Genomic DNA, 101,687 nt, shown 5'->3' with positions numbered 1-101,687 from the left:
CGGCTGTTTCCATGGTCTTTCCTGTGACTTTGCAGGGTATTAGCAATTCTGCACGTTTAGAAGTGCTTATGCCCGAAACTGGAACTGGAAAGACCATGGAAACAGCCGGAGCCGGCACAGGCATCGGAAGGCCAAACTGTTATGCATAACTTGCTTTGTAAGGGCATTTTGTCCAATTGTCTGTAACACACTTTCAGGACCAGCATATTCTATATTAAACAAGCAATTTAGGAGTATTAATCTATGGCCGATTCAGACAAGGCACAAGCCTCTGTTAATAATAAAAATCCATTCGCCGGCGCATTGGCATCCCAGCCGCCAGACACGCCCTATACAAAACCGTTCGACATTTACGACGGTACCGATATCACAGGAACCGCTACCGGAAATGAAAATGTAGAAAGCTACTGCAGTTTGGATTCCACCTCCGCATCCCGTTATGTGTTAAACCGGGCTGATCATAATCAGATCTTTCAATTTACTTTGACGGCCCTTGGCATCACAAAACAAGCATACTGTCTCGACAAATTTAAAGACGGCCCTTATGGCGATGTTCCTTATCAAAGCAATTCCTTTGAATCCTTATTTCCCGCCGCTGATAGCCGTCAGAAAAATATGCTGGCCTGGCTTTTAGCCAACGCCTATCCCAATCTCACCGCAGTACAGACGTTTGCGCTGGTTGGTGTAGACGCTTCTTCCGCTCCTGTTTTGGATGATAATGATGCATATGCTGCCGTTCAGGTAGCAATATGGGTTTTGCTGGGACAGATCGCTCCGGATGAAGTATACTTTAATGACTGTGCTACCGGAGATCCACATCCGAAATCCGCCAAAATGCGGGCAGCAGTCATGAACCTGCTGGCTATGGCCGGTAACTACGCGGACACAGTGTCAAATGCCGCTTCATTGCCCCCAGCCTCTGCCGCCTGTCCAAACCGCTGCGGATTAGAGTCCATCAGCTGCTGCAATAAAGGCGTTATTCCCTCCGATCCCAGCAAAACTTATCTGATTTTTAAAGGATGTCCGGATGAAGTCCGCACCATATGCGGCCGCCTTCTGATCGGCCCCTTCCGCCTTCAGTCCAATTTGACAGAACGGCCCGTCATTACGCTGACGTCTCTCTGCAGTTGTGAAGAAGAGTCCACGGTCAGCTTCATGGATTTCTGCGGTAATCCTATTGCTGCTCCCGGAATCGGACAGGAATTCTATATCGCAGTTAAGAAATCCAAAACCTGCATGTGCTTCCAGCTAAACGCCTCTGTATCCGGTAAAATCACCAGAGTCATCACTATGGGCGCCACGAGCACAGCGCTTGATTATCAGCCAATCGGCTCATCATTTGTGGACGTTGACGTTACCGAAAAAGCCGAAATCTGTATTTGCGTTGCAAATCAGACTTCTTCCTATGAAAAGCATAAAAAAGAGAATGGAATCAGCATTCACACAACCAACAATAATAACAATAATAATAACAACAATAATAATAACGATAATAACAACAATAACCTAGGATTTGGTTCCAATATGATCGGCTTCCCTCCATTCTTTTGTATGTATCCTCCAAGCTGGCCATATCCGCCTATGCCTCCTTATCCACCAGAGCATCCGTGGCCGCCATATCCGCCGTATCCACCATATCCTCCGGAACCGCCGTACCCACCATACCCTCCGGAACCGCCTTGCCCGCCACAGCCGCCATACCCTCCGGAACCGCCTTGCCCGCCACAGCCACCGTACCCTCCGGAACCACCTTGTAACACATGCCCTTGCCCGTTATGCCATATAAAACCATGCTGCCCTTGTAAATGCCACAAACAACTAAAACCTCCATGTAACTGCCGCTAACTAATCACCAATAGATTGTAAATCTTTATTTAACTAACTAGGGTACGCTGGAAAGAAGGGTAACCTGAGCAGGCGTAAAAACTGATGATGACCGGGGGATTGGAGTTTCAGACCTAAGAGGTACTAAGGACGTCAGAAACGGAAAAAGACAGACAAATACTGTTTCAAAATTAAGTATTTGTCTGCCTTCTTCCGTTCCAACTACCAGATCCTGATCGTCAAACTGTACATCCAAATCATCCCATTTCAAACAATTGGTACCTTTTCCATCTGTATAATACCGATTACAAAAGTCCTTTATCTCCATAATTTCTGCCCTTCTGTCGTCGAAATATTGTTTAACTATTAAACCATTCGATAGATGTACCCTACCTTTCATTGGCATTTCTACCAATTATGGTTTAATCGCTAAACAATATCCAACATTATGTACAAACTATATTATGCACAATGTACACTGATATCTCTTATCGTGTCCTGCCATTTTTCGATCGATTGCACTCTCTCCTCATTATTGCTGTTGGCTCCTATCATTGATCTTTATTTTAATTTATGCCATAATAGGGGCTGTAGGAGGATGCAATATGAGAAAAGAATCTGAGGACTCAAAACGGCTGGATGAAACCTTCCGCATACTCAATGACCGGATCAATTACGTTTACCAGTTCGTTATGCTTTATAACAGCTATATCATGTCTGAACACGATTATGGCACCGGACATATGGTGACCATGATTGAGGCCCATACCCTGACCTATATTGAAGAAAATCCGGGAACCACCGTGACCGAGCTCGCAAAATACTGGAACAAGACAAAAGGGGCGCTTTCCCAGACCGTAACACGCCTTGTTAATAAAGGCCTGGTATCCCGTCATAAAACAGAACAGAATGCCAAAACCGTACTGCTCTATCCCACGGAAGACGGCCGCAGGCTGAGTCAGGCACACAGACTTTATAATACGATCGACATTTCAAAAACGCTGAACGATCTTCTAAAGGACTGCACCATGGAGGAAATTGATTCCTTCTATAAGGTGCTCGGCTCCTATATCAAGCTTCTTAAAAACGACTTCGAATAAAACCCGGGCAGGCGTATCCATTCATACCCTGCCCAGGCTTCGTCATCTGAATTTTTATCAAGAAATCTTTGGACTCTATCATGAATTTTTGTCTTCTGATAAAACATTTCCACTAAAGTCATTATAATAATTGAAAACCAAGACTTAATATGACATGCTGATGTCATCTTTCCATGCTATAATAAAAAGCAAAAAGAGGAAAACACATGCAGATTAACCGGCTTTTTGAAATTGTGTATATACTTCTGAATCAGAAAATGACAACGGCCAAAGAACTGGCTGATTATTTCGAGGTCTCCAGACGAACGATTCTGAGGGATATTGAAACCCTGTCCCAATCAGGAATACCGGTTTATACGACTCCGGGAAAAGGCGGAGGTATTTCCATTTTGGATAACTTTATCTTAAACAAGGCCGCCATTTCAGATGAAGAACAAAATCATATCTTATTTGCCCTGCAAAGCTTGGGTTCCACGGAACATATAGAAGTGACGGATATCATCTCCAAGCTGCAGGTCTTATTTGATAAAATGGATACCAACTGGATTGAAGTGGATTTTTCCCGATGGGGTAATACGAAACCGGACAAAGAAAAATTTGAAACGCTTAAAAGCGCGATTATAAAAAAGCTGGCAGTCTCATTCACCTATCCCAATTCCTGTGGTGAAATAACTGCCAGAACCGCATATCCGCTCAAACTGGTATTTAAATCAAAAGCCTGGTATCTGCAGGCTTACTGCTGTCTGAGAGAAGATTACAGAACGTTTAAGATCAACCGGATTCTGTCATTGAACGTTTTAACGGATTCATTTGCCGGACAGGATCTGGTTCCGCCTCCGGTCGTTTTATACAGCCTGCCATCCGGGCTGGTTCATCTGACCCTGAATTTTTCCAGCAGTGCGGCTTACCGTGTTTATGACGAATTTGATATGCAGAATGTGACGCAAAACAGCGATGGTTCCTATACAGTCACCGTTGATCTGCCGGATGACAGCTGGCTTTACAGCTTTCTTCTCTCCTTCGGTTCCTCCGTTAAAATCATCGAACCGCAGTTCGTAAAAGAAAACCTGATAAAAGAAGTGGAAAAGCTAAAAACTGTCCTTATGGAATCATAATATGACACACTCTTGTCACCTTATAAATGATATAATCTCAGTATTATACCAAATTAAATAATATCCGGAAATGGAGATTAACATGGAAATTATAACAATCACAGAGGAAAATTTAGAAGAAGAACATATTTGCTGTGCAATCGCATCCAAGAAAGACTGTCAGGTATCTTCAAAAAAGGCCTGGATGTCCCAACAGCTGAAAGAAGGTCTTGTATTTAAGAAAGGCAATGTCCGGGGAAAATGCTTCATCGAATATATCCCGGCTGAAAACGCCTGGGCTCCCATCCGGGCCGACGGATACATGTATATCAACTGCCTGTGGGTATCCGGTCAGTTTAAAGGTCATGGCTATTCCAGCCGGCTTTTAGAGGCCTGCATTCAGGACAGCAAAGAAAAAGGCAGAAAGGGGCTTGCCGTTCTCTCCTCGAAGAAGAAACTCCCCTTTCTTTCCGATCCCAAATACCTGCGCTATAAAGGATTTCAGACTGCGGATACAGCCGATCCCTGTTACGAGCTTATGTATCTCCCCTTCACCGAAAACAGCTCGATTCCCCAGTTCCGCCCTCACATAAAAACGCCGGAAACTGATAGGAATGGCTCCGACGGCTTTGTCCTCTACTACACAAGCCAATGCCCGTTCACAGCCAAATACGTTCCCCTGATCGAATCAGCAGCTCATTCCAGGCAAATTCCCTTTCGTACCGTTCACCTGGAATCCGCCGCCCAAGCGCAAACGGCGCCTTGTCCGTTCACAACCTACAGTCTTTTTTATCAGGGAAAATTCCTGACCCATGAAATACTATCCGAAAAAAAGTTTCAAAGCTTATTTGACGAATTCTATGGTCTTACCTGCCCCTGACCATAGATAATATATTTTGTAGTCGTAAGCTCCTTCAGCCCCATTGGCCCTCTCGCATGGAGCTTCTGAGTGCTGATTCCGATTTCGGCTCCGAACCCGAATTCAAAGCCGTCTGTAAACCGGGTGGATGCGTTGACGTAAACTGCGGCCGCATCCACCTCATTTAAAAACTTCTGAGAATGATTGTAGTCCGATGTGATAATGGATTCTGAATGCTTTGTGTTATACTTGTTGATATGGTCAATGGCTTCCTGCACGTTATCCACAAGTTTCAGAGAAAGAATATAATCCAGATATTCCGTTCCCCAATCCTCTTCTGCTGCCAATTTAAACTCCGGCACAATCCTGCAGGCATCCTCGTCCGCCCGCACTTCCACATTCTTTTCATCCAGTCTCGCTTTCAAAAGCGGCAGAAAACGCTCTGCGATCTTTCTATGTACCAGCAGAGATTCACAGGCATTGCACACGCCGATTCTCTGAGTCTTGGCATTATAAATAATGTTCAGAGCCATATCAAAATCAGCCGATTCGTCCACAAATATATGGCAGTTTCCCGTTCCTGTTTCGATTACCGGAATTGTGCTGTTTTCCACCACGGTCCGGATCAGCCCTGCGCCTCCACGCGGAATCAGAACATCCACATACTGATTCAGCCGCATAAATGCCTTGGTTGTCTCCCGGTTGGTATCTTCAATCAGCTGAACCGCATCGGCCGGAAGTCCAGCCCGTTCCAGCCCGTTTCTGATCCATTTCACAATGGCTTTATTCGATTCAATGGCATCACTTCCGCCCTTTAAGATCACCGCATTGCCGGTTTTAAAGCAGAGCCCGAAGGCATCCGCCGTCACATTCGGACGCGCTTCATAGATAATTCCGATAACGCCCAAAGGAACCCGCTTCTGACCGATGATAAGCCCATTGGGGCGCTGTTTCATGGAAATAACCTCTCCTACCGGATCTTCCAGGGAAACCACCTCTAAAAGGCCGTCCGCCATCCCTTTAATCCTGGACTCACTGAGGGCAAGGCGGTCTAAAAGCCCCTGGCTCATGCCGTTTTTCACAGCTCGTTCCATATCCTTCTGATTGGCCGCCAAAATCTCTTCCTGCCCATCCATCAGTGCGGCCGCCACCTGGCAAAGCCCGTTATTCTTTTCCGTCTGTCCCAGCACATTCAGACATCTGGAGACATTCTTTGCATTTTTTCCTATCTCGATTAATTCCATACATCCGCTCCTCTCTTAACTTATTGTGGATTTTTGCTCGTAATTGTGAGGGTAATGAACAATTACGGAATTATAATCTCATCCATTTTCCTGTCAAATGGTTCCGTCGGCAAGGCGGAGACCATCTGGAAATCAAAGCCGATTCCGATCTTATAATGATCCGGTTCCAGTTCGAAAAAACGGTCATAATAACCGCCGCCGTATCCCAGCCTGTTCATCGCCCTGTCAAACGCCACCCCCGGCACAATAACCGGAGCGTGCAGTTCCCTGGCCGGTTCACACCCGGGTCCCGGTTCCATGATTCCCATACATCCTTTTATCAGATCTTCCGGCGAATGAACATAATAAAATAAGATTCTGTCCCCTTCCACTCTGGGAACAGCAGTCCTGATGCCCTTTTCACGGAGAAACTCCATAATCTTTCCGGTTCCGGCCTCATGCCTGAAATCCATATAGCAGTAGACGCAGGAAGCGTCTGAAAGCACCCGGTTCTCCGATAACCGCTTAAAGATAATATCGTTCTGCCTGGCTTCTTCCTCAGGACTGATATTTTTGCGCTTTTCACGGATAAAGCTGCGGATTTCAGCCTTAGACTTCTTTGATATTTCCATATTTTTTCCCTAAATCCGTCACGGTTCCATCCTTTTCCTTAATGGAAATATTGTTTAAATTCGCCCGCATATTGTGACGGATGGCTTCGATGTATTCTTTTCTTAAAGCCGCCTGCTCCGCCTTTTCCTCTTCGCTGAGGCCGGTAGCCTTGGCTTTATGATACAGTGTATTGATTCGGTCGATCTTTTCCTGGTTCATAGATACCTCCTAGTATTCGTTGTTAATATAGTGCATCAAATCAAAATCCAGATTATTATGGGCCATGAATAAAGTTCCCTTATCCTGCCCTTCCATAATCTGACAGATAACCTCCACATCATCTCCATTAGCGATGACCATATCGGAGCCTCCGTCTGTTGCAATCCGGGCGGCCACCAGTTTAGCTGCCATTCCGCCGGTTCCCACATCGCTTCCCGACGTGGATTTTCCCATGGACATCAGCTGGGGTGTGATCTCGGAGACGATATCGATAAACTTGGCGTCCGGGTTGGCGTGAGGGTCGTCGGAATAAAGGCCGTCTATATCAGAGAGCAGGATGAGAAGATCCGCCCCGATCAGCGCCGCAACGATGGCTGAAAGCCGGTCATTATCTCCGAAGTTGTCCACCAGAGGGATTTCCGACGTGGAAACCGTATCGTTTTCATTTACAATCGGTATCGCTCCCATCTTTAACAGCTCTTCAAAGGTATTCTGGGCATTGTATCTGGAAGCGTCATTTACCATGGTATCTTTGGTCATCAGGACCTGGGCGGCCGTCTGATTGTATTCGGCAAACAGCTTCTGATATACCATCATCAGCCTGGCCTGGCCGACTGCGGCAAATGCCTGTTTCTGGGAAATGCTGGTGGGCTTCTGATGATGGCCTAACGCCTGTCGTCCGGCGGCAATTGCTCCGGAAGATACCAGAACAACTTCCTTTCCCTGTCCCTTCATGTCGGAAATAACACGAATCAGCTTTTCTATCTTCATAAGGTTCAAATCCCCTGTTTCCACATGGGTGAGGGAAGAAGAACCGATCTTAATTACTACTCTCTTTTTGTCCCTTAGTTTCACTCTTTCTTCTGTCAACATACTCTCCTCGATTTCCGCTGTTTCCTTTCCCACAGCTGTATCATTGATAAACGTATTTTGTAAATGCGCAGACCTACTGTACAGTTACTGCATTTTGTCATATCTTACACCATATTTTACCATCCGTCAATTTACTTTAACGGCTTGTAGCGTCTTGTGATTTCCTCGGCAATCTTGATGCCGTCCATGGCAGCCGATGTGATTCCGCCTGCATATCCGGCTCCCTCTCCGCACGGGAAGATTCCCTTTATCTCACTTTCAAATTCCGAGTTCCGCTCAATACGCACCGGAGAAGAAGTCCTGCTTTCAATTCCCGCAAATATCGCGTCATGTCTGGCAAATCCTTTGATCATGGATTCAAAGCCGTCCACCCCTTCGATCAGAGCCTCTGAAAGATAGGAAGGAAGCATTTCCCTTAAATTGGCAAACTGGTAGCGCCCCTTTAATTCCGGAGCCACATCTCCAAAGCTTATCGATTCCCTGCCCGCTTTAAAATCCCCATACAGCTGAACCGGGATTTTACCGCCGCCGTATTGGTAGGCCAGGGATTCTAAATTTCTCTGATATTCCACTCCTGCCAGCGCCGCCTGATTGGGAAAATCCTCCGGTGTGACCGTCACGATCAGCGCGCTGTTGGCATTTAAGCCGTCCCGGGCGTGATCGCTCATTCCGTTGACAGCCAGCCGCCCCGGTTCGGAAGAGGCGTCCACCACGTAGCCGCCCGGACACATGCAGAAGGAATAAACGCCTCTGCCGCCTGAGGTCTGCTTTGTCAGCTTATAGCTGGCCGCCCCCAGAATCTCATTATACCGTTCCGTGCCATATTGGGACAGGTTGATCATTTTTTGAGGATGCTGGATTCTGAGACCTACGGCAAAGGATTTCTGCTGCATGGGCACATTTTTCCCATACAGGATCTCAAATGTGTCCCTTGCGCTGTGGCCGATGGCCAGAACCAGCGCATCCACCTTTCTGCATTCCTTTCCATTAACCGTAATCTCTCTCAAACGTCCGTTTTCCAGCTTAAAATCAGTCACACAGCTTAAAAAATGAACGCTTCCACCCAATCGGATGATCTCTGTCCTGATATTCTTCACAATCCCGCTTAACACATCGGTTCCGATATGCGGTTTATTCTGATAGAGAATCGCCGGATCAGCTCCAAACTCCGCCAGTATCTCCAGAACCTTCTGATTTCTCTTAACCGGATCTTTCACCAGCGTATTCAGCTTGCCGTCTGAAAATGTTCCGGCTCCGCCCTCTCCAAACTGCACGTTGGATTCCGTGTCCAATATGCCATTCAGCCAAAAATCAGAAACCTTCCGTTTTCTGGAATCCACATCCTCTCCCCGTTCCAAAAGCACAGGGCAATAGCCGGCTCTTGCCAGCATCAATCCGCAGAAAAGCCCCGCAGGGCCGCATCCCACGATCACAGGAGGCGTTTTAAGCTCTTGTTCCCCCGGCTGCGGAAATTCATATGCCTTTTCCTTTACCAGCATGACGTTGGCATTTTTCACCTTATGTACAACTTCGCTTTCCTTTGCAGTCTCCACATCCACAACGTAGCTGAAACAGATATCCGGTTTCTTTCTGGCATCTACGGACTGTTTCACAATATGGATGCTCTTTATCTGATCGGCCGGAATCTTTAACGCCTTGGCAGCCTTGCTAAGCAGCTGGTCCTTTCCGTGATCCACCGGTAACTTTAACTGATTGATACGAATCATTTTCTACCTCTCATTCTGGTTCTTACACTTTATTCATCCCTTTTGCCGCATGGATACCCGCTAAGGCTCCGCTTGACCAGGCAAACTGCAGATTATAGCCGCCGCAGATTCCATCCACATCCAGCAGCTCTCCTGCGATATAAAGCCCCTTCACAAGCTTTGACTCCATGGTCTTTACATCTATTTCTTTGGTATCCACGCCTCCGCAGCAAATCTGGGCGTTTTCAAACGGGTTGGTGGAAGTCACCTTCACCGTAAATTTCTTAATCTGATCCGTAAGGTTTTTCACTTGTTCCTCTGAAACGGAAGAAACTTTACTCTCCCCGCTGATCCCTGACTGCTTCATCAGCGCAGACGCCAGTTTCTTATTCAGAACCCCGGTCAAAAGCTCCTCACATTTCTTATAATTCATCTGTTTCACCCGTTTTCTCAAATAATCCATTGTCTCTTCATAAGACATGGACGGAAGAAAATCGATGACCACAGAAACCTTCTTTTTTCTGTCTAAGGAAACCGCCGCAAAACGGCTTATCTGAAAAGTGGGAATTCCTGAAATTCCATAGTCAGTCAGCTGCAGTTCCCCTTTATCCCGGGCGACCGGTTTTCCGTCCGCCAACAGACAGAGTTCAACATCCGCCCTGACTCCGGCCAGTTGTTTGAACAATTTGCCTTCACAGCGAAGCTGCACCAATGCGGGCAGAGGTTTGATAATGCGGTGCCCTAATCCGGCCGCCAATTCATATCCGCTTCCATCTGAGCCGGTAACGGGTGCCGCCTTTGAACCTGTGGCCAGAATAAGGGCATCCGCCCGGTATATTCCTTCGGATGTGACCAGCTCAAATCCGTCTTTTTTCTTTTTGATCTGTTGAATCCGGCATCCGCAGACAACGTTAACATTCCTGTGAGCCGTTTCTGAACGCAGTACGTCCAGCACAGAGGCCGCCTGATCCGAATTGGGATATACATACCCCTGCCGGTCTTTCGGCAGGATTCCAAGCCCTTTAAAAAAGCTCAGAGTCGCATCCACATCAAAGCCTTCTATAACCTTCATGGGAAATTCCGGCTGTCCGCACCGGAAACACTCGTTTGTCATATATAAATTTGTCAGATTACATCTTCCGTTTCCTGTGGATAAAATCTTTTTTCCCACACGGTCCATATGTTCCAACACGGTCACCGCAGCCCCGCTTCTGGCCGCCCAAACCGCCGCTGTCAGCCCGGAAGCCCCGCCTCCGACCACAACCACCGAACGCTTCATTAAACCCTCATTTCCACCGCCGTATGAGGCAGTTCTCTTTCTCTGTTGTAATACAGTCAGCTATTATTGTATACAGTTTGCGTGTTCTTTTCAAGTGATATTTTCCGATCATTTAACTGGTATAGGATTCCAGGTAATTGAATACTTCGATCATCGTTTCAAACCAGATTCCCTCTCTCAGCTTATCCTGTTCCGTCTGCGGAAAATCGCTGATCGGCATATGGGTGTAAAGGCAGACCGTGGCCTTGTCCTCGCAAAATACCAGAAGGAATCCGTCTTCACACACCAGATAATAACGTTTTGCCGGAGAAGTTTCTTCTGTGCTGACTACCGGCTCCACCTTTTTCTGGTTCACAACGACGCGGTCTTCTGTCACCGTTTCCGTCTCAATGGTGACGTTGGGAATCGCCTCTTCCTGGCGCACTTTATTTCTCGTAACAAAAAAACCGGTAAACAAACATACCATGCTGGTCAATAAAAGCAAAAATAAACAGATACCATACTTTTTCATAAAGGTATTCCTCCTTTAAGTATAGTATCTGCCTTTTTTGTCATTTTAAACCGATTAAAGCAAATGCAGTTTATGAGCCACTCTCACGAGCTTTCTGCCGCCCGGCATGCCGTAGAGTTCCACCTCGTCCACACAGCCGATTTTAATTAATAATACGCCGTATACGATAACCGCTATCATAATCGCCGCCATCAGGCCGGTTAAATTGTTGGAGCAGAGCCGGTATACCAAACGGTATGTGCCGTAAGCCGCAGCTCCCATCAGGGCCGCCGATATGGTGGGAAGCACAAAGGTTTTCCGTATCTCCTGCCTGTACCTTAAATATCTCCGTATGGATCTGGCGTTTAACATGCACATCAGGAAAGCGAATACAATATTGGTAATTACCACGCTGTAGATTCCCATCTTAAATCCGTACATCATGCCGCTGAGCATGATCACATGAACGATCAGGGAGATCAGCGCATTGCGGATCGGCACATTCATCCGGTTAATCCCCTGAAGCACTCCGTTGCTCACCGTCGATAAGGAAAAGAACACGACTGCAAGAGAGCCGGTCATGGTCATCTTAATCAGCTCCGCATTATTTCCCCTGAACAACAGGTTGCAGATCGGCGCCGCCAGAATTGTCAGGCCTACCGTAGATGGAATTGCCACAATCATGGAGAAACGGATAACGATTGCGACGCGGTCCTTAATAAGAGCCCGGTCCTTTGCCGCATATGCTCTGGAAAGAGATGGAATCAAAGAAGAGGACAGAGAGTTCGCAATCGCCACCGGAATGTTAAAGAGCAGATGATATTTGCCCATATAGACGCCCCAGGCGGTAGCGATTTCGTCGCCTTTTCCCATAAAAGACATGGCATTGCCGAATATATAGTTGTCCACAACCGCGCCAACATTATAGATCGCGCTGCTGATGACAATGGGAAGAACCGTAAGGCCCAGCACATAGGAGATTTCCCCATACGTTTCCAGCCTGGTGGTCTTGTCCTTCCTGGCCTGCCGCCTCATAACAGGACGGTAAGTGAAGATTAAAAACAAAATGAATAAAAGGGCAATAAATGCGCCCGCTCCCGTACCAATGGTCCCTCCCGCAGCGCCAAACGCATAGGAAAACTGGGTTTCATCAAAAACAGCGTTGGATTTTAATCCCTGTGCAAACAGATAGCTTGCAGCCATAATGCTGACCACCGCATTGACAATCTGTTCAAAGATCTGGGATATAGCCGTGGGAACCATGGTGCCGTGTCCCTGGAAATATCCTCTCAGGACACCCAGATAGGCCATAATCCATATGGTCGGCGCAAGGGTTCTTATGGCATAGGAGCTGAAAGGCATTTTGATCGCATTGGCAAAAAAGTCCGCCCCAAACCAAAGAGCCGCGGCGGCAAGACTGCCTACAACCGTTGCATAAAAAAGGGATGCCTTTAAAATCCTTATGGAATTCTTGTACTGCTTCATCTCAAGTCTGGCCGCAACCATCTTGGAAACAGCCACCGGAAGGCTGTAAGAGGATACGATCAGCATGATGGAATATATGCTGTAAGCCGATGTATAATATCCATTCCCCTTGTCCCCGATTATGTTGGTTAACGGTATGCGGTAAAACATGCCGATCAGCCTGACGATAATCCCTGCCGCCGCAAGAATTGCCCCCTGGACAACAAAGTTTGTTCCTTTTTTTCGTGTACGTTTCTGATTATTCTTTTCCATGAATCTCCGTCTTAGAAAATGCGCTGGTTTGTATGATGCAGATCCAGGTCTTGCCCTGGTTCAGCACAATTTCATTTCCTTCTGTATCGTAATAGTGGGTTACGCCGAATTCCCCATCCTTTTTCCAGGTAACCGGTATGGCTTTCCCATTGGTTATATAATATCCATACTCGTTGGCATGTACATTGATATTGAGATATTCCGTAGTGGCATATCTGCCGGTAGGACAATATTGAAAAATGATATTCTTCACCGCAATCTGGCCTTCGCTTCCGTTGTGGGCCGCCCCATACTGGAACCGGTAATACAGCCCGTCTTCCTCATTGTAGGAAAACCAGGGCTTGTTCATCGGATAGCCCGGATACACTTTATACGCATCCAAAGAATTCTCCAATTGGATTTGGTCTCCATTGCTGGCAAATTTATAATGTCCTTTATAGCTTTCATCATACTGCTGGCTGTATCCCAGCTTTTCAATGGCAGACTGCAGCCTTGTGGCGCTGGCATAGGCGTTATGAGGCATAGACTTATCCTTGGACCGGTAAAATGCGGTATCGCCGATGCCGTCTATTCCATTGATGTTATCCACATTTTTTAAATATGGCTTTGCAAAGGTACTTTGCCCGAAATGCGCATAAATGGCATCAAATTCCCTGGCAAAATATGTATAGTAAGTTCTGCAGCTTCTCACAGAGCCGATCCGGTCCAGATCATCATAATTCTCAATAATGGCCATATACCGGTTCATCTCACCCTCTACCGGAGCTTCATAGACCACACCGGCCCGGTTGATTCCGTATTGAGGGAGGGCGGCCTTATCATTGCTCATCATGATCGCTATGGGCCTTCGGTTGGCCTGGGCCACATCCACCATCTCCCCGGTCAGATAGCTCTTAATCTTCCCGTCAACTTCAATTCTCTCCTCCGGCTCGGTTTCCAATTCCTCCTCGGTCTCCGCCACTGTCTCTAAGTCCAGAACGATCTCTTCCGAGGTCTCCGTGGCCGTCTCTATGGAAGGCTCTGTCATGGATACCTCGGAATACTTTTTCTGGCATCCGCTGACAGACAAAAGCGCAGCTATACATAAATATACAGGCAATGCCCTTTTTAACAGCACATTTCCCTTTCTCATCTGCTATACCCCCTGCGTTCCAGAATCTCGCTCTGCTTTGCCTCCATCTCTAAGCGCTCGTCATCATCCATATGGTCATAACCGCATAAATGAAGCATGCTGTGAGCGATTAAAAAGGCCAGCTCTCTTGTGGTTGAATGGCCGTATTTTTCAGCCTGTTCTTCCACCTTATCCACAGAGACAACGATATCGCCTAACAGCAGTTCTCCTGTATCGGGGTCAAAATAGTCTTCCACATAATCTTCCACATGGTCAAAATCGGCAGGGGTTTCATAATCCACCAACGGAAATGACAGCACATCCGTAGGCGCGTCAATCTGTCTGTGTTCTTTGTTGATCGCCCGGATCTCCTGATTATCCGTTATGATAACATTAACCTCCGCCTCATAAGGACATTCCACGTAGTCCAAGGATTCCAGCACCACGTTTTCAATAATCTCCTTATAAGGAATTCCCAATTCTTTTTCTGCTTCGTACTCTATATTAATTGTCATATGCCCACCCTTTATTTATCGCGGTTTCTCCTGATCCGTTCACCGCTTTTACTCTTTTTCTCGTAATCATCATATGCCTGCACAATCTTCTGTACCAGCGGATGACGTACCACGTCGCTGCTGGTCAGGTTGCAGATGCCGATATCGTCGATCCTGCTCAGGATCTTAACCGCGGTATCCAATCCGGAAGCGGCTCCCGACGGCAGATCCTTCTGCGTCTGGTCTCCGGTGATGATGACCTTGGAACCGAAACCGATTCTGGTTAAAAACATCTTCATCTGGGCCGGAGTCGTATTCTGGGCTTCATCCAGGATGATATAGGCATTATCCAAAGTACGCCCTCTCATATAGGCCAACGGCGCCACTTCAATCAATCCCTTTTCCGAGTTATGAAGAAAGCTCTCCGCTCCCATGATCTGATACAGGGCGTCATATAACGGCCTGAGATAAGGGTCGATCTTGCTCTGCAGGTCGCCCGGCAGAAATCCCAGCTTTTCCCCGGCTTCGATCGCGGGTCTTGTCAGGATGATCCGGTTCACCTGGCCGTCTTTAAAGGCTTGTATCGCCATTGCCATAGCCAGATAGGTCTTGCCCGTACCAGCCGGGCCGATGCCGAACACGATCATCTTCTTGCGGATCAGATCCACATAATGCTTTTGCCCCATGGTTTTCGGCTTAACAGGTTTTCCATTTATCGTTCGGCAGATAATATCTTTATCGATTTCCAGAATCTGATGATCGCTTTCTGAAAAAGAAAGGGACAGGGCATAATCCACATTCTGCTCTGTTATCACGTTTCCACGTTTGGAAAGCTCGATCAGATTATTGAAAACGCTTTTTGCTTTTTGAATTGTCTGATCCGGGCCGATGATCTTTAACGCACCGTCTCTGGCAATCATAGTAACATGAAGAGTTCTCTCAATTTTCTTTAGGTAGGCATCAAACTGTCCGCAGACATTCCTTTCATGCTCCACCGGAATATCAATGATTGTCTCAATTACGCTCATCTGGTTCTATAATCTCCTCTGTTTTCATTTGCTCTTCCTGAATCGTCTGCTGCTCGCCGATCGCTTCCACCGCGAGCACATAGCTGTTTACTGCACAATTTGATCCATCATCTTGTATTTTAACATTATTTTCAATAATTTGTACCCCTTTTTCCAATAAATTTTTTACAAATTCCTGGTGAATCCGCGTTCCTTTGTCATTTTCCTCCTCTTTTGTATATAAACATTCATATGTAATATACTCTTTCGCCTTTATTTTTCCTAAGTAGATGGGCAGGTAAAAATTCTGAAACAGTTTCAGCTGTTCCTCTTCCATCACCATTTTCCACGGATTTTCCCCGTTGGACGGAAGAATAAACAGTGCGGAATATTGAAATGCTTTCAGATAACGCCCCTGTCTGACCTTACCGGTTTCCGTCACTACCGTATGCATTCTGGGAAATGTGTTTGTCACCTGATATTCCGTTTTTGCCATGATATCCGCATCCGCATGGACATAGTGGACATTTACAACTTCCTCGCTGTCATTTTTGATCTCCACCTCGCCTTTGACAAGAACCTGGCCTTTCTCCACCTGATCCCCGATGGCCGCCACAGGAGTTCCCTGGCGCACAATCATGCTGGTGATCACTCCATCCTTGGCTGCCACAATGTCGCAGGGCGAAGTATCCTTTTGTGGAATGGAGGAAAGCACTTCATTTTCTTTTATCTTAACCAAAAGACGGGTTCCTGATACACGGGCCGAAACCCAGGTGATTTCAGGAAATGCCAGACGAATCTCTTCTTCCAGCGCATCGCAGTCAATCAGGGATTTTCGCATGCCGAATGTGATGTCTTCCGATTCCAGAAAATCCGTCAGCGTCTCATAGGTATACATCCGGTTTCCTTCAAACTGAATGTCCCAGACAAACAATGACATCAGATAGAGGATCAGAAAAAAGCTGGCAATCCCTGTAAAATATAATTTTCGTTTCCGGTTGCGGTATAAAAAAAAAGGAAGTCCAAACTTCTCCACGATTCTGAGTCTGACCTTCGATTTCTTCACCAGCGGCTTCACTGCGCGATACCCTTTTACGGTTATGTAGAACTGATATCCGCCGTCCCGGTACTCCAGATCCCAGATTTCAATGCGGTTGGCGCTGCACAGATTCAGAAAACGCTCAGGCGAAAATCCCCGAAGCTGCACCAGAAGGTACCCATACCACAGATGTAAAAACCATGCAGGCATATTCCATCACCCAACCTCTCGTCATAATCCTTCAAACTCCACCGACTGCAGCAGCCCGGTAATCTTCATCTCATCATCCGTATAGTATTCGATCATCAGCCGTTTCCCATTGATGATCACCTTGCAGTTTTTAGCCTGGAGTTTCACCAGAGTATCCGTATAGATCAGAATCTTCCGGTAATTTTCAATTACAACGCAGTGACGGCCCACAAATGACACCAGTACCTCGCCTAAGACCACATCTTTGGGCAGATTCAGCGCAGTGGCCACAGCTATTTTTGAATTTTCAAACATAACGATCCTCATATGGTATTTATTATATCTTATGCATTCTTTTGTCTTTATATCATAATTTTTTAACCGCAGTTTGAGAATCTGTTCCGGTGCGGCAGCGCTTTCCTGCTTATATCAGAATCGAAAAAATCCTCAGTCATCTGACCGAGGATTTTTTTACTAAATAAATTAATTAAATTTACGTTTTCTAGCAGCTTCAGACTTCTTTTTACGTCTTACGCTTGGTTTTTCGTAATGCTCTCTTTTACGAATTTCCTGCTGAATACCAGCCTTAGCACAGTTTCTTTTGAATCTGCGTAAAGCGCTGTCTAATGTTTCGTTATCTTTAACAATTACGTTTGACATAGCTCACACCTAACCTCCCTCCAGTTGTGTACTTGTGCGTAAATACAACTGTTTGGGTATTTTTTATAGCACTGTAATGATTATAGCATAAATTCTTTATTCGTCAACTATTATTTTGAAATTTGTTCAGAAACTACCTCAAAAACTTTCGTTAACGCGTCATCAACGCCCGCCGGGTTCTTTCCGCCGGCCTGAGCCATGTTCGGACGTCCGCCGCCGCCGCCGCCAACAAGGCCGGCGATCGCTTTAATCAGGTTTCCTGCATGGGCGCCTTTCTTCTGGGCTTCATCTGTGGCAGTTGCCATAAGGTTCACTTTGCCGTCCTGAACGGATGCGATGACGATCACACCTTCACCCAGCTTGTTCTTTAACTGGTCGCCAAGATTTCTGAGGCCGTTCATATCCACATCCGCAACCTTGGTTGCAAGGACTTTAACGCCGTTCACCTCTTTCACCTGGTCGGACACGTCTCCTAAAGAGTCGTTTGCCAGTTTGCTCTTCAGCTTCTCGTTTTCGGAATGAAGGGCTTTAATTTCCTCCAGCATGGCTTCAATCTTGTTCTTTAAATCTGCCGGAGTTGTCTTAGCTGCCTTAGCGGCTTCATGAAGCTCGGCTTCTGTCTGCTGGTAATAATGCATCAGTCCGTCTCCGGTCAGCGCTTCAATACGGCGCACACCTGCCGCAATACCCGCTTCCGATATGATCTTAAAGGCTGAGATCACGTTTGTATTGGCGATATGGGTACCGCCGCAAAGCTCTGTGGAGAAATCTCCCATCTTAACTACGCGGACTTTGTCACCGTATTTCTCGCCGAACAGCGCCATAGCGCCTGACTTTTTCGCTTCATCCAGGCTCATCTCCTGGGTAATGACAGGAAGCGCTGCTTGAATCTCTTTATTAACCAGATCTTCCACCTGTTTGATCTCCTCAGGAGTCATAGCGGAAAAATGGGTGAAGTCAAAACGAAGCCTGTCCGCATCCACATAAGAACCGGCCTGCTCCACATGCTCTCCTAAAACAGTTCTCAAAGCCTTTTGAAGCAGATGGGTTGCGCTGTGGTTTTTGCCTGTGGATAAACGGTTCTCTTCACAGACTTTCAGGGTTACTTCATCCCCAACCTGGAACATGCCCTTTGTCATCTTTCCAACATGTCCAACTTTACCGCCCTGAAGATGAATGGTATCCTCCACTTTAAACTCTCCCTTAGGGCTTACAATCACGCCGATATCGGCCTGCTGGCCGCCCATGGTGCCGTAGAACGGAGTCTCTTCCACGATGATCGTACCGACTTCTCCGTCTGTCAAAGCTTCCACAAGATCCGTCTCACTGGTCAATACCGTGATTTTGGAATCGTGAACGAGGCGGTCATATCCGACGAATTTGGTCGTAACCGCAGCATCGATGGACTGGTATACAGTAACATCCGCGCCCATATAGTTGGTTGTTTTTCTCGCCGCACGGGCTTTTTCTCTCTGGGCCTTCATAGCGGTCTGGAATCCTTCTTCATCAACGGATAAAGATTTCTCCTCCAGAATCTCAATGGTCAGATCCAGCGGGAATCCGTAGGTATCATATAATTTAAATGCATCAGCTCCGGAAAGAACCGTTTCTTTCTTAGCGATCATCTCTTCTTCCATATCGCCGAGAATTGCAAGGCCCTGGTCAATGGTCTTGTTAAACTTCTCTTCTTCTTCTGCAAGCACCTTTAAGATCATCGCCTTCTTCTCTTCCAGTTCCGGATATCCGTCTTTGGAGAGTTCGATTACCACCTTGCTTAAATCCGGCATAAATCTGCCTTCGATTCCCAAAAGCCTTCCGTGGCGGGCCGCACGTCTGATCAGACGGCGGAGAACATAGCCTCTGCCTTCATTGGATGGCATAATTCCGTCGGAAATCATAAATGTACAGGATTTCACGTGATCCGCAACGATACGGAGGGAAATATCCTTCTTGTCATCCGACTGGTAAGTGGTATGTGCCAATTCACAAACAGCGTCTAAAAGAGCCTTATTGGTATCAACCGTAAATAAAGAGTCCACGTCCTGCACAACAACGGCCAGACGTTCCAGACCCATTCCGGTATCGATATTCTTCTGCTGTAATTCCGTATAATTGCCGTGTCCGTCGTTCTCAAACTGAGTAAATACGTTGTTCCACACTTCGATATAGCGGTCGCATTCACAGCCTACCGTACAGTCAGGTTTTCCACAGCCATATTTTTCTCCGCGGTCGTAGTAAATCTCGGAACAAGGGCCGCATGGACCTGCGCCGTGCTCCCAGAAGTTATCTTCCTTGCCGAAGCGGAAGATGCGCTCAGCCGGAATTCCGATCTCCTTATTCCAGATATCAAACGCTTCGTCGTCATCCAGATAAACGGACGGATATAAACGGTCCGCTTCCAGACCCACTACTTCTGTTAAAAATTCCCATGACCACGCAATCGCTTCATGTTTAAAATAATCTCCAAAAGAGAAATTTCCCAACATCTCAAAGAACGTGCCATGACGCGCAGTCTTACCGATGTTTTCAATATCTCCGGTACGAATACACTTCTGACACGTAGTAACTCTCTTTCTTGGCGGAATCTCCTGCCCTGTAAAATATGGCTTTAACGGAGCCATACCTGAATTGATTAATAACAAGCTGTTATCATTATGCGGAACCAAGGAAAAGCTTTTTAAAGCCAGATGTCCCTTACTTTCAAAAAACTCCAGGAACATCTTCCTCAGTTCGTTAACACCGTACTTCTTCACTTTTACACCTCTCTGCTATTTACATTCTGTAATCTAATGTTTATTTTTGAATATTGGCATCTTTATGGTCTCTGTATTTTTTGCCGCAAATAATTCCTCCATAAGCAATGGCAATAAAGAAAATAAACTTAATTGAATATCCGATAAAACTTGCCGCAAATGCACCCATGGTGTCTCCTCCTATCAATTCTGTTTTTTTATTTGACCTATCCTTATTATCCTATCATAGGAGTTTTTAATTATCAAGAACATCTTTATAAGATGCCGCCAATTCATAAACTCTTTTTCTGGTAGAATCCGCAAGTGAGGCCGTATATTCCAATCCTTCCATGGTTCCGCCGCCGGATTTTTTGGCCGCGGCCACAGCTAAGGCGTCCCGGTCTTTCATCCATTCCCGCTCTTCCTTAATCAGTTCCGTTTTTTCGTTCTCATCCAGATCTTCGATAATGGTATTATAGATCAGATTCAATTCCCCGTCCCACAGCTTTAATTCCGTCTCCGCAGTGGCCCTGATGGAATTGGTGTTGGAGTCGGTTTCTTCATCGCACAAACGTTTGATCTGCGCATCCAGCTCTGCCAGTTTTGCCTCATACGTCTTTGTTCCGGTTCCCGTCGTTTCTGCAGAATTTGACGCTTCCGTCTCTTCCACCAAAGCATAAATCCTGGCTTCCGCTTTCGTTTCATCTTCCCTTTTGGGTGCCGTATCCGGTCTTGTCTCAGCTCTGGTTTCTGCCGGCGATATGATGGTCTCCGGTTCCGTCTGTACATTGGCAGCCGCAGGCACCGGAGCAGCCGCCTCTGCAATTCTCGCTGCGGCCGTTTCTTCTGCCGCCGTTTCTTTTTCATCCGTCTCGTTCATCTGGCCAGACAAAGTGACTGCTTCCTGATTGGAAGCAGTCGTGGCAGTCACTTGAGCCTGCTGGCTTTTTACAAATCTATTGGTATAATTGGTTGTAGTTACACCGATCACAAGGATGGCTGCAATCACATACCAGATTCCGTAATTCCTTTTCATGGGAATTCTCCCTTCTTACCTATTACAGAAAACCTGTGGTTTCTGCAGTGAGTTCCTGCCCGCTTTATGATCTGCAGTTTTCATGAACTCCATTATTTTCATTTTAAAAATAACACAAAACAGGATGAAAAGGAATAGAAAACCACAATTAGTAATATTTTGTAAGATTAATTTAATGATTAAACGGACAGCCCGGTATCTGTCATGAGATTGTCTCCGTCGGCAGCGCTTGTGGCCAGTAAATCGCACCGTTCATTCTGCGGATGGCCTGCATGTCCTTTGACCCATAAAAATTTCACATCATGAGGTTCTTTTGCTTTTAAAAGCCGCTCCCACAGATCGATGTTCTTCACCGGACCGCTCTTTCCACGCTTCCAGTTATTCTTGATCCAGTTATCAATCCACCCTTGGTTAAATGCATCCGTCAGATATTTGGAATCCGAATACAGTTCTACCTGACAGGGCCGGTTTAACGCCTCCAAGCCTACAATCGCGGCCATCAGTTCCATCCGGTTGTTGGTCGTCTTTTTATATCCGCCCGCCATGACCTTTTCGTGGGTCTGGCCTTTGCTGTCCATAAATTGAAGCACGGCTCCATAGCCGCCCGGCCCGTCTGGGTTTCCTCTGGCTGATCCGTCTGTATATAACTGTACTTTTGTCATTGCTTCTGTCTCCTTATCTGTCCCATTTATCACATAATGCATTAATTTGATCCGCAAATTTTGCCAGATCCTTATTGGCTCCGCCTTCATTGCGCAGAATCACCTGGCGCAGGCGGTCCCCGGCTGCAACCAGCCGTGCAAAGACTCCGGCTGCCTTTCTCACAACTGCCAGCTCCTTGTTCACCGGAATGCCCTTGGTAACGGTGATCCATCTGCCTTCCAGAAGGTTATAGCTGGAGCCGCTGAACGGAGCCGCGGCATTAAATCCATACTCTTCTTTCAAGGTTCTCACAAAGATGTCGCAGACTGCGTCGTCACCATGTACGGCAAATACCTGCTGAGGCTTTTTTTCATAGGCATTGATCCATGCCAGCAGCCCATCCCTGTCCGCATGGCCGCTGATGCCCTCTAACGATTCTATATGGGCCTCCACCTCAATGGTCTCGCCGAACAGCTTCACTTCCCGGCTTCCGTCCATCAGGCTGCGTCCCAGCGTGCCCACCGCCTGATATCCTGCGAATACGATGGTACATTCTTTCCTCCATAAGTTGTGTTTTAAATGATGGCGGATACGGCCTGCGTCGCACATGCCGGATGCGGAAATAATCACCTTTGGCTTCGTATCAAAGTTGATATTCTTAGATTCGTCGCTGGTAATCGACAGTTTCAGTCCTGGGAAGGAAATCGGGTTGATCCCCATCTCCACCAGCTGTTTCGTCTCTTCATCATAGCAGCGCATCAGATTCTCTTTAAATACATGAGTTGCCTCCACAGCCAGAGGGCTATCCACATACACTTCAAAATTATCATGGCCGTGAATCATATGGTTCAGCTTGATCTTTCTCAGGAAATACAAAAGTTCCTGAGTACGGCCTACCGCAAAAGCAGGAATCACCACATTGCCTCCACGGTCCAGGGTTTCCTGAATGATCCGAGTCAGTTCCGTGACGTGATCCTTGGTATGGACATGATTTCGGTCGCCGTATGTGCATTCCATGATCACATAATCCGCCTCTTTTATATATTGAGGATCGCGGATCAGCGGCTTATTAAAATTGCCGATATCTCCGGAAAATACGATCTTTTTGGTAACATCGCCTTCCGTAACCCATACCTCAATCGATGCGGAACCAAACAGATGGCCTGCGTCCGTAAAACGGATTCTGACGCCTTCCACCAGGTCCACCAGGTCATCATACTCATAAGTTTCAAAATGCTGCAGCACTCCCAATGCATCATTCATCTCATAAAGAGGAGGAACCTCCGGACTTCCGGCTCTTCGAGCCTTCCGGTTTTTCCATTCAGCCTCCATCTCCTGAATATGGGCGCTGTCTTTTAACATAATCGTACACAAATCTCCGGTTGCAACCGTTGTTATCACCTTACCGCGGAACCCTCTCGCATAAAGCAGCGGCAGCAGTCCGGCATGATCGATATGCGCATGTGTGAGAAGCACATAATCGATCTCCGAATATCCCACCGGCAGTTCCGCATTCTCATAAACGTTTACACCCTGTTCCATACCATAGTCTACCAGAATATTGGCATGTTCTGTTTCCAAACAATGACAGCTCCCGGTTACCTCATGATCTGCCCCTATAAATGTAAGCTTCATAGAATCCCCTCCTATGTCTTTTGTTGTATGAATTCATTATAACACTGAATTATATGATTATGCAAATCATACCGCCATTGCTGTCGTTAATTATTTTCTGCAGCGTATCCTGCAGCTTCATCTGGCAGTCTTCCGTCATCTGAGAAACTTTCGCCTGGATTCCGTCCTCCACAATCTGTTCAATGGATTTTCCAAAAATGTTGGTGCTCCAGATTCCCTCGTCGCTTTCCTTGGCGTTCTGTTTGATATAGGCGATCAGATCTTCCGCCTGCTGTTCGCTTCCCACGATCGGCGCGATTTCCGTCTCAATATGGGCTTTAATCATATTGATGGACGGCGCTTCCGCCTTCATCTTCACTCCGTATTTATTGCCGTGTTTAATCACCTGAGGTTCATCCAGCATGATTTCCGAGCGGTCCGGAGTCACCACTCCATATCCTTTTAACCGTACCTGGTTCATGGCATTCTGCACTTTTTCATATTCGGACTGCATTCTGGCTAAATTGGAAAGAGTCTGCATCAGCTGGTATTCCCCTTCAATCGGAATGCCCACATAATCGCTGAGAATCTGATAATAGTAGCTGTCATCCACATCCACGCCCACGGAAACGCTTCCGTCCGCCATCTCCATATTCTGAAGCTTCAGCCCTTTGACCGCTTCGGAAGACGGCACCAGCACCTCGCGGCTGACATCCTTCATGTGGGAAACCTTTTTCATAACGTCCCTGACCGTTTGGATCACCTGACTCTTCAGCCAGTGGGATGCAGGCAGAATCTCCAGCCATTTCGGAATGTAAAAATCCAGTTCCGTCACAGGGAATTCTTTTAATACCCGGTCTAAAATATGGTAGATATCATCCTTTTTCAGCTGTTCACAGTTTACCGGCAGCACAGCAACCTGATACTTTTCCGTCAATTCCTTTGCCAGCGCAGCAGTTTCATCTGAATAAGGTTTCAAAGAATTCAGCAGAAGAATAAACGGCTTTCCAAGAGATTTTAATTCCTGAACCGTTTTTTCTTCTGCGGATATGTAATTGGGACGTTTTAACTCCCCGATGGAACCATCGGTTGTGACCACAATTCCGATAGTGGAATGGTCGTTGATCACCTTCCTGGTTCCGATCTCCGCCGCTTTTGTAAACGGAATTTCATAATCAAACCACGGCGTTTTTACAAGGCGCTCCGTATCATTTTCAATATGTCCGGCTGCTCCTTCCACCATGAATCCCACGCAGTCAATCAGCCTGACCTTGGCCTGAATTCCATCATCCAGCTTAATAAGCGCCGCTTCCTTTGGTATGAACTTGGGTTCCGTGGTCATGATGGTCTTTCCGGCGGCGCTTTGCGGCAGTTCATCCCTGGTACGGGCCATCTGATGCTCATCCTCAATATCCGGCAGCACCATGAGCTCCATAAACCGCTTGATAAACGTGGATTTTCCCGTCCTTACCGGGCCGACTACTCCTATGTAGATTTCACCTTTTGTTCTGGCTTCAATGTCTTTGTATACATTATAATTATCCATAAAAATACCCCCTGCTATACTTTATTAGCCGCTGTTACAAGCATGCTGTGCTGATACAGTATATGCATGGGGGTATTTCTTTATGTAATCAGGTTTTTACTCTCCCCGCAGAATTTTCAAAGAACGTCTTGCCCGTTCATCAATTGAATAGGTTTGGAAAGACATCTTCTTCACCCGGGCAATGTCTTTATTGTCCTCAATTTCTGCGATTTTCACCTTTGACGCCAGTTCCGTACCGCTGATATCATCAATATAATCGTAATATGTGACATCTCTGCGTTTTGTCAGCTGTTCAATAGAGTCCAGCACACGCCGGCTAAAACCTTCCTCTGCAAGTTCTCCTAATGTAAGTTCGGTGTCTTCGATCACGTCATGAAGCACTGCTACAATCTTTTCATCTTCTGTATCCATCTTCTCCATTACACGCAGCGCATGATCCAGATAAGAATTTCCATCAGGATCTTTCATACCCTCAAGCGCTGTACTGGCAATTTCTATGGCTCTGTCAAGCAAAAAAATCACTCCCCTCTGAACATTGATCTATACCAATATTTTATCATGGGGGAGTGGAAAAATCCATCACTTATTCACTTAAATACGCTTTCTTCACAGAATCGTTATTCATCAGCTCCTTGGCGTCGCCGTTTAACACGATGTTACCTGTTTCCAAAACGTATGCTTTATGGGCAATAGAAAGGGCTTTTTTAGCGTTCTGTTCTACCAAAAGAACCGTTGTTCCGCCATCGTTAATCTCTTTGATAATATCAAAAATCTCATTGACATAGATCGGCGAGAGCCCCATGGACGGCTCGTCCATGACGATCAGTTTCGGGTGGGACATCAGGGCGCGGCCCATGGCCAGCATCTGCTGTTCCCCTCCTGATAAGGTTCCCGACAGCTGGTTCTTTCTCTCTTCCAAACGGGGGAACCGTTTATAGATTCGTTCCAGAGTCTCTTCCATCTCTTTTTTATCATTTCTGGTATAAGCGCCTAACTTTAAGTTTTCCAGTACAGACAGCTGCGCAAACACACGGCGTCCCTCCGGAACATGGGCCATTCCCATGGATACGATCTTATATCCAGGCGTTTTCGTAATGTTCTGTCCTTCAAAATGAATGGTTCCTGCGGCAGAAGGAATCAGCCCTGTAATCGTGTGAAGAATCGTGGTTTTTCCGGCTCCGTTGGCGCCGATCAATGCGACGATCTCCCCTTCATCAACCTGAAAAGAGATTCCTTTTATGGCCTGAATCACGCCATAATACACTTCCAGATCTTTTATTTCAAGCATAGCCATAACTTCTTCCTCCTATTCACCCAGATATGCTGTGATAACCTGAGGATCATTCAGTACTTTGCTGGTCTCTCCCTGAGCGAGAACCTGGCCGAAATTCAGCACGGTCAGCTCTTCACAGATGCCGGAAACCAGTTTCATATCATGCTCAATCAGCAGAATAGTCATATCAAATTTATCGCGGACAAAACGAATGGTGTCCATAAGTTCCTTTGTCTCATTGGGGTTCATGCCCGCAGCCGGTTCATCCAAAAGAAGCAGTTTCGGATCGGTAGCCAGCGCTCTGGCAATCTCTAATTTTCTCTGTTTGCCGTAAGGGAGGTTAGCCGCCTGATAATCGGCTTCTCCATCCAGGCTGAACACCTTCAAAAGTTCCATCGCTTTCTCATCCATGGCCTTTTCCACAGCAAAATATCTGGGAAGGCGGAAAATTCCTTCTATGGTAGAGTAAACATTATGGTTATGAAGTCCGGCTTTTACGTTATCCAGTACGGTTAATTCTTTAAACAGACGGATATTCTGGAATGTTCTCGCAATTCCGGCTTTGTTGATATCGATCGTTTTACGCCCTGTAATATTCTTTCCATCCAGGACGATGGTGCCCATATTCGGTTTATAAACGCCCGTAAGAAGGTTAAAAACCGTAGTTTTACCGGCGCCGTTAGGGCCGATCAAGCCATACATCTGGCCTTTTTTAATCTCTATATTGAATCCGTCGACCGCCTTTAAGCCGCCGAATGAAATTCCTAAATTACTCACTTCCAAAAGAGCCATAATTATTTGCCCTCCTTTGCCGGCGCTTTATTCCCAAACATCTGTTTCAGGGAATGGCGTTTTCTAAAGTCAATAATTGCCGGACTCCAGTTGAAAATCATCATAACAATCAGAACAATCGCATAGATCAGCATGCGGTAGCTGTTGAGCCCTCTTAAAAGCTCAGGGAGCAAGGTAAGCGCAATCGCAGCGATAATCGATCCTCTGATGTTGCCGATGCCTCCCAAAACGACGAATACCAGAATCATAATGGACTGGTTATAGCCAAAGTTCTTCTGAGTGGCCGACAGGGTGGACAGGTTATGGGAATATAAAACGCCCGCCGCACCTGCAAGGGCTGCTGAAATGGTAAATGCCATCAGCTTGTATTTCGTAATATTGATTCCGATGGATTCCGCCGCAATCCGGTTGTCACGAATGGCCATAATGGCCCGTCCGGAACGGGAATGGATCAGATTCAATACGATAAACAATGTAATCAGGATCAGCACAAAACCGATGGTAAAATTGGCGTCCTTAGGCGTGCCGGTAATTCCCTGCGCACCGTTGATCAGCACCTTGCCATCCGCCTGCATCTTCAGTTCGATGGCGCTCTTCATGGAAAAATGAAGTCCGCTGCTGTCCTTTCCAAGATAAATTACATTGACAATATTCTTAATAATCTCGCCGAAAGCCAGGGTAACAATCGCCAGATAGTCCCCTTTAAGCCTTAAAACGGGGATGCCGACGATAATTCCCGCCACCGCCGCACTGGCCGCACCGATTAACAGAGCCAGAGTAAAACGGACTGCCGTAACAGGAATCACTTCCACCATACAGATGGAAAATAAAGAGCTGGCAAATGCGCCGACGCACATAAACCCTGCATGTCCCAAGCTCAATTCTCCCAGAATGCCTACGGTCAGGTTCAGGGAAACCGCTAAAATTACATAGTAACAGATCGGTACAAGCTGGCCTTTTAACAGGCTTGATATATTGCCCGACTTTACCATAAGTTCCATAATTAGATAAGCCGCGATTACAATTGCATATGTAATCATATTGGCTTTTGTTATTTTACTGATTGATTTTTTCTTATTCTTTTCCATACCAGCCACCTTAAACCTTTTCATTCATTTTCTTACCCAGAAGACCGGTTGGACGCACTAACAGCACTACAATCAGCACTGCAAAAACAATCGCATCCGCCATCTGTGATGAAATGTATGCTTTGCTTAAGTTCTCAATAATACCGAGCAGAAGCCCCCCGATAAATGCACCCGGAATTGAACCGATTCCTCCGAATACAGCTGCCACGAAAGCCTTAATACCAGGCATAGCCCCGGTATATGGAGATAAAGACGGGTATGCGGAACATAAAAGCACGCCCGCGATTGCGGCAAGGGCCGAACCGATTGCAAACGTGAGCGCAATGGTTCCGTTTACATTGATCCCCATCAGCTGCGCTGCTCCCTTATCTTCGGAAACGGCAAGCATGGCCTGCCCCGCTTTCGTCTTTTTAATAAAGGTGGTCAATACCACCATAATGATCACGCATGTAATGATTGTGACTATGGTTTCTCCGGAAATGCTGAGCTGACCTCCTGCAAGTTTCAGCGGAGCAATCTTTACAACAGAAGTAAAGGACTTGGTTCCCGCCCCAAAAATCAAAAGAGCAATATTCTGAAGCAGATAACTGACACCGATTGCGGTGATCAAAACGGCTAATGGAGACGCCATACGAAGAGGCTTGTAAGCCACCCTTTCAATGGTCATTCCCAACGCCGTACATATAACAACAGCCAATAGAATTCCAACCACAGGAGGAAGTCCCATTGTGCTGACCGTAATAAAAGTAACATAACCGCCTATCATAATTACATCGCCATGGGCGAAATTCAGCATCTTGGCAATACCATATACCATGGTATATCCCAATGCAATCAAGGCGTATACACTTCCAAGACTGACACCGTTGATAAAATAGGAAATAAAGCTCATAAGAAAACACCTCTTTAGTTTATTTGTAAATACTTACGGAAAAACCATATGTGAGGAATTATATCATAGGAAACTAGCCAATACAATCTTTTTTTGTAAAAAGAAGCCCGTTAAACAAAAACGGGTATTGAAAGCGCAATTGCCACAATACCCGTTAAAAAACAGATAAAAGACTGATGTCGATTACTCGGCTTGTCTCTCACAATATTAAATTACTGTGCAGTGTAAGCACCGTCTACGATCTTAACAGCCTTAGGAGCCTTGGAAGGTTCTCCGTCTGCAGACCATGTAATTCCTTCACCGGTCAGACCGTCAACAGTAATCTCTGTCATAGCAGCCTTTATCGCTTCACAGATATCGGATACGCTCATATCAGCAGTTACTCCGCCTTTTTCTGCTGCTGCTTTAATTGTGTAGATAGCATCATAGGAATCGGCTGCGAACTGGTTCGGAATCTCGCCGTAAGCTTCTTTATAAGCATTTACAAAATTCTGAGTTGCTTCATCCTGAGCATCGGCTGCGAATGGTGTTAACAGCATAACGCCTTCTGCCAAAGCGGTGTCAAAGTTATCAACAGTTAAGATACCGTCTAAACCGTCACATCCAAAGAAAATAGGAGCATAGCCCATGGTGTTTGCCTGTGTTAAGATAAGAGCTGCTTCTGAATAATAGATTGGAAGGAATACAAGTTCAGCGCCTGCATCTTTTGCCTTTTGAAGCTGTACGGTGAAGTCTGTCTTGCTGTCAGCGGTAAATGCTTCCGCGGATACAACTTCGATTCCCTGATTAGCTGCTTCTTCATTGAATTTTGCATAAATTCCTGATGAATATACGCTGGAGCTGTCATAAATAACAGCTACTTTTGTAGCCAGTTTGTTTTCGCCGATATACTGAGCGGATGCAATACCCTGGTTAGGATCTGAGAAACAGATACGGAATGCGTTGTCATTCTGAATACATTCTACAGCAGATCCGGATGGAGTCAGCTGGAACATATTATCGTTTTTCGTCTCTGCTGCAACTGCGATACATGGGTTCGTGGTAACAGTTCCCATAAGTACCTGCATGCCGTCGTCTTTTAATTTATTATAAGCGTTTACGGATTTCTCTGTATCACTTTCGTCATCCTGGAAATCGAAACTTACGGTCATTCCATTGATTCCGCCGTTTTCATTGATCTCTTTTACAGCCAGTTCAGCCGCATTCTTTACTGCTAAACCGTAGATAGCCGCATCACCTGTGATAGGTCCGATTCCGCCGATCTTGAAAACTCCGCCTTCGCCTGTAGCCGCCGCTGTCTCGCCTTCAGCCTTTGCTGCTTCTGTTGTGTCAGCTTCTTTTTTCTCTGCCTCTGTTTTTGCTTCTTTTGCTGCGCTTGTCTCTGTCTTTGCTTCAGTCGCCGGGGTCTCTGTCTTAGATCCGCCGCACGCTGTCAGGGAAGCCGCCATTACAGCTGCTAAACCCACACTAACAAATCTTCTCATAATGTTTCCTCCTCTTAGATGCTTGTATGTACTTACATACGCATAATCAAAGTGGCTTCTATCCTGGTCGTTTAGAAGCCACGCTTAAAATTAAGCTTTTTCAATTATATAATTATACTTTTACGTTGTCAAGTGCTGAATCGCTTTCTTCTCATTCTTCCCAAGGTAAATCGGAGCTTTCCAGCTTTTTATCGCGAAGCATCAGCTGTCCTACCGCATCGGCCGCAGATTTGCCGTCAAACAGCACTGCGTTTACCTGTTCGATAATGGGCATGGGAACCTGGTATTTTATGGAAAGCTTTAGCGCCGCCTTGGCGGAATACACGCCTTCCACCACCATCTTCACTTCTTTCATGGCCTCTTCCATGGAATACCCCTGGCCGATCAGGATACCGGCCCTGCGGTTACGGCTGTGCATGCTGGCGCAGGTAACGATCAGATCGCCAATTCCGGTCAGACCGCAGAAGGTCTGGAATTTGCCGCCCATCTCCATTCCCAGTCTGGCGATCTCGGTTATGCCTCTGGTAATCAATGCCGCTTTTGTATTATCCCCATATCCCAGTCCGTCCGCAATACCGGCAGCCAGGGCAATCACGTTCTTTAATGATGCTCCGATCTCAATTCCCAGCATATCGGGACTTGTATATACGCGGAATACAGGGCTCATGAACAGATTCTGTATCCGTTCCGCAGTCTCTTTATTATGAGCGCCGACCACGCAGGTGGTGGGAAGCCCTCTGCTCACTTCTTCCGCATGGCTTGGTCCTGATAAAACCGCCACATTTGCAGATGGAATTTCTTCTTCTATAATATCAGATAAGGTCATCAGGGTAGCTTCTTCAATTCCCTTTGCCACATTGACAATGATTTGTCCATCTTTGCAGAACTGATTCATCTGTCTGGCCGTCTGTCTTGTATAAACGGATGGAACGGCCAATACCAAAAGATCTTTATCCTTCATTGCAGTTTCCAGATCCACGGTAAAGTTCATCTGTTCCGGCAGTTTAACACCCGGAAGGCTGTGATGTTCATGTTTTTCGTTAAGTTCTGCGATTTCCTGTTCCAAAGCAGACCAGACAGTCACTTTATGCCCGTTGTTATGTAACAGTAAGGAGAGCGCGATTCCCCAGCTTCCAGCGCCAATAATACCAATATTTGCCATCTTAACCTCAATTCTGCCGATAAAACGGCATTCCATTCATTTCATTATTTCTTTCCTGAACCGATCTTGTTCTCCGTGCCGTGAAGCAGCCTGACGATATTCGCCCTGTGCTTCCAGAACGCGAGCGCCGTCACACAGGCAGATACCAGATAAAATTCAGTAAGGTACTCCACTGCGAGCCCATAGGTTCCCCGGCTTCCTTCAAAGATCATAAGCGCCAGGAATATGCTCACCACAACAAGAGATCCCAATGAAACGAATCTGGTAACCGCAACAATCAGCACAAATGCGATCAGACAGATTAATGTAACCGTCCAGTCCAGGGATACTAAAATCCCTGCTGTGGCGGCAATTCCTTTTCCACCTTTGAAATTCATATAAAAAGGATAATTATGCCCCAGAATCACACCGAGTCCGGTATACAATATCATCAGATACTGTATGGAAGTCTGGTCTTTATAGAAAATCCGCACAATGAAACATGGAATCACTGTTTTCAAAAAATCGCCCATGAAAACAGTGGCTCCGGCCTTCACTCCCATTACGCGGAGTACATTTGTACTTCCTGAGTTTCCGCTTCCGTGCTGGCGGATATCAATCTTGTGTAATTTTCCATAGAGGTAACCGGTTTGAAACAGCCCAAAAAGGTAACCGAATACCAGGCAAATGATTCTTTCCATTAATTATTCGTCCTTCCCTTTCCGTTCCCGATAGATAAATTTAAGCGAAGTTCCCCGGAATCCAAATGCTTCACGAATCCGGTTTTCCAGATAACGGGTATAGGAAAAATGTGTTAATTCCTTATCATTTACAAAAATAACAAAGGTAGGCGGCTTAACCGCAACCTGGGTGATATAGTAAAGTCTCAGTCTCTTGCCCTTATCGGAAGGCGGCTGCTGAAGTGCAACTGCTTCTGACATAATCTCATTCAGAACGCCGGTTGCCACGCGAAGCGTCTGGTTTTCACGCACCATATCGATCATCTCATACAGTTTGCCCAACCGCTGTCCTGTGGCGGCTGAGATAAAGATGATCTCCGCATAAGGCATAAAGGATAAGGTATCCTTCACCTTTCTCGTAAACTCATAGATGGTCTTGTCATTCTTTTCAATGGCATCCCACTTATTAACGGCCACAATGATGCCCTTGCCCCGTTCATGGGCAATTCCGGCGATCTTGGCATCCTGTTCCGTCACGCCCTCGGTTGCATCGATTACCACGACGACTACATCGGCCCGCTCCACGGCTGTAACGGTACGGATGATGCTGTAGCGTTCCAGTTCTTCTTTAATCTTATTCTTTCTTCTCAATCCGGCGGTATCGATAAATACATATTCCGTACCGTTGTGCATTACATTGGTATCCACCGCATCTCTGGTAGTTCCCGCAATGTTGGATACGATCACACGGTTTTCACCGATCAGCTTATTTATAATAGAAGATTTACCTACGTTTGGCTTGCCCACAATGGCAATTCTCGGGCGGTCATCCTCTTCGTCCTCGTCCACTGCCGGAGGAAAATATTTGATCACTTCGTCCAGCATATCGCCGATGCCAAGTCTGGAAGCTGCAGAAACAGGTACCGGATCACCAATTCCCAAATTATAAAATTCATAGACATCATTGCCGAACTTCTGAAAGCTGTCCACCTTGTTGACAACCAGAACCACCGGCTTTTTAGATTTTCTCAGCATGTCGGTAACCTTGGAATCGGAATCCACCAGCCCCTGACGCACGTCTACAATAAAGATGATGACATCCGCAGTGGCGATTGCGATCTCCGCCTGTTCCCTCATCTGGGATAAGATGATATCGCTGCTGTCCGGCTCAATGCCGCCGGTATCAATTAATGTAAAATTTCTGTCAAGCCACGTACAATCCGCGTAAATGCGGTCACGGGTCACGCCCGGGGTATCCTTTACGATGGAGATGGTCTCCCCTGCAATGGAATTAAATAACGTAGACTTTCCCACATTGGGGCGGCCTACAATCGCAACGACTGGTTTACTCATATATTATATCTCCTTTAACTCATATCCTTCATATCCGCTTTTATGGCTGTACTCCGGACATAAAATTGCTTCTACAAAATCTTGTCCGCTTGATTTTACAATATTAACCGGGACTTGTAAAGCATTTTGTACCTCGTCTCTGGTAATATCATCCAGGAATACTTCTTCTCCGCTTCGGAACATGCACTCCGGAAGAAGCAGTCTGCTTCCCAATTTCTTTCCCTTTAACTGGGCGATCAGATCCTGTCCGGTGATCAGTCCGGCGACGGTAATAGACTCTCCGAAAAAGTAGTTGGTGATCGGATAAACATGAACCTTTATGCCCGGAAACTTGGCGGATATCTGTTCAATGTATTCCGTTAGATATTTGCCTGCCAGCTGCCCTGTAGCGATGGAAAGCTCGTCCCGGCGGTCATCTCCGTCCATCTGTTCCAACGCCTGTCTCACTTCTTCCGTCATCAGGCGGATCATTCCGACTCCATTTTCCAGCTGGATATATCCGTCGTACCGTTCTTCTTCCGGCACTTCCCGTCCTGCCAAAATATAAAACTCATCGCTTGCATGGATAAAATGAATTCCATGCTCTGCAAACAGTTTTTTCTGCCAGCGCTCAATCAGATCAATGGTCCGCTCGGCATCCTCTTTTTCTATTGGCTTCATAGGAAAAAGCCCGTCCCTGTATTTAGATATGCCCACCGGCACCACGGAAACGCTTTCCATACAGGGAATATAACTGCTCAAATCACGGATCGTCCGTTCCAATTCAGCCCCATCATTCACATCCTTGCAAAGTACGACTTGTCCGTTCATCGGCGTCCCGGCTTCATAGAGGCGGTCAATCTTCTTTAACGCATCCCCCGCAAACCGGTTGTTCAGCATCTTACAGCGCAGCTGCGGATTCGTAGTCTGAACCGAGATGTTGATTGGGGACAGCTTGAATCGGATGATGCGGTCAATATCCTTATCATTCATATTGGTAAGCGTAATATAATTGCCCTGTAAAAAGGAAAGCCTGGAATCATCATCTTTAAAATACAGGGTTTCTCTCATTCCGGGAGGCATCTGGTCGATAAAGCAGAAAATACACTTGTTCCGGCAGGAACGGTAATCGCTCATCAGGCCATTTTCAAAAGTAATTCCCAAATCCTCGTAATCATTTTCAATTTCTAATTCCCATTCTTCTCCGTCCGGCTTGCGGATCAGCATCACCAGGGACTCGCTGTTAACATAGTATTCATAATCAAAAATATCTTCAATCTCATGTCCGTCGATGGAAATCAGGCAGTCTCCCGGCTCCAGTTCCAGTTCTTCTGCGATTGATCCCTTATCCACGGACTTGATAATATGCTCTGTTTTCTTCATAAAATCTCTGACCTTTCTTTCATATGGATCTATCATATCAATATTAATTATCTTTGTAAAGGAATCGTCATTTGTTTTTTTTCGCAAAATCTCCCCAATCTATTGACGGGCCTTGTCGAAAAATGATATAAATGAATGTAAATGTTTTTACAGATCACCCGCAGCCAGCAGGGACATGCCCATGTATGTCCCCGTTATCTGCGGGTATATGCTTACAAATATGAAGGAGTGCTATTCATGGCAAATAATTATGTTTTCAACGACGTTCTTCCAGTGGCGCCGCTAAAAATCGCCGCATTGGAAAGCTGCAGGGATCTGGCTCAAAAGGTTAATGATCACGTTGTTAAATTCCGGAGAAATGACACGGAAGAATTGATCCGCCGCAAAGAAGACCTGCATTACCGCGGTTATGATGTGGATTCTTATCTGCTGAACTGTTCCTGCCCCAGATTCGGAACAGGTGAAGCGAAGGCTCAGATCCATGAATCGGTTCGGGGCGCGGATATCTTTGCTATGGTGGATGTGACTAATTACAGCATCCCCTATACGGTGAGCGGTTATACCAACCACAAGTCCCCGGATGACCACTATCAGGATTTAAAACGCATTATCGGTGCCTGCACAGCCACTGCCCACCGCGTCAATGTTATCATGCCTTTCCTGTATGAAGGCCGCCAGCATAAGAGGACAAAACGGGAATCCCTGGACTGCGCAATGGCGTTAAAAGAGCTGGTGTCCATGGGTGTCAGCAACATCATCACCTTTGATGCTCATGACCCAAGGGTGCAAAACTCCATTCCGCTCAGCGGTTTTGACAACTTCATGCCTACGTATCAGTTCATAAAAGCACTGTTTTCCCATGACAAAAATCTTCAGATTGACAAAGATCATCTGATGGTTATCAGCCCGGATGAAGGCGCCATGGACCGCGCCGTATATCTTGCCAACAACCTGAGCGTGGACATGGGTATGTTCTACAAGAGACGTGATTATTCAAGGGTCATCAATGGACGCAATCCCATCGTCGCCCATGAATTTTTAGGCTCCTCTGTGGAGGATAAGACGGTGCTGATTATCGATGATATGATCTCTTCCGGCGAAAGCATGCTGGACACTGCAAAAGAATTAAAAGAGCGCAAGGCGAAAAAAGTGATCATCTGCTGTACCTTCGGTCTTTTCACCAGCGGTTTGGAAAAATTTGATGAATTTTACGCCAAAGGCTATATCGACTATGTTATCACAACCAACTTAAATTACCGTCCGGACGAGCTCTTAACCCGGGAATGGTATCTGGAAGCCGATATGAGCAAATACATGGCCGCAATCGTCAATTCCTTAAACCACGACGTTTCCATCGGCGCGGCCCTGTCTCCGACCGCCAAAATTCAGAAACTGGTTCGCAAATATCATGCGGACGGATTTGAATATTATCAGACAATCCAATAAGAGAGCTCTCTTTGCACAATAAAAAAGGAACCATCTCCGGTTCCTTTTTTATATATTCTTTCCGCTAACTTTCGTTAATGGTTATTTCTCTCATCCTTCTGTTTCTTCAGGGAAATGATTAACTCTCTTGGAATGGTAACATTCTCACCGTATGGATTGATTACGAATCCGGCCATGTTGCTGCCTTTTCTCAAAACGATGGCTGCAAAATCGTCGAATTCCATATGAACGACCTGCTGTCCTTCTTCTTTCTTCCATTTGTTCAGGGAAGCCCAATCGGTGAATGCCATGAAGTACTTGTCCCCTTTGTCATTCTGAATCATAGTGAATTTGAATCTGGCGTTGCCCTGTTTCATCGCTTCTTCCGTAACCGCAATCTGACGGACTACAGGTGAAAGCATGGTTGAACCCATCAAAGCGGAAATCATCTTGGAGCGCGTTTTTTCGTTATTATCTTTCAGCATTTCCTGCATCGCATTGACAAGTCTTGTATTCAGTACTGGTCCATTGGAATCTATCATATTATAAACCTCTTTCATTTGTTTTTCTTTCTAACTATAGCACATTTCATCTTCCTTGGATATGAAATTAATATAAATTTTTTCTGTCTAAATCCTATAAATTCAGCTTTTCATAGCTTTTTTCCAGAAAACGGTCCATCTTAATCTTCAATTCCCTGTGTTCGTCCCGCTCTAAATTCTCATCCTGCTCGAACAATCGCTTCACTTCATCCGCCACTGTTTTCAAAATGTTGGCGTCGGTAAAAATATCGGCCAGCTTAAATTCCAGGTCTCCGCTCTGCCGGATTCCAAAGATATCCCCGGGTCCTCTGAGCTTTAAATCCTCCGATGCGATATAAAATCCGTCATTTGACTGGTTTAATATATCCAGACGCTCCTGTGTTCCGTCCTGGTCGGAACAGTTCACCATTATACAGTAGGACTGGTGCTTACCCCTTCCAACCCTTCCACGGAGCTGGTGAAGCTGTGCAAGGCCGAAACGTTCCGCATTCTCTATCATCATAACGGTGGCATTCGGCACGTTCACCCCCACTTCCACAACCGTGGTGGATACAAGCACCTGAATTTCATTGGCTGCGAACCGCTCCATAATGGCATTTTTTTCCTTTGCTTTCATCTTGCCGTGGAGATATTCAACCGTTATGGTTCCGGGAAGCTCTTTTTTTAGCGTTTTCGTATAATCGATTACATTTTCTGCCTCGATCATCTCGCTTTCCTCCACCATAGGGCAGATCACATATGCCTGTCTGCCTGCCGCAGTTTCCTTGGTGATAAATTCATATGCCTTTTTCCGGTATGCGGTATTGACCACACAGTTTTTTATCGGAAGGCGGTTTGCAGGAAGCTCGTCTATGACCGAGATGTCCAGGTCCCCATAGATAATAATCGCTAAAGTTCTTGGAATCGGAGTCGCACTCATTACCATAACATGAGGTTCCTGTCCCTTATTTCCCAAGGCCTCTCTCTGCCCCACTCCAAACCGGTGCTGTTCGTCAGTGATCACGAGGGCCAGTTTATCATAAATCACCTTTTCCTGAATCAAGGCATGGGTACCGATGATAATATCCGCTTCGTGCGAAGCAACCTTCTCATAAGCCAGCCTTTTTTCCTTGGCCGTCATGGAGCCGGTAATCAAAACCAGCTTTTTATCGATTCCATGAGCTTCAAACAGCTCTGTAATGGATTCGTAATGCTGTTTGGCCAATACTTCCGTCGGAGCCATAAGCGCCCCCTGTAAGCCGCTGCAGGCCACTTGGAGCAGCGCTAAAACCGCTATGATGGTCTTTCCCGATCCAACATCTCCCTGAACTAAGCGGTTCATCACCAAACCGCCGGATAAATCATGTTTTACTTCTTCCAACACCTTTTTCTGCGCCTGCGTAAGATCATAGGGCAGGTCTGCAGTCAGTTTTTCCACTTCCTTTGACGGAGGGATTATGTAGCAGCTTTTCTGATCTTCCCTTTTATCCTTTAAATAGCGCACAGCCAGCAAAAACATAAAAAATTCGTCGAAAACCAGCCTCTTTCTGGCGAATAAAAGCTCTTTTCTGTCCGCAGGAAAATGGATATGTTCGATGGCGTAATTATATTCCGCCAATTCATGCCTGCGCCTGATATCAGCCGGCATATAATCGCGCTCCATCTCCCTCATCCCCAAAGCTTCCAGGCAGGCTTTTGTAATTGTCTTATTGCTCAGTCCCTTGGTCTGTCCATAGATGGGCTGCATGGAATGCATCACCGGTTCATACGTTTCAGGCGTGAAAATCTCAGGCTGTTCCATTACAAGGCGCCCGCTTTTCTTAACCACCCTTCCACGAAAGATGAAGCGGCTTCCCGCCTTTAACGTCACTGCCAGAAACGGCATATTAAACCACGTGAGCTGCAGGCTGCCGGTAGCATCTTTCAGCGTAACCGTAATAACCTGAATATGGCTGAACCGCTTGACCACCGGAGATTTAGGCAGGATTCCGGCCACGGCCGCAGTGGAATCCGGCTTCAGTCCCCCGATTGCCGCAGGCGGTTCAAACGTATCATAAGCTCTGGGATAATAGTGGAGAAGGTCATCCAATGTGACAATGCTGAGCTTTTGAAATAATTTGGCTGTCTTGTCCCCAATACCTTTTATGGCTGTAATTGGCTGCTGGTTCTTATCCATACTCATTCTCACATTCTTCTAAATTAGAACCGTTCTTCCGGTTCCACAAAGAAGAAGAACCGGTTTCCCGATTCTCTTCTTGTTATTCTACAGAAATCAAATAATAATAAATTGGCTGTCCGCCGCTGTGAAGTTCGATCTCACATTCAGGACATGCTTCCTGTGCCTGTTCCAAAACCGCCTGCGCATCTTCCTCAGTCACATCGCAGCCATAATAAATGCTGATCAGTTCAGAGTCTTCATCTACCATCTTCTTTAACGCGCTGACTGCAGTCTCTTCAACCTTCCGGCCCACTGCCAGCATTCCCTGGTCTCCCAATCCCATGATATCGCCTTCATGAATCTCCATTCCGTCAATCATAGTCGTGCGGACCGCATAGGTGATCTGTCCGGTCTTTACCTTCCCCATCTCCGTCACCATAACGCGGGTATTCTCTTCCGGTGATAAATCCGGCGCGAAATTGATTAACGCGGTAATTCCCTGGGGAACTGTTTTAGACGGAACCACGACGATCTCTTTATCCGCCGTTAAACTCTTCGCCTGCTCTGCAGCCAGTATAATATTCTTGTTATTAGGCAGAATATATATGGTGTCCGCATTTACACAGTCGATGGCATTCAGGACATCTTCCGTGCTGGGATTCATGGTCTGGCCGCCTTCAATCAGGTAATCTGCTCCAATCCCCTTAAAGATCTCACCCAATCCGTCTCCAATGGAAACGGCGATAAATCCATAAGGCTTTCTCGGCTCATCCGCCTTTTTTTCGGATTCCTTAATCAGCCTTTCCTGATGTTCCTTACGCATGTTATCGATCTTCATCCTGGACAGCGATCCATAGGTAAGGGCTTTCTGGATTGCAAGGCCCGGATCATTGGTATGAACATGCACCTTCACCACATCGTCATCGGAAACCACCACGATGGAGTCACCGATGGATTCCAGATATCCCTTAAATTCCTGCTCTGTATCCATGTCATACTGTTTTTCCACATTGATGATAAATTCCGTACAATAACCGTACCTGATATCAAAATCTTCTGTAGACGCTGCTCCGGCTGTTTTGGCCGCCGGTTTGCTGTCCTCCACAGTCAGATCGATCTCTTTGCCGCAAAGGCCGTCCAACGCGCCTTTTACCACCTGCATCAGGCCCTGTCCGCCGGAATCCACAACGCCCGCCTGTTTTAAAACAGGAAGCATCTCCGGGGTCTGGCTCAAAACATAATCACCATGTTCAATTACCTTTTCACAAAACAGGATAATATCTTCTGTCTGTGAAACCAGTTCCACGGCCTTATCCGCCATCCCCTTTGCAACGGTAAGAATCGTGCCTTCCTTTGGCTTCATAACCGCCTTGTAAGCGGTTTCCGTCCCCCTCACAAATGCATTGGCCAGCGTGGTGGTGGTTACCACATCGACTGTTTTAATCTCTTTTGTAAAACCTCGAAACAGCTGGGACAGGATAACGCCTGAGTTTCCCCTTGCCCCCCTTAATGATCCTGAGGATATTGCCTTCGCCAAGGTCTCCATAGTGGGATTTTCAATGGCCGCAACCTCTTTTGCCGCCGCCATGATCGTGAGCGTCATGTTCGTTCCTGTATCCCCATCCGGTACGGGAAATACATTCAGCTCATTAATCCACTCCTTCTTAGCTTCCAGACCTTTTGCTCCCGCCAAAAACGCCTTCTGCAGCGTTTTGGCATCTATAACCTTCATATCCACGGGTTGCTCCTCCTTAATCTATCACTCTTACACCTTCTACATAGATGTTGATCTTATCCACATCCATCCCGGTGAATTCTTCTACTTTGTATTTAACATTTGCGATTAAATTATCAGCAACCGCAGAAATGCTCACACCATATGCGACGATTACATGAAAGTCTATGGTGATATGGTTGTCCTTAATATCCACATTAATTCCATGAGTCAGGCTTTCTCTCTTGAGAAGCTTAACGAGGCCGTCTTTCATGCTGACAGCTGCCATACCTACAATCCCAAAGCACTCAACTGCAGTTGTTCCTGCATACAGTGCGATGACATCCGGATTGATCTGGATTTCTCCCAGTTTATTGCTGATTCGACCCTTCATATATATCAATACCTCCGTTCTTTAAAATTCACTTAAAACTGACAGCTCCGCCGGCCCTACATTCGGACAGATTCCGAAACGCCCGGCCCCAGCTCTGTAGGAATATTATATCACACCCCACATATTGTGTCCATCATACATTATTTTCCTAAAAAAAGATACAATTTTTCATTTTTCTCTTGCAAATTTCTTCCTTATCTGTTAAGATACATTTGTTGTGGATTTTATAGTATCTGAATCCAAGTAGCTTTAAGGAGGTGCAATCATGGCTAAATGTGCAATTTGCGAAAAGGCTGCTCACTTTGGTAACGCAGTGAGCCATTCACATAGACGTTCTAACAAGATGTGGAAAGCAAACGTAAAATCTGTTAAAGTTAAAGTTAACGGTGGAGCTAAGAAGATGTATGTATGTACTTCTTGCTTACGTTCTGGCTTAGTTGAAAGAGCTTAATTGGATTTATTAAAGCTCCGGGCGATAATCATTGCCCGGAGCTTGTTTTTTTACATAAGACCGGTCTGCAAGGCATGCCGGCCATTATGATTAACAGCAAAATAAATTATATCCAAGTATCAAACAGGCCAGCACAAAAACCAGCGTGGTCAGCGTGGTGGGAACAAACAAAAGAATTGCCATTCCTACTCCCATTGAAAATATAATCAGGCCGCATAAACGTTTCATCCAAATCCCTCAAATCTTCACATCTGCTTTCACAAGCCTTTATTAAAGTATATGCAGATGTCCGTCCAATATTCAAGGTCTTACCGATTCTTCTCAATTTCTGCCATTTCCTGAGCTGTTTTTACCGCCTCTTCCGATACTTCACCGCCTACATTCACTTTTCCGCCGGTAAATTTATTGACAATATCGGGAACCATATCCAGCACCTTATTGACCGTATTCTGATTTTTAATGTTAACCAGCCTGGTGCTTCCATTCTGAATTACAAGGATCGCACTGGGGCTCATCTTCGCGCTCATTCCGCCTCCGCCGTTATTCTTGGAGTTTTCAGCAAATGAACCGGCGGCCATTCCGCACGTAACGTCCACTAATGGCAGGATGATTGCGTCATCGACTTTTACCGCTTCTCCAACCACTGTTTTTGTTGTAACAAAATTGTCCATCCCCTTGAATAAAGCTTCTACGGCTGATGTAAAATTATTATCTGCCATCTTAACCTCGTTTCCTCCGCCGCCGGCGGATTTTTCAATCATAACTATATTTTCAGCGCCGCATCATTTAACCGCGCCATCGCTTTAATAAAACCCTGAAATTCTTGTTACAGTAAACCTGAAGCAGAATAAATAACACGGTACCTATGCGGATTCTTCCCTTCAGACTTACTTCCGCCTCTAATACGGACTGGTCAAACATAGGGCATATCTTAAATTGTCTGGCATAGAGCGGATAAAAGACGCTGGCAGCCGACAATATCTGGCCTGTTATATACGGATCGTCAAATCCGAAGATAACCTCCCCCTTCACTTTGCGCGGCAGCAGATGCTTCAGCAGTTTTTTGCCGTTTTTCCATAAAAGGCGTATGGTTTTTTTATTTTCTTCATCCTGGAGAAACTCTTTTCCCTTTTCAAACTTCTCCTGAATGCTCAGGAACTGATCTTTTATCCGGTAATAGAATCCGGACAGGAAAGCCTTCAGTTTCTTCCACCATTTGACAGGCAGTGGGCTGTCACTTTCCGCATCCGGTTCGGAGGCTTCTGCTTTTCTTTCTTTTTTTACCGTTTTCTGTCTTTCGGCCTTTTTTTCTTCCGGATGAGGCAAAGGTTCTGCTTTTGCTTCTTCTGTAATCTCCTCTTCTAACTGGTTCATCAGCTCCTGAGACTGGAGGATCAGTTCTTCTTCCACTTCCTCTTCTTTCCTGCTTCCCGGTTTTAACAGCCGGAAACCAAAAATCCGGAAACTCAGATCCAGTTCTTCATCATATACTGCCTTCAGAGACAGAATATGTAACAGCCATGTCACCTTTGCAGTAACCACAGGGCGGCCATGATAAGAACCGTCTGCCCTGTAGCGCAGCGGTACCAGCAGAACCGCTGCCAATACGGCCACAAGAAGCCCGAGAAGCACCAGCAGAATTATTCCTATTATTTTCAAAACCAACCATATTATATGCAGCACTCCATCACGCTCCGCTGTCCATAAATTCTTTCAGACAAAATCCGCCTGTCTTTTGGTACATGTCATTCACAAGCTTTCCTGCCACTTCCAAAGCCTCCCAATACCCGTCTGCGATTCCCAGAATCAACAGATCCTGTTCCTGATAATAAGGCTGCATCAGAGCAAAAGAAGGATAAATATCAAGTATATTATTCCCATTTGACGCAGGCGTAATCACATAGACTCCGGCCTGCAGCTTGGAATACCTGAGATTACAGATAATACGGAACCTGTTTTTTTCCGCTTTTTCACCCACGTACAGATGATCAGATATACGCATTCTCGCTCTCCACCAATTCCAACAATAATTCCATGCATGTTTCTTTTTCACAAATATCCGTGCAGCTGTCCAGGCTGCTGCGGATGTAGGACTCAATTTCGTGAGCAGAATTAAAGCATACAGGAAGTTTTGACAGGGCCTGTGACATCACAGCCCGCACCACCGGCTTTTTCATACCCTGAAACAGCTGGTTCAGTTCTTCAAAATAATTCTCCGCCGTCTTCTCCACATACCTACGGTCCGCCTTTTCATCAGCATCTTCCGTCTCCTCTAAGGACGCAAAAGAGCTTCCCGACAGCAGAACAGCTATTTTTCTTAAAATATCCTTATATGGTTCTTCCACAAACTCGTCCGCAGACTCATATTTTAAATATTTTTCATAAAGCTTTTCCTGCCTGCCTTCCAAAAATACCAGTTTACCGGTGATATCATCGTCAATTTCTGTCCAATCCTCTTTTTTAAACTTTTCCAATACGCCGGATATGATGTATTTCAGAACGTTCTCTTCCTCCACATCAACAAAAGCATCTTTCCGGGTCAGTTCTATCATATACAGATCATTGACCAGTTCCATCAATGATATGCAGTCTCCGATCAGATCTGTAACCATCTGTACTGCCTCTTCGATTATCCGGCTCAGCTTTTTGTACTCTTCCTCTGTAAGCGCTGTATAATCCGCTTCTTTCAGTGTAAGGAGCATCTGGCAGAGCTCCTCCATTCCTTTTTCCATATCATCCGGAACCTGAACAAGTGAGGAAGTGCGAAGAAGGTACATCATATTATCCAAGGCTGAACGGTCGCCGTCTATATAGATGGATAAGGAGTCACTGACCATATTGTAGAATTTATTTCTGGTAAGGCGGATCGGCAGCTGTCCGATCACTTCCATGATTCTGCCATTGATCACCACAGTATCTTTTGAATTCCAGATGTACTGCATCACCTTTGAAACCACTTCTTCTTCCGATTCCTGAATCTTAACGCCAGTGACAAACCGGCGTTCCAAACGGTTTAAAACATATTCATAAACGTTAATTCCATCCACATATGCGTTCAGCACTTCTATGACGCCGCTCAGTTGGTTCCGCATCAGATCAAGATCTTCTATGGAACCCTTGTTCTCCAGAACTTCTCCCAGCAACTGATTAAAACGTGATGTATAAGAGGACAACTTGTCCTGGGCCGATGTCTTTTCCGCCACTGTTTCAAAATAAGTATAGTAATTGAGCGCCAGATTCGTATAGGCAAAACGGTATACGGACGTCAATTGTTTTTTTATCATATGGATATCCAAAATGTAATCTCCTGCCTCTCCCTTAACGGTAATTATCTAAAACGGACCGGCGTAAAAGATCCAAAGCCTTTACTACCGACTGTTCCCGAATTTTATTTCTATTTCCTTTAAAATGATATTCTTCCACAGAAACCTTATCTTTCAGATAGCTTGCAATATATACAAGGCCTACCGGCTTTTCATCCGTAGCTCCGTCAGGACCGGCCAGGCCGGTAATCGCGATACAGATATCGGCATCCGTAGCAAACGCTCCGCCCATAGCCATCTCTTTTGCTGTCTGTTCACTGACTGCGCCGTATTTTTTCAAAGTGCTTTTGCTCACATCCAGAATCTTTCTCTTGGCTTTGTTGGAATAGGTGATAAAACCTTCCCGGAACACTTCTGAAACGCCGGGCACATTGACCAGGCGTCCTGCCAAAAGACCTCCCGTACAGGATTCGGCTGTCGTTACCGTAAGGTCATATTTTTCCAGAAGCCGGACCACTGCCATCTCCAGTGTTTCTTCTTCCCTGGTGGTATAAACCGCATCTCCAAACCTGTTTTTAATCTCTTTAACCACCGGCTTAATCAATTTGCGGGCAGTTTCTTCGTCCGCTGCTTTAGCGGTTACACGAAGATGGACTTCACCTGTCTTAGCATAAGTTGCGATAGTTGGGTTAGTCTGTTTATCGATCATATCCAACAGCCTGTCTTCTACTTGGCTTTCACCGATTCCACAGATCTTCACCATCTGTGAAATGATGATTTCCGGCTGAAGTTTCTGAAGATATGGATATACCTGATCCATGAACATCGGATAGAGTTCATTGGGCGGTCCCGGAAGCAAAATCGCAGATTTTCCGAATTTTTCCAAAATAAGTCCCGGAGCCGTGCCGTTGCTGTTGTCCAAAACGATTGCGCCGGACGGAATGACCGCCTGTTTCCAGTTATTATCCGCAATATTTTTATAAATGCTGTTTCTGAAAAATTCTACAAGGCGCTCTTTTGTGTGAGCGTCCTCTTCCAGTGGGAATCCCATCACCTCTGCGCAGACTTCTTTTGTCAGATCGTCCTCCGTAGGCCCCAAACCGCCGTTTAATATGACGATATCCGACCGTTTCAGGGCTCTGCGTATCGCATCAGCAAGGCGCTCCCTATTATCTCCCACTACCACCTGATTGTACATGGAAAGTCCAAGAAGCGCACATTTTTCAGCGATAAACTGAGCATTTGTATTCACAATATTACCGAGTAATAATTCCGTACCTACACAGATCAGCTCAACTACCATAATTACATATCTCCTTCTGTAAGAATTTTATGATTTTTTGCAATGTAATCGATCAGAGAAACAACCGTGAGAATCAAGGCGATCCACACGCATGCCGAAGTCAGTATCTGAATCGCTTCAATATCCAGAATTAAAAGCACCACGGCGATCATCTGAAAAGTGGTTTTAAATTTCCCCCAATAGCTTGCCGCAATGACAATACCATTGTCCGAAGCCACCAGACGGAATCCGCTGATAATAAATTCCCGGCTGATAATGATCACAACCATCCAGGCCGGAAGCTGTCCTAATTCTACAAGGCAGATGAGCGCGGAACAAACCAGCAGCTTATCCGCTAACGGGTCCATAAACTTGCCGAAATTCGTTACCAGATTATATTTCCTGGCAATTTTTCCATCCAGCATATCAGTCAGGCTGGCAATAATGAAAATCGCCACAGCCGCATACCGCAGAGTCTTGTTCTCACCGCCTTCGATCATCAAACACGCAACGAAAAAAGGTATCAAGATCACTCGTAAAACCGTTAACTTATTCGGTAAATTCATCGTACACCTCTCCAATCAGATCATAATCCATAGCTCCGGTCACTTTCACCCGTACAAAGTCGCCGGACATCAGTTCTTCCCCAGTATTGACAAAGATAAATCCATCCACATTGGGGGCATCCATATATGTGCGTCCTACGTAAGCCGCTTCATCGGCCACTTTTCCTTCGATCATGACTTCCACAACTTTTCCAACCATAGCTTCCGACTTTTCAAATGCAATTTCCTGCTGAAGCTCCATCAGTTCATCACGCCGCTCTTCTTTCACTTCTTCAGGCACTTGGTTCTCAAATCCGGCAGCAGGCGTATCCTCTTCTGCTGAATAAGCAAAAACGCCGAGACGCTCAAATTCCATCTCATCCACAAACTGCATCAGCGTCTCATGGTCTTCCTGGGTTTCTCCCGGGAATCCTGAGATTAAAGTGGTGCGGAGAGCCATATCCGGAATCTCGCGTCGCAGTTTTGCAACCATTTCCCTCAGATGTTCCTGATTGGTACGCCTTCCCATGCGCTTTAAGATCTTGTCGCTGGCATGCTGGATTGGAATATCCAGGTAGTTGCAGACTTTTTCTTCTGTTTTAATCGTTTCAATCAATTCATCCGTAATTTCTTCCGGATAACAGTACTGTACCCGGATCCACTGAATCCCGGAAATGCGGCACAGTTTATGCAAAAGCTCAGGAAGCATCTTTTTTCCATACAGGTCCACGCCGTATAACGTGGTTTCCTGGGCTACTAAGATCAGCTCTTTCACGCCTTTTTCAGCCAGCTCCTCTGCTTCGCTCACCAGTTTTTCCATCGGCACGCTGCGGTAGCTGCCTCTGAGGCTTGGAATAATGCAGTAAGTACACCGTTTGTCGCAGCCCTCTGCGATCTTTAAAAACGCATAATATCCTCCGGTTGTAATCACACGTTCCGCCTTCACATCCGGCAGCAGATCCAAATCATGAAAACAGCTGGTATGCTGTCCCTGAAGCGCCTGTTTTAAAACGTTCGAGATCTCGTCATAGGTAGAAGTTCCGAGGATTCCGTCTACTTCCGGTATCTCGTCAATAATCTCCTGTTTATACCGCTGCGCCAGACAGCCGGTTACGATCAGCGCCTTACAGTTTCCTGTCTTTTTTAATTCCGCCATCTCGAGAATCGTGTTCACGCTTTCCTCCTTGGCATCATTGATAAAACAGCAGGTGTTGATCACAATTACATCCGCCTCCTGTTCGTCATCTGTAAATTCATATCCGTCTTTATTTAACAGCCCGAGCATCATTTCCGTATCCACTAAATTTTTGTCGCAGCCCAGGGAAATACATAATAATTTCATAAAAAAATCCTTTCTTCCGTTTGTCATCTATGCGATTAAGAAAAAGCCATCTCTGTCAGTGTGGAGACGGCTTTGCAAGTCAGCTGTTGATTTCATCTTCCGAAAGATCTTCTTCGCTAACAATTTTAACTTTTGATTTATATAATTCTTCAATTGCCATAGAAAGAGGTTTTTTGCCATAAGAAGGCACCATAGCGTCCTCACCGGCAATTAACTGCCGCGCTCTCTTGGATGTTGCGATTACGATTGAATAACGGCTCTGAACAACCGGCTGCTCGCCAGGTTCCACCTCACTGTTTACTACGTCGATTAAATCACTGTATGATGGATGTAACATATTCCATTCTCCTTTCAAATTTAGATATTTTTCAATTCCGCCTTCATGTCGGCAATCAGTTCCTTATTTTCCGAAACCCGGCTGTGCTGTGACTGGATCAGCTGGTGCATCTCCTCCACACAGACATCAATGTTATCATTGATCAGCACATAATCATAGGATTCAATTCCGGTCGCTTCCTCCACCGCACGGTGAAGTCTGGCATCAATCACTTCCATCGTCTCCGTACCGCGTCCAACCAGGCGGCGCTTTAATTCTTCCGCGCTGGGAGGCATTACAAAGAGAAGCAAGGTCTCAGGAAACCGTTCTTTTACTTTCAACGCACCCTGAATCTCTATCTCCAGAATTACGTCCTTCCCCTCTGCCATCTTGTCAAACACATAGTCTTTGGGGGTTCCATAGTAATTATCCACATATTTTGCATATTCAATCAGATCACCATGATCAATCATATGCTCAAACTGCTCTTTTTCAATAAAAAAATATTCCCGGCCGTTTTCTTCGCCCTCCCTCGGCTTTCTGGTAGTCGCAGAAATGGAAAGCGCATAATTGTCATAGCGGTTCAGCAGGGCCTTCATCAAAGTCCCCTTGCCGGCGCCGGAAAATCCGGAAACGACAACTAAAATACCCTTTTTACTCATATTTTCCAACCTCTATTCAATATTCTGGATCTGTTCTCTCACCTTTTCAATCTCAGTTTTGAGCGCAATCGCCTTGTCGGAAACTTCCAGATCATTGGCTTTTGACAGGATGGTATTGGCCTCCCGGTTCATCTCCTGGGCAATAAAATCCAGCTTTCTTCCGATGCTGCCGCCCTCTAAAAGCTCTGCCCTGGTATTCTCAATATGGCTTCTCAAACGGACCGTTTCTTCATCTGTACAGATCTTATCGGCAAAAATCGTCGCCTCTGTAACGATTCTGGACTCATCGATGGTGCTGTTTTCAAGCATCTCTTTCACCTTATCCGACAGCTTCGTGCGGTATTCTTCTATGATCCTTGGGGAACGCTCTTCTATGTATTCCACAAGTTCCAGCATATAATCCAATTTTCCAAGCAGATCCTGCTTTAAGTTTTCACCTTCTACAATACGGGTGTCCACAAACCGCTTAGCGGCTTCCTCAATCACTTCAGAGAGGATCTTCCACAAATGCTCTTCATCTTCCGGCACCTGCTCCATCGTGAGGACTTCCGGCATTCTGCTGAGTGCCGACACTTTAATATCATTCGATATATGAAACTGCTCTTCCATCATCGCAAAATACTTCATGTATTCCGCTGCAAGAGAACTGTTATAGCTCAGACACATATTGCCTTCCGTATAGTCTTCATAGTTAATAAATAAATCCACCTTACCGCGCTGGATATATTTTTTAAGAAGCGTGCGGATTGCAGACTCAAAATAATTGAACTTTTTAGGCATCTTAATACTTAAATCAAGATATCTATGATTCACGGCCTTCATTTCGACAGAAATTTTATATTCATCAGTCACTGTCTCATATCTGCCGAAACCAGTCATGCTCTTTAACATTTCTTATGCCTCTCTTTCACCATAGTCACAGTTTATTATAATTCAAATAAGAAAGCAAGTCAACCAAACATTACCACCCGAACAGAAATATCACTGCTTTGGATATTTAATTGTTATTTAACGGGGGGGCTGACGGAAGGTACGCACGGAATGGGGAGGCGGAACCGGAGGACGAAGGCCGGGGAAGGAGGATGCAGCCAGATGGGATTCGGGATTCGCCCCTAAGAACTACTAAGGCCCGTAAGAACGGAACGAGGCAGGCCAGCGCCATTCGCAGTGAACTCTTGATGACTTCGCTGCTCAGCGGCGCTTTAAAAACTGAGACGGAAATCAGTTTTTACCTGCCTCGTTCCGTTCTTACGGGCCTAAGTAGTTCTAAAGGGGTTCCATACGATCCCATCTGGCTGCATCCTCCTTCCCCGGCCTTCGTCCTCCGGTTCCGCCTCCCCATTCCGTGCTGGTTTTCGCTAGCCTGGTTAAAAACAACATTGATGCATAGGTATTTATGTAGCATCATATTCAGTAAGTGATATAAAACAGACGTTTCAATCATGCGGCCCAAACGGCTTCTGAACCAGCTTTTGTGGAACTTCACGGCCTTTCACATCTAGGCCCTGCAGTACAGCTAAAACCGGAAAAAATATCTGAATACCTTTATGGAAGATGGAAGGCTGCCGTTAACAAACAACGAATTTGAGGCGAGTACCCGTCCATTGACAGGCTGGATAAGTGGAAGGATTTTATTGTTTTAAATAGGTGAATATGGTATTATCAAAACGAAACAATAAATCGGAATTTTATGGGGGGCACGTGTATGTATTTGAAATTGGTTAGACCTACTTATGAGTATGCACAGCAGGTCATGCAATACAAGGAAGATATGCTTGCCAATCATGACAGCTTTGATGGTTGTGCAGGTCTTGAAGAAGTGAGTTCATTTTCAGAATGGATTGATTTTGAAAACCGATTGAAGAAGAAGGGCTATGTTCCATCTGAGGTATTTTTGTGTGTTCGTGTAAAAGATGAAAAGGTCGTAGGGATTATTGACTATCGCCACCCACTGACCCCCTTTTTACTGCAATACGGTGGAAATATTGGATACAGCATTTTACCTTCTGAACGTCGAAAGGGATATGCGAGTGATATGCTCAGATTGCTACTGCCAATTTGCAAAGAATTTGGAGAAGACAAAGTTCTGCTTACCTGTGATAAAACAAATATTGCTTCTCAAAAGACCATCGTCAAAAATGGAGGTATTCTTGAAAACGAAGTGAATGATGAAGTTGGTTTAGGTGAATGCGGAACGATTCAACGATACTGGATTAATTTGTAACTTCTGGTTTGTGGGGCTTCTGTTGCCGCTGTTCCTGCCGCAAGATAGTAAACGCTCTTACGGATTTACTCAGCTTCTTTCAGCCAGTCCTGCAACTGCCCGATGAATCCAGGGGAATACTCTCTATATAGTACCGACTCAGATGCGACCAGCATAGTGCACGGATATCAGGAATTCGTTTTATACACTACGGTCTGTTTTATATCGTTTACAAATGACCTCACCCTTTACATTAAATGGTGAAGGCATTTCTAAAAAATCATTCACCCTTGATGTGAAAATTTACTCTCATATCCTCCAAATCTTTTTTCTCAGCTAGCCAAGTAACAGCCGGAAAGAAGGGGAAACCCGGGCGGGCGGCGGAAATGGAAACAGACAGGGGATCGTGTGCAGACCCTTAGTGATACTTGGTCGGCAAGAGCGGAAAAAGGCAGACAAATACTGAATTCCGAATCAGTATTTGAGGCGCCCTTGAACGATGAAGTCATAAAGAGTTCATCGTGAATGGCGCCGCGCTGCCTTTTTCGCACTTGGCGGCCTAGTATCACTTAGGGTCGTAACCCGAATCCCCTGTCTGTTTCCATTTCCGCCGCCCGCCCGGGTTTCCCCTTCTTTCCGGCGTATCTTATCCAATTAAATAAAGATTATTTTTTCTGCACGTACTTCAGGCAGTCGAGAGTAACGGCTGTGATGATGATGATGCCTTCGAATACGAACTGAAGGTTTGTATCAATACCAAGGATTGTAAGGGAGTATATGAGTACGGTGAAAATTAATACGCCGACTACAACGCCCGAAATCTTACCGATACCACCGGTAAAGGATACGCCGCCTACTACGCAGGCTGCAATCGCATCCATCTCCCAACCCTGTCCATAAGCTGCTGATCCGGAACCAAACATTCTTGCGCATTCAAGCCATGAACCGAATCCATAGAGAATACCAGCCATGATGAAAGCTCCCATGGTTACTCCGAATACGGAGATGCCGGAAACCGCTGCTGCTTCCGGGTTGCCGCCTACGGCATAGAGGTTTTTGCCAAAGGTTGTTTTATTCCAGATGAACCATACGATTGCAATTGCTGCTACAGCCCAAAGGATAATTGTCGGGAAACCGTTAATCTTAGGGATAATCATCTTAGGAATGGACGGTTCAATCGCTCCGAATGATACACCTTTTGTCGCATATGTAACGAGTCCGAAGATTACAAGCATGTTTGCCATTGTTGAAATAAAAGGATGCATTTTGAATTTAGCTGTAAAGAAACCGCCAATGGCTGTAAAAAATGTACATAAAAGGATACATACTACCAAAGCCAAAACTACTCTGGCTCCAACTGACATGCCGGTGAAATCAAATACATGGCCAAAAACCGCGCCGGTATTAATTCCCTGATGCATAATTATCGTCGCCGTTGTCATACCCATACCAACCATACGTCCGATTGAAAGGTCCGTACCGGTAAGGAGGATCAATCCGGCAACGCCAAGAGCAAGAAACATTCTCGGAGAAGCCTGCTGAAGGATGTTTAAAATGTTATTATAAGTGAGCAAAGGAACGTGTTTGATAATCGGTGTGGCGATACACAGTCCGATAAAGATCAGAATGATGGCAATATACAAACCGTTCTGCAGAAGAAATGCCCTGCGGTTGAATGTATATTTATAAGTTTCCCATTTCTGCGCTCTCGTCTCCATAAACGTGAATTTGGACATGCGCAGCATATCAATGAGATGATATTTCCATGCAAAAGCAGCGTGTCTTCTGTCTTTAATCTGCTGAAGTTCTTTTTCCAGCTCCATCTTAGCATCGAACAGCCTGTTCTTATGGACATATTTTTCATCTTTTATTTCCTGATGGTCGGTAAGCTTTGAAAGATTTTCCTGATGCGCTTTTTCCAGTTCAGCGACCTTCTGTTTATTTTTTTCTTTTGCAAGTATTTTTTCCTGATCGCAGCTTTCTTTAAGCGGCTGATAATAATCTTTGTTAAAATGCGCCGCGAGATAACCTTCCGCATCAGAAATTAACTTTGAAATCTCGTCTTTATTTTTGGCTTCAACTGCTTTTGCTTTTTCCAATTCAGCCTTGTTTTTAGCAATTCTGTCTTCTCTCTCTTCTTTTGTAAGGCTGCGGTCTCTTTTTGCCGCATCAATATTATTCTGAAGAGCAACCACCTTGTTTGAGCCATCCACTCTGAGAACGTCGATCTTTTTTTGTATTTTACTGACATAGTCCTCAATTGGTTGACGCAGCTGCATTTCCTGTTCAGCCGTCAGAGTCTTACTGTTTCCATTAGCCATATCCGTCAAACCCCCATTATAGATATTTTGCACTGAGTCGTAAAAGCTCTTCCTGATTTGTTTCTTTCGTATTCACAATTCCAGAAAGGCGTCCATTCGACATTACACCAATACGGTTCGTAATTCCAAGAATCTCCGGCATCTCAGATGAAACAACGATAATTGTTTTGCCCTGTTTTGCCATGTCGATGATCAGCTCATATATTTCGTATTTTGCACCGACGTCGATTCCTCTTGTAGGTTCATCCATCATAAATATCTGCGGACCGCGTTCCAGCCATTTTCCAAAAATAACTTTTTGCTGGTTACCTCCGGAAAGGCTTGAAATCATATCGTCCGGTCCCATACACTTGGTATGCATGATCTTAATTTCTTTCGCAGTCGCCCTTATCATCTTTGGATCAGACAGAATCATTCCGGACTTATACTGTTCCAGGTTTGCAATCGTTGTATTAAATGTAAGATCACCCTTCAAAAACAATCCGTTTGCCTTTCGTTCCTCAGTAATCATGGCAAACCCATGTTCCATCGCTTCCTTCGCGCTGCTGAAATTCATAAGACGGTTATTCAGATAAACACGTCCTGCCGCCCTGGTCCGGACACCGAAGATCGTTTCCAAAAGTTCTGTACGTCCAGCGCCTACAAGGCCGTAAAGTCCGAATATTTCCCCTTCTCTTACGTCAAATGAGACATCCTGTAAATGAGGCTCAAATTTTGTAGATATATGCTGAATGGACAAAATCACATCCTTAGGGGTGTTGTCAACCGGCGGGAACCGGTTATCAAGAGAACGGCCAACCATAGCCGAAATCAGTTCATTCATATTCGCATCTTTGGTGCTCTTTGTCATAACCAAGTTGCCGTCGCGCAGCACTGAAATCTCATCACAGATCTCAAAAATCTCATCCATTTTATGAGAAATATAGATCAAAGCGATTCCCTGTTCCTTTAACATTCTCATCATCTCGAAGAGCTTGGAAACTTCCTGTACGGTCAGAGAGGATGTCGGTTCATCCAGAACAATCACTTTGGCATTATAGGAAATCGCTTTGGCGATTTCACACATCTGCCGCTGAGATACAGACATATTCCGCATCGGCTGAGTAAGGTTAACGGTCATGCCCAGCTTTCTGAAAAGCTCGGCAGCTTCTTTTTTCATTCTGCCTTCATCAACTACGCCTATGGAATTGACCGGATAACGTCCGAGGAATAAATTATCGATTACATTTCTTTCCAGGCACTGATTGAGTTCCTGATGAACCATTGCAATGCCGTTTTCAAGAGCATCTTTGGGTCCGGAAAAACTCACTTCTTTGCCGTTCAGAAAGATATTTCCCTCGTCTTTCTGATAGGTGCCAAAAAGGCACTTCATCATTGTGGACTTACCGGCTCCATTTTCACCCATAAGTCCCATGACAGTTCCACGTTTCACATCCAGATTAATATGATCTAGGACTCTGTTTCGGCCAAACGACTTGCTCATACCGCGTATTGATAAGACGATATCATCTTTCTTATCTGCCATTATTTTTACTCCTGTATTATAGTGTTTTCCCACAGGCGAAGTTTATAACGCCTGATGATTAAAAGAAATTATTAGGGAGAATTTCTTCTCCCTAATACCTGCCCACCTTTATTTCAATGGAAATTACTGATTAAGTAAATTTGTATAAGAAGCCGCATTGTCTGTCTTAACCATGTTGATAGCGAATGCATCATACTGGCTTGGATTTCCAAGACGGTTTGTGATATTGGACTCTGTCTGTCCGTCACCGCCGATGTAATCTACATCCAGGTTAAGAATCTTGTCATACTTCTGAAGAAGCGGCTGATAGGTTGATCCAAGGAAGTTATCAGATGAATTGTAGATATTCAGCCATACTTTCTTTGTGGCATGTGTGCCTTCATCAAGCTGGTTTGATACAGGTGCATAAACCATTGTGGAATCCATGAAATCCTGATAGTTTTCAGCAGTAACAGCAACGTTTAATGCATAGTAAGAACGTTCGTCTGCTTTGTATACATATACGTCTTCACTTAAAACGTTTCCTGCATCGTCTGCTGTGCTGATACCGGTATTGATATCAACGCCGTCAAGAGCATTACGAAGAACACGAAGTGTTAAATAAGCCTGTACATCTGCATGCTGGCTGATGGTTCCGCCGTAGCCTTCTGCGATAGCAGCTACTGCATCACTGTTTGCATCATAACCGAATGTAGGAACCTTATTGTCTTTAGACCATGCGTTGAACATTGACATGCCCATACCGTCGTTATTAGAAACGACAACATCGATCTGATCGCCAAAAGATGATGACCATGTGCCGATTCCGTTACCTGCTGTAGCGGCATCCCATGTAGCACCTGCGGAGTTCTTCATCTCCTGAGAAGCAAGTTCTCTTACGATATATGACTTTCCGTTAACTTCGATTGTTCCATCCTGTACTGCAGTTGCTGTGCCGTCTGCGTTTGTACCGATCGGCTCGCTGTTGATGTTGCCGTCTTTTTCAACGCCTGTTCCAAGCGCTCTGCGGACACCTCTTGTACGAGCGATGGAGTCGTTATGGCCGATATCGCCGATTGCAAGAACATAACCGATGACTCCGTCACCGTTGCGGTCAATTGTATCAATATTTTTCTCAATATAATCTTTAACCATTGTACCCTGAAGTTCAGCACCCTGATTTGCATCAAATCCTACATAATATGTATCCTTGTTGAAATTCAGAGCTGTCATATCAAGAGCTCCTGTAGAACTGTTGGACGGCTGGCGGTTAAACCATACTAAAGGTTTGTCCTTATTCTCCAGCTTTTCCGCAGTAGTTTCTGCAGGTGCTGCAGGTGCTGCCGTTGTTTCTGCCTGAGCTGCTGTTGTGTCGGAATTAGCTGCCGTTGTAGGAGCTTCTGTAGGCTTGGTGCCACCGCCGCAGGCTGCAAGAGTAACTGCCATGGAGCACGCAAGAGCAACGCTTAACATTTTTTTCATTTTAAATTCCTCCTTAGATAATTAATTCATGTGGTTACAAGTAACAGTATATATAAATACCCTATCTTTTGGAATAGAAATTCTTATGCAAAATGTTAGAAATCTTATTTATTTCACCCCGGTAATTATCGAAAATCACCGAAATATGAAAAAATAAGACTTCTGGCGTTTGTGACTTATGCATTTTTAGACAAAACAGGCATTTTTCCGCGGTTCTGTTTTCCGCTTATTTTTCTTCTGCTTTTCCCGCTCCCTCTCTCAGTTTATTGGGGGATTTTCCGTAATATTTTTTGAAACAGTAACTGAAATAATGCTGATCGCTGTAGCCGCAGCGGGCGGCGATTTCCTGTATCTTCATAGGAGTACAGATAAGATACTCCCGGGCTTTTTCCATCCTCTTTTTGGTCAGAAGGCTGATAAATGTCTCCCCTGTGGTCTTTTTAATGGTAGTGCTCAGATAGTTGGAACTGATATGGAGTTGTTCGCTCAGGGAAACCAGGGTCAAAGTCTCGTCGGAATAGCCTGTTTCAATCAGTTTAAGAGCCTGATCCGATAAAAGTTCCGAACTGACCTTTCTGTGATTGGAGATAATGTCCTGAGCCTGGCGGCAGAGACTGGCCACCTTGCCATGAACCTCATCCAAAGACTCTTTGGTGAAGCCTTTCTCCAAAAAGGAAAACTTGGAAAGGACTTCTACAGGCACATTGTTGTCCAGAGATATGCTCACCGTCCGGTACACCGTAGCCAGAATCTGTATCACCAGAAGATCCCGGCGGCTTTTCATTGCATGCTCCTCACTCACCCTTGAGAACAGGCTGGCAAGGAATTTATCCAGTTCTCCCCTGCTGCCGGTCTTGATGATCTGATCCAGTTCCGCCACAATTTCCTCAATGTATTCAAATTTCTGAAATTCTCCTGATTCCATATCGGATATAAACTGCACGCCCACGGCATCTGCGGGAACATAATGCATGGCAGCCACCGCTTCCGAATAAGCGATACCGCTCATGAACATTGCAGGAAAGTCCCGGCTTACGCCGATTCTGCACTGGAGCCCCAGGATTCGCTCCGCGCTCTGCATGATTTCCGTCACCAGAATATGTATATATTTTCCCAAATCCCGCCCTACTGCGGAAATAACGGTAATGATCTTCCCTTTGGAAATCACGCTGCCGAACTGCACGTATTTTTTCAAAATTGAGTTTACAAAATTTACATGCTCCACAGCGGTCAGATTCTCTCCCCTGCTGCCGAAAAATCCGGTGACGAGAACCATATAGCAGACATTATCAGCAGGAAGCTTACGAAGCCCCAATTCTGCCGCTCTCTGTTCCATCAGAAGCTTCTTCTCCTGACTCAATTCCTGCATCGGTTCATCCTGATCCATCAATATGGGAAGCAGAAACTCAGATAGCTCCATGCGGCGCTCCCTCTCGCTGAAATCACCGTCCTGAACGCCCCGTTTTAAAGCAGCAAACCGTTCATCCAGCTTTTCCTTGATCCGCTTCATCTCTTCCGTCAGTTCTTCTGCGGAGATGGGCTTTAAAAGGTAGCTGATAATATTATACTGAATCGCCTGCTGGGCATAGGCAAAGCTCTCATAGCCGCTTAAAAATGCGATCTGCATATATGGCCTGATCTCTCTCGCCTGCCTGGCTAAATCAATTCCCGAGACAAAGGGCATTCTGATATCCGTCAACAGCAGATCCGGCCCCAGCTTTTCCACCAGCTCCAATGCCTCTGCCCCGTTCTCCGCCTCTCCAATCACTTCAAATCCCACGGCGTTCCAGTCAACTCTTTTGATAATCGCCTTTCTTAATGCTTCTTCATCGTCTGCTACAATCACTGTATACATCAGCTTACCTGCCTTTTTTCGTTTTAATTATGCTTTTCCTCTTCATCAGCTGTCCGCGCAGCCTGACTGCAGTTATAATATTTCCCGTCTTTTAACTCCACGATCTCCTGAACATTCTGTCCAAGTCCGGCGGCTGCGGCAATCTGAAATACAACTCTGGCGTATTCCTCGCTGTCGCACTGAACGGTACCGAACAGCTTCCCTGCCCGAAGGCCTTCCATCCCCTGAGGGGTTCCGTCGATGCCCACAATCTTGACGGGTCTGTTGATTTTCTTTCGTTCCAGCGCATCGGCAGCTCCTAAAGCCATATCGTCATTGTTGCTGATGACCAGTTCAATCTCGTTGGGATATTCGTCCAGCCATTGTTCCATCCATGCAGAACCCTGACTCCTTTCCCAGTTTCCGATCCCTCCGGTAATCTTTTCAAGCGGAACGCCGCCGTCCTTCAATGTCTTGATGGACCACTCGGTCCGGATCAGGGAATCCTGGTGGCCTGTCTCTCCTTCCAGCAGGACATAGCTTACCTTTCCGTCCCCGTCTAAATCGAGGATGGAGGTATCTTTCTTATACGCGTCAACCAGAATCCCTCCCTGCAGGACAGCCGCTTCTCTGGCATCTTCTCCTACATAGTAAAGCTTTTCCCACCGTCTCATATCCTCTTCCACAGGTTCCCGGTTGAAAAATACTACGGGGATATCCGCATCCATCGCTCTGTCAATAATATAAGAGGCAACTGAACGGTCCACAATATTGACGCAGAGCACATCAACTCCCAGGGAAATGAACCGGTCCACCTGGCTGTTTTGCTGATTTTGGTCTCCTCTTCCATCCACTTCATCGAGAATCACTTTAATACCCGTATCCTTCTCGTATGCCTTGGCTGCCTCCACTATCTTTCCGCTGATATCATTGATAAAAGAATCATCCCCCTTATAGAGCGTCACGCCGACCCGAAGCGTCTTTTTCTCTTCCTTTTCCTCATGTCTCCAGCTCTGAAAAAGCACACAGCCGGTTCCTAAGATAAAAATTCCCGCCAGTACCGCAATAAATAAGTGTTTTCTTTTCATTTTTCCTCCCGCTGCTGCCGTTATTCGATTGGATACAGGATCTTTTCAAACCTGCTCTCCCGCAGATCATCTTTTTCAATATAATACGATTCAAGCACGATCTGCTCCCGCTTTCCGCGTTTCTCGATGGCTTCCACCGCTTTCACAATGCTCAAATATCCGGCGTCAAACTGATTTGAAACAACAAGCCCCTTTATGGTGCCCTGGTCCATCCGGTTCAGCAGCTTGGTTGTGCTCCCGATCCCATACAATCCCGATATATATTCACCATAGAGAGGAGCTCCTGAAATAATGCCGGCCACTGAATCCAGGCTTTGAACATCCAGCGCTGCAATAACCGTTTCTTTGCTGTCGGAATACGCCATTTCTTTTATGGCCCTGAGAAATAAATCCTCGCTTTCCGGTAAAAAGGCGCTCACAAAACCCTCTTTATATTTTTCATAGAGACGTGTCTGAAATCCGGCCTCAGTGAGCACATTCAGCAGGCTGTCATAGATTTCCCGGTTGTAACCGTAATCCAGTCCTTCGGTAAATACCATCACCGGCTTATCCGCCTCATGTTCTCTCATGATGGCTTCTCCCAAAAGCTTACCGGATTCCCGGTAATCTACGGCGATTCCTCCCCTCACTCTGTCATTGTGAAACAGATTCCCCATAATGATCAAAGGGCTGTTAATCTCCATTCCGCTTATTGCGGCTGCACATTCGTCAGGTTTTATGGGAACTAGAACCACTGCCTTTGCCCCATCGTCGATCTCTCTTTTGAGTAACTCGGTCTGTTCTTTCAGCTCGCCTTTTTCATATAACGTGATGAAATTAACATCCACGTTATACTCATCCGCAGCCCTGTCCACGCCCCTTCTAAAGTTGGCGTAGTAATCATCCGTTGTTTCTTCAATAATCACAGACACCGGATAGATCGCTGTTTTTTTCTCCTTTATAATTAAATCCGTGGAGGAAAGCAGAAACAGAATGACCAGGATTCCTGCGAACAAGCCCCATATGATCTTTTCTTGTTTTGTCATCGTTCTTCCTCCGATCTTTCCGCCTTCCTTTTATGGGCAATCGTTCCCTCATCCTGAACCTGGCTGTAGGGCACTGCAGGAAGATGGATTGTGATCGTAGTTCCCTCATCCAGCTCTGAATCGATGGTAAGCCCGTATTCCTCGCCGAAATACAGTTTAATCCGCTCATTCACATTTTTAACGCCGATTCCCGAGCCCTTGGTGGAGGTTATATGGATGGAATCGGAAAACAGGCTCTTTACATGTTCTTCCGTCATCCCCAGACCATTATCACGGACGGTGAAATATAAGTCGTCCTCTTCCTTCCATACCCGCAGGTTAATCTCTCCGTCCCCATCCATAAACTCCATACCGTGATAGATTGCATTTTCCACCAGCGGCTGAAGCATCAGCTTTAAACTGGCCAGCTCCGTGCAGTCCTCTTCCACATCGATATAATACGAAAACTTATTCTTAAAGCGCATGTGCTGGATCATCAGATAGTTGCGCACATGCTCCAATTCATCCTTTACGGTTATGATGCTCTTTCCCTTGCTCAAGCTGATGCGGAAGAACCGGGCCAGCGCAGTAACCACCCTGACCGCTTCCGTTTTCTGCTCATTTTCAATCATCCAGACAATGATATCCAACGTATTGTAAAGGAAATGAGGGTTAATCTGCGACTGCAGGGTGTCAAACTCCTGTTTCCGCTTGGCTTCGTGCTCTCTCACGATATCGTCCATAAGCACGCGGATCTGACGGGCCATGTTATTGATGGAAGTGCCGAGATGCTGGATCTCATAGGAGCCTCCGATATACACAGGGGTATCTAAATCTCCCTCCTCCAAAACACCTACGGATTTTTCCAGTTCCTTGATGGGATTAGTGATTCTGGACGAGATATAGGAGTTAATCAACATCAGAATAAAGAGGATCAGCATTATGATAAAAACGATAAACAATCTGGTTTTGATGGTATTTAAGGAAATTACATTCTTAGGAGTAACGCCAACGACCTTCCATCCGGTATATCCGATGGATTTGACCGTAACAATCCGCTCTTTTCCCTCAAACTTCTCCAAATGGTTCCCGTCCTTATAACCGGCCACAGCCAGGTTATTCTCCTGAATCCGTCCCGAATCGATCAGCTGGATCTTCGGGTGATACAGAATTTCTCCGTCGCTGCTGATTAGATAGACGTAGCCGTCCGTGCCGGTAGTCACCCCGTTGAACAGATGTTCCAGACTGGAATAGCTTAAATCTACCAGAAGAACACCCTGGGCGGTGGATGTGCCTTCCGTCAGCTCCACAGCTCTCGATAACGAGATTACCCACCGGTACTGATTCTCATTGCCATCAAAGATGTACTGAACATGAGGATTGGAAAAATGCTGGTTTTCCGTCTTCTCAAATGCATTGGTAAACCATTCGTCCCCCGTCACGTCCAAATTCGTCTTAATCCTTGACGCCGGGACGGCTTCCACCATAGTTCCGTCCTGGGTAAATAAGGCGATATTATCCACGCTGTCTTTGTTATTATCATACAGGAGTGTGAACTCGCTGTTGATCGATTCCGAAGACAGGTCTGCATTCTTTATCGCTCCATAGTAAAGGGAATCCGACAGCCTCATGACCGTGCGCAGATAATTTTCCACAGAACGGGCCACCTGGTTAATCAGGCTTTGATTTTCCTCTTTCACGGTCTCCGACACCTGGGTCGACAGACGCTGGTAGAGGGAAAATGTGATGAGAAGGCTGGCCGCTAAAGCGGTCACCGTAAAATAGGTAAAAATAGTATATCGTATGCTGTTGTTATGTAAAAATCTGCTGTTTTTCTTTTTCTTCATCGATCTGGCTCCATGCCGTCTGCCGGTCTTATCCTGTTTAAATTCACTATTTATTTTCCTTTAAAGCACTGTTATATTTTATATATCGATTTTTATTATACCTGATATAGACGTTCATTGCAAATCACACTATTTAAAAGCAATCGGATTTATGGTATACTGATCACTCGTACTACTTAATTTATGCCGCATTTTGCGGCGGAATGGGGAATTTATGGCATTTGATGGGATTATAATTGCAAATTTAACAAAAGAAATAAAAGACCGCATTGAAGGCGGTAAAATATCAAAAATCGCACAGCCGGAAAAAGATGAACTTTTATTTACGGTAAAAAATAACAGGGAAACCTGCCGTCTGCTCTTATCGGCAAGCGCCAGCCTGCCTTTGGCTTATTTTACGGAAAACAATAAACCAAGTCCTATGACAGCTCCCAATTTCTGCATGCTGTTAAGAAAACACATTGGAAACGGAAAAATCATTGATGTGAGCCAGCCGGGTCTGGAACGGATTATACAGTTTGAAATTGAACACCTGGATGAATTGGGCGATGTCAGAAGAAAGAAACTGATCGTGGAGCTGATGGGAAAACACAGCAATATCATCTTCTGCCGGGAAGACGGCGTCATTATTGACAGCATTAAACATATCTCCGCCCAAGTAAGCTCCGTAAGAGAAGTTCTTCCAGGACGGGAGTATTTTATTCCTCATACGACGGAAAAATACGATCCTCTGTCCATTGACGAAGAAACATTTAAACAGGCGATGCTGTCCACGCCTGCTCCGCTTCAGAAGGCCCTTTATATGAGGCTTACGGGAATCAGCCCGATTATCGGGGAAGAACTTTGCCATCTGGCTTCCTTAAACCCGGATATGTCGGCCAACGAACTGTCCGAAGCGGAACTGATTCATCTTTACCGCACTTTTTCTTTTATGATGGAAGATGTAAAAGCAGGCCGTTTTTCGCCGAATATCGTTTACCGTCAGGAGGAACCGGTTGAGTTTTCCGCATTGCCGCTGACCTGTTATGAAGGCGGGGATTATACGGCCCGCCCGTTTGCCACGGTAAGCCAGCTATTAGAAGCGTACTATTCAGAAAAAAATACCATTACAAGAATCCGCCAGAAATCGGTGGATCTCCGTAAGATTGTACAGACTGCATTAGAACGCAATTATAAAAAATATGATCTCCAGCTGAAACAGCTGAAGGATACGGACAAGCGTGAAAAATATAAGGTGTACGGAGAACTGCTGAACACCTATGGCTATGAACTGACCGGCGGGGAGAAGGAACTGAAATGCTTAAATTACTACACGAATGAGGAGATCAGAATTCCCCTGGACCCTCAGCTGACAGCAAGGGAAAACTCCCAAAAGTTTTTCGATAAATACAATAAGATGAAGCGTACTTATGAAGCTCTTTCCGATCTGACCCTGGAAACGAAAAAAGAAATCGAACATTTGGAATCCATCAGCACTGCCCTGGATATTGCTCTGTTAGAGGAAGACCTTGTGCAGATTAAAGAGGAACTTACCGAATACGGCTATATCCGCCGCCGCTATACCGGAACCAAAAAGCAGAAAATTACCAGCAAACCGTTCCACTATATCTCTTCCGACGGATTCCACATCTATGTTGGAAAAAACAACTACCAAAACGAGGAGCTGACCTTTAAGCTGGCAACCGGCAATGACTGGTGGTTTCACGCCAAAGGAATTCCCGGCTCCCATGTCATTGTAAAAGCCGAGGGGAAGGAGCTTCCTGACAGAGTGTTTGAAGAAGCCGGAGCTTTGGCCGCTTATTACTCCAAAGGCAGGAACAATGATAAAGTGGAGATCGATTACATTCAGAGGAAAAGCGTAAAAAAGGCGGCAGGAGGCGCGCCCGGGTTTGTGATTTACCACACTAATTATTCTCTGCTGGCAATTCCAAGTGCGAACTTTACCATTGTTGAATAAAAGGTATTTTATATTTGAACATTGCTATGTTAAGAAAAGGCGTGGAATGATATTGGAATTTGAAATAGCTCCATCTTTGGCTGCGAATTCAAATTCCAACATCATTTCGTGCCTTTTCTTAATTGTTTTTCTCTTGCTGTAGAAAAACATGCTGACTGGCTGTGTTTTTTATGAGAACTGCTTGTACTCATTCAGTAAATAAGTTAATCATTTCAATGTTTTGGAAATTTTCGCCGTTGAAGGTGAATTTTACGATCCACGGCATAAGGAATTGGATTTTTTTGAAGTCTGAATATCCGAAAGAATTATCAAAATAGTTAATTATCGTGCTCAACGCAGTCCCATGACTGCCAATGACAATGTTTTTATCTTGATATTTCTTCAATACAAGCCTTAAAGCATGGATATTTCTCGTTTGAACCTCTCCTAACGTTTCTCCATCCGATAATTTATAGGAAAAGTCCTGCCACTGATGCCGGCAGTAATCACTAAAATTTTCAATCCAAACACTGTCCACTTTTCTTTCTCTAAAGTCATAAATAATTTCAATGGGAAGCCGGTATTCATCTGAAAAATCTTTTATCGTATCAATTGTCCGCTTGTATGGACTTGATAAAACGATGTCTATGTGTTTATCACTGAGATAATTAGTTACCAGTTTTCTGTCGATCATCCCTTTTTCCGTGAGTTCTCTGGCTTCGTCATTATGATTTGTATAATTTGGTTCAGCGTGTCTTATAAAATAGACTGTTGTCATGAGTTATACCTCACAAATGTATTATGCGTTTTTCTTTCGTTTTTTCCTGCTGGGACTTAATAATATAAGGCAGGAAATCAGTCGTCACTAGTTCTTGAACCAATAACATCGGCATAACATAAGAGAACTTGCAGCAAATGTTCTCCTACGTGATGCTGGCCTGTATTTTCCTGCCTTATTTCATTTTACAATAATTTTTATCTATCAGAAATCAATACTTTACCCAATTCTCTGATGCTCTATTGGCGATATCTGAATGGCATCATTACCTCTCCGGCACGATCTCTATCCAATAGCCGTCCGGATCTGCGATAAAGTAAATTCCCATGGATGGGTTTTCGAAACAGATTACTCCCATTTCTTTATGCTTTTCATAAAGAGCCTCATACTCGTCGGTATGGAATGCCAGATGGAATTCACATTCACCCAGATTATAAGGTTCCTTCCGATCCCGCAGCCATGTCAGTTCCAGTGAAAACTCTGTGATCCCATCGCCCAGGTATACGAGTTTGAAGGAATCGTCGGAAGCTGTTTTCTCTCTTACCGGTTCTAAGCCAAGAGCCTCTTTGTAGAAAGCTAAACTTTTGTCTAAATCCAATACATTGAAGTTAAAATGGTTAAATTTAATCATCTTATTTCCCCTTTCCCATGCATTCTTTTATTTTTTTCTGATTGCAGTCATTCCGCCCATATAAGGCTGAAGAGCTTTAGGAATGCTTACGCTTCCGTCTGCCTGCAGATTGTTCTCCAAAAATGCGATCAGCATTCTCGGCGGAGCCACAACCGTGTTGTTGAGCGTATGGGCAAAATATTTTCCTTTTTCACCGTTAACGCGGATCTTTAAGCGGCGGGCCTGAGCATCTCCTAAATTGGAGCAGCTGCCCACTTCGAAATACTTTTTCTGTCTTGGAGACCATGCTTCCACATCCACGGATTTCACTTTTAAGTCGGCAAGATCACCGGAACAGCATTCCAGGGTCCGAACCGGAATATCCAGAGAGCGGAACAGGTCTACGGTGTTCTGCCATAATTTATCATACCACATCATGCTGTCTTCCGGCTTGCAGACAACGATCATCTCCTGCTTTTCAAACTGATGAATGCGGTAAACGCCGCGCTCTTCCAGGCCGTGAGCGCCTTTTTCCTTACGGAAGCAAGGGGAATAGCTTGTCAATGTTTTCGGCAGTGTTTCTTCCGGAAGAATGGTATCGATGAATTTACCGATCATGGAATGTTCGCTGGTTCCGATCAGGTACAGGTCTTCTCCTTCGATCTTATACATCATGGCATCCATCTCAGCAAAGCTCATAACGCCGGTTACCACTTCACTTCTGATCATAAAAGGCGGTACGCAGTATGTGAAACCGCGGTCAATCATAAAATCTCTCGCATAAGAGATAACAGCGGAATGAAGTCTGGCAATATCCCCCATCAGATAATAAAAGCCGTTTCCAGCTACTTTTCTTGCGCTGTCCAAATCGATGCCGTCAAAGCTTTCCATGATCTCCGTATGGTAAGGAATCTCGAATTCCGGCACAACCGGCTCTCCATAGCGTTCAACTTCCACATTTTCACTGTCGTCTTTTCCGATCGGAACGCTTGGATCGATGATGTTCGGAATGGTCATCATAATTTTCTTGATCTTCGCTTCCAGTTCCGTCTCTTTTTCTTCCAGCTCTGCCAAACGTGAGGAATCAGCATTTACCTTTGCTTTTAACTCTTCTGCTTCTTCCTTTTTGCCCTGTCCCATCAAAGCTCCGATCTGCTTTGAGATTTTATTGCGTTCCGCTCTTAAACTATCCGCTTCAGACTTTGCAGCTCTATTTTCAGCGTCTAATGCGATCACTTCATCAACCAATTCTAATTTACTATCTTGAAACTTGTTTTTGATATTCTGCTTTACTATCTCAGGGTTCTCTCTGACAAACTTTAAATCTAACATAATTTTCCTCCTAATTCTATACCGCGGCCCCATAGCGGCATATAAAATGTAGTATAATCATACGTGAGTATACTACATTTTAAGCACAAATGAAAGACCTTTTTCCCTTGAGTAATCTTATTTCGTAACAATTCAGCCTTCCGATGCCTGTGCCGGTTCCGCCAGTTTCCATGGACTTTCCTGTTCCGGTTTCGGGCATAAGCACTTCTAAACGTACAGGATTTTTCTAAAAGCCAAGGGAAATGTCCAAACTCGCTCACGCTCAAACAGGTGGACATTTCCCTTGAACGAAAAATTCTGTGCGTTAAGAATTGCTAATACCCTGCAAAGTCACAGGAAAGTCCATGAAAACTGGCGGAACCGGCACAGGCATCGGAAGGCTGAATTGTTATCTTATTTCATCAGCAAAAAGAGCATTTCTTCCAGGCAGACTCCATTGTTTACCGGAATATTCAATTCTTCCGATTTCAGGATACAGGCTTTTACAAAACCGGCCGATTTCCTGACGGCGGTTAAAAGATCTTCTCCCCTGAGCAGGCTGGCCGCCGTAATTGCGGAAAAGATGTCCCCTGTTCCAGGGCGTTCGCGGCCTACCCGTTTCATCTTCTGAAACCTGATTTCTTCTCTTTGGGCGATCACATTTACTAAAAATCCGCCTTCATTTACTCCGGTGATCACAGCCTGTTTTGGTCCTATCTCCAAAAGTTTTAAAGCCATATCCCTAAGCTCTTCCCTTTTCCATCCGTCCTTTTTGTACTCGGTTCCCGTTAAGATGCAGGCTTCCGTAAGGTTCGGTGTGGCCATATCTCCGTAAGATACCAGTTCTCTCATCCGGCTGCACATCTGTGCATTAAACGTTTTATAGGGCTTTCCGTGATCCCCCATGATGGGATCGATAATCACCTTGGTAGTCTCCCCCTTAAAATCCCGTATCATACCGGTAACGATCTCAATCTGGCTCTCAGAACCTAAAAATCCTGTCAAAATCCCGTCAAATGAAAGCTCCAGCTGTTTCCATACATTAAGATACGGCACCATATGCTCCGTATAATCCTGAAAATAGCAGGCGGGAAAAGCCAGGTGATTGGACAAGATTGCAGTCGGCACAGGACATGCCTGAACTTTCAGAGCCGATACAACAGGAATAGCCGCTGTTAATGAACAACGGCCATACCCTGATAAATCATTGATTATTGCTAATTTTTTCTGGTGATAAGTATTCATATGAACTCCACATCCGGCGGATTCATCAGTCGATATGGAAGAATAATCCGGCCTTTTTAAGCACCGGCCTTACCGCCATATATACGAACACAACGACAAAGGTTCCTGCAACTGCATTGATAAACGTAACGCCTGCCGCCCAGGTCGACATGATTTTCGCCGCTGACGCCTCCACTCCTAACACATAATTTTTGTAAAAATAACCCACAATCGGGTCCATGATAACATTAAAGCCCAGCGCCAGAATGGAAGCGATCAGCGTCCATTTAAGCACGTATTTAGGATTGTGATTATCCGTAATATGGGCGATCTTATGTGCCACAAAACCGGCGATCAGTCCGATACACAATTTAAGGATAAATGTTTTCGGCGCGCTGGTAATATAAACCGGGTCCAGAATATCCGCGATGGTCATTCCCAAAGCTCCTGCCACGCCGCCGTAAACTCCGCCTAATAAAAGCGCCGCTAATACACAGAATGCATTTCCGATATGAAGCGCAACCATATCCCCGCCAAAGGTGGGAATCGGAATCTTTAAAAAGGTAAATGCCACATAGCATAAAGCCGCCATCAATGCTGTAATCACAATCTTATAAACTTTTTCATTCTCTTTGTTAATCATCGTCTGCTCTCCCTTGCAACTTAATTTTCCCTATCATAGCATGCAAGTGGATTGCTATAAATATCCAGTTGGTTATTTTTTAACCATGCCAGTTAATCTTTCGATTCCACACAGACCAGGATACCGCTGTCAAATTCGATACTTCCTACTTCCCCGGTCAGCTCATTGCTGACGCACAAGCCGGATTCCCGGCCGATTGTGATATTTTTTTTGTTAAGGGGATATTTAAAACCCTTTAATGTGATGCCGGTCACCCGCTCTGTAAATGGAATAAAAGAGATGTATTTTCCCCAAGTCGAGGATTTGATAAATGTCTTACCCTGTAAAAGCAGGTACAGGCAGTTCTGGGGATCGACGATCCGACCGGCCATCCCCAGCTCATGACAGTAATAAAGAAGATGGATATTGGCCAGCAGATGATCCAGCCTGCCTCCGGTTGCTCCTAAAAGAAGCACTTGTGTACATCCCAGTCTGGCCGCCGTAGCCAGCGCCAGTTCCGTGTCCGTCTCGTCCTTTTCCGGTTTGTGGATATCCCAGGCCGCACCGCAGGCCCTCTTCCTGTATTCATCCACAATTTCAGGGGCGGCCGTATCAAAATCGCCTACAATGGCATCCGGCTTCAGCCCCAGCTCTTTTACAGCGCTCAGGCCCCCGTCCACTGCGATCATCTTATCAAATTGATAGTTCTCCAATAAAGAAGCAGCGAAAGCCTGGTCAAGGCTTCCGCCGGTAAGAATCAAACCGTTCATTTATCCTCACATTCTGCCGCAAAACGGCCTTCTATGCTTCTTCCCATTCCTTGAAAATATCTAAAAACGCCTTCGTATTTGCAGCCGCATCGCCGTTAAATACAGCGGAACCGGCAACGAATATATTAGCGCCCGCCTCCATCAGGGTTTTCACATTCCCGGTTGTAACGCCTCCGTCCACCTGAATATCCGTAGACAGCCCCATTTCCCGGCATTTAGCCCTTAAAGAGCGGATCTTGTCCAGCGTATAGGGAATGAATTTCTGGCCGCCAAATCCCGGATTTACGGTCATCAAAAGCACCATGTCCAATTCCGGAAGAACGTAATCCAATACACTGAGCGAAGTAGCCGGATTTAATGCCACTCCAACCTTTAAGCCGGCTTCCTTAATCTGGTTCACTGTGCGGTCTAAATGGACGCAAGCCTCCGCATGGACACAGATCAGATCCGCTCCGGCCTTTTTCATATCATCCACATAGCGGCCCGGCTCTTCCACCATCATGTGAACGTCAAACACCTTTTTTGTACAGCTTCTAAGGCTGGCGATCACAGGCATTCCAAAGGAAATGCTGGGCACATAGGCGCCGTCCATCACGTCGATATGAATGTACTGGGCTCCTGCCGCATCCACAGCCTGTACCTGTTTCCCTAATTCCTTAAAATCCGCCGCCAAAATAGATGGTGCTAAACAAAACATATTAATATCTCCTTCTGTCCTTTAATTCCTGATACATCAAGCGGTAATTTTCATAGCGGCTGGGGCTGATTCTTCCCTCTTCCACCGCCTGCTTGACCCCACAGATCTTTTCTCCGATATGGACGCAGCCTAAAAATTTGCATTCGTCTTCATAATCCTGGAATTCAGGAAAATAATCCTTCAATTCTTCTGCTTCCATATTTTCCACAAACATGGAACTGAATCCGGGCGTATCCATGGTATAAGTATTTTTTTCAATATAAAACAGCTGGGAATGCCTTGTGGTATGCTTTCCTCTTTGAATCTTCTCGCTGATTTCACCGGTCTCCATGCCTGCTTCCGGCTGAATCATATTGATGAGAGACGATTTTCCAACGCCTGACGGGCCGGCCAAAACCGTAGTTTTTCCCCGGAGAAGTCCCCGGATCATATCGATCCCCGTTTCCTCATACGCGCTGGAAAAGAGAACCTCGTACCCGGCAGGTTCATAGATCTTTCTGTATTTTTCTATAATCGCTTCATCTGAAAGATCCACTTTATTGAATAGAATTGAAACCGGAACCTCTGCATATTTCATCATAACCAAAAAACGGTCCAGAAGATTTAAGTTGGGCTCCGGGTGAAGAATGGAAAACACCACGAGGGCCTGATCCACATTGGCCACAGCCGGGCGGATCAGACTGTTTTTCCGGGGCAGAATCTGATCGATGTTTCCCTCACATTCCGCCTCGTCGAGAATGGTGATCTCCACATTATCCCCTACCAGAGGTTTTATCTTTTTATTTCTGAAAATTCCTTTTGCCTTACATTCGTATACGGTTTTATTCCCATCGTGTACATAATAGAATCCGGCGATTCCCTTTATAATTTTTCCTGTCATTCACATTCCATCCTGAACTAATCCATCACTATAAATGTTACCGGGTAAGATTTCAGCACCGCGTCCGTATTGGTTTCCACAATTTCCACCACACCGTCGGTCACGCCCTTGGCGCCTTCAATAACCGGTAAATTCACAGGAAGCGTAATGTTGCCGCTCAGCGTCTGAGGCTGCATCAGCGTTTTGTACTCAGTTTCCCCATTTACCACCTGTTTTAAACGGATCATGATGGTAACGCTGGTAGTTCCCGAGCCTGGCCCGATCAGATTGCTCAAATCATAGGTTTCATTCAAGGAGGCGATATAACGCCTGTTATCCTCTTCCGGTCCGGTGCTCACCACATAGGAAACAGAAGCGCCTTCCGGCATCTGGCTGTTGGCAGTCTCCACCTGACGGATTACCACGCCGGCTTCAACCGTATCGCTGGATTCTGTGGTCGCCTGGCCCGGAACAAAACCGGAATCCACAAGCATGCCGATGGCAATTTCTTCCATCTGCCCGGTAATATTGGGAACCGTCTTTAACGTCACGGCAGGGCCTGAACTGATATAGAGAGTGACATTCTCCCCTTCTTTCACATTTTGAGGATCATAACGGATCACTTTTCCTTTTTCTACGGTTTCGTTATTCTCTTCTACGGTGGATACCACCAGCTTTTTCGTCTCCAAAAGACGTTTTGCCGCTTCTCCTGTCAGTTCGGTCAGCTTCAGCTCCTCAAGATCAATTTTATTGGAACCGTTGCTTACGGTTACATTTACGGTTGAATACTTGGGAACCGGAGTTCCTGCCTTATTCTCCTGGGAAATCACATGTCCCTTTGCTACGGTATCCGAATCCTCATAACCCGCAATCTTCATGATAAGAGAGCTTTCTTTTAATTTTGTTTCAGCTAAATCCTCCGGCAGATCATACACATCCGGCATTGCAATTTCCGTATCTCCAAGAGTGGTTTCCGAGGTTACGCCGGTCTGGCTTTCCTGTGTCGGCTTTTTTCCCGAACCGAGATTAAAAATACCGCCCAGCTTCATCACCACAAAGATCAAAATAACCACGATGATAACAGCCACAGCCACTCCGGCCAATGTCATCAGTTTTTCAATCTTGGGATTGATATCGTCATCTCCCCCATTTTTCGGCTTATGTGAAGGGGGCTTTTGATGGTTTCTTATCACAGGTTCCGGCTCATAAGGCACCTGCTTCCGGCTTCCCTCTTTAATCTGTTCCATCTCTTCAGATGTAATTGGCCTGGTCTGCCCCTGGACTTCCGTCTGCCCGCTCTGTTTAACAAAATCCCGTTCCGGGGATACCAAGGCTTTTCTCAGATCGGCAATCAGCTCCATGGCCGAGGAATACCGGCGTTCCGGCCTTTTCTCCGTGCATTTTAAAATTATGTTTTCCAGACACTGAGGAATATCCGGATTGTATACACTCGGTCTCGTAATCGGCTCTTCCAGATGCGCCAGCGCCACAGTTACCGTATTGTCGCCTTCAAACGGCACACGGCCTGTAACCATCTCATACATGGTAATGCCCAGCGAATAGATATCGCTTCTGGCATCGCTGAGGCGGCCTCTGGCCTGCTCCGGCGATATATAATGAACGGAACCGATGGCCGTCGCTCCCTGGGTCTGAGCGCTTACAGCTCTTGCGATTCCAAAATCAGCTACTTTTACCTTGCCGTCCCGGTTGATAATAATGTTCTGAGGTTTTATATCCCGGTGAACTAATTTCTGTTCGTGGGCGGCGGCAAGTCCCTGAGCCACCTGGATCGAGATACCGATGGTCTCTTTGACCTCCAGATGACCTTTTTTTACTATGTACTTTTTAAGGGTGATCCCCTCTATCAATTCCATCACAATGTAGTGAAGATAATCCTCATCCACAACGTCATATACATTCACAATGTTGGGATGGGACAGTCCGGCGGCCGCCTGGGCCTCCATCTTGAATTTACTCACAAAATTAGCGTCTGTGCTGAACTCTTCTTTTAATACCTTAATTGCCACCAAACGGTTCAGTTTATGACATTTGGCCTTATAAACATCGGACATTCCGCCCGATCCGATTACATCTAAAATCTCATAGCGGTTCTGTAAAAATATACCGGTTTTTAACATGACCTCACCTCACTTAGCTGGGGGTCTATAAGAATAACTGCAATATTGTCCTTCCCTCCATGATGATTTGCCTCGCTGACCAGTTCCTCTGCTTTTTGCTTTAAGGTCTGGTCCGATGTTACGATGTGATGAATTTCTTCATCCGTTACCATATTGGAAAGCCCGTCGGAACACAGGAGAATATAATCTCCCGGACTCAGCGTCACTTCGAAAAAATCGATATTCAGAGCATCTTTTGTTCCAACTGCCCGTGTAATAATGTTCTTTTTCGCCTGATAATCCTCACTGCCGCGCTCCATCTTCCCTAAGGATACCATCTCTTCCACATAGGAATGGTCTTTAGTCACCTGGCGGATTCCATCGCTGATAAGATATAAACGGCTGTCGCCGATATTTGCCACATACAAAGTATCCTGATCCACAGTTGCAGCAACCAGGGTGGTTCCCATTCCGAATAACCGTTCATCCTTCATGGATTCCTCGTAAATTTCCCGGTTGATCTTCTGAATTCCCGATTCCAATGCGGGTACGATCCCGGGCTGTTCCTGATGTTCCATATATTCCACCAGCTGTTCCACCATATATCTGGATGCATAATCCCCCGCTTTATGGCCTCCCATGCCGTCTGCAACAATAAAAAGATTTGCCAATGAGCCGATTCCGGCCGATGAGGAAAAAATGTAATCCTGGTTCATGTTTCGGACTCTTCCCACATCTGTCAACGCATATGCCTGCATCTATCCTCATCCCTCCTTATCCATAAAACTTTTTCTAAGCTGTCCACAGGCTCCGTTAATATCCCGGCCCATTTCCCTTCTTATAGTAACATTAATTCCGTTTTTTTCAAGATAATTTTTAAATGCCTGTATGGCTTTCTGGTCCGACTGGACATAATCCCGTTCCTTTATGGGATTTACCGGGATCAGATTCACATGACCGTGCTGGTCTTTAATCAGACTGACAAGGGCCTTCGCTTCCTCCAGATTATCATTCACTCCGCTCACCAGGCTGTATTCAAAGGTGAGCCTCCGACCGGTTTTTAAGTAGTATTCCCGGCAGGCGCCCAATACCTCAGAAAGCTTATAGCTTTTTGCAATCGGCATCAGGCTTTTGCGCACCTCATCATTTGGCGCATGCAAAGACAAGGCCAGTGTGATCTGAAACTGTTCGTTAGCCAGCTTCTTAATTCCCGGCACAATGCCGCAGGTGGATACCGTTATATTTCTCTGGCTGATATTCAGCCCGTTTTCATCGGAAAGCAGGCGGATGAACTGAACCAGATTGTCATAGTTATCCATAGGCTCTCCGGAGCCCATCACAACCACATTTGATACGCGTTCCCCTGTGGAGGCCTGTATCCGGTATACCTGGTCAAGCATCTCTGAAGGCGTCAGATTGCGTTCCAAACCGTCCAGCGTGGAGGCGCAGAAACGGCAGCCCATCCGGCAGCCGACCTGGGAGGAGATGCATACGGAATTTCCGTGTTTATATTTCATCAGAACGCTTTCAATCACATTGCCGTCGCTGAGACGGAACAGATATTTTCTGGTTCCGTCTATTGCAGATACCTTCATATCCGCAGTTTCCAGGGATATCAGATCATAGTTTTCCCCCAATCGATCCCTCAGCGGTTTAGGCAGATTGGTCATCTCATCAAAACCGGATACCAGCTTTACATGCATCCACTGATAGATCTGTTTTGCGCGAAATGACTTTTCTCCAAGGTCTGCGATTTCCTTTGTTAAATTTTCCAGGTTTAATGACTTAATATCTTTCTTTTCCATATCTATCTTCTGCGGAATACCGACAAAAAGAAGCCATCGCAGGGATGGATGCCAGGAAGAAGCTGGATAAAGCCTTCTTTCATGGATTCTTCTTTCAGGTTATCCCCTAACCGTCCTTCTATATTGACTGGTTCAAATGGGTAATGTTCCCTGAACCATCTCACATTTTCTTCATTTTCCTTGGAATTGATCGTGCAGGTGCTGTAGATCAGATATCCGCCCGGTTTGACATACTGCCAGACCACCGATAAAATCTCTCTCTGAAGCCCGGCCAGATCTTCCGCCTTTTCTTTTGTCATATTGATCTTAATATCCGGCTTTTTCCCCATAATTCCCAGGCCGGAACACGGCAGATCCGCAAAAAGGACATCCGCTTTTTCCACAGAATCCTGATCCGGCTCCAAAGCGTCCTGAACCTTTGCCTGAATATTGGTAAAACCGGTACGGCTGATATTCTCTCTGATCATACCCACCTTTTGTTCGCTCAGATCCCTGACATCCACCATTCCGGTTCCCTTTAACCGGTCTGCCACATGAAGGCTTTTTCCTCCCGGAGCGCCGCATACGTCAATCACATAATCTCCCGGCTTTAACGGAGCCGCCTGGGCTACGAAACTGGAGCTCATATCCTGTACCTGAATCCAGCCGCTTGTATAAGCGTTCAGCCCTTCCAGATAATCATATTCCGAAAGGAATAAAATAATATCAGAATAAGCAGAAGTTTCAATCTGAACCTTCTGCTCTTTTAAACTTTCCGTAATCTGTTCTTTGGAAGCTTTGTCCAAATTGCAGCGCACTGCCAGCTTGGACGGCTTCAAAAAGGACTGAGCCATGGCTGTGATCGTTTCCTGATCGTATCGTTCCTTCCACATCTCCAAGATCCATTCAGGAATTGAATACCGCACGGAATCGGAGGGCCATACAAAGCTCTCTTTCTGGCGGGAAATATTTCTCAAAACTCCGTTTACAAATCCCTTCAGGCCCTGAAACTTTCTTTTCACAGCCAGTTTCACGGCTTCGTCGCAGGCTGCGGAATCCGGCACACGGTCCATGTACATGATCTGGTACACAGACATGCGCAGGATCGTCCGTATCACCGGCTTCATCTTCTTCACTTTTACTTTTGAAAGCTGATTGATCATATAATCGATCTGAATCAGGTATTCTAAAGTTCCATCCACAATTCTTGTGATGAAGGAACGCTCCTGTTTATCCAGATACTGATATTTGTTCAAAGCCTGTCTTAGCACAATATGGCTGTATTCTTTATTTTCCAGTATTTCATAAAGCACATCGAGTGCAATTTCTCTGCTGTTTACCGATTTAGTCACGGTCTCTTCTTCCTCCAAACAGGATTAATAAACGAAGCAGCTGTAATACAGAGGCTGCTACGGCCGCCACATAAGTGAGCGCTGCGGCTCCAAGCACTTTCTTGGTGTGTTCCAGCTCTGAATCCTGCAAAATTCCGGTCTCTCCCAACAGCTTAACCGCTCTGGAAGAAGCGTTGAATTCCACCGGAAGGGTGATGACCTGAAACAGAACCACCAGCACAAACATCCAGATTCCGACCTCAATAAAGGAGGTGAATCCGATTAAAAGACCGATTACGATCAACGGCAGGGAAATCTTGCCGCCGAAATTGGCGATCGGAACAAATGCTCCTCTGATCTTCAACGGAGCATAGCCCACATTATCCTGAATCGCATGGCCGCATTCATGGGCCGCAACTCCGATGGAAGCCACAGACATGGAGCCGTAAACGGCCTCTGACAAATTAAGGGTTTTGTTTCTTGGATCATAGTGGTCTGTAAGCTGTCCCGGTACGGAACGCACCGTTACATCATAGATTCCCTGGGAATTGAGAAGGCGTTTTGCAGCCTCCGCTCCGGTCATCCCGGTCATGCTGCGCACTTTAGAATACTTGCTAAAGGTGGACTGTACCCTGGACGACGCCCACATGGACAGCATAGCTCCGATAAGCACTAAAATCATCGTTGGATCATAATAATAAAACATGTTACTCTCTCCTTTCCAATACGGTGCCGCATTCCACGGCATAGCCTCTTAAAAAAGAGGAAATATCCATCCGTTTCTTTCCTTCCAGCTGTAATTCTTTAATGGACAGAGCCTTGTCCCCTGTCTTCACTAAAAGGGAATTGGAATCACAGGCCACAACCTGTCCCGGTTTTGCCTCCTGGTTCCACTCTGCCACTTCTGCCGACCAGATCTTCAGCGTCTTTCCATTCCACATGGTATAGGCGCTGGGCCACGGATTCAATCCCCGCACCAAGCGTTCGATGGCCTCCGCTGAGGCGTTCCAGTCGATATCTCCCAAAGTCTTGGTGAGCTTGCCGACATAACAGGTTCCTTCCTCTGGCTGCGGAATCGGCACAATGGTTTTCTTTTCAAGCCCTTCCAGTGTGGACAAAATCAATTTTGCCCCCGCCTGGCTCAGTTTATCATGAAGGCTTCCGCCCGTTTCATCTTTATCAATGGGGACAATCGTTTTTTCCAGCATATCGCCCGTGTCAATCCCTTCGTCCATCATCATGGTAGTTATGCCGGTTTCTTTTTCCCCGTTGATAACCGCCCATTGGATCGGTGCCGATCCCCTGTACTTTGGAAGCAGGGATGCATGGATATTCACACAGCCAAGCTTTGGAATATCCAAAATAGCTTTTGAAATAATCTGGCCAAATGCGACCACAACAATAGCGTCCGGCGCTAACTCTTCAATGATTTTTATAAACTGGGGATCCCTGACCTTTACCGGCTGGTAAACCGGTATCTGGTACTCCAATGCTTTTTCCTTAACAGGAGTCATTGATACCTCTTTTCCTCTCCCCTTGGGTTTATCCGGCTGTGTTACCACAGCTGCTACTTCATGGCCTGCATTCACCAGTGAAACTAAAACATTCACAGAAAAATCAGGTGTTCCCATAAAAACTATACGCATTGCGATCTACTCCTCTTCTACTTCCTCTTCTTCAGCCTCTACATCCATAAGTTCGCCTTCGACCAGTTCCACATAAAGCTGTCCGTTCAGATGAGCGCATTCGTGGCAGATTGCCCGGGCTAACAGCCCTTCACCCTCTAAAACGTATTCTTCCAAATTCTCGTTCAGCGCTTTTACCTTAACATGATCCGGCCTTGTGACGGTTCCCACCTTACCCGGCACGCTTAAACATCCTTCCGGCCCGGTCTGGCTTCCCTCTTCTTCTATAATTTCAGGATTGATCAGCACATACTGATTGCCGTCTTCCACATCGATCACTACAATCTGTTTTAAAACGCCTACCTGAGGAGCGGCAAGTCCCACACCACAGGCCTCATACATGGTTTCAAACATATCTTCAATCAGTTCAGCGGTCCTTGGAGTCATCGCCTTCACTGTTTTGCATTTTTTTGTTAAAATTTCATCTCCAATGGTTCTAATCTTTCTTACTGCCATAATTCCCCTCATTCTGCCGCAAAGGCGGATTCTATTTATGAAAAATCGTATTGGATCATGACCTGGGCAAAAAAAGCATCTTCTTTCATCTTTAGTTCCAGTCTGTCCCTAATTTTAATTAGTATATCATAATTTCCGTGTTTCAAATATAAAATTTTTCTGTATATATCATTAACTTTGTATACAGATGCCTCTACAGGTCCGGTTATCTGTATATTCTCCGGCTTTTCCTCCGCTTCCGCCCACTCAGCCAGCCTTTTTGCAGCATGGTTCAATTCTTCTTCCGACTTGGAAGACAGCTGGATTGTCAAAAGCCTGCAGGACGGAGGATATTTCATCAGGCTGCGAAACGCCATCTCTTCCTGATAGAAGGACTCATAATCCTGTTTTGCAGCCGCCTGAATGCTGTAATGTTCCGGATTGTAGGTCTGGATAATCACATTTCCCCCTTTATTCCCTCTTCCGGCGCGCCCGGCCGCCTGGGTCAGAAGCTGAAAGGTCCGTTCCCCGGCCCGGTAATCGGACGTGTACAAAGAAAGGTCGGCAGCGATTGCGCCCACCAGTGTTACATTGGGAAAATCATGGCCTTTTACAATCATCTGGGTTCCGATGAGTATATCAGCTCCCCCTTCTGCAAATTTTGCCAGAATTTCTTCATGGCCTCCCTTTTTCGAAGTGGTATCCAGATCCATTCTAAGGATTCTGGCATCCGGAAACATCTTGGCTGCCATCATCTCCAGTTTCTGCGTTCCCACTCCAAAATTAGCAATATAAGGGGAACCGCAGGATGGGCATTTCTTGGGCAGCGGAATCTGATATCCGCAGTAATGGCAGACCAGCTGATCGTTCTTATGAAGGGTCAGCGTCACGTCGCAATGGGGACATTTGATGGCCTCGCCACAGGAGCGGCAAGATACGAAATTCGCATACCCGCGCCGGTTGATGAATAAAATCACCTGTTCCTTTTTTTCCAGTCTGTCCTGAATCAGGCGCTGAAGCTCCCTGCTGAATACAGATTTATTGCCTTCCTTCAGTTCCTGTCTTAAATCTACAACAGAAACCTGGGCCATACTGCTGTTTTCCACCGCCCGGCGGGTTAACTGATACAGCCGGTACTCTCCCTGAACCGCTCTCACATATGCATCCAAAGAAGGGGTTGCAGAGCCTAACACGACGCTGGCTTTACACATTCCGGCGATCTCAACCGCCACTTCCCTGGCGTGATAGCGGGGAGACACCTCGCTTTTATAGGCGCCTTCGTGCTCTTCGTCTATGATAATCAGCCCCGGATCTGAAAATGGGGTGAAAAGAGCCGACCTGGGGCCGATCATAATGTCAATCTCCCCCCGTTTTGCCCGTTCAAACTGGTCATACCGCTCCCCTGCCGACAGTCTGGAATTGATAATGGAAACCCTGTCGCCAAACTGCCGGTAAAAGCGCATTACGGTCTGATAGGTCAGGGCGATTTCAGGAATCAGTACGATCACCTGTCTTCCCCTGCTTATGACGTGGCGGATCAGCTCCATATAGACTTCCGTTTTTCCGCTTCCCGTAACGCCTTTTATCAGACTCGTTCCGTGGATACCCATATTATAATCACGAATAAAGGCATCCACAATCTGCTGCTGTTCCTCATTGAGCACCTTTCGTACCAAATCCTGCTCTCCGGCGTGAATTGGGTTGCGGTAGCTGGTCTCTGATACGATGGTAAGCATCTGCTTTTCTTCCATGGCCTTTATGGTCGGCGGTGAAAATTTCATCTTCATTACCGCTGTTTCATAAGGAATTTCCTGCCTTTGCCGGAATAATCCCAAAAGACGCGCCCTGGCCTTATAGTTTTTACGTTCCGCTTCGGCAATCGCCTGCTCTAGCTGTTCGTCGTCCAGAATGCAGCGCAGAATTCTCTTTTCTTTTGCCTTCACCTGCTGTTTTACCGGAAGAACGGTCTTTAAAGCCTGATTCATGGTGGAACCGTAATGTTCCTTCATCCACCAGGCCAGCCTTATAAGGCGGGATTCGGCTGTCACACCGCCGTCTACCAGGCCGCAAATCTCCTTCATCTTGAGAGGATCATATTCCGCCTGATCCGTAACCTCCACCACATATCCCTTTCTGACATGGTTGCCCATGCCAAAGGGAATGCGGACCTGAACTCCGGCTCCGATCCGGTCTTCCAAGGCTTTTGGAATCCTATACTGGAATGTCTTATCTACTTTTTCATGTGAAATATCAATTATTACATTGGCATATGCCTTTGCCATTCTTTCACCTGTCTATTCTGATTTTTTCTTTAAATAGCAGCCGGAAATCTCTCCCAGGTTCATGCTGTTTGATCCCTTAAAAAGGACTGCGTCTCCTGCCTTCAGTTCTCCGTCCAAATATTCCTTTAACGCATTTTTTTCTTCGAACCGGAGTACTTTAATCTCAGTGTTATTCTGTGTGATTCCGTCGGCAATATACTTTGCCAGTTCGCCTAATACGGCCACTGTGTCGACCGGCTTTTGGCTTATGTAGGCTCCCACCTCATAATGGAACTCAGAAGCATTTTCTCCCAGCTCTTTCATATCCGCTAAAACAGCAATTTTTCTGCCCGGATTTTGAATGGAGAGAAGAACGTCAATCCCTGCCTTCATGGAAACCGGGCTGGCATTGTACGTATCGTCAATTACAGTAATTCCGTTTACGGTATCAATCTGCTGCCGGTTTTTAAAACCGGTAAACCGGCCTAACGTTTCACCGGCTTTTTCCATCGGAACACCGTACTCACAGGCGGCTGCAAGGGCGGCCATAGCATTGAGCACATTGTGCATTCCCATGATGCTCAGCTGAATTTCGGCCTTCTGGTCTCCGTGAACCGCCATGAAATGCGGATATCCGTTCTCCAAGCGGATGTCCACGGCACGGTAATCGCAATTTTCTCCCGTTCCGTAGTATAAAGTTCTGAACCCTTCTCTTCCCTTTGTATTCATGAGCATGTCGTCATCGCCGTTGAGAAGCAGAATTCCTCCCGGTTTTAATCCGTCCTGGATGGTCATCTTTTCCCGGTAGATATTTTCCCGGCTTCCCAGCTGCTCGATATGGGTCACTCCGATATTGGTCACCACCGCCATATCAATCCGGGCGATTTGGGCGATTATGGTAAGCTCACCCGGCTCGCTCATTCCAAGCTCAATCACGCCGATCTCGTCTTCTTTTGTAATTTCCGATATGGTGATCGGAACTCCAACCTGGCTGTTGTGGTTTCCCGGGGTTTTATATACTTGGTATCCCGCGGACAGGGCGGCGGCAATCATCTCTCTTGTAGTCGTTTTACCTACGCTTCCGGTCACGCCGATCAAAGGGAGACTGAGCCGTTTTCTATAATAGCGCCCAATATCCTGAAGCGCCTTTTTTGTGTCCTTCACACGGATATATGGATGAAGTGACTCTGCGCTGTCATGTTCGCTAGTGAGCACAGCCGCCGCTCCATTCTCAAGCGCCTGGCCGATGAAGCGGTGGGCATCCACCTTTTCGCCGATCAGCGGAACAAACAGGGCGCTTCCCTTCATTGACCTGGAATCAATGCTGATATGGTCCAGGGAAAGTTCCGGTTCTCCGCAAAGCAGAGTTCCATTGGTTGCTTCCACTATATCTTTTACTGTTATCCCTTCCATAGCTCTCCTCATTTCTGCACGGCTTCCGGCTTTTTATAATTTGCTCACCACTTCTTCGATCACCGCACGGTCTAAAAACGGGTATCTTACACCGTTAATCTCCTGGTAATCCTCGTGGCCTTTTCCGATAACGGCTATCATATCGCCGGGCTCCGCATGGGTGATGCTGTACTCGATGGCCTCTCTCCGGTCCGGAATCTCAATAAAATTCCCGCCTGTCTTTTCAATGCTGCCGCGGATGTCCGCTATGATATCTTCCACCTTTTCGAATCTGGAATTGTCAGCGGTAATAATACATAAATCCGCCAGACGGCCGCCGATTTCACCCATGGAATACCTTCTGTCCTTGGAACGGTTTCCGCCGCATCCAAACACGCAGACAAGGCGCTTTGGATTATAGTCTCTGAGAGTGTTTAAAAGACTTTCCATGCTCACCGCATTATGGGCATAATCCACAATTACGGTGCACCTTTGCGAAGCATAGACGATTTCCATTCTTCCGTTGACGCTCAGATGTTCCAGCGCATGACAGATCTTATCCTTTGGAAGGTCTAAAAAGCTGCATACACTGACTGCCGCAAGGGCGTTGTAAACATTAAACCGTCCCGGGATATTTACCTTCAGTTCAATCTCATACTCTCCTGTCACTTTAAAATCCAGTCCCACAAAATCAGTTTCTGCCACATAGCGGATATCCTTTGCCATGAACGAAGCGTCCTGATCCAGGCTGAACGTATGACAGATACAGGAGGCGCTGCGGATAATCTCTTCATAATGCGCATCGTCCCGGTTTACAATCCCTATCCTGCAGCGGTTCAGCAGCTGGGACTTGTAATACAGATATTCCTCAAAATCCGCATGTTCATCCGGACCGATGTGATCCGGTGAAATGTTGGTAAACAGTCCATAGTCAAAGAAAATCCCGTCCACCCGGTGCATTTTAAGCCCCTGTGAAGAGACTTCCATAATCATATATTCACATCCGGCTTCCACCATCTTAGAAAAATATTCCTGCAGTTCATAGGATTCCGGGGTGGTATTTCTGGTCGGATAAGTCTCTCCTCCGATCACCGCTCCGTTGGTTCCGATCATCCCCACTTTTTTGCCTGCCGTCTCTAAAATCGCCTTAATCATATGGGTGGTGGTGGTTTTTCCCTTTGTTCCGGTCACTCCGATTGTGGTCATCTTTTCAGCCGGGTAGCCGAACCGGGCCGCCGACAAAAGAGCCAGCGCCTTTCTGGAATTATCCACACGGATCACCGTAATCCCGTCCGGAAGGTTTTCCAAATCCTTTTCTATTACTATAGCTTTTACGCCCTTTTGAACCACATCATCTATAAAATCATGGGAATCGATTCTGGATCCCATCATACAGACAAATACCGTCTCATCCTTTGCTTTTCTGGAATCATAAATTACGTCTCCCACTTCCAGATCCAGAGTTCCCTGAAGCAGTTTATATTCCATCTTATCTAACCATTGGATTAGTTTCATATCTACCTCGCAGTCTTTTCTTCTACCTAAATTCACGTTTTGGCCTGATCAGGGACGGAAGATCACATCCTCCGTCCCTGTCTATTAGAATAACCCTACAATTACTCCGTCGTCATTGACATCAATATTATCTGCTGCCGGTTTTTTCGGCAGTCCCGGCATGGTCATGATGGCTCCTGTCAGCACGACTACGAAACCGGCGCCCGCCGAAACGTAGACATCTCTGACATTGATCTCAAAACCGGTCGGACGGCCAAGCTTTGTCTGGTCATCCGACAGAGAATACTGAGTTTTTGCCATACAGACCGGAAAACTTCCAAATCCCATCTCTTCGATCTGTTTTAATGCTTTATTGGCAGCCGGGGCATAAGTCACGCCGTCCGCTCCGTAAATCTCCGTTGCTACCGTATGGATCTTATCTTTCAGGCTCATGTCATCCGGATAAATCGGATGATAGCAGCTTTCCTTATTCTCCAGAGTATAAAGCACTTTCTTTGCCAGCGCTTCTCCTCCTTCCCCGCCTTTTGCCCAAACTTCCGAAAGGGCGAACTCGCATCCTCTTTCTTCGCAGAAATTCTTAATGAATTCATATTCCGCTTCTGTGTCGGAAGTGAAGGAATTCAGGGTAACGACAACAGGAACTCCGTATTTCTGTATATTTTCAATATGTTTTTCCAGATTGACGATGCCTTTTGACAGGGCTTCCAGATTCTCTGTATTCAGCTCGGTCTTAGGTACGCCTCCATTGTACTTGAGGGCACGCACAGTTGCCACTAAAACTACGGCATCCGGCTTTAATCCGGCCTTGCGGCATTTGATATCCAGGAATTTTTCTGCGCCCAGATCGGCTCCGAACCCTGCTTCCGTAACTACGATATCGGCCAGTTTCAGAGCTGTCTTTGTTGCTCTCACGCTGTTGCAGCCATGGGCGATGTTGGCAAATGGGCCGCCGTGAACCACAGCCCCCGTATGCTCCAGGGTCTGAATCAGATTTGGCTTAATGGCATCTTTTAAAAGCGCCGCCATGGCGCCAACCGCATTCAGTTCTCCGGCGGTAACCGGCTCTCCGGAATAATTATATGCAACAATAATCTTACTTAGGCGTTCTTTTAAATCATTCATGTCATTGGCCAAGCAGAGAATGGCCATAATCTCGGATGCGACTGTGATTACGAAGTGATCTTCACGCACCACGCCGTCCGCTTTGCTTCCAAGGCCTACCACTACATTACGAAGAGCGCGGTCATTCATATCCAGACAGCGTTTCCATAAGATCTGGCGGGTATCGATTCCAAGGGCATTGCCCTGCTGGATATGGTTGTCCAAGAGTGCTGCCAGCAGATTGTTGGCCGAAGTAATCGCATGGAAATCTCCGGTAAAATGAAGATTTAAGTCCTCCATCGGAACAACCTGAGCATATCCGCCGCCGGCCGCTCCTCCTTTAATGCCGAAACAGGGTCCTAAAGACGGCTCTCTCAAAGCAATCATAGTCTTTTGTCCCAATCTTGACAGTGCATCTCCAAGTCCTACGCTGGTGGTTGTCTTGCCTTCTCCTGCAGGAGTTGGGTTGATGGCAGTTACCAAAACAAGCTTTCCGTCCGGACGGTCTTTCACTTCTCCCCACAGTTCGTCTGTAAGTTTGGCTTTATATTTGCCGTATAATTCCAGATCATCTTCTGAAATCCCGTATGCTGCTGCCACTTCTTTAATCGGCAGCATTGTAGCTTCCTGTGCAATCTGAATATCTGTTTTCATCTTCCTGTGCCTCCTCTTTCCTTATGATTCATTGGCGATCAAACGGTCATCCATTTCCTGTCAAATCGTCAAATTCCTCCATGGTCATCAAAACTTTTCTCGGTTTTGTTCCCTCTTCCTCGCCGACCACTCCGGCTTCCGCCAGCTGGTCCATGATGCGGGCCGCCCGGTTAAATCCGATCTTAAACATTCTCTGCAGCATTCCGATAGATGCCTTTTCTTTTTCTATGATGAACTTTCCTGCCTGAACGAAATACTCGTCCCTGTCATTTCCTCCGGATTGGCCCGGAGCCGAAGACGGGGCGGCAATCTGGCTTTCAATATCCGGATTATACTCCGCAGTCAACTCCTGCTGAGTTAAAAATTCAACAACCTGAGACACTTCCTGATCCGATACGAATGCGCCCTGAACACGAAGCGGTTTCTGGTATCCGGCAGGATAAAACAGCATATCGCCTTTTCCCAGCAGTTTTTCAGCTCCGTTCATATCTATGATCGTTCTGGAATCCACACCGGAGGAAACAGAAAATGCGATTCTGGACGGCACATTTGCCTTAATTAATCCGGTGATGACATTGACGGACGGACGCTGTGTCGCAATTACCAGATGGATTCCCGCAGCACGGGCCAACTGGGCCAGACGGCAGATGGAATCTTCCACCTCTCCCGGAGCTACCATCATAAGATCCGCCAGCTCGTCCACAATGATAACGATCTGCGGCAGTTTTTTCGGCTTGTTCTCATCCTCTATGTCTTTGATATTCTCAACCTTTGCATTATACCCTTTTAAATCCCTGACGTTATAATCCGCAAACTTCTTGTAACGGTCCGTCATCTCGGCAACCGCCCAGTTCAGTGCGCCGGACGCCTTTTTCGGATCGGTGACAACCGGAATCAAAAGATGGGGAATTCCATTATAAACGCTTAATTCAACCACCTTAGGGTCAATCATGATCATCTTCACATCTTCCGGACTGGTTTTATAGATAATACTCATGATCAGCGTATTGATGCAGACGGATTTACCAGATCCGGTAGCGCCCGCAATCAAAAGATGGGGCATCTTGGCAATATCGGTGACAACGACCTGTCCGCCGATATCCTTACCGACCGCAAAGGACAATTTGGACGCACTGTCTTTAAATTCCTTAGCTTCCAAAAGATCCCGGAGAAATACCATGTTATTCTCCTTATTGGGAACTTCAATTCCAACCGCTGATTTTCCCGGTATGGGCGCTTCAATACGGATATCCGCAGCCGCTAAGCTCAGTTTAATATCATCGGAAAGACCTACGATCTTGCTAACCTTAACCCCCTGTTCCGGATGCAGTTCATAGCGGGTTACGGATGGACCGCAGCTGATATTGGTCACGGTAACTCCCACCCCGAAATTCTGAAGTGTCTGCTGTAATTTAATTGCAGTTTCCTTATATTCTTTTTCAGAAAAAGAACCGTTGTTCTTCGTGCCTTTTTTGAGAAGATCAAAGGGAGGGAACTTGTATTCCTTTTTCACCTTCGCTTCAGCCTGTTTAATCTCATCCTGAACGCTGGTTTCTCCTGCTTCTCTCGCTTCCTTAACTTCTTCTCTTTTCTTCACTAACTTTTTCTGAAGCGCTTCCGTATCCGTCTCTATGATCTTGCCGGAAGCTGTCACAACCCGTTTTGTCTCTTCCGGTATGGAAAAGCCGGTCATATCCATCTCTTCCAGAGTTTTATTTTCTTTTCTTACAAAGATCTCCTCGGGTTCATCAAATCCGCATAATCCGCCGATAAATTCATCTTCCCCATCCACATCAAACGGCACCGTATCCTCGTCTATGTACTCCGGCGGTACAGCAATACTTCCGGTAAATAAATCCGCCTGGCGCTGCTTAACAGGTTCCGGTTCCAAAACCGGCTCCGGCATTCCGGTGATAACAGGTTCTGAAAATGCTTCCGGCATATCATCCGCCTCTTCCTCCGGTTCCGGCATAAGAGCGGCCGCAGGTTCCATCAGCTTTGTGGAATCCAAGTTAACGCCACGCACCCTCTGCTCTTCCCGCAGGCGTTTTTTCTCCTCCTGGCGCTCTGCATGGATCTCCCTGCGCCTTCCAATATCTTCTTTTGCATGCTGGTATGCCTTATCCCCGCCTTTTTTTACAACGGAAACAAAGGAGCGCTCCGTAATGATCACTCCGCATATAATGAAAAGCACGATGAGAATCAGATAAGTTCCAACCGTTCCAACGGCCGATTTTAACGCATAGGTGAGCATACCGCCGATCCATCCGCCTCCCATGCCGCTGGAAGCCGACGCTTTATAAAATTGCGCCATTCCCTGACCTTCCTGATAAGAGCCGAACAGAAGCTGTGACAGCCCGCACAACGTGAGAACAGCAGCGATTACCGCTGCCAGTTTTAAAACCGCAATTGGATTGCCCTTGTTGGACATATAAAAGCATGTCCCCACAAACAGCAGCAAAGGGAATACAAAGCCCACCATGCCAAAAATCCCCAACTGCACACTTCGTAAGAAGTCTCCTGCCATTCCGCACAGCTTAAAATTGCTCAAAAATAAAAGCACAGAAATTGCAAATGAAACAATTAAGATTACTTCTGCGCGTATAAAGCTATCATTCTGCTGTGTTTTTTTCACACTCGTCTGTTTCTTTGGTCTTCCTGCCGGACGTTTTGCGCCCGTTGATGCTTTTGTCTGTTTCTTTCCTGTTGATGCCACGAAAACCAAACCTCCTTAATTTAAACCATTGAACATAGTATACAAAAAAAAATTAAGAAATGCAAGAAAATCCAATTTGAGTTTCCGCGGCATGCCAAGCTGCTTATTTATCGGCTTTTTTCTGTTCGTCAATCATATGATGAAGTTTTTCGAGGGCTTCTTTAATTCCTCCCACTTCGTCAATTAAACCTTCTTTCACGGTTTCTTCTCCCACAAGGACCGTTCCTAAATCCCTAGTCAGCATCTCTGTATTTAACATCAGGCGTTTTAACTGGTCATAGGCGATGGTCGCATGGTTTGATACAAAGCTTAAAATCCTGTCCTGAATCATTTCAAAATATTCATAAGTCTGGGAGGCTCCGATCACCATACCGGTCATTCTCACCGGATGAACCATCATGGTTCCCGTGGGCACGATAAAGGAATAATCGGTGCTGACCGCCAGCGGCACACCGATGGAATGGCTTCCGCCAAGCACCAGGGAAACGGTGGGTTTTGATAAGGAAGCGATCATCTCCGCAATCGCCAGTCCGGCATCCACATCTCCGCCGGATGTATTTAAAATAACCAGCATTCCGTCGGTTTCCTTATCATCTTCCAAAGCTGCCAGCTGAGGCAGAATGTGTTCATATTTCGTAGCCTTACTGTTTCCGGAAAGATTTTCGTGGCCTTCGATCTCTCCGATTATGGAAAGCAGATGAATCTTCTGCTTCTTCTCATTTTCCTCTAAAGTCATCTGGCCATATTCTTCCAGTTTTTCGTCTTCTTTTTCTTCTATATCCTTTTCCTTTTTCTTTTCATCTAAATTTTTATTATCTTCCATGATCTTCTCCATTCTGATTATAATCTAAAGTTAATATCTCCCATAATCAATTCTGTATTCGCTATTTCATCCAAAATGCGCTATACTGATCACAATTTATAATGATTTTCAGGGGGAATTTTATGTCAGAATACACAATCAGCCGGATTGATTATAAAAACAAACGGGAAATGAAGCAGCTGGATGCTCTTTTAAAAAAAGAAGGAATTGAACGGGACAAAAATCTGGAATATACGGCGGGTCTATTTGACGAGGATTACAATTTAGCCGCAACAGGCTCCTGCTTTTTTAATACCCTCCGCTGTTTGGCTGTGGATTCTTCCCATCAGGGAGAAGGGCTGTTAAACCAGATAATCAGCCATTTGATTGAATATCAATACAGCCGTCAGATTACCGATCTCTTCCTATATACAAAATGCTCCACCGCCAAATTTTTTAAGGATCTTGGATTTTATGAAATTGCCCGCGTGGACGGAAAGGTTGTGTTTATGGAAAACCGACGGGACGGTTTTTCCAAGTATTTAGACGTTCTAAAAGCGGAATCACCAAAACCGGAACCGGTAACAGGCGCAGTTGTAATGAATGCCAATCCATTTACCTTGGGACATCAATATCTGCTGGAAACAGCTGCCGCTGCCTGTGACGTACTCCATGTATTTGTAGTGTCTGAGGACGTGTCTCTTATTCCATTTTCCGTCCGCTATCAGCTGGTTAAAGAGGGAACCGCTCATCTTAACAATGTGGTTTTACACGAAACCGGCAGCTACATGATCTCAAACGCCACATTTCCTTCTTACTTTTTAAAGGATTCGGACACAGTCATCCGTTCCCATGCAAAGCTGGACATTCAGATCTTTTTAAAGATCGCCCAGTCTCTCGGAATTACCAAACGATTTGTAGGCGAAGAACCATTCAGCCAGGTAACGGGTATCTATAATGAAGTGATGAAAGAGGAATTAGCTCATCACGGCATGGAATGCCTGATTATTCCCAGAAAAGAAAATTCAGATGGCGCTATCAGCGCATCAAAAGTCCGGTTGATGATAAAGGAAAACCGGTTGGACGAGTTGAAACAATCGGTGCCGGAAAGCACATACCGGTATTTTACGTCTCCACAGGCTATAGAAGTTGTTAAAAAGATTCGGGACGCGGAGGATGTTGTTCATTACTAAACTACTTATTTTCACCTCCCCATAGAAAAGTGTTATGCAAATCTTTATTTAGTTAACTAAGAAACGCTGGAAAGAAGGGGAAACCCAGGCGGGCGGCGGAAGTAATCGGCGAAATGGGATTCGGGATTCGCCCCTAAGATGTACTAAGACCCGCAAGAATAAAAAGAGACAGGGCGCGCCCATTCGCAGTGAACTCTTGATGACTTCACTGCTCAAGGGGCGCTTAGAAACTGATTCGGAATTCAGTTTCTACCTGTCTCTTTTTATCCTTGCGGATCTAAGTACTTCTAAGGGGTTCCATACGATCCCATTTCGCCGATTACTTCCGCCGCCCGCCTGGGTTTCCCCTTCTTTCCGGCTGTTGCTTGGCTGGCTAAGGATAAAAAAGATTTGGTGGATGGAGTAGTTTTTTACATCAACCGTGAAGGAATTTTCAGAAATGCCTTGACGCTTAAAGTAAAACATGAAAGCATTTCTGAAAATCCCTTAACGATCTGTGTAAATGTGATTCTACATAAATACCTACGCACCAGTATTGTTTTTAACCAGGCCAGCGAAAACCAGCCCGGAATCGGAAGGTGGAACCGGAAGCCAAAGGTCGGAGGGGCCGTCCGGGCCGGGGAAGGAATATGCAGACAGATCGGATCGTATGGAACCCCTTTAGAACAACTTAGGCCCGGAAGGGCAGAACGAGGCAGGTAGAAACTGATTTCCGTGTCAGTTTCTAAAGCGCCGCTGAGCAGCGAAGTCATAAAGAGTTCACTGCGAATGGCGCTGGCCTGCCTCGTTCTGTTCTTACGGTTCTTAGTAGTTCTTAGGGGCGAATCCCGAATCCGATCTGGCTGCATCTTCCTTCCCCGGCCCGGACGGCCTCTCTGATCTTCATCTCCCGGTTCCGCCTCCCGATTCCGGGCGTCCCCCTTTCGCCAACTAAGTTAAATAACAAATCAACAATCTATTTTGCATAATCAACGATATCCATTCCATCTTTTACGTGCTGGATTTTTCCAGTTTTTGCATATCCCATTTTTTCGTATAAATGGCAGAGTTTTGTCTCTTGGCAGATGGTATCCAGTTCCCAGCGTTTCGCATCAGGATAAAGGGATTCCGCAAGCGTAATCGCCTGCTGGGCATATCCCTTTCCCTGAAATTCCGGCAGAATGAATATCTGCTTTAATTTACACAATGAGTCAAATCTGCAGATACGGATTGCCCCGATATGCATATCGCCTAAGCAGATAAAATAGTAGTCCGTAAAGGATTCTTCCAGCCGCTGTCTTGTCTTTTCAATTTTTTCCGCACCAGGACTGAATTCATAATCCTGGTATTTTTCCAGAAGCGGTTTAAATGATGCGGTCTGCATATTGTAAATCTCTTCATCGTCTGAGCTTGATGCTTTATTTAAATTAATCTCCATAACCATCTCCTGTGATGTTAGAATTAAAAAATACGAACAAACCTATTCCATCACATAATAGTCCAAAAGCACCTGATCCGGCAGCCTTGTTGCCTTGCACATGAATATCTTTTGGCACATCCATCTCAACTGCTCTCCAAACACTTCAAAATGAGGGGTGGTACAGAAATAATAGAGGGACGGCTCAATAAATTCTCCCCTTTTCACCTGTTCCACATATTCAGCCGGTACCGTGCGGATTCCGTTATTTTCCACATAAAATGAACTTCCATCGTCTAACTTCACCCCGTATCTGGCCGACAGTTCACAGATTCCGTCCGGACGTATTACCTGGCTGTCAACACCTCCCGGAAGCACTTCGCCATGCATCTGTTCTCCCTCCAACGTGCCGGAGAGAATGGGAATCAGCTGTCTTCTGCCGCTGATCTCATCCTGGCCGACTACAACCGGGGTGTCCACCTTTACTGCGATCGTAAATACTTTCTTTCCTGTAATATCCATAGTCATACCTCAGCTTTCTTCTATATGTATTGATTTCCTTATAACATTGCAAAGCCGTAAACCTTTGATACCTAAATCCTCATAAAGCTAAAATCCCATCCGTGCCAGTTCCTCTGTCAATTGGATGTAAAACTCCAGGACATGAAATTCCCGGTAATCTTCTCTCGTAAGATCGATCATATCCCCATGGGAAATTCCGCGCATATAGGTATTCTTAATCACACCTCTAAAATTTGTCCATTCAGCCGACTTAACGGTCACCAGTCCGTCGCTGGGAGCATCCAGTTTTTTTAATATCCAGTAAGGGATGCACAGCAGCTTGCTGCTGAACCCACACCGCATCAGGCTGGCATAGCTCTGGTAATAAACGCCTTCTGCATCCGGATATTTTTCATTAAATTCCTTTGCATAGCGTTCTGACAACTGGTAACTGGCCACATAGGCGTTGGGCTTTACATCTCCAAGGCGGCCGAAATATTTATCAATCATTCCGCATATCGTCCGGTATACCTTATCCGGCAGCTTCTTTAAGAAATCCACCAGCTTAGAACCGCGGTGAGGCGTATTGATGGTTGTTAAGGAAGCGATATAAGGCGCCATTTTAAGGCCGCTGATCACGTATCTGGAATCCAGGCCGCCTTTGGAATGAGCGATAATATTCACTTTTTCACAGCCGGTTTCTTCTAGGATCTCCAGTATTTTTTCTTTCAGTATCTCCCCATTGCTTTCCACGGTACCCCAGGCTTCCTGATGCCCGTAATATACTTTCGCACCGTTGCGCACCAATTCCCTTGGAATCCTTCCCCAATAATTGAAATAGTGGAAATCTCTGAATCCCACTCCGTGCACCAAAAGCAAAGGATACTTTGTTTGGCAGATCCGGCGTTCCACACGCACATCGTCCAAACGGATCTTATGCAGGTCATGGTCCACCTCCTGCCTGGCAAGACCGCGCACATACAGCGCCAATCCGTAATTGAGCACCGGAATCCAGATCATGCTCCAAACGATAATTCTCTTCGCAATCCTGAGACGTTTGCAGACAATACACATCCAGAAAAGAACGCAGAACATTCCGATATAAAGAAGCAGAAATACAATGGCCAGCCATAAATTTGTCCAATTTTGCAGTCCGGACGTTAAAATGTGACAGATCAGAAAAATTGCATTGACCGGAAGCAGCCATAAATAGACCGTTAAAATAACAGTTAAAATCTGAAGCAGCCTTGTATGCATTTTCGTTGCCGTAACCTGAAGTTTATCGTAATTCATTACCAAAAGCCCTTTTTCGTTGTGATTCTTCACATGCTGACAGTCAGTGTGAAGTCTTTGGAGTTATTTTACCACGGTTTTTGGTGAAGAGAAAGACTTTTATACTAACACGGCTTCCGTTTTATGTTTGTCTCATTTTTACAGCCGATAAACCATCAGCTTGGGAATAAGCTAAAGTGCATATTATGATACAGTAAAAAGAAGGCCATTCAAAACATTTTGCTTTGAGCAGCCTTCTTACTATATTGGGTATCTACGGCAGCATTAAGCAGTTTTTATCTTGCCAATGTATATGCCGCTGTTGTCATAAAACCGCAGAACATACTTCCAACCATCAGACCAACCCACAGGTTATGAGTCTTTCTGTAAAGATAAGTACAGATACCATTGGTTCCGCCCATCATGAAACAGTAACCAAATGCATAATCCAAAGCTCCAACCGTTTTAAATACCAACGATGTTCCCGAATGATTCATGCTTGTTGTAGCGGAAAGGGGCGCATAACCTGTGCCTATAATAAAGCTTCCTATATATTGATAACACAAAAGAATTACCAAAGGAGCAGCGGAAACCACAACGTTAATAATAATGGAAACTGCCATATCCTTTTTAGGATTACCGCTGTCCGCCAGCCTGCGGCTGGTATAGCAGCCGATGCACCCTGTAAGAATGGCGATAAAGATTAAACCGGCATAAGGAATTGCTTTCACAAACCGGTCCGGCCCCAGCCGTACAAAGGTTGTGAGACACCAGAACTGATAATTAATACCGAAAAAGTCCTCCATCATTCCAATCCACTGAACACATACAAATGAAACGATCATTCCGATTAAAAATGCTTTTCCGATAATTCCCCAATTTAATGTTCTCTCTCCATCCGGTCCCATGGCAAAATCTGACAAACTGATTTCCATTCCCGCCTTTTTCTTCTTGTATAAACTGAACGCAAGAAATGCCACGCTGATTAATGATAATACCATCAGCCACAGCATAATGCCGTTTAAATTGGTAGATGTAAATATCTTTGACTTTCCAAACCACGACATGCCCGCTGAAGAAACAGGTATGAATAAAATGATTCCAATTATAATTTCAAATGCAATCTTTAACAACAGCTTTTTGCCGCGCAGTCCCTGATTTTTTGTCTCTGCCGTAATAACAGAGCAAAAAGCCGTAGTCTGAACCAAAAGTCCTGCAAATGCAGCAACAAAGAACATGAAACAAATGGATGCGCATAAGGACAGAGCCTGCTGTAACTGCCAGCTTTGGCTATGGGCATCAATCGGAACTGGCGAAGGAGCGACCACATTGATATAATCCAAAATTTCCGCAATCGCTGCCTGGCTTATGTTGGCCGTTTGATGCAGAGAATCGGCAATCACACGGTAACGCACCACATAACCATTTCTGTCATAATCTGTATTTGGAACCAATTCATCTCCTAAGCCGAATAATTCTGCCAGCATTTTTTGAAGTGCGTGGGCATCGCCTACATAGGTATAATCATATTGATCCGCTTTTGCCTTAATTAAACATACATTTGTATCGATAACATCCATGTTCGCTTCCTGCCAGCGGTAATTGCCAAATACCGCAGTCAGGGAATTGATCTTATCCGCCATTTCTTCATATACGGAATAGATCGTCTTCACGCCTCTGGAATATCCAATCAGATTCAGCCCCTGGCTCATATCCACAATGTCCAGTTCAGAGGCATAGTTTGCGATGGTAATTCCCTGTGAAGTCCTGTTTCCCGTCACGTCAGACTGGCCGCCGCCGCTCATATCCGGTGAAAACACCACATACCCGCGTTTTGCCAGTTCCATCAGCCAGGTATCATTGCTGTGAGCCTGATTTGAAGTTCCATGATATACGACCACTCCCGGAACAGGCGTCTCACTCGTTGCATTTTGCGGAATATAAACCAAAGAACTTAGAGTGGTTCCCCCTTCTCCAACCAGCGTGAGACGCTTAATCTTTACGCTTCCCCAGCCCGTTTGTATCCCCCAAATTGCAGCGGTTAAGGCCATCAAAATAATTACCGTTGCCGCAAAAAAACGGATGGCCCCCCTCATCTCCTTGTTTTTTACCTTTGTAACCATAACTCCTTATTTACCTCCTCTTCTCTCTTTCAAGTTTGATTTTACTGTAAAATTCCTTTTTCTGTCCAATACTAATAAGAAATGAACTTAAGCGTCAGACTATTAAAAGAGAAGATTTCAAATAAGGTTTTTATAAAAATCTATTGGCTTCCAAACAGATTAATACACGCTTTTGCCGCTTTGTTTAACGGATATTCTTTATTCCAGGCAAAGCCCGCTTCGTAACAGATCGGAGGATTCAAAGGAACGGCCATCAGCCGTTCTTCCTTTACCAGATGCTTATAATGATTTCCTAATACATAAGTGATACATCCTCCATGGGCCACCAGATTATAAGTGCTGATGATCGAACCGGGAGCAGTCATACATTTCATCTCAATTCCCTGCCGGCCGTATTCTTTCACCATCCGCCTCTGAATATAGGAAAACGGAGGCTGATTGATAACCGTTTCATCCTTCAGTTCCATAAGAGACAGTCTGTCCCGGCCGGATAACGGGTGTCCACAGTTCATCAAAGCCATAACCTCTCCACTGTCCAGCGTCATCATTCCAAAAGGCAGACCGGGTTCGAGCACCATGTATCCCAGGTCAATCTCCCTTTTTTCCAGACGTTCCCTGCTCTCGCTGCTTCCGATTTCCATTATCGATAAAATCGCTTTTGGATATTCCTGAATATAATCACAATAGAGTTTCTGTAAAATTTCAGCTCCCAATGTGGGAGGAATTCCAAGTCTGAGCTGCCACTGTTTTTTCTCCGCCAAATCCTTGATCTCATCTGCGGCAGCTTGACAGTCTTTTAAGATTTTCGACACTCTTTTTAAAAAAATCTCTCCTTCCGGAGTCAATGTAACATTGCGTTTGTCCCGCATAAACAAGTCTATCTGAAGCTCTTTCTCCAGATTCTTAATAGCATTGGTAATGCTGGGCTGAGCTACATTTAGTTCTTTCGATGCTTTTGTAAAGCTTGACAGCCTGGCCACTGCTTCAAAATATTCTAATTTCCGTAAATCCATTTCATACCTTTCCGGCTTTTTCTTTAGAATAAAACCCCATAACAATATTGCTTCAAATGTTACCACTGATGCAGTATATCTGCATTTATGGTAACATAATTCTGACTGCAAGTAAAATATCTATATTCACAATCAGGTGCATTTTCTAAGAAAGAATCCCGCTTGCGGGATTCTCCGCCTGCGGCGGGTCGCTTCAGCGACATTATACCTCACCGCCGCAGTGCGATCCCATAGCCAACAAAGTTGGCATGGGAGGGCTTTTTTATATCATAGGAGCACTTTCCTATGGTATAAAAAAAGCCAGCAGGCTGGGAACAGTACTCCAGTCTGCTGGCTCTAAACGTTTTTTAATTATTCGATTCTTCAGGAATCTGCCCTGAACTTACTTAAATTCGTACTCTTTAATCTTTCTAACCACATCAATGATCGTTCCATCGCGGCTTTCAATAATGCCAACCACTCTGTCGTCAAACTGTACCGGATCGGGCTCTCCAACGATCGCATACGCTTTATCCCGCAGTTCTTCGATGGTGCAGAACGGAAGATTTACATCCTTCATGCACTCGATCAGATCCTGCCGTTTCGGATTGATCGCAATACCATAATCAGTGATAACCACGTCCACAGTTTCGCCCGGAGTTGTAACAGTTGTAACATTGGTACAGATCGCCGGGATTCTTCCCTGAAGAAGAGGTGCGATCACGATGGTGCATTTTGCCCCTGCCGCCGTATCAGGATGGCCGCCCTGAGCGCCTGTAATCATTCCGTCGGAACCGACTACAACGTTACAGTTAAAGTTTACATCCACTTCCAAAGAAGCCAAGATTACGAAATCCAGTTTATTAACATAAGCGCCCTTATTAAATGGGTTTGCATACTCAGAAGCGGAAATTTCTATATGATTTGGATTATTTTTAATGGATTCAATTGCTCCCATATCAAAATCCTGGGTATCCACCAATTTGTTTACAAGACCTTTTGCAAGCAGATCACACATTGGAGTTGTGATTCCGCCTACACCGAATCCCATCTTAATTCCGCGTTCTTCCATAATCTTTCCAAGAGAAATCGTGGATGCAATAGAAGCTCCGCCTACACCTGTCTGATAGGAAAATCCGTCTTTAAAATATGGAGTATTGATTACAAACTGGGTACAGTAATCAGCCATCATGATCTTACGGACATCTGTGGTCGGTTTTGCAGCTCCGGTAGCGATCTTAGCCGGATTTCCGATTTCATCTACAACGCAGACATAATCCACGTCAACCATGGAAATGCTGGCCGGAACGTTAGGAAATGGAACAAGACAGTCGGTAATCGCAACAACCTTATCTGCATACTGTGCATCTGCCATCGCATAAGACAGAACGCCGCAGTCGCTCTTTCCGCCATTAGCGCGCATATTGCCGTACTCGTCACAGGTAGGAGCTCCGATAAACGCAATATCGATATGCACCTCTCCTGATTCGATTGCCCGCACACGTCCGCCATGAGAGCGCATGATTGCTAAATCTCTCAGCTTGCCGGTTGAGATCGCCTCGCCGATCTTACCGCGCACACCTGAAGACTGAATTCCCACAATTGTGCCGTCTTCAATATAAGGTACGATCGGATCATGGGCTTTACCTAAGGAACTGGCGCAGATGGTAAGCTCTTTGATTCCCATATTGTGAATCTCTTCCATCACCATGTTGACAATATAATCGCCCTCGCGGAAATGATGGTGAAATGAAATTGTCATTCCGTCTTTAATCCCGCACTTTACAAGTACTTCATGGATATTTTCAACAATTTTGCTCCTGTTTGGATCAATTACGGTCCTGACGGTAGGAGCCGCTTTTGTATATTCTTTATTATCTAATGCGTAAGCGCCCTGAAATACTTCTTTTCCGGTCGCATTTAACACTTCCTCCGGGATATCTCTTCCTACACTATTAATCATCTTACAACTCCCCCTCATATACGCCTGAAGCTTTTGCTAATTCAATGGTTCTTCTTGCTCCGTCATAGAATGCGATATCGATCATCTTACCGTCTACCGTAAATACACCGATACCCTGGGCTTTTTTCTCATCAATTTCTTTTACCACTTTCTCAGCAAAAATGATTTCTTTCTGAGTTGGTGTATAAATTTTATGTACTATATCAATCTGTCTCGGATTTACCAGAGATTTTCCGTCAAATCCCATCATTTTAATCATCTTTACTTCTTCTTCAAATACATCCATCGCATCCAGATTCGTAAATACGGTATCCCAGCACTGTACTCCGGCAGCTCTTGCAGCCATAATCATATGCTGTCTTGCACCTGCAAGTTCCACTCCGGTTCCTGTGATAACAGTCTGAAGATCTTTTGTATAGTCGCCGCCGCTTAATGCAATGCCGATCAGACGGTCGGAAGCCTGGCATATATCAAATGCATTTAACACGCCTTTGCAGGATTCCAGAGCCGCCATCAGCAGTGTGGAGCCCTCCGGCTGTCCAAACTCTCTTTCAGCAGCAAGCACTGCTTCTTCCACGGTATGAACGTCCTGGGCCGTTTCCGTCTTTGCGATACGGATGGTATCGCAGCCTCCGGCTACGCAGACACGAATGTCTTCTTTCCAGTGTGGGGTGTCCAAACCGTTAATTCGAACAACTCGTTCCACTCCTCTGTAATCTATCTCCTTTAAAGCATGGAACAGAGAATATCTGGCCGCATCTTTCTGACTTTCTGCGACCGCATCCTCTAAATCCAGCATGATGGAGTCCGGTTTATATATGTAAGGGTCTTTAATCAGCCCGGGTTTCTGGCAGTTTAAAAACATCATGGATCTTCTTAATCTTTTTTTGTTTGGATGGCTCATTTAATCATACCTCCCCATGGAAGATTTTCTGTAATGCCGTTGGAACGGTAAACAGCGCATTCGGTTCTGGCTTTTAAAGTACAGTCTAAAGCGCCTTTATCCACCACCGTGATCTTTGCATCGGTTACTCCAAGTCTGTTTAAAGTTTCCTCAACAGTTGCCTTAATCTGTTTTCCAAACTGGTGGATTACACTGCTCTCTATTGAAAGTTCAATTCCATTTGTCCCCGGTTCAACCGTAACTTGTGCGTCACTGGATTCCAATGTTCCAGCCATTGCAGGTTTCTTGATTTCCATACCTTTCCTCCTCAATTCATACAATCTGTTGATCTTTATTGGTGAAGCAGTTCTCTGCCTCGTCATTTTCACTAAGCTTATGTTAACACTCCGCTATCCACAATTCAAATACTTATCTAACTATAACAATTATAGGAAAACACTTATATGATTTTTCGGCGGGCATAGGGAAAACATTATGTTGAATTTTTTGGTTATTTTGTGGTATAATTAGGCATAAAAAGTTATTGTATCACTGCTATTTTCACAAATAAGCGGTATTATCCCATCTCTTTTTTAGGTCTTATACCAATTACATAATACCGCATATAGGTTTTAACTATTGAAAGGAAAGAATACATATGAATATTAAGCATGCACAATATATGCTTACCGTTTTACAAGAAGGCAGCATTACCGGCGCTGCAAAAAAACTATACATCTCCCAGCCATCCTTGAGCCAGATGATCAAACTGGTAGAAAGCAATTTAGGGACCCAGATCTTCAACCGCACGACAGACCCCATCACTCTCACCTATGCCGGCCAGAAATACATCGAAGCCGCCAAGCAGATTCTCACCATCAATAATAACCTGCAAAAGGAGATCGATGAAATCAATCATGAGGACCACGGCAAAATCCGTCTCGGTATCCCGGTCCAGCGTGCCATCCAAGTGCTCCCCTACGTGCTCCCCAGATTTAAGGCCAAATATCCGCACGTGGTAGTCAATGTCCAGGAAGAAGGCTCCGCCACCACGGAGGCCGCAGTATTGGAAGGAAGCATCGATCTGGCCTGCCTCACCACCTATCCGAAACACGAAGATCTAAATTACATTCTGGTTGAAAATGAGGAACTCGTCCTTTTAACCAGCAAAAATACGGATCTGGCCAAACGGATTCCAGCCGGCACCCCCATCGACATCACAGAAGCCAAAAATGAACATTTCATCTGCATCAAACAGGGCCACAGCGTCCGAACCACTCAGGACCGGCTTTTCGTTGCAAAGGATATTCAGCCTGAAATCGTTCTTGAAACAGGAAGTATCGAAGTAGGCAAACGCACCACAATCGCCATGGACGCCGTCATGATCTGCCCTCTCAACTATATATACATGTCCCCCGAATTGGTACCTCACTGTGTAACATATCCGATCGTGGGAATTGAACACAACAGAAACTGCTACATCTGCCATAGAAAAGACTTATACCTCACCAAATACATGAAGGATTTCATCGAAATCCTAACCGACCGCGAACACCCACTCCTCCATTACGATCTGTTGGGGCATTAATCTTTATTTAGTGGACTAAGAAACGCCGGAAAGAAGGGGAAGCCCAGGCGGGCGGGGGAAGTATGAAGATCAATGGGATCGTATGGAACCCCTTAGAAGTACTAAGACCCGCAAGGACAAAAAGAGACAGGACCGCGCCCATTCGCAGTGAACTCTTGATGACTTCACTGCTCAAGGGGCGCTTAGAACCTGATTCGGAATTCAGTTTCTACCTGTCTCTTTTTATCCTTGCGGATCTAAGTACTTCTAAGGGGTTCCATACGATCCCATTGATCTTCATACTTCCCCCGCCCGCCTGGGCTTCCCCTTCTTTCCGGCTGTTGCTTGACTAGCTAAGGATAAAAAGATTTGGTGGATGGAGTAGTTTTTTACATCAACCGTGAAGGGATTTTCAGAAATGCCTTGAGGATTTAATGTAAAGGGTGAGGTCTTTTCACGAAATGCCTTGACGTTTAAAGTAAAACCTGAAGGCATTTCTGAAAATCCCTTAACGATCTGTGTAAATGTGATTCTACATAAATACCTATGCACTAGTATTGTTTTTAACCAGGCCAGCGAAAACCAGCCCGGAATCGGGATTCGGAGCCGGGAGACGAAGGTCGGAGGGGCCGTCCGGGCCGGGGAAGGAAGATGCAGACAGATCGGATCGTATGGAACCCCTTTAGAACA

General features: G+C 45.7%; 94 protein-coding genes. 10 read left to right on the top strand and 84 right to left on the bottom strand.

Going from position 1 to position 101,687, the window contains the following annotated elements:
• Positions 1–243 precede the first annotated feature (243 nt).
• Entirely contained in the window at positions 244–1,845 is a 1,602-nt protein-coding gene (locus C0033_RS27215) for a thioester domain-containing protein (protein ID WP_180994865.1), read from the top strand.
• A 37-nt stretch (positions 1,846–1,882) separates the two neighbouring features.
• On the opposite strand, the gene C0033_RS22840 is transcribed toward C0033_RS27215, so the two are convergent.
• A complete protein-coding gene (locus tag C0033_RS22840; protein ID WP_103230231.1) occupies positions 1,883–2,152 on the bottom strand; it encodes a hypothetical protein in 270 nt (89 codons plus the stop codon).
• A 277-nt stretch (positions 2,153–2,429) separates the two neighbouring features.
• Between C0033_RS22840 and C0033_RS22835 the strand changes: the two genes are divergently transcribed.
• The 3 genes from C0033_RS22835 (at position 2,430) to C0033_RS22825 (ending at position 4,898) form a co-directional block, all read left to right on the top strand.
• A complete protein-coding gene (locus C0033_RS22835; RefSeq protein WP_103230230.1) occupies positions 2,430–2,924 on the top strand; it encodes a MarR family transcriptional regulator in 495 nt (164 codons plus the stop codon).
• Between the two features lie 206 nt (positions 2,925–3,130).
• The gene (locus C0033_RS22830; protein WP_103230229.1) at positions 3,131–4,039 is read left to right on the top strand and encodes a YafY family protein; all 909 of its coding nucleotides are present in this window, start codon (positions 3,131–3,133) and stop codon (positions 4,037–4,039) included.
• A gap of 82 nt (positions 4,040–4,121) precedes the next feature.
• Positions 4,122–4,898, top strand: coding sequence for an N-acetyltransferase (locus tag C0033_RS22825; protein WP_103230228.1), 777 nt, complete (start codon positions 4,122–4,124; stop codon positions 4,896–4,898).
• Here C0033_RS22825 and C0033_RS22820 read toward each other — a convergent pair.
• The 30 genes from C0033_RS22820 to C0033_RS22680 form a co-directional block, all read right to left on the bottom strand.
• Entirely contained in the window at positions 4,877–6,121 is a 1,245-nt protein-coding gene (locus C0033_RS22820) for a glutamate-5-semialdehyde dehydrogenase (RefSeq protein WP_103230227.1), read from the bottom strand. The genes C0033_RS22825 and C0033_RS22820 overlap by 22 nt on opposite strands.
• Positions 6,122–6,183: 62 nt before the next feature.
• A complete protein-coding gene (locus C0033_RS22815; protein ID WP_103230226.1) occupies positions 6,184–6,732 on the bottom strand; it encodes a 5-formyltetrahydrofolate cyclo-ligase in 549 nt (182 codons plus the stop codon).
• Positions 6,710–6,931: a DUF896 domain-containing protein gene (locus C0033_RS22810; RefSeq protein ID WP_103230225.1), complete on the bottom strand. Its 222-nt coding sequence runs from the start codon at positions 6,929–6,931 to the stop codon at positions 6,710–6,712. Before C0033_RS22810 ends, C0033_RS22815 begins: the two co-directional genes overlap by 23 nt.
• Positions 6,932–6,940: 9 nt before the next feature.
• Positions 6,941–7,804, bottom strand: a complete 864-nt coding sequence (gene proB / locus C0033_RS22805; protein WP_103230224.1) for a glutamate 5-kinase — start codon at positions 7,802–7,804, stop codon at positions 6,941–6,943.
• Positions 7,805–7,935: 131 nt separating this feature from the next.
• Positions 7,936–9,531: an FAD-dependent protein gene (locus C0033_RS22800; RefSeq protein ID WP_103230223.1), complete on the bottom strand. Its 1,596-nt coding sequence runs from the start codon at positions 9,529–9,531 to the stop codon at positions 7,936–7,938.
• A gap of 22 nt (positions 9,532–9,553) precedes the next feature.
• Positions 9,554–10,849 (bottom strand): NAD(P)/FAD-dependent oxidoreductase, encoded by a 1,296-nt coding sequence (locus tag C0033_RS22795; protein ID WP_278320775.1) that lies wholly within the window; start codon positions 10,847–10,849, stop codon positions 9,554–9,556.
• Positions 10,850–10,901: 52 nt separating this feature from the next.
• Complete coding sequence (locus tag C0033_RS22790; RefSeq protein WP_103230221.1) at positions 10,902–11,300, bottom strand: hypothetical protein; 399 nt, start codon at positions 11,298–11,300, stop codon at positions 10,902–10,904.
• A gap of 54 nt (positions 11,301–11,354) precedes the next feature.
• On the bottom strand, positions 11,355–13,016 hold the full coding sequence (locus C0033_RS22785) for a polysaccharide biosynthesis protein (RefSeq protein WP_103230220.1): 1,662 nt from the start codon (positions 13,014–13,016) through the stop codon (positions 11,355–11,357).
• Complete coding sequence (locus C0033_RS22780; protein WP_103230219.1) at positions 13,003–14,148, bottom strand: DUF3048 domain-containing protein; 1,146 nt, start codon at positions 14,146–14,148, stop codon at positions 13,003–13,005. The genes C0033_RS22785 and C0033_RS22780 overlap by 14 nt, the downstream gene beginning before the upstream one ends.
• The gene (gene ybeY / locus C0033_RS22775) at positions 14,145–14,642 is read right to left on the bottom strand and encodes an rRNA maturation RNase YbeY (protein ID WP_103230218.1); all 498 of its coding nucleotides are present in this window, start codon (positions 14,640–14,642) and stop codon (positions 14,145–14,147) included. The genes C0033_RS22780 and ybeY overlap by 4 nt, the downstream gene beginning before the upstream one ends.
• Before the next feature lie 11 nt (positions 14,643–14,653).
• Complete coding sequence (locus C0033_RS22770; protein ID WP_103230217.1) at positions 14,654–15,649, bottom strand: PhoH family protein; 996 nt, start codon at positions 15,647–15,649, stop codon at positions 14,654–14,656.
• Positions 15,636–16,877 (bottom strand): sporulation protein YqfD, encoded by a 1,242-nt coding sequence (gene yqfD / locus C0033_RS22765; protein ID WP_103230216.1) that lies wholly within the window; start codon positions 16,875–16,877, stop codon positions 15,636–15,638. Before yqfD ends, C0033_RS22770 begins: the two co-directional genes overlap by 14 nt.
• A gap of 21 nt (positions 16,878–16,898) precedes the next feature.
• Complete coding sequence (locus tag C0033_RS22760; protein WP_103230215.1) at positions 16,899–17,171, bottom strand: YabP/YqfC family sporulation protein; 273 nt, start codon at positions 17,169–17,171, stop codon at positions 16,899–16,901.
• A 168-nt stretch (positions 17,172–17,339) separates the two neighbouring features.
• Positions 17,340–17,516, bottom strand: coding sequence for a 30S ribosomal protein S21 (rpsU, locus tag C0033_RS22755; protein WP_004613829.1), 177 nt, complete (start codon positions 17,514–17,516; stop codon positions 17,340–17,342).
• Between the two features lie 110 nt (positions 17,517–17,626).
• On the bottom strand, positions 17,627–20,236 hold the full coding sequence (alaS, locus tag C0033_RS22750; protein WP_242984580.1) for an alanine--tRNA ligase: 2,610 nt from the start codon (positions 20,234–20,236) through the stop codon (positions 17,627–17,629).
• Positions 20,237–20,309: 73 nt separating this feature from the next.
• Positions 20,310–20,438: a hypothetical protein gene (locus C0033_RS27705; RefSeq protein ID WP_278320774.1), complete on the bottom strand. Its 129-nt coding sequence runs from the start codon at positions 20,436–20,438 to the stop codon at positions 20,310–20,312.
• 66 nt (positions 20,439–20,504) lie between these two features.
• Positions 20,505–21,284 carry a lysozyme inhibitor LprI family protein gene (locus tag C0033_RS22745; protein ID WP_103230213.1) on the bottom strand — a complete coding sequence of 260 codons (780 nt, stop codon included), beginning with the start codon at positions 21,282–21,284 and terminating at the stop codon, positions 20,505–20,507.
• 179 nt (positions 21,285–21,463) lie between these two features.
• On the bottom strand, positions 21,464–21,946 hold the full coding sequence (gene rnhA, locus C0033_RS22740; protein ID WP_103230212.1) for a ribonuclease HI: 483 nt from the start codon (positions 21,944–21,946) through the stop codon (positions 21,464–21,466).
• A 13-nt stretch (positions 21,947–21,959) separates the two neighbouring features.
• A complete protein-coding gene (locus tag C0033_RS22735) occupies positions 21,960–23,561 on the bottom strand; it encodes an MBL fold metallo-hydrolase (protein ID WP_103230211.1) in 1,602 nt (533 codons plus the stop codon).
• A 49-nt stretch (positions 23,562–23,610) separates the two neighbouring features.
• Positions 23,611–25,086 (bottom strand): stage IV sporulation protein A, encoded by a 1,476-nt coding sequence (gene spoIVA / locus C0033_RS22730; protein WP_103230210.1) that lies wholly within the window; start codon positions 25,084–25,086, stop codon positions 23,611–23,613.
• A gap of 96 nt (positions 25,087–25,182) precedes the next feature.
• Complete coding sequence (locus C0033_RS22725; RefSeq protein WP_180994864.1) at positions 25,183–25,554, bottom strand: GTP pyrophosphokinase; 372 nt, start codon at positions 25,552–25,554, stop codon at positions 25,183–25,185.
• Between the two features lie 115 nt (positions 25,555–25,669).
• Entirely contained in the window at positions 25,670–26,380 is a 711-nt protein-coding gene (locus C0033_RS22720; RefSeq protein WP_103230208.1) for an ABC transporter ATP-binding protein, read from the bottom strand.
• Positions 26,381–26,392: 12 nt separating this feature from the next.
• Positions 26,393–27,151 carry an ABC transporter ATP-binding protein gene (locus C0033_RS22715; protein ID WP_103230207.1) on the bottom strand — a complete coding sequence of 253 codons (759 nt, stop codon included), beginning with the start codon at positions 27,149–27,151 and terminating at the stop codon, positions 26,393–26,395.
• 2 nt (positions 27,152–27,153) lie between these two features.
• A complete protein-coding gene (locus C0033_RS22710) occupies positions 27,154–28,239 on the bottom strand; it encodes a branched-chain amino acid ABC transporter permease (RefSeq protein ID WP_103230206.1) in 1,086 nt (361 codons plus the stop codon).
• Between the two features lie 10 nt (positions 28,240–28,249).
• The gene (locus tag C0033_RS22705; RefSeq protein ID WP_103230205.1) at positions 28,250–29,131 is read right to left on the bottom strand and encodes a branched-chain amino acid ABC transporter permease; all 882 of its coding nucleotides are present in this window, start codon (positions 29,129–29,131) and stop codon (positions 28,250–28,252) included.
• 212 nt (positions 29,132–29,343) lie between these two features.
• Entirely contained in the window at positions 29,344–30,615 is a 1,272-nt protein-coding gene (locus C0033_RS22700) for an ABC transporter substrate-binding protein (protein ID WP_347501210.1), read from the bottom strand.
• Positions 30,616–30,766: 151 nt separating this feature from the next.
• Entirely contained in the window at positions 30,767–31,777 is a 1,011-nt protein-coding gene (locus C0033_RS22695; RefSeq protein ID WP_103230240.1) for an NAD(P)H-dependent glycerol-3-phosphate dehydrogenase, read from the bottom strand.
• A gap of 44 nt (positions 31,778–31,821) precedes the next feature.
• Positions 31,822–32,457: a glycerol-3-phosphate 1-O-acyltransferase PlsY gene (gene plsY, locus C0033_RS22690; RefSeq protein WP_103230203.1), complete on the bottom strand. Its 636-nt coding sequence runs from the start codon at positions 32,455–32,457 to the stop codon at positions 31,822–31,824.
• A 3-nt stretch (positions 32,458–32,460) separates the two neighbouring features.
• Positions 32,461–33,789 (bottom strand): ribosome biogenesis GTPase Der, encoded by a 1,329-nt coding sequence (gene der / locus C0033_RS22685; protein ID WP_103230202.1) that lies wholly within the window; start codon positions 33,787–33,789, stop codon positions 32,461–32,463.
• A gap of 3 nt (positions 33,790–33,792) precedes the next feature.
• Positions 33,793–35,151 carry a DUF512 domain-containing protein gene (locus tag C0033_RS22680; RefSeq protein WP_103230239.1) on the bottom strand — a complete coding sequence of 453 codons (1,359 nt, stop codon included), beginning with the start codon at positions 35,149–35,151 and terminating at the stop codon, positions 33,793–33,795.
• Between the two features lie 237 nt (positions 35,152–35,388).
• On the opposite strand from C0033_RS22680, the gene C0033_RS22675 reads away from it, so the two are divergent.
• Positions 35,389–36,597 carry a ribose-phosphate pyrophosphokinase gene (locus tag C0033_RS22675; protein WP_103230238.1) on the top strand — a complete coding sequence of 403 codons (1,209 nt, stop codon included), beginning with the start codon at positions 35,389–35,391 and terminating at the stop codon, positions 36,595–36,597.
• 74 nt (positions 36,598–36,671) lie between these two features.
• Here the strand turns inward: C0033_RS22675 and C0033_RS22670 are convergent, their stop codons facing one another.
• The 4 genes from C0033_RS22670 to C0033_RS22655 form a co-directional block, all read right to left on the bottom strand.
• A complete protein-coding gene (locus C0033_RS22670; RefSeq protein WP_103230201.1) occupies positions 36,672–37,136 on the bottom strand; it encodes an SseB family protein in 465 nt (154 codons plus the stop codon).
• 76 nt (positions 37,137–37,212) lie between these two features.
• Positions 37,213–39,279, bottom strand: coding sequence for an ATP-dependent DNA helicase RecG (gene recG, locus C0033_RS22665; RefSeq protein ID WP_242984579.1), 2,067 nt, complete (start codon positions 39,277–39,279; stop codon positions 37,213–37,215).
• A gap of 76 nt (positions 39,280–39,355) precedes the next feature.
• Positions 39,356–40,993: a DAK2 domain-containing protein gene (locus C0033_RS22660; RefSeq protein WP_103230200.1), complete on the bottom strand. Its 1,638-nt coding sequence runs from the start codon at positions 40,991–40,993 to the stop codon at positions 39,356–39,358.
• A gap of 13 nt (positions 40,994–41,006) precedes the next feature.
• Positions 41,007–41,363 (bottom strand): Asp23/Gls24 family envelope stress response protein, encoded by a 357-nt coding sequence (locus C0033_RS22655; RefSeq protein ID WP_103230199.1) that lies wholly within the window; start codon positions 41,361–41,363, stop codon positions 41,007–41,009.
• 265 nt (positions 41,364–41,628) lie between these two features.
• Between C0033_RS22655 and rpmB the strand changes: the two genes are divergently transcribed.
• Positions 41,629–41,814 carry a 50S ribosomal protein L28 gene (gene rpmB / locus C0033_RS22650; RefSeq protein ID WP_006775035.1) on the top strand — a complete coding sequence of 62 codons (186 nt, stop codon included), beginning with the start codon at positions 41,629–41,631 and terminating at the stop codon, positions 41,812–41,814.
• A gap of 90 nt (positions 41,815–41,904) precedes the next feature.
• Here the strand turns inward: rpmB and C0033_RS27210 are convergent, their stop codons facing one another.
• From C0033_RS27210 to C0033_RS22600, 11 genes are all read right to left on the bottom strand, one after another.
• On the bottom strand, positions 41,905–42,042 hold the full coding sequence (locus tag C0033_RS27210) for a hypothetical protein (RefSeq protein WP_180994863.1): 138 nt from the start codon (positions 42,040–42,042) through the stop codon (positions 41,905–41,907).
• Between the two features lie 80 nt (positions 42,043–42,122).
• On the bottom strand, positions 42,123–42,533 hold the full coding sequence (locus C0033_RS22645; protein ID WP_103230236.1) for a GerW family sporulation protein: 411 nt from the start codon (positions 42,531–42,533) through the stop codon (positions 42,123–42,125).
• A gap of 67 nt (positions 42,534–42,600) precedes the next feature.
• Entirely contained in the window at positions 42,601–43,473 is an 873-nt protein-coding gene (locus tag C0033_RS22640; RefSeq protein ID WP_180994862.1) for a hypothetical protein, read from the bottom strand.
• Positions 43,474–43,501: 28 nt separating this feature from the next.
• Entirely contained in the window at positions 43,502–43,816 is a 315-nt protein-coding gene (locus C0033_RS22635; RefSeq protein WP_103230197.1) for a hypothetical protein, read from the bottom strand.
• Positions 43,803–45,098, bottom strand: coding sequence for a hypothetical protein (locus C0033_RS22630; protein WP_146043807.1), 1,296 nt, complete (start codon positions 45,096–45,098; stop codon positions 43,803–43,805). Before C0033_RS22630 ends, C0033_RS22635 begins: the two co-directional genes overlap by 14 nt.
• A 34-nt stretch (positions 45,099–45,132) precedes the next feature.
• Positions 45,133–46,380, bottom strand: coding sequence for a competence/damage-inducible protein A (locus C0033_RS22625; protein WP_103230195.1), 1,248 nt, complete (start codon positions 46,378–46,380; stop codon positions 45,133–45,135).
• 2 nt (positions 46,381–46,382) lie between these two features.
• Positions 46,383–46,925 carry a CDP-diacylglycerol--glycerol-3-phosphate 3-phosphatidyltransferase gene (gene pgsA, locus C0033_RS22620; RefSeq protein WP_103230194.1) on the bottom strand — a complete coding sequence of 181 codons (543 nt, stop codon included), beginning with the start codon at positions 46,923–46,925 and terminating at the stop codon, positions 46,383–46,385.
• On the bottom strand, positions 46,909–48,246 hold the full coding sequence (gene rimO, locus C0033_RS22615; protein ID WP_103230235.1) for a 30S ribosomal protein S12 methylthiotransferase RimO: 1,338 nt from the start codon (positions 48,244–48,246) through the stop codon (positions 46,909–46,911). Before rimO ends, pgsA begins: the two co-directional genes overlap by 17 nt.
• A 79-nt stretch (positions 48,247–48,325) precedes the next feature.
• Positions 48,326–48,583, bottom strand: a complete 258-nt coding sequence (rpoZ, locus tag C0033_RS22610; RefSeq protein ID WP_103230193.1) for a DNA-directed RNA polymerase subunit omega — start codon at positions 48,581–48,583, stop codon at positions 48,326–48,328.
• Positions 48,584–48,603: 20 nt separating this feature from the next.
• Entirely contained in the window at positions 48,604–49,224 is a 621-nt protein-coding gene (gene gmk, locus C0033_RS22605) for a guanylate kinase (RefSeq protein ID WP_103230192.1), read from the bottom strand.
• A gap of 12 nt (positions 49,225–49,236) precedes the next feature.
• A complete protein-coding gene (locus tag C0033_RS22600) occupies positions 49,237–50,115 on the bottom strand; it encodes a YicC/YloC family endoribonuclease (protein ID WP_103230191.1) in 879 nt (292 codons plus the stop codon).
• An 814-nt stretch (positions 50,116–50,929) separates the two neighbouring features.
• Between C0033_RS22600 and C0033_RS22595 the strand changes: the two genes are divergently transcribed.
• On the top strand, positions 50,930–51,448 hold the full coding sequence (locus C0033_RS22595; RefSeq protein WP_103230190.1) for a GNAT family N-acetyltransferase: 519 nt from the start codon (positions 50,930–50,932) through the stop codon (positions 51,446–51,448).
• A 644-nt stretch (positions 51,449–52,092) separates the two neighbouring features.
• Here the strand turns inward: C0033_RS22595 and C0033_RS22590 are convergent.
• The 7 genes from C0033_RS22590 to C0033_RS22560 form a co-directional block, all read right to left on the bottom strand.
• Positions 52,093–53,748, bottom strand: coding sequence for a galactoside ABC transporter permease (locus tag C0033_RS22590; RefSeq protein WP_103230234.1), 1,656 nt, complete (start codon positions 53,746–53,748; stop codon positions 52,093–52,095).
• A gap of 16 nt (positions 53,749–53,764) precedes the next feature.
• Positions 53,765–55,273 (bottom strand): sugar ABC transporter ATP-binding protein, encoded by a 1,509-nt coding sequence (locus tag C0033_RS22585; RefSeq protein WP_103230189.1) that lies wholly within the window; start codon positions 55,271–55,273, stop codon positions 53,765–53,767.
• A 123-nt stretch (positions 55,274–55,396) separates the two neighbouring features.
• Positions 55,397–56,734, bottom strand: a complete 1,338-nt coding sequence (locus tag C0033_RS22580; protein WP_103230188.1) for a substrate-binding domain-containing protein — start codon at positions 56,732–56,734, stop codon at positions 55,397–55,399.
• A gap of 226 nt (positions 56,735–56,960) precedes the next feature.
• A complete protein-coding gene (locus C0033_RS22575; protein ID WP_103230187.1) occupies positions 56,961–58,589 on the bottom strand; it encodes a response regulator in 1,629 nt (542 codons plus the stop codon).
• A 23-nt stretch (positions 58,590–58,612) separates the two neighbouring features.
• Positions 58,613–59,656: a galactose ABC transporter substrate-binding protein gene (locus tag C0033_RS22570; protein ID WP_103230186.1), complete on the bottom strand. Its 1,044-nt coding sequence runs from the start codon at positions 59,654–59,656 to the stop codon at positions 58,613–58,615.
• A gap of 20 nt (positions 59,657–59,676) precedes the next feature.
• On the bottom strand, positions 59,677–60,681 hold the full coding sequence (locus C0033_RS22565; protein WP_103230185.1) for a substrate-binding domain-containing protein: 1,005 nt from the start codon (positions 60,679–60,681) through the stop codon (positions 59,677–59,679).
• A complete protein-coding gene (locus C0033_RS22560; RefSeq protein ID WP_103230184.1) occupies positions 60,678–62,507 on the bottom strand; it encodes a sensor histidine kinase in 1,830 nt (609 codons plus the stop codon). The genes C0033_RS22565 and C0033_RS22560 overlap by 4 nt, the downstream gene beginning before the upstream one ends.
• Before the next feature lie 214 nt (positions 62,508–62,721).
• Here C0033_RS22560 and C0033_RS22555 point away from each other — a divergent pair, with 214 nt between their 5' ends.
• A complete protein-coding gene (locus tag C0033_RS22555; protein WP_103230183.1) occupies positions 62,722–64,464 on the top strand; it encodes an NFACT RNA binding domain-containing protein in 1,743 nt (580 codons plus the stop codon).
• Positions 64,465–64,651: 187 nt separating this feature from the next.
• Here the strand turns inward: C0033_RS22555 and C0033_RS22550 are convergent, their stop codons facing one another.
• From C0033_RS22550 to C0033_RS22450, 21 genes are all read right to left on the bottom strand, one after another.
• Positions 64,652–65,221 carry a histidine phosphatase family protein gene (locus C0033_RS22550; RefSeq protein ID WP_103230182.1) on the bottom strand — a complete coding sequence of 190 codons (570 nt, stop codon included), beginning with the start codon at positions 65,219–65,221 and terminating at the stop codon, positions 64,652–64,654.
• Between the two features lie 265 nt (positions 65,222–65,486).
• Positions 65,487–65,852, bottom strand: a complete 366-nt coding sequence (locus tag C0033_RS22545) for a VOC family protein (RefSeq protein ID WP_103230181.1) — start codon at positions 65,850–65,852, stop codon at positions 65,487–65,489.
• Positions 65,853–65,879: 27 nt separating this feature from the next.
• Positions 65,880–67,163 (bottom strand): serine--tRNA ligase, encoded by a 1,284-nt coding sequence (gene serS / locus C0033_RS22540; protein ID WP_103230180.1) that lies wholly within the window; start codon positions 67,161–67,163, stop codon positions 65,880–65,882.
• 393 nt (positions 67,164–67,556) lie between these two features.
• Positions 67,557–68,387 (bottom strand): pyridoxamine kinase, encoded by an 831-nt coding sequence (locus tag C0033_RS22535; RefSeq protein WP_103230179.1) that lies wholly within the window; start codon positions 68,385–68,387, stop codon positions 67,557–67,559.
• A 25-nt stretch (positions 68,388–68,412) separates the two neighbouring features.
• Complete coding sequence (locus C0033_RS22530) at positions 68,413–69,006, bottom strand: ECF transporter S component (RefSeq protein ID WP_347501211.1); 594 nt, start codon at positions 69,004–69,006, stop codon at positions 68,413–68,415.
• Between the two features lie 95 nt (positions 69,007–69,101).
• Positions 69,102–69,758, bottom strand: coding sequence for a thiamine diphosphokinase (locus C0033_RS22525; RefSeq protein WP_103230177.1), 657 nt, complete (start codon positions 69,756–69,758; stop codon positions 69,102–69,104).
• A 31-nt stretch (positions 69,759–69,789) separates the two neighbouring features.
• Entirely contained in the window at positions 69,790–70,455 is a 666-nt protein-coding gene (gene rpe, locus C0033_RS22520) for a ribulose-phosphate 3-epimerase (protein WP_103230176.1), read from the bottom strand.
• Between the two features lies 1 nt (position 70,456).
• Positions 70,457–71,335, bottom strand: a complete 879-nt coding sequence (gene rsgA, locus C0033_RS22515; protein ID WP_103230175.1) for a ribosome small subunit-dependent GTPase A — start codon at positions 71,333–71,335, stop codon at positions 70,457–70,459.
• A 17-nt stretch (positions 71,336–71,352) separates the two neighbouring features.
• Positions 71,353–73,452 (bottom strand): Stk1 family PASTA domain-containing Ser/Thr kinase, encoded by a 2,100-nt coding sequence (gene pknB, locus C0033_RS22510; RefSeq protein WP_103230174.1) that lies wholly within the window; start codon positions 73,450–73,452, stop codon positions 71,353–71,355.
• Positions 73,446–74,189: a Stp1/IreP family PP2C-type Ser/Thr phosphatase gene (locus C0033_RS22505; protein WP_103230173.1), complete on the bottom strand. Its 744-nt coding sequence runs from the start codon at positions 74,187–74,189 to the stop codon at positions 73,446–73,448. The genes pknB and C0033_RS22505 overlap by 7 nt, the downstream gene beginning before the upstream one ends.
• A 6-nt stretch (positions 74,190–74,195) precedes the next feature.
• A complete protein-coding gene (gene rlmN / locus C0033_RS22500) occupies positions 74,196–75,236 on the bottom strand; it encodes a 23S rRNA (adenine(2503)-C(2))-methyltransferase RlmN (protein WP_103230172.1) in 1,041 nt (346 codons plus the stop codon).
• A gap of 2 nt (positions 75,237–75,238) precedes the next feature.
• The gene (rsmB, locus tag C0033_RS22495; RefSeq protein WP_103230171.1) at positions 75,239–76,567 is read right to left on the bottom strand and encodes a 16S rRNA (cytosine(967)-C(5))-methyltransferase RsmB; all 1,329 of its coding nucleotides are present in this window, start codon (positions 76,565–76,567) and stop codon (positions 75,239–75,241) included.
• Positions 76,560–77,252, bottom strand: a complete 693-nt coding sequence (locus tag C0033_RS22490; RefSeq protein WP_103230170.1) for a zinc metallopeptidase — start codon at positions 77,250–77,252, stop codon at positions 76,560–76,562. The genes rsmB and C0033_RS22490 overlap by 8 nt, the downstream gene beginning before the upstream one ends.
• Before the next feature lies 1 nt (position 77,253).
• Positions 77,254–78,192, bottom strand: coding sequence for a methionyl-tRNA formyltransferase (fmt, locus tag C0033_RS22485; protein WP_103230169.1), 939 nt, complete (start codon positions 78,190–78,192; stop codon positions 77,254–77,256).
• Positions 78,193–78,198: 6 nt separating this feature from the next.
• Positions 78,199–78,687: a peptide deformylase gene (gene def / locus C0033_RS22480; RefSeq protein ID WP_103230168.1), complete on the bottom strand. Its 489-nt coding sequence runs from the start codon at positions 78,685–78,687 to the stop codon at positions 78,199–78,201.
• Between the two features lie 35 nt (positions 78,688–78,722).
• Entirely contained in the window at positions 78,723–80,948 is a 2,226-nt protein-coding gene (gene priA / locus C0033_RS22475; RefSeq protein WP_103230167.1) for a primosomal protein N', read from the bottom strand.
• Positions 80,949–80,960: 12 nt separating this feature from the next.
• Complete coding sequence (gene murF / locus C0033_RS22470; RefSeq protein WP_103230166.1) at positions 80,961–82,340, bottom strand: UDP-N-acetylmuramoyl-tripeptide--D-alanyl-D-alanine ligase; 1,380 nt, start codon at positions 82,338–82,340, stop codon at positions 80,961–80,963.
• A gap of 33 nt (positions 82,341–82,373) precedes the next feature.
• Entirely contained in the window at positions 82,374–83,834 is a 1,461-nt protein-coding gene (locus C0033_RS22465) for a UDP-N-acetylmuramoyl-L-alanyl-D-glutamate--2,6-diaminopimelate ligase (RefSeq protein ID WP_103230233.1), read from the bottom strand.
• An 84-nt stretch (positions 83,835–83,918) separates the two neighbouring features.
• A complete protein-coding gene (locus C0033_RS22460; protein WP_103230165.1) occupies positions 83,919–85,589 on the bottom strand; it encodes a formate--tetrahydrofolate ligase in 1,671 nt (556 codons plus the stop codon).
• Positions 85,590–85,635: 46 nt separating this feature from the next.
• Complete coding sequence (locus tag C0033_RS22455) at positions 85,636–88,305, bottom strand: DNA translocase FtsK (protein ID WP_103230164.1); 2,670 nt, start codon at positions 88,303–88,305, stop codon at positions 85,636–85,638.
• A gap of 103 nt (positions 88,306–88,408) precedes the next feature.
• Positions 88,409–89,128, bottom strand: a complete 720-nt coding sequence (locus C0033_RS22450; protein ID WP_347501209.1) for an ATP-dependent Clp protease proteolytic subunit — start codon at positions 89,126–89,128, stop codon at positions 88,409–88,411.
• 122 nt (positions 89,129–89,250) lie between these two features.
• Between C0033_RS22450 and citC the strand changes: the two genes are divergently transcribed.
• Positions 89,251–90,300 carry a [citrate (pro-3S)-lyase] ligase gene (gene citC, locus C0033_RS22445; RefSeq protein ID WP_103230162.1) on the top strand — a complete coding sequence of 350 codons (1,050 nt, stop codon included), beginning with the start codon at positions 89,251–89,253 and terminating at the stop codon, positions 90,298–90,300.
• 814 nt (positions 90,301–91,114) lie between these two features.
• Here citC and C0033_RS27700 read toward each other — a convergent pair.
• From C0033_RS27700 to citD, 9 genes are all read right to left on the bottom strand, one after another.
• Positions 91,115–91,246 (bottom strand): hypothetical protein, encoded by a 132-nt coding sequence (locus C0033_RS27700; protein ID WP_278320773.1) that lies wholly within the window; start codon positions 91,244–91,246, stop codon positions 91,115–91,117.
• A gap of 9 nt (positions 91,247–91,255) precedes the next feature.
• Positions 91,256–91,717 carry a GNAT family N-acetyltransferase gene (locus C0033_RS22435; protein WP_103230160.1) on the bottom strand — a complete coding sequence of 154 codons (462 nt, stop codon included), beginning with the start codon at positions 91,715–91,717 and terminating at the stop codon, positions 91,256–91,258.
• 42 nt (positions 91,718–91,759) lie between these two features.
• Positions 91,760–92,224 carry a DUF3237 domain-containing protein gene (locus tag C0033_RS22430; protein WP_103230159.1) on the bottom strand — a complete coding sequence of 155 codons (465 nt, stop codon included), beginning with the start codon at positions 92,222–92,224 and terminating at the stop codon, positions 91,760–91,762.
• Between the two features lie 81 nt (positions 92,225–92,305).
• On the bottom strand, positions 92,306–93,490 hold the full coding sequence (locus C0033_RS22425) for an alpha/beta hydrolase (protein WP_103230158.1): 1,185 nt from the start codon (positions 93,488–93,490) through the stop codon (positions 92,306–92,308).
• Between the two features lie 275 nt (positions 93,491–93,765).
• Positions 93,766–95,592, bottom strand: a complete 1,827-nt coding sequence (locus C0033_RS22420; RefSeq protein WP_103230157.1) for a hypothetical protein — start codon at positions 95,590–95,592, stop codon at positions 93,766–93,768.
• A 140-nt stretch (positions 95,593–95,732) separates the two neighbouring features.
• Positions 95,733–96,605, bottom strand: a complete 873-nt coding sequence (locus C0033_RS22415) for a LysR family transcriptional regulator (protein WP_103230156.1) — start codon at positions 96,603–96,605, stop codon at positions 95,733–95,735.
• A gap of 382 nt (positions 96,606–96,987) precedes the next feature.
• Positions 96,988–98,547, bottom strand: a complete 1,560-nt coding sequence (gene citF / locus C0033_RS22410; protein WP_103230155.1) for a citrate lyase subunit alpha — start codon at positions 98,545–98,547, stop codon at positions 96,988–96,990.
• Position 98,548: 1 nt separating this feature from the next.
• Positions 98,549–99,451, bottom strand: coding sequence for an aldolase/citrate lyase family protein (locus tag C0033_RS22405; protein WP_103230154.1), 903 nt, complete (start codon positions 99,449–99,451; stop codon positions 98,549–98,551).
• The gene (gene citD / locus C0033_RS22400) at positions 99,448–99,747 is read right to left on the bottom strand and encodes a citrate lyase acyl carrier protein (protein WP_103230153.1); all 300 of its coding nucleotides are present in this window, start codon (positions 99,745–99,747) and stop codon (positions 99,448–99,450) included. Before citD ends, C0033_RS22405 begins: the two co-directional genes overlap by 4 nt.
• A gap of 341 nt (positions 99,748–100,088) precedes the next feature.
• Between citD and C0033_RS22395 the strand changes: the two genes are divergently transcribed.
• On the top strand, positions 100,089–101,018 hold the full coding sequence (locus C0033_RS22395) for a LysR family transcriptional regulator (protein WP_103230152.1): 930 nt from the start codon (positions 100,089–100,091) through the stop codon (positions 101,016–101,018).
• A gap of 276 nt (positions 101,019–101,294) precedes the next feature.
• Here the strand turns inward: C0033_RS22395 and C0033_RS27335 are convergent.
• On the bottom strand, positions 101,295–101,687 hold a 393-nt coding region (locus tag C0033_RS27335; RefSeq protein ID WP_207656889.1), incomplete at its 5' end, for a hypothetical protein.

Origin of the sequence: Clostridium sp. chh4-2 (genome assembly GCF_002899675.1) — a bacterium.
In the GTDB taxonomy this organism is placed as follows: Bacteria; Bacillota; Clostridia; order Lachnospirales; family Lachnospiraceae; genus CHH4-2.
The sequence above is the reverse complement of the archived record's forward strand: the minus strand, read 5'-3'. Positions and strand labels throughout refer to the sequence as shown.

Excerpts from the sequence above, each read along its gene's own strand:
- C0033_RS27215 (WP_180994865.1), top strand. The coding sequence starts at position 244 with ATGGCCGATTCAGACAAGGCACAAGCCTCTGTTAATAATAAAAATCCA.
- C0033_RS22840 (WP_103230231.1), bottom strand. The coding sequence starts at position 2,152 with ATGGAGATAAAGGACTTTTGTAATCGGTATTATACAGATGGAAAAGGT.
- C0033_RS22835 (WP_103230230.1), top strand. The coding sequence starts at position 2,430 with ATGAGAAAAGAATCTGAGGACTCAAAACGGCTGGATGAAACCTTCCGC.
- C0033_RS22830 (WP_103230229.1), top strand. The coding sequence starts at position 3,131 with ATGCAGATTAACCGGCTTTTTGAAATTGTGTATATACTTCTGAATCAG.
- C0033_RS22825 (WP_103230228.1), top strand. The coding sequence starts at position 4,122 with ATGGAAATTATAACAATCACAGAGGAAAATTTAGAAGAAGAACATATT.
- C0033_RS22820 (WP_103230227.1), bottom strand. The coding sequence starts at position 6,121 with ATGGAATTAATCGAGATAGGAAAAAATGCAAAGAATGTCTCCAGATGT.
- C0033_RS22815 (WP_103230226.1), bottom strand. The coding sequence starts at position 6,732 with ATGGAAATATCAAAGAAGTCTAAGGCTGAAATCCGCAGCTTTATCCGT.
- C0033_RS22810 (WP_103230225.1), bottom strand. The coding sequence starts at position 6,931 with ATGAACCAGGAAAAGATCGACCGAATCAATACACTGTATCATAAAGCC.
- proB (WP_103230224.1), bottom strand. The coding sequence starts at position 7,804 with ATGTTGACAGAAGAAAGAGTGAAACTAAGGGACAAAAAGAGAGTAGTA.
- C0033_RS22800 (WP_103230223.1), bottom strand. The coding sequence starts at position 9,531 with ATGATTCGTATCAATCAGTTAAAGTTACCGGTGGATCACGGAAAGGAC.
- C0033_RS22790 (WP_103230221.1), bottom strand. The coding sequence starts at position 11,300 with ATGAAAAAGTATGGTATCTGTTTATTTTTGCTTTTATTGACCAGCATG.
- C0033_RS22785 (WP_103230220.1), bottom strand. The coding sequence starts at position 13,016 with ATGGAAAAGAATAATCAGAAACGTACACGAAAAAAAGGAACAAACTTT.
- C0033_RS22780 (WP_103230219.1), bottom strand. The coding sequence starts at position 14,148 with ATGAGAAAGGGAAATGTGCTGTTAAAAAGGGCATTGCCTGTATATTTA.
- ybeY (WP_103230218.1), bottom strand. The coding sequence starts at position 14,642 with ATGACAATTAATATAGAGTACGAAGCAGAAAAAGAATTGGGAATTCCT.
- C0033_RS22770 (WP_103230217.1), bottom strand. The coding sequence starts at position 15,649 with ATGAGCGTAATTGAGACAATCATTGATATTCCGGTGGAGCATGAAAGG.
- yqfD (WP_103230216.1), bottom strand. The coding sequence starts at position 16,877 with ATGCCTGCATGGTTTTTACATCTGTGGTATGGGTACCTTCTGGTGCAG.
- C0033_RS22760 (WP_103230215.1), bottom strand. The coding sequence starts at position 17,171 with ATGTTTGAAAATTCAAAAATAGCTGTGGCCACTGCGCTGAATCTGCCC.
- rpsU (WP_004613829.1), bottom strand. The coding sequence starts at position 17,516 with ATGTCAAACGTAATTGTTAAAGATAACGAAACATTAGACAGCGCTTTA.
- alaS (WP_242984580.1), bottom strand. The coding sequence starts at position 20,236 with ATGTTCCTGGAGTTTTTTGAAAGTAAGGGACATCTGGCTTTAAAAAGC.
- C0033_RS27705 (WP_278320774.1), bottom strand. The coding sequence starts at position 20,438 with ATGGGTGCATTTGCGGCAAGTTTTATCGGATATTCAATTAAGTTTATT.
- C0033_RS22745 (WP_103230213.1), bottom strand. The coding sequence starts at position 21,284 with ATGAAAAGGAATTACGGAATCTGGTATGTGATTGCAGCCATCCTTGTG.
- rnhA (WP_103230212.1), bottom strand. The coding sequence starts at position 21,946 with ATGACAAAAGTACAGTTATATACAGACGGATCAGCCAGAGGAAACCCA.
- C0033_RS22735 (WP_103230211.1), bottom strand. The coding sequence starts at position 23,561 with ATGAAGCTTACATTTATAGGGGCAGATCATGAGGTAACCGGGAGCTGT.
- spoIVA (WP_103230210.1), bottom strand. The coding sequence starts at position 25,086 with ATGGATAATTATAATGTATACAAAGACATTGAAGCCAGAACAAAAGGT.
- C0033_RS22725 (WP_180994864.1), bottom strand. The coding sequence starts at position 25,554 with ATGAAAGATCCTGATGGAAATTCTTATCTGGATCATGCGCTGCGTGTA.
- C0033_RS22720 (WP_103230208.1), bottom strand. The coding sequence starts at position 26,380 with ATGGCTATGCTTGAAATAAAAGATCTGGAAGTGTATTATGGCGTGATT.
- C0033_RS22715 (WP_103230207.1), bottom strand. The coding sequence starts at position 27,151 with ATGGCTCTTTTGGAAGTGAGTAATTTAGGAATTTCATTCGGCGGCTTA.
- C0033_RS22710 (WP_103230206.1), bottom strand. The coding sequence starts at position 28,239 with ATGGAAAAGAATAAGAAAAAATCAATCAGTAAAATAACAAAAGCCAAT.
- C0033_RS22705 (WP_103230205.1), bottom strand. The coding sequence starts at position 29,131 with ATGAGCTTTATTTCCTATTTTATCAACGGTGTCAGTCTTGGAAGTGTA.
- C0033_RS22700 (WP_347501210.1), bottom strand. The coding sequence starts at position 30,615 with ATGAGAAGATTTGTTAGTGTGGGTTTAGCAGCTGTAATGGCGGCTTCC.
- C0033_RS22695 (WP_103230240.1), bottom strand. The coding sequence starts at position 31,777 with ATGGCAAATATTGGTATTATTGGCGCTGGAAGCTGGGGAATCGCGCTC.
- plsY (WP_103230203.1), bottom strand. The coding sequence starts at position 32,457 with ATGGAAAGAATCATTTGCCTGGTATTCGGTTACCTTTTTGGGCTGTTT.
- der (WP_103230202.1), bottom strand. The coding sequence starts at position 33,789 with ATGAGTAAACCAGTCGTTGCGATTGTAGGCCGCCCCAATGTGGGAAAG.
- C0033_RS22680 (WP_103230239.1), bottom strand. The coding sequence starts at position 35,151 with ATGAAGAAAACAGAGCATATTATCAAGTCCGTGGATAAGGGATCAATC.
- C0033_RS22675 (WP_103230238.1), top strand. The coding sequence starts at position 35,389 with ATGGCAAATAATTATGTTTTCAACGACGTTCTTCCAGTGGCGCCGCTA.
- C0033_RS22670 (WP_103230201.1), bottom strand. The coding sequence starts at position 37,136 with ATGAAAGAGGTTTATAATATGATAGATTCCAATGGACCAGTACTGAAT.
- recG (WP_242984579.1), bottom strand. The coding sequence starts at position 39,279 with ATGAGTATGGATAAGAACCAGCAGCCAATTACAGCCATAAAAGGTATT.
- C0033_RS22655 (WP_103230199.1), bottom strand. The coding sequence starts at position 41,363 with ATGAAGGGTCGAATCAGCAATAAACTGGGAGAAATCCAGATCAATCCG.
- rpmB (WP_006775035.1), top strand. The coding sequence starts at position 41,629 with ATGGCTAAATGTGCAATTTGCGAAAAGGCTGCTCACTTTGGTAACGCA.
- C0033_RS27210 (WP_180994863.1), bottom strand. The coding sequence starts at position 42,042 with ATGAAACGTTTATGCGGCCTGATTATATTTTCAATGGGAGTAGGAATG.
- C0033_RS22645 (WP_103230236.1), bottom strand. The coding sequence starts at position 42,533 with ATGGCAGATAATAATTTTACATCAGCCGTAGAAGCTTTATTCAAGGGG.
- C0033_RS22635 (WP_103230197.1), bottom strand. The coding sequence starts at position 43,816 with ATGCGTATATCTGATCATCTGTACGTGGGTGAAAAAGCGGAAAAAAAC.
- C0033_RS22630 (WP_146043807.1), bottom strand. The coding sequence starts at position 45,098 with ATGATAAAAAAACAATTGACGTCCGTATACCGTTTTGCCTATACGAAT.
- C0033_RS22625 (WP_103230195.1), bottom strand. The coding sequence starts at position 46,380 with ATGGTAGTTGAGCTGATCTGTGTAGGTACGGAATTATTACTCGGTAAT.
- pgsA (WP_103230194.1), bottom strand. The coding sequence starts at position 46,925 with ATGAATTTACCGAATAAGTTAACGGTTTTACGAGTGATCTTGATACCT.
- rimO (WP_103230235.1), bottom strand. The coding sequence starts at position 48,246 with ATGAAATTATTATGTATTTCCCTGGGCTGCGACAAAAATTTAGTGGAT.
- rpoZ (WP_103230193.1), bottom strand. The coding sequence starts at position 48,583 with ATGTTACATCCATCATACAGTGATTTAATCGACGTAGTAAACAGTGAG.
- gmk (WP_103230192.1), bottom strand. The coding sequence starts at position 49,224 with ATGAGTAAAAAGGGTATTTTAGTTGTCGTTTCCGGATTTTCCGGCGCC.
- C0033_RS22600 (WP_103230191.1), bottom strand. The coding sequence starts at position 50,115 with ATGTTAAAGAGCATGACTGGTTTCGGCAGATATGAGACAGTGACTGAT.
- C0033_RS22595 (WP_103230190.1), top strand. The coding sequence starts at position 50,930 with ATGTATTTGAAATTGGTTAGACCTACTTATGAGTATGCACAGCAGGTC.
- C0033_RS22590 (WP_103230234.1), bottom strand. The coding sequence starts at position 53,748 with ATGGCTAATGGAAACAGTAAGACTCTGACGGCTGAACAGGAAATGCAG.
- C0033_RS22585 (WP_103230189.1), bottom strand. The coding sequence starts at position 55,273 with ATGGCAGATAAGAAAGATGATATCGTCTTATCAATACGCGGTATGAGC.
- C0033_RS22580 (WP_103230188.1), bottom strand. The coding sequence starts at position 56,734 with ATGAAAAAAATGTTAAGCGTTGCTCTTGCGTGCTCCATGGCAGTTACT.
- C0033_RS22575 (WP_103230187.1), bottom strand. The coding sequence starts at position 58,589 with ATGTATACAGTGATTGTAGCAGACGATGAAGAAGCATTAAGAAAGGCG.
- C0033_RS22570 (WP_103230186.1), bottom strand. The coding sequence starts at position 59,656 with ATGAAAAGAAAACACTTATTTATTGCGGTACTGGCGGGAATTTTTATC.
- C0033_RS22565 (WP_103230185.1), bottom strand. The coding sequence starts at position 60,681 with ATGACAAAACAAGAAAAGATCATATGGGGCTTGTTCGCAGGAATCCTG.
- C0033_RS22560 (WP_103230184.1), bottom strand. The coding sequence starts at position 62,507 with ATGAAGAAAAAGAAAAACAGCAGATTTTTACATAACAACAGCATACGA.
- C0033_RS22555 (WP_103230183.1), top strand. The coding sequence starts at position 62,722 with ATGGCATTTGATGGGATTATAATTGCAAATTTAACAAAAGAAATAAAA.
- C0033_RS22550 (WP_103230182.1), bottom strand. The coding sequence starts at position 65,221 with ATGACAACAGTCTATTTTATAAGACACGCTGAACCAAATTATACAAAT.
- C0033_RS22545 (WP_103230181.1), bottom strand. The coding sequence starts at position 65,852 with ATGATTAAATTTAACCATTTTAACTTCAATGTATTGGATTTAGACAAA.
- serS (WP_103230180.1), bottom strand. The coding sequence starts at position 67,163 with ATGTTAGATTTAAAGTTTGTCAGAGAGAACCCTGAGATAGTAAAGCAG.
- C0033_RS22535 (WP_103230179.1), bottom strand. The coding sequence starts at position 68,387 with ATGAATACTTATCACCAGAAAAAATTAGCAATAATCAATGATTTATCA.
- C0033_RS22525 (WP_103230177.1), bottom strand. The coding sequence starts at position 69,758 with ATGAACGGTTTGATTCTTACCGGCGGAAGCCTTGACCAGGCTTTCGCT.
- rpe (WP_103230176.1), bottom strand. The coding sequence starts at position 70,455 with ATGTTTTGTTTAGCACCATCTATTTTGGCGGCGGATTTTAAGGAATTA.
- rsgA (WP_103230175.1), bottom strand. The coding sequence starts at position 71,335 with ATGACAGGAAAAATTATAAAGGGAATCGCCGGATTCTATTATGTACAC.
- pknB (WP_103230174.1), bottom strand. The coding sequence starts at position 73,452 with ATGTTAAAAACCGGTATATTTTTACAGAACCGCTATGAGATTTTAGAT.
- C0033_RS22505 (WP_103230173.1), bottom strand. The coding sequence starts at position 74,189 with ATGCAGGCATATGCGTTGACAGATGTGGGAAGAGTCCGAAACATGAAC.
- rlmN (WP_103230172.1), bottom strand. The coding sequence starts at position 75,236 with ATGGAAAAGAAAGATATTAAGTCATTAAACCTGGAAAATTTAACAAAG.
- C0033_RS22490 (WP_103230170.1), bottom strand. The coding sequence starts at position 77,252 with ATGTTTTATTATTATGATCCAACGATGATTTTAGTGCTTATCGGAGCT.
- fmt (WP_103230169.1), bottom strand. The coding sequence starts at position 78,192 with ATGCGTATAGTTTTTATGGGAACACCTGATTTTTCTGTGAATGTTTTA.
- def (WP_103230168.1), bottom strand. The coding sequence starts at position 78,687 with ATGGCAGTAAGAAAGATTAGAACCATTGGAGATGAAATTTTAACAAAA.
- priA (WP_103230167.1), bottom strand. The coding sequence starts at position 80,948 with ATGGCAAAGGCATATGCCAATGTAATAATTGATATTTCACATGAAAAA.
- murF (WP_103230166.1), bottom strand. The coding sequence starts at position 82,340 with ATGGAAGGGATAACAGTAAAAGATATAGTGGAAGCAACCAATGGAACT.
- C0033_RS22465 (WP_103230233.1), bottom strand. The coding sequence starts at position 83,834 with ATGAAACTAATCCAATGGTTAGATAAGATGGAATATAAACTGCTTCAG.
- C0033_RS22460 (WP_103230165.1), bottom strand. The coding sequence starts at position 85,589 with ATGAAAACAGATATTCAGATTGCACAGGAAGCTACAATGCTGCCGATT.
- C0033_RS22450 (WP_347501209.1), bottom strand. The coding sequence starts at position 89,128 with ATGGAAGATAATAAAAATTTAGATGAAAAGAAAAAGGAAAAGGATATA.
- citC (WP_103230162.1), top strand. The coding sequence starts at position 89,251 with ATGTCAGAATACACAATCAGCCGGATTGATTATAAAAACAAACGGGAA.
- C0033_RS22435 (WP_103230160.1), bottom strand. The coding sequence starts at position 91,717 with ATGGAGATTAATTTAAATAAAGCATCAAGCTCAGACGATGAAGAGATT.
- C0033_RS22430 (WP_103230159.1), bottom strand. The coding sequence starts at position 92,224 with ATGACTATGGATATTACAGGAAAGAAAGTATTTACGATCGCAGTAAAG.
- C0033_RS22425 (WP_103230158.1), bottom strand. The coding sequence starts at position 93,490 with ATGAATTACGATAAACTTCAGGTTACGGCAACGAAAATGCATACAAGG.
- C0033_RS22420 (WP_103230157.1), bottom strand. The coding sequence starts at position 95,592 with ATGGTTACAAAGGTAAAAAACAAGGAGATGAGGGGGGCCATCCGTTTT.
- C0033_RS22415 (WP_103230156.1), bottom strand. The coding sequence starts at position 96,605 with ATGGATTTACGGAAATTAGAATATTTTGAAGCAGTGGCCAGGCTGTCA.
- citF (WP_103230155.1), bottom strand. The coding sequence starts at position 98,547 with ATGATTAATAGTGTAGGAAGAGATATCCCGGAGGAAGTGTTAAATGCG.
- C0033_RS22405 (WP_103230154.1), bottom strand. The coding sequence starts at position 99,451 with ATGAGCCATCCAAACAAAAAAAGATTAAGAAGATCCATGATGTTTTTA.
- citD (WP_103230153.1), bottom strand. The coding sequence starts at position 99,747 with ATGGAAATCAAGAAACCTGCAATGGCTGGAACATTGGAATCCAGTGAC.
- C0033_RS22395 (WP_103230152.1), top strand. The coding sequence starts at position 100,089 with ATGAATATTAAGCATGCACAATATATGCTTACCGTTTTACAAGAAGGC.